Below are 115,343 nucleotides of genomic sequence, written 5' to 3'. Positions count from 1 at the left end.
AAATCAATAAAATCTTACCTTTGTTGTTGGCTGGTACTTTAACTGCATGCGGTGGAAGTAGTGACCCGGCCCCGACTGTGGATGATGCTGAGCCAGGGCTTGGTCATGATGTTACTCAAGTTCCCTCAGCTGCTGTGGCTTTTTATGTGCCCAAGTTTGTTGATACTTCAGGGACGTTGGCAGTCACTCAAGTAAGCTCAATGGAAACACAGCAGTTTACCGTAAACGACCTAAATCAAATGACCATCTCCTTAGATGCAGGTGTGGTGTATCAATTTGAATTTAGCCCAAGCTCAGAACAGGCACTCTGTCCCAGAAAGTTGGGATGTGGCCGGGCCCTGCGTGACGATCCAAATGACCTTAATGGCAACGAGGAAATTGATCTCGGCGAACCCGTCTCCGCGAACGTAACATATTCTCTTGCAGCGAAACCGATTGCTGGCCAAAATCAGCTGTATTTCTCATCTTATGCAACATTGCTGAGCGAATCGCAGTTAGACAGTACAGTGCTGTCTTTGACGAATACACCGATTTATCACCTGAGCCACAGTCGCATCAATCAGTCGTTGCAGGCGGAGTATGCTGCCAGAGCATTTACATATGCCGATATCATGAGACAGCTAAATATAGAGGGACGTCAGGATGACGAGATACCACCTCTGGCAGATGCCTTTGAGCTGGCATATAAGCACAGCGATAATACGCTTTGGCAAAGTTATATTGACGAGGTCAATCAGTACTTTATAGAAACGCTGTTGGACGAGAAGGACAGCACACTGTTTTCCAATGTCGTTGACCAGGTTTTACTGATTGCCAACGAAGCATTGCAGTTGCAGGATATGGTAACGCTGGCAGACTCTGGCACAGTGTTTAACAATGACCTGCTTGATCACTTCAGGGATTCTCTGGGCGTGGTCCGCCTTCAGGAAGAAAAGTACAGTGATGAACTGGATACCAGACTGGGTGAGGTAGAGGCTCTGGTTGCTGATGAAGTAGTACAAGAGTCATTTTTAGCTCTTTCAGAGGCGGTCTACAATGTTGTCGACGCTGTGTCTCCGGCTCGTAACTCTGAGCCTGGTAATTATCAGGTTGACGATCTTGACATCGTATATACGACAGAACCGTTGTTTAACTGGCGGGTAACCGGCCTAAATAGGGGGTTTGAAGTCAGTATGGACGTCACAATGTCCGAGTGGCGTAAAAGCCCAACTTTGGGCGATCGCATTGCCGGTAGCGGGATCGTATCTGTGCGCAAAGGTGACGTGTCTTTAGAAGCTGACTTGAACGATATCTTCTTGTTGTTCGATGGCTCTATTGATGATGACAACCTGCAAACGGCCACTGGTACTTCGCGCTTTGCCGGGAAGATCACCCTACAAACGGCAGCCTCGACCACCAAGGCGGATCTGAGATTGCGCTTGGATCGGGTCATGTCTCCCAGTAATTCGGTTGAAAGTATCCTTGCTAATCTGCGTGTACGTGGTGACTTTGAAACTGCCAATCAGCTGACACCCGTGACTTTATATGCAACTGAACGATCTCCTTTTGAGTTTGATACCAGCCTGGATTTAGCATTCGGGTTACATGTCGACTTTGATCTCAAGGGCGGCCCTGATTTTCAATTACAACTGGCTGTTGATGATCCCAGCAATGTCACAAATTTGAACTCTGCTGAGATCAGTTACCTTCTCGGTGGCAGGGTTATGCAGCTTGATGTACGTCGCTCTGGAGACAATAATAACATTGTTGCGCAAGGAAAAGATGGCTACTGGCTGGATATAAAACAAAAGGGACGTAATTTTACCGGAGGTTATTATTACGGTGACCAGCAGATCGGAGACGTGAAGACGGTACGAGGGATCCCTGGTGTTTTATTCCCGGACGGGAGCTTTGAATCCCTGTTCTAATTGGGCCTGTTACTGTTAAAATGATGTCTTTACTTGAAAGGGCCCTAGGGCCCTTTTTGAGGTTTTAAGAGGGTTAGTTTGAATAAAAGCCACGTAATTGAACATTTAAGGTTTGCGCTGGAACGCAAGCTCCAGGAGGCACAGGAGGCTGCGGATAGTGCCCGTGCAGATGCGATCCATGAACAAAGTGCGGCGGAAACTCAGTATGATTCTTTAAGTATTGAGTCAGGCTACCTCGCCGAAGGACAAAGTGAGCGGGTCGATCAAGCACACAAAGCCATCCAGGCATTTGAGCAGACCTATACGTTAAGCCGCCCTGATGCCGTTCAGGTAGGGGCTTTGGTTGAGTTAGTTGATGAACAGGGTCAGCATCACTGGTTTTATGTCGGCCCCTGTGAAGGCGGGCTGAAAGTAGTTTTGGGTGCCACAGAAGTGAGAGTGATCACGCTCGCGTCTCCTATCGGTCTGGCCCTCCAAGGACGTGATCTGGGGGAGGAGATTGAATTTAATTTCAATGGCACAACTCAGTGGCTGGAGGTACTTGAGTTACAGTGATCATGAAAAGAGTTTCTTTCTGACCACTTGCCGATACTGACTGGGGGTCTGATTCATCGTATTTTTGAAGACCCTGGTAAGTTGCCCCTGAGAGCTAAACCCGCAAGCCATTGCTATTTCCTGAATGCTCAGATTCGTTGAGGCCAATAGTTCAGTCACCTGACGTACTCGAGCTGTTTGCAAATAGTTCGCGGCAGTCTGACCCGTTGCAGCTTTGAAGCGGCGATTGAACGTTCGATAACTCATACCAAATTGCGCGGCGACGTTGGGGAGTGTGATTTCATTCGCACTGTTGTTGCGTAACCAAAACTGGATTGAGGCTATTTGTTCATCGCTATGCCGATCCACCGCACCCTCCAGGTATCTTTGCTCTTCATAAGGTTTTCGCACTTCATGAGAAAAGTTCTGTTGCACATGATTCGCCGCCTCCTGACCATAAAATTGACCAATAAAGTGAACAATCACGTCTGCCAGCGCGTTTAAGCTTGCGACGGTATATAGTCGTTCTGACTGAGTGATGAAGTAATCCGGGCGCAGAGCAACCAAGGGGTAATTGCGCTTAAACTGTTCAGCATAATGCCAGTGAGTTGTTGCTGAATGTCCGTCAAGGATCCCTGACTCAGCTAGAAAGCAAACGCCAGTTCCAACACCAATGAGTGTGGCACCTGAGCGCCGTGCCTGGGCTAAATTTGAAACCAATGAGGCATTTTTTCTCAACACCGGGCGAGGGTTACGCCAGATACTGGGGATAATAATGTAGTCGAAATCGCTTAGCGCACTGAAACTGGTGTGTGCTGAAAAGGGCACCCCCATTGATGAGAGAACAGCTTCTCCGCTCTCACTTAGCCAGGCAATTTCCAGCGGTATAAACTCATTGCCCAAATGGCGTCTTGCAAACGCTTCACCGGCGCGCAGCATTTCTATGGGTAATGTTACGCTCGTTATGAGCATTTGCTCATAAAGCGTGAAGGCAATACGGTGATTGTAAGCACCCATCTCATCCGACCTCTTAGTGGTGGCGTAATTTGCATGTTATATGGCGAAAAAAGAAAAGTATCATATTTTCCTTCGTTCTAAAATCGGTTCATTAGTTTTATTTGATAAGAGTTTGATATGACAGCATTACCAATTATCGTAGGTATGGGCGGTGTAAATGCCGCTGGCAGAACCTCGTTCCATCAGGGCTTTCGTCGCATAGTATTAGATAGCCTGGATGATGCTGCAAGGCAGGAAACTTTCCTGGGTTTAGCGACTTTGATGAACCTGGTGTCTTTACAGGGATCGGAGTTGGTAACAGCTGAAGGCGAAATCGTTCAGCGTGACGAAATTGAAGCACGCTTTGGCCAGCAGATTGTTGATGGCACACTAATCCGCAGAATCGAAAAAAACCACTTTGATGTAGATGCAACACATTGGCAGCAAAAGCTGACAATGCAGGCTAATGATAGCCATGGTTTAACCTTTACGTGCCGTAAACGTGATTTACCGACGCCTGTACCATCGAGCTGGCAGATTGAAATGCTGGATGAAAAAACGGCTCAGGTGCTTATTCCAGAGCAGCTGGCTGTCAAAGTGGATAGCTACAGAGACAATCCGATTAAAGCAGCAGGGCAGCTGCCAACCGGATTTGATCCCTCAGCCATGTACAACAGTCGTTATCAGCCACGTGGTTTGCAAGCCACCATTTTTGCCGCGACCGATGCCATTCGCTCTACTGGCCTGGTCTGGCAGAAGGTTATGAACAGTGTTGAGCCGGATCAGATTGGCACTTATTCAGCATCCATAGCAGGTCAGGTAAATGATGAAGGGCTGGGTGGTCTTTTTCGTAGTCGCATGAAAGGGGAGCGGGTGAGTACTAAGCAGCTGGCATTGGGGTTGAACTCTATGCCAACGGACTTTATCAATGCTTATGTGACAGGCAGTGTGGGTACTACTTTCTCGACAACAGGTGCTTGTGCGACGTTTTTGTATAATTTACGTGCAGCAGTTAATGACATTCAGGCAGGTCGAACCCGAATTGCTGTGGTCGCCAGTGTTGAGTGTGCGTTAACCCCAGAGATCATAGAAGGCTTTGGCAATATGGGCGCGTTGGCAAACGAAGAAGGCTTGCGCAAGCTTGATAACACCGATCAGGTTGATTACCGTCGCACCAGTCGTCCATTTGGCGAAAACTGTGGCTTTACTATTGGCGAAGGCGCACAGGTAACTATCCTGATGGATGATAAGCTAGCGCTTGAGTTGGGTGCCGATATCATGGGCTCCATTGCAGATGTTTATGTTAATGCGGATGGGGTGAAAAAATCGATTACAGCGCCTGGTCCGGGTAACTACATTACGATGGCAAAGTCAGTGGCGTTGGCCGAGCAGATCGCAGGTACTGAAGCGCTTCAACAGCGTAGTTTTATTCTGGCACATGGTTCCAGCACACCGCAAAACCGCGTGACCGAATCTTTGATTTATCATCGCATTGCTGAGACATTTGCTATCGAAGGCTGGAAAATCGCTGCGCCTAAGGCATTTGTTGGCCATACCATTGGTCCGGCATCTGGTGACCAGCTAGCAATGGCGCTGGGTGTCTTCAGTCATCAGATCATGCCGGGTGTGACAACTATCGATGCGGTGGCAGAAGATGTTCATGATCAGCATCTGGATATCCGTACCCACCATTATCACTGTGGTGAAATGGATATCGCATTTATCAACTCCAAAGGGTTTGGTGGCAATAATGCAACAGCAACAGTACTGTCGCCTGCCATCACGCTGAAAATGTTATCCAAGCGCTACAGTGACGCCGTACTTGCAGAGCATGGTGCCAAACTGGCAGAGACGAAGCAACAACAAGCCAGTTATCAGCAAGCAGCAGATTTGGGGCAGTATGAGCTTATCTATCGATTTGGTGATGGCATGATTGATGAATCCGAATTGCAGCTGAGTAAAGAAGCCCTGGAGATCCCAGGCTTTGATAAAGCAGTCAAGCTGAACGTCAGTAATCAGTATGGTGATCTGACGGATTAAAATACTATGTTAAGCAAACAAAAGGCGCGTTAGCGCCTTTTTTTGTGCCGTTTACTTCAGATATTGCGCGTGGAAATCCAGGTGCGAATCGATGAAGGTCGAAATAAAGAAGTAACTGTGGTCATATCCCGGTTGGATTCTCAGTGTAAACGGGTAATTTGCAGCCTGAGCGGCCTGCTCGAGGGCTTCAGGTTTGAGTTGCTCAGCCAGGAACTGGTCAGCATCGCCCTGATCAACCAGAATAGGTGCTTTTATATCCCCCGTATTTTGCCTGAGCAGGTGGCTGGCGTCGTATGCTCGCCATACTGAGCTGTCTGCGCCCAGGTAGCCTGTGAATGCTTTTTTGCCCCAAGGACAATCCATCGGATTACAGATAGGACTAAATGCCGAGATACTCTGGTAGCGTGTTGGGTTTTTCAGTCCGATGATCAGTGCGCCGTGGCCACCCATGGAGTGTCCTGCTATGGCACGCTTGTCAGAGACCGGAAGATGCGCTTCGATAAGTTTTGGCAGCTCGTCACTGACATAGCTGTACATCTGGTAGTGTTTATCATAGGGGGCTTGTGTCGCATTGACATAAAAGCCTGCGCCCAGTCCAAAATCATAGCTATTTTCCGGATCATCCGGGATCTCTTCACCACGCGGTGATGTATCCGGTGAGACGATTGCTATCCCCAGTTCGCTGGCACGTTTAAACGCGCCAGCTTTTTGCATAAAGTTCTCGTCGTTACAGGTCAGCCCTGACAGCCAGTAAAGCACAGGTACAGGTTGGCCTTTAAGTGCTTGCTCAGGTAAAAAAACGGCAAAGGTCATTTTACATTGAGTATGCTGGCTGTCGTGCTGATAACGTCGGTGCCAGCCTCCGGCGACTTTGTTTTCGCTCAATAATTCCATAATGTGCTCTTTTATAAATGGATCACCGAACGAATACTCTTACCCTGATGCATTAGCTCAAATGCTTCGTTAATGTCATCTAGTGACATCGTGTGGGTAATAAAGTCATCCAGTTTAAATTCACCTGCCATGTAACGCTCGACGATTTCTGGCAGCTCTGAACGGCCTTTAACACCGCCGAATGCCGTGCCTCGCCATACCCGGCCGGTTACCAATTGGAAAGGACGGGTAGAGATTTCCTGACCTGCACCCGCAACCCCGATGATCACGGATTCGCCCCAGCCTTTGTGACAACATTCCAGTGCGCTACGCATAACATTCACGTTACCAATACACTCAAATGAGAAATCCACCCCTCCGTCAGTCATCTCAACGATGACCTCCTGAATAGGTTTGTCATAATCATTTGGGTTGATGAGATCCGTTGCACCGAGTTTTTCTGCCAGCGCATATTTGTCTGTATTGATATCAACGCCGATGATCCGACTTGCACCCGCCATCACAGCACCAATCACGGCTGACAGGCCAATACCGCCCAGGCCAAAGATGGCAACGGTATCGCCAGGTTGTACTTTGGCTGTATTCATCACCGCACCCATCCCTGTTGTTACCCCGCACCCTAACAGGCAGATCTCTTCCAGTGGCGCAGTTTTATTGACTTTGGCCAGGGAAATCTCAGGAAGAACAGTATATTCTGAGAAGGTTGAAGTGCCCATATAGTGATAAATAGGCTCACCATCTTTGTAAAAACGAGTGGTTCCGTCAGGCATAACCCCTTTGCCCTGAGTTGCACGGATTTTCTGACATAAATTTGTCTTACCTGACGTACAGAATTTACATTCGCCACATTCTGGTGTGTAGAGCGGAATAACGTGATCACCGACTGCGACACTGGTTACCCCTTCACCGACAGCTTCGACAATACCGCCACCCTCGTGACCTAAAATCGCCGGGAAAACGCCTTCTGGATCTTCTCCTGATAGGGTGAACGCGTCTGTATGACAGACACCTGTGGCAACGATTTTAACCAATACTTCGCCTGCTTTAGGCATCATCACATCCACTTCTTCAATACTCAGTGGTTGTCCTGGTCCCCAGGCAATCGCTGCCCGTGATTTAATAAATTCAGCCATCATTACTCCAGTTTTGTAGTGTGAAAACAAAAGTATAACTTGCTGTGAGAGTTTGATAATCTTAAAAATTAAGAAAGACTTTTACGTATTTGTAATAATGGATAGATGGTCAGGTTTAGATGAGTTTGTCGCGGTGGCGACCAGTGGTTCCTTCACAGCGGCAGCGCAGCAGCTGGACACTTCAGTGGCGCAGGTCAGTCGTCGGGTTAAAACGTTGGAATCCGAGCTCGGTTATCAGCTACTAACCAGAACAACCCGAAATCTGGCATTGACACCCGAGGGCCAGGTGTTTCTCGGTCATGCCAGGTTGCTCCAGCACGCCTATGATGATGCAACGGCGGCACTGAGACAAAGAGACAGTGAGCCAACGGGGAAAATCAGGCTGACTGCGCCTGTGATGTACGGCGAACAATACATCATGCCGTTGGTACATCAGTTTATGTGTCGTTTTCCTTCGGTGACGGTCGATATGGAGCTGACCAATGCGCAGTTAGATCTGGTGGAGCAGGGCGTTGACCTTGCAATTCGGATCGGTCAACTCAAAGACTCCTCATTACATGCAAAACGCCTGTCGCAAAGGCGCACTTTGGTGTGTGTTTCTCCACAATACTTAAATCAGCAGGGCCCAATTACAGCAATCAGAGATCTGCAAAGGCAGAATTGTCTGTTGGGCAACGCACATTACTGGCGCTTTATGGATCACGGCGTAGAGCGGCATGTTAAGGTAACTGGTACATTGAGATGCAACAGTGGCTGGGCGTTGCTGGATGCGGCGAAGCAGGGGTTAGGTGTTGTTCAGCTACCGCACTATTATGTGCAAGATGCCATTGAACGTGGTGAATTAGTAACAGTGCTGGATGCGTTTGCACCCATGGAGGAGGGGATCTGGGCGGTGTATCCGCCCAGAAAGTATTTGTCTACGGCTATCCGTGCGTTAATAGACTTTTTGGCCGACGCGCTCTAGGCCTCAATAGTATTGCTTTGCATCGCTTCCAGCGCGCTGGTCAATGCCTGCTCGCGGCTCTTGCAGAAGGCATGGTCACCCAGTTTGCTTCGAATATCGAACTTCTGAAGCTGCTCACTTGTGTCTTTATTTGGTGAGTAAATAAAGACCTGACAGTCAGCATCCAGTGCATCACTGATGGCGTTTTCAATAGCGAGGCTGACGGTCACATCCAGCATGGCCACATCACTTAAATCAAGCACCATGGTTTTATATTCGCCGATATGGCGATGCTGGCGAGTGATTGCTTTTGATACACTAAAGATCATCGGACCGGACAGATAAAAGAACAAAAGTTTGCCTTTGGCCTGCTCTAATAACGCACGCTCATGCGTTGAAAGTGGAACATCTTCATCGGCATCACCATCACTGATGGCTTTTACATGTTGTTCCTGAACTCGGCTGAGGCGTTCAATCACCATAATATTGGAAATAAAGACCCCCAGGCCAACTGCAACCATCAAATCGACGAAAACCGTCAGTAACATAACACCATACATGATGGCCATCTGACTGATACTGAGTTTATGTGCACGCTGAATAAAGCTCCAGTCCAGAATGTTAATCCCGACATATACCGCGATACCGGCGAGCACAGCCATCGGGATCGGTTCAGTCAGGCTGCCAGCCACAAATACAACGGCCATTAGGATCAGGGCGCGGAAAATCCCTGCTAATGGGGAGCGTGCACCTACCTGTATGTTGACAACTGTGCCCATGGTGGCACCGGCACCTGGTAGTGCGCCGAAGAAGCCTGCAATCATGTTTGCAATACCCTGACCACGTAGTTCTTTATCAGAATCGTGCTCTGTACGCGTCAGACTGTCACCGATAACGGCTGTCAGCAAGGTATCAATGCACCCTAAGGTACCCAGCACCAGGGCATCGATAACCATTTCGGTAAAGAGTTCCGGGGTAAAAGTTGGCCAGACAATTTCAGGCAAGCCACTGGGGATCTCACCAATTCGGCGAATGCTGTCAGTATCAAACAGCAAGATTGAGATTAAGGTCACAATGACTAGTGCAACTAGTTGAGCAGGCACATACTGGCGATACTTCTTAGGCATGTAAAACAGCACACCTAAGGTGAGGACCCCTAAAAAGAGCTCAGAGAAATGTAAATTGAGAAATAGCTCAGGAAAAGCGGACAACGTACCTGGCACACCGCCTGGGGGCGCTTGATGCCCGAGCAAGGGAGCCAGTTGCAGTATGATTAAGATGACACCAATTCCGGACATAAACCCGGAGACCACGCTGTATGGCATCAGGGTTACATATTTACCAAGCTTGAGCGTGCCCAGTAATATCTGAAATGCGCCCGCCATCATCACCACTGTGAAGGCCATTGCCGGCCCCGCTTCGGGGTATTTTGATATCATGGTGGTCAGAACTGCTGTCATAATGACCGTCATCGGGCCAGTTGGTTCTGAGATCAGAGAAGTAGAACCGCCAAATAAGGCAGCGAAGAGGCCAACGAGAATTGCGCCCCACATACCGGCTTCAGCTCCGGCTCCGGATGCCACGCCAAAGGCGAGGGCGAGTGGTAGGGAAATGATCGCAGTGGTCACACCACCGAACAAATCTCCCTTGAAATTCATATGTTTAAATCTTGATAACGAAAACATTGAAGGTCCATACCGCGAGATTTGCCGCATTCTACACTAAAACCCGGTGTAATTTAGAGCCACTATTAAAAAAATTTTACACTTTTTTTTGGGGTCAAGGGTATGACCCGGCTTTCTTGATTGTGCTAGTATCGTGCACTGAACTTATACGCAGAAAAATAAACTATTATGTTTCAGCCTGTTAGCCTTTATATAGGGCTCAGATACAGCCGTGCCACCAAGGGCAATGGGTTTGTATCTTTTATTTCGTTTTTTTCCATTGCCGGGATAGCGCTCGGGTTAATGGCGCTCATTACAGTCAGCTCTGTGATGAATGGGTTTGAGCAGAGCCTGAAAAACGCCATGCTCGATTTAATCCCTCATGTGCAGCTACACAAATCATCAGATGAAGCATCGCATGACGCCGGGGCGCTGTTGACTAAACTGAGTGCACTGCCAGAAGTTAAGCGAGTAACTCCTTATGTCACCAGTGATGTGATCCTGCAAACGAATAAAGATTTGGTTGGTGTACGTCTGCAGGGCGCCTTTTCCGGCTATCCGTCGGCACTTGAGCCACACATAGAAGCCGGCAACCTTGCGCAGTTTCGTGAACAGAAATATCAACTGGCGCTGAGTCGTTATCTGGCCAATCAGCTGGATGTGCGATTGGGTCAAAAAGTCCGGGTGATTATGCCCGACATAAGCAGTTACACGCCCATGGGGCGGGTCCCCAAACAGCGTTTATTTACAGTCGCGCTGATTTACAATACCCATAGCGAGGCCGATGTTAATCTGGCATTCGCCGATGGTAAAAGCCTGCAACGCCTGCTTAAACGCAAACCGACGGACTTTGACGTGAGTATTACGTTGAAAGATGCCTTTGCGGTCAATGATTTCAAAACAGTTCATGCACCGTTGTTGTCAGGGCTGGAATACTCGGACTGGCATGTGCAACAGGGGGCATTATTTGCTGCTGTGGCTATGGAAAAACGCATTATGTCCTTACTATTGGGACTGATTGTGATTGTGGCTGTATTCAATATTGTGTCGGCCTTGTCGATGATGGTCAGTGAAAAGCAAGGTGAAGTCGCCATTTTGCAAACCCTGGGGTTGGCACCTGGCGCCATAGCACGGGTATTTATGATCCAGGGGTTGTATAACGGTGTGGTTGGTACGCTGATCGGCACCGTGTTTGGTTATCTGCTGGCCAGTCATATCAACGAAGTGCTGGCAATCAGCGGGCTATCTTTGCTGGGTGGTGCTGAGTTACCGGTCAGGTTTGACTGGTTGAGTTTGAGTTTGATTGTTGCAACCAGTCTGATTTTGAGTTTTCTGGCAACATTGTATCCGGCGTTTAAAGCCGCAAAAGTGCTTCCTGCTGAGGTGTTAAGGTATGAGTGATTTAGTAATTGAATGTCAGGGTCTGAATAAGGCTTATGATGAAGCGGGCCAGCAGGTTGAAGTGTTAAAAGGCGTTGATCTGGCACTTGAACAGGGCGATATGTTGGCCATCGTCGGCAGTTCCGGCTCAGGAAAAAGTACCTTGTTGCATATATTGGGCACATTGGATACCGCCAGCAGTGGTTCAGTGAAAATTAAAGGTACCGATGTTGCTCAGTTATCACGTCGCAAACAAGCGGATTTTCGTAATCAAAATCTGGGCTTTATTTATCAGTTCCATCACCTCCTGATGGATTTCACCGCACTGGAGAATGTGGCTATGCCTTTGCTGATTGCCGGTCAGCCGCCTAAAGCTGCACAGGCACAGGCCGAGGAAATGTTGGGCAAGGTCGGTCTCGCTCATCGCGGTGGCCATCGACCGTCGGAGTTATCAGGCGGGGAGCGTCAGCGGGTTGCCATAGCCAGGGCGCTGGTCACGCGTCCCGCATTGGTATTAGCAGATGAACCTACAGGTAATCTGGATAAGCAAAATGCATTGAAAATCTATGCCTTGCTGAAAGAATTAAACCGGGATTTAAAAACCAGCTTTGTGGTGGTAACACATGACCTCGAGCTGGCGGCAAAACTGGGCCGTGCCGTAGCGCTGGACGACGGTGTGCTGATTGAGCATGCCTTGCATAGTGAGGCTTGAGCCATGTTGAGTGTGTTTATCAGTAACCGATTGCGCGCATCCAAGCATCAGGCTGGTATGATCGGGTTTTTGAGTAAATCATCAACGCTCGGTGTCATGCTGGGGGTGGCGGTGCTTATCGTCGCACTCTCTGTGATCAATGGGTTTGAACAACAGCTGAAAACGCGTTTACTGTCTGTGGTTCCTCATGTCGCTTACCAGGCGCCTTACGACCCAATTTCAAATTGGCCTGACAAAGTGCGATTGCTGGAAGCGCAACAAGGTATCGTGGCCGCGGTGCCTGAAATATCGGTCACAGCCATGGTACAGTTTCGTGGTGAGCTGAAGGCCGCTGAAGTGAAGGGGATAGATTTTCTTTCTCATCATAAGGTATCAGATGTGGGACAATTTATTGCTGATACTTCACTGAGCGAGTTGACCGACAATGACATCGTCTTAGGGCGGCATATTGCCACAGAGTTGGGTGTAGAGCGCGGGGATAAAGTCACGCTGTTAGTGGCAAATTCACAGGCCGCTTCCCCCCTGGCAGCCCCAAAGCGGCTGAATTTTGTGTTAGCTGATGTGATTAATATGGGAGGACCCATTGACCGGTCACTGGCTTTGGTCTCTGTGAAGCGGTTGCAGCAGGCAATGGGGCTTTCGGATGATCAAGTGACGGGACTACGGGCAAAAGTTGAGGATGTATTCTCCGCGCATCAGGTTGCAATGACTGCGGGCCGGGCGTTACCTGATCTGGTTTACGTTAATAGCTGGTTTCGCACGCAGGGGAGTCTCTATCAGGATATTCAAATGGTGAGAACCATAGTGTACCTGGTCGTATTTTTGATCATTGCGGTTGCCAGTTTTAATATTGTGTCGTCTATGGTAATGGAAGTGAAAGAAAAGCAAGCGGATATTGCAATTCTAAAAACCATGGGGACCAGAGATAGCACTATCTTTGCGACCTTTGCGATCCAGGGCGTTAGTTATGCGCTAATAGGCGCTCTGGTTGGTTTGTTTGTCGGTATTCTACTGGCGCTGAATATTTCAGACTTATTCCGTGCCTGGATTGAGCTTGATGGAGATAACCCGTTGCAGGGCGTTTATTTTATTGAATTTTTGCCCAGTCAGTTGGATTGGCTAGATGTGATTTCAGTGTTGTCTATTACGCTTGTTATTTCTGTATTATCTTGTCTTTACCCGGCCTGGCAGGCTGTAAAAGTAGATCCAGCCAGAGTCCTGGGAGGCTAGTAAAGGTAACGCATACCCAGTGTATGCGTTACTCTTCAAAGTGCAGGTAGCTGGATTTATCAGCTACAACATACTCGACGAAGTCCGTGATATTCAGCGGCTTGCTGTAATAATATCCCTGTATATAGTCAACCCCTTTGGCTTTGGCATAGATCATCTGGTCTAATTGTTCTATGCCTTCTGCGACCAGTGGTTTATCGAGATTTTTTGCCAGTGACACAATAGAATTGAACAGCGACTGCATTTTTCCGTCACTGACGACATGGGTGACAAAGGCCCGGTCAATTTTAATTTCATCAAAATGGAGTTTACACAAGTAGCTCAGGCTGGAGTAGCCGGTACCAAAATCATCAATCGATATCATCAGTCCTTCGCTTTGTAGTTTTTGCAGTATCTCATTAATATAATTAAAGTTATCTATGAGGGCCGATTCAGTGAGCTCCAGCTTAATTTTAGCAGGGTTAAGCGACAGCTTCTCCAGTGCTTGCAGCAAACGGGTAGTAAAGTTAACGTCAAGAATTTCAACTACGCTGATGTTAATGGCAAAACGAAACTGGCGAGCCTCAATGTGCTCTTGCGCCAGTAAACCTTTTAGCTTATTAATCTGGCTCAGCGTAAATAGCGTTAGTTTGTTGATCTCGCCCGTACTTTCAATGATTGGAATAAATTCGGTAGGCGGTATAGGCTGACCATCAAGCTCCCAGCGCATGAGGCATTCAGCCCCAATCAGGCGCTCTGTTTTGGTGTCATGAATTGGCTGAAAGACGACTTCAAAGCTGTCAGCGAGGTTATCCTGATAAAGGGCACTGCGCAGGCCGGTTTCAATTTTGTTTTGTCGTTCAATTTGCCTGGCCAATGTCTCTTTGAACTCGACCAGGCGGTTGTGATCTGACAGTGCATCAAAGGTTGCCATTTCTGCTTTGTTCAGGCTTAACTCATGGTCGTCACTGGGCTGCTCTTTATAGTAACCCAGCGAAACATTGCTGTAGAAACTGTTGCCGTTAAAATTAAAGGGCTCGTTCAGTTGCTTGTATAAGGTTTCGATATTCAGTGGAACCGTATTCGGAATGAACACGCAGTAACAGTCGGAAGAGTGTTTAGAAAATATACCTTTATCAAATTCCCCCTGAAATCGTGCCAGTATCTCCATAAATACCAGGTTGGCAACACCAATATTCCAGACTTCGGAAATACGTTGAAAATTGCAGATCCGGACACAGCAAATGGTGCCCTGATGAGGTTGCTCTTTAATTTTGTTAATGAAGGCATCCCGATACAGCAACCCGGTGTGAGGATCACGGATTGCGAGCTGTTTATTCAGGCGTCTGATGGAGATCAGCTCTTCAATGGGTTCGAGCCTCAGGTAATATTGGTCGTCTTGCCTGAAGCTGTATAGTCTGACCCAGGTAACGCTGCTGTTATCAATGCTGATACCCAGCTCAATTTGATCAAAGATAGGGTCGAACAAGATTTCACTGAGATTAAGCTCAGCAAAGTCTTCATCAATAAAAACCAGCTTTTGCGATAGTATATCCCCGGGCTTTAGGCCGAGTGTTTGCTCGGCAGCGTCAGAGATGGAGATGATCTGTCCCTGCCTGTCATAGCTAAGATAAGCAATGTGCAGTAATTGACTTAATTGGTTTTTCATACAGATCACCCAAGCGCTTTTTGGATCTGGTAAGGGAGGTTGCTCAGCGCATAAATTTTATCGGCGCCCCCCCTCGCGATGGCCTCTTTCGGCATACCAAAGACCACACAACTGGACTCGCTTTCTGCAAAAGTCACCGCTCCCTTTTGCTTCATTTCCAGTAAACCACTTGCGCCATCATTGCCCATGCCGGTGAGAATAATTCCAAGGGCATGATTACCTACCGACTGGGCTACGGAGCGAAATAACACATCCACCGAAGGCTTGTGGCGACTGACAAGTGGTCCATCGCGTATCTCTAAATAGTAGTCCGAGCCTTGGCGTTTTACCAACATATGCTGGCCACCTGGGGCGATATACACATGGCCACGGCGGATGCGAGTGGCAGTTTGTCCCTCTTCTACGCTATGAGGTGTGATGTCGTTAAGGCGTTGAGCAAACGCAGCCGTGAACTTACCTGGCATGTGCTGGACGATAACAATCGGCGGTGAATGGGCTGGGAGCTGCTGTAAAAGTCGGGCGATCGCCTCAGTTCCGCCTGTCGAAGCGCCAATGGCAATCACTTTTCCGGCACTGTCTGGTGGCTGTGCAGTTTTGTGGGCAGGTAGCACTTCTTCTGTCGTATGTAGCTCGCGAAAGGTGCCTTCTTCGAGGTATTTGAGTTGACGGACTTTGGCTTTAGTCGCCCCTTTAATAGCGTCAATGATTTGCGACACTGAGTCACTGTGTAAAAAGTCTCCCAGCCCGTGAGTGGGTTTGGCAATCACATCCACAGCGCCACAAGCAAGTGCTTCCATGGCGGTAGTGGTTTTTTCCTGCGCCAGTGCCGAGCAGATGATCACCGGCGTAGGGCGTTCCTGCATAATTTTCTTCAGGAAAGTGATGCCATTCATTTTTGGCATTTCCACATCCAACAAAATGACATCCGGCCAATTTATATTCATCTTTCGCTCTGCAATGATGGGGTCGGGGGCGGTGCCGCTGACCACTAAGGTACGTTCATGGGCTATGATCTCACTCATGACTTGGCGCATCAGGGCGGAATCATCGATGATGAAGACGCTGGTCATAAGGCAACCTTCTTGTATATGCAGGGACTCAGGGTTTGCAGACAAGCAGGCTTGTCTCGCATGGCTTCCGAGTGTCCCAAAAAGAGTAAACCACCATGGTTTAAACGTTTGATGATATTATTCAGGATGGCTTGTTGTTTGGATTTGTCAAAGTAGATGAGTACATTACGCAGAAAAATCACATCAAATGAAAAATCTACCGTGGTTAGGTGTAACAGGTTGTCTTCCTGAAAGCTGCATTGTTTTTTTAGCGTTGAGATCAGCGTGAAGTTATCGGCATTTTTACCCGTTCCTTTCAGGCAATAACGGATCCGATAGCGTTTGGGAATTTTGCTTACGGTAGATATGGCATAGCGCGCATCTCTGGCCATAAGCACAGACATTTCAGAAATATCTGTGCCGATAACATGCCATGGTCGGTTATAGAATAAGTCGTCCAGTATCATGGCCAGTGAGTACGCCTCTTCTCCGCTTGAGCAGGCGGCACTCCAGGCCCGAATGGGAGAGTGGCGTGGACGATTATGTTGATAGTAGTGATAAAGAAACTCAAACTGGGCCTGCTCCCTGAAAAAATAGGTTTCATGCGTGGTGAGTTTATCAATAAACACTTGCAGCTCTTCTTGTCCCTCGGGTGTCATTAACAAGCGATAATACTTGCTGAAAGAAGGGCAGCGTCTGGCACGCAGTCGGCTGGCAAGGCGGCTTGCCACAATATCTGCTTTGTTTTTACCCAGGCTGATCCCGGTATGCTGCTCAAACAGGCGGTTGAGTTGCTGAAACTCCAGAGTTGAAATCGCCATTGCTGCCTAACGCTGACAAAATCGGGAGAAGAATTCAGCCTGGGAGGATTTCAGTTGCGTATTAATCTCACTGATATTGAGTACACTGTTCATGTCGAGCAAAATGGTGAGCTGATTATTAATTTTAGCCATTTTCCAGACAAAGTGACGAGGGATATTGGCTCCGAAAGAGGGGGAGTCCTCAAGCTGATTGCAATTGATAAACTGAATAGACATTACGCTGCTGACCAGCATGCCGAGGGTCATAACTTCGTCCAGACTGGGATCATAAAAGTCATATAACACGATACAACTGTATTTGTTGTAAGGCTGAGGGTTTTTCAGCATCAGGCGGTGCTGCATATCCAGAACCGGAATAACACTGCCCCGGACATTGATCACGCCCCGGATCACCTGATTGCACATAGGGACCATCGTCGTGTCGGTCAGCTCAATGACTTCTTTCACGGACTCTATCGGAATGCCAAAGGTATCATACCCGATCGACACTAACAGTGAATGGAGTTCTTCGGTGGTCTTATTGCTGTCTGTGAGAGTGGGCGCTGAGTTCATATCACCTTTCCTCGTAGGAGTGTGCGGGGTCAGAGTCGAGTGTCAGTTCCAGTGCAAGTTGTTTATTATGTTGTTGTAAGTCGTCAAACAACTGCACATCATCCAGCGTCAGTATTTTGGTTATGTCCAGTATGGTCATCAGATTGTCTGTTAGTTTAGCCAAACCATACACAAAACGGCTATGAAACTGACCTGCAATACTGGGCACCTGGTCAATCTCATGTGCAGGAATATCCAGCACCTTAGTGACCATATCGACTTTCAGGCCGACAGTAATATTCTGCGCTTTATAGTTGCACTCAGCGACAATAATGCAGGTACGATTGGTGTTGGGCTGTGCGGGTTTGTTCAGTCGAACGGATAAATCAAAAACAGGAATGACCAGGCCCCTGAGGTTGATGGCACCGATAATGAAATCCGGTGCCATGGGAATTTTATCCACTTCGATATATTCCATGATCTCTCTGACAATGGAAATACTGATTGAATACGATGCGCCGTTGAGCTCAAAAGCCAGATACTTATCAAGATCATAGGCCGCGGTGACTGGGTTATGTACTAGTTCACTCATCGCGCATTACTCATCAAATGGGGTGTAACCATCTTCGCGGCTATGGCTACTGTCGTGAATGACATTAGACTGACGGCCTTTGTGGCTGCGGCCATTGTTACTCAATTTAAAGTAGCCCACGGTCGAGCGAATATCTCCGGTTTGATCCTGAACCATTTTGGCTGTTGAGGCGAGTTCCTCTGATGCGGATGCATTTTGTTGCGCAATTTCATCAAGCTGAGCCACGGTACGATTAATCTCAGCCACACTGGTACTTTGTTCTGTCGACGCCGCGGTGATCTCCTGCACCAAATCGGCGGTCTTGCCAATGTTGGGTACCATTCTGTCGAGCATGGCGCCTGCGTGTTGTGCGATTTTAACGCTGTTGTCGGCAAGTGTACTGATGTCTTGTGCGGCAACCTGAGACCGTTCTGCGAGCTTACGTACTTCATCAGCCACCACGGCAAAGCCCTTGCCGTGTTCACCGGCTCTGGCCGCTTCAATGGCGGCATTTAAGGCCAGGAGATTGGTTTTGTATGCGATGTCTTCGATGATGCCGATTTTCTCTGCTATCTGGGTCATGGCCTGAACAGTATCTTTTACAGCCTGGCCACCATCGTTTGCCTCGCTGCTGGATTGCTTGGCAATGTCATTGGTCATTTTGGAGTTTTCGGTATTCATTGAAATGGACGAACTCATTTGTTCCAGCGATGCTGAAGTTTCTTCCACACTGGCTGCCAGTTGATTGGAGGTGGAACTGAGCATACGAGAAGTAGTGCTTACTTCATTGGTACTGTGGGCAATGGACTCAACAGATTCCTGGATATCCAGCAGGATATTTTGCAGCCGTTCGATAAAGCCATTGAAGCTTTGTGCGGTTTGACCTATTTCGTCATTACCAAAATCCGGTATACGACGGGTCAGGTCGCCTTCCCCTGAACGCAGGTCTTCCGCTGCTTCTGCCAGCGCATTGATAGGCAGCACTATGCCTCGTATCAAAAAAGCGGCGGTGGCGATGGCGAGGACGATAGCAACAATAAGTAAGCCCCAGACAAGCTTAATACTGTCCCTGGCGGCAGACATAAGATCGTTGAGTGAAGTGGTGCTCTCAGCTATCGCCTCGTTGGAGATCTTTTCCAGTATTTCCTCTATTTTACTAAAGATGTCGTGCTCCAGTCGGTCCACATCTTTGGAAGCCTGGATCTTTTGTTTTGGGTCATACATAGCAAAAATTTCTTTACCACCGTTGTAGAGACCCAGATACATGCGTTCTATGTCACCAATGGCTTTAATTTCCAGAGGTTTTCTTTCCAGAGGTTTAAGCTCTGAGAGAAAATTAGAAAAGGTACGGGCGTCTTTTTCAAAGGCAGCGGTTGCACCCACCCGACCACGCATATAAGCATTAAGTGACCCCATCATGTCGCCTTGTTCGTCAATCAGCTCCAGATAGTAACGTACCCCGGGTAAATCATCGTTGACCACTTCGGCAAAGTCGCCACTGCTGCCGGCATCAGCCACTTCGGCCTCTTTTTGGGAGTCAAGTAAACTTTCGAGCGGTTCCGCGAACTCTCGATTGATGTACTCATATTTTTCGACGGCTTTTTCTTCCTGAAGGGGGTCAAATCGGTCGAAAATCAGCTCCTGATTCTCGCTGGCATAGCGACGTACTAAATCTTCCAGCTGACGAATGTAGCTGGTATCAACAGAATTGAGTCGCTTAAGATCTTCGAGATAGTTAGTGAATTCACTGTAGTTTGACAAAAAGTCCGCTTTTTCGTCGGCCTCACCGGCAATGTATTCCAGCACATTGCTGTTCATGTCCCCCAGTTCATCCAGCATATTCAGCGCATAAATGGCTTCAGGTATGTCGTATTGTCCGACATCGGTGGCAAATCCTTCTATACGGCCATTTTTCATTTGCACAGACACGGCAATCACCAGTAGTAATAGCCCCATGGTAAACATGGCCAGAATGATTTTGTTTTTGATGGTCAGATTCTTAAACATCTTTACGCTCCGGTTTATCTGACTAATGTTTGAGCTCTAATTGCTCATACATTGTAATTGCGGTGCGGATCAGGGCAGATACATCCAAAATAATGGCTACTTTGCCACTGCCGAGTATGGTTGCTCCGCTGATACATTTGAGGCCTTCGAACAGCCTCCCCAGGGGTTTTACAACGGTCTGAAACTCTCCTTGCAATGAGTCGACGACCAGACCGGCTCTAAGGGTGCCAAACTGGACGATAACCAGTGATTCCTTCGTGTGTTCAATTTGCTGCTCTATCCCAAACAGGGTACGCAGACGAATAAAAGGCAGGACCTCAGTTCTGAGGTTAATGTAGTTCTTATCCTGAATGTCGGACTCAGAGACCACCTCGTGCAGTTCCAGGCACTCAACCACAGTATCGAGGGGGATCACGTAATCCTCGTCGCCAACGGTAAACATAAACCCGTCAATGATGGATAAAGTCAGTGGCAGGCGAATAATAATTTTGGAGCCCAGCCCTTTGGTGCTGTCGACTTCCACGCTACCCCGCAAGCTTTCAACATTACGTTTTACTACGTCCATGCCCACGCCACGGCCCGAGATGCTGGTTACGGCGGCGGCAGTGGAAAAGCCAGGTTCAAAAATAAGCAGGTTAATTTCTTTGTCCTGCAAAGAGTGTTCTGCGCTGATCAAGCCGTTTTCGATTGCGCGAGCCAGGATCTTGCTCTGATCTAACCCCTGACCATCATCCTGGATCTCTATCACAATTGAGCCAGAGTCATGATAGGCCTTGAGCGTGAGTTGACCACAGGCAGGCTTGCCTGCGGCAACCCGTTCATCAGGTGTTTCGATGCCATGGTCTATGGCGTTGCGGATGATATGCATAAGCGGATCGCTGACTTTCTCAACAAAGGTTTTATCCAGCTCGGTATCCGCGCCAATAATATTGAGTTCCACCTCTTTACCCAGTTCGTCAGCCACATCCCGGACAACACGTTTGAACTTATTAAAGGTTTCGCCAATTTGCACCATCCTGAGTTTAAGCGAGCTGTCACGAATGTTTTCAACCAATCGCTCAAGGAGTGCCATAGCTTCTATCAGGGTTTCGTTGCCGGTTTCGTGGGCCAGCAGATTCGTTCTGGCCCCGGTAATGACCATTTCTCCGACTTGATCGATCAACCTGTCAAGCTTCATTGCCTCGACCCGCAAGGTTTTGCTGCTGTGTACTTTGTTTTTCTTCTTGTCTTTAACAGGGGGGGACATAGGGTCATTATCTGAGGCTGATGCGGATGGCTCATTCGGTAAAAGTGACTGAGTGAGCTGTGACAGGGTTGACTGGAACTGAGATGGTTCCGGAAAGTACCGTGCGCAGGCCTGGATCGCGTCGTAACTGCACTGAGCAGGTGGTAAAATCTCTATGACCGCATCGTTTTTGATAAACTCGAAGACCTCTTCTATCGCTTCCTTGTTTTGACTTGTACGGAACAGCATCAGAAACGCCAGGTAGCAGGACTCGGGGTCATAGGGGGTTTGGGCATTCAGAGGAACAACATTCGTGGCTACTTCAAGGTCGGTTACTTCATTATTCAGAAAGTGAATAAAAGGGAAGGGGTCCAGGCCATTACGCAATACATTTTCGTTAGGAACAAAGCAGACAAACCAGATACCATTTTGCGGCTGTTTAGGGTTGTCTGAGGTGGCAATGTTATCCTGTGGTGAAGCAGCATCGTCGATAAACTCACTGAACTGGCTGTTCAGAGCAGCAAGTTGGGTCAGTTGGTGTGCACTGGGTTCACTGTCAGACGCGGCGAGCAGGATCAGTTCCTCGCACAAGTCACCCGTTTCCAGGTATAGAGAGAGCAGAGGTTTACTCATTTCCCGGTTGCCGTTTCGAATATCGTCCAGTACGGTTTCCGCAATGTGGGTCAGGCTCACGACATAGTCAAAACTAAACAACCCTGCACTGCCTTTAATGGTGTGAATGGCGCGGAAGATGGCGTTGATGGTTTCTTCCTGATCGGCGCTAGCGTCACTGGCTTCCATATCCAGCAAAGAGTTTTCCATGTCGGCCAGAAGCTCTTTGGACTCACTGACAAAAGTGGTAATGGCCGCGCTTAAATCAACAGACATAGTTAAGGTTCGCTTTTATTTTGAGCGGCCAGGGACACATTCAACAGGGTTAGCCTGGCTGTAAGCAGATCTGACAGGGTGAGGGCATTAATCTGTACCCCTGTTGTCCGACAGTGATTCACCAGCCAGACTGTCAACTGGATCCCTGCGCTGTCGAGTTCTTCTACCTGGCTTAAGTCGAGCTCTAACGCTTGCTTACCCTCTACAAACGTACGGAGCTCTGTATACACGTCTTGTACTTCGTAGATGGTCAACTCGGTTGGGAACTTAAAACACTCAGACATCACGATCACATCATCAATAACTTAGAGACGGCTTGAAGCATTTGTGCTGGTTTAAACGGCTTGACCATCCAGGCCTTCGCACCTGCTTTTTTGCCTTCTTCCATCATGCTCTGTTGATTTTCTGTGGTCAGCATGATGACAGGTGTAAACTTGTATTGCGGTAGCTGTTTGACATTTTTGACGAATTCAATGCCGTTCATATTGGGCATATTGACGTCACTGATTATCAGGTGAACTTTGCTACCAGTGAGTTTGCTGAGGGCATCTTTGCCATCGCAGGCTTCAATAACCTGGTAACCAGCCCCTGTCAGCGCAATGTTCACGACCTGTCTTAAAGAATCAGAATCATCTACAACTAAAATGGTTTTACTCATAATTTACCCTCAGGCTGCATGTCAGAAAAAAGTAAGGTCGTCCACAGTGTCATCGTCTTTGCGATTGCTGCCGCTGTGCTTGGATGCCAGAATATGCCGTTGCTCCCGGGTTGCAGCGGTGCGAGAAAGTGTGTCACTGATCCGCTGATGATTAAATCGGGCGGTGCTGCTTTGGCGGCGCTCTTCAATGAATTTATCCAGCTCTTGTGTCATGATCTCCAGCGCAATTGTCACGCTGTCCTGGATCTGATCGACTCTGTCCTGAAACTGCAGATCAACCAATATCTCCGAGATTTTTTGTCGATTATCTTCGTTAGAGGTCTGGAGTATTTGCGCCTGTTGCTCAACGTTTTGAGATAACGTGAGCCAGGTATCAATCACTTCGTTGATCTGGCGTTGATACTTTTCCGTCAGTGCCTGGCGCTCGGTTAATTCGCTTTCCATCATCGTCATAGAGCTTTGCATTGCCTGTGCGATAGACTCGACCATTTTGTTGATTTTGACCCCTGTGTCTCCACTCGAGTTAGCGAGGGCACGCACTTCATCTGCAACAACCGCAAAGCCACGCCCATTGTCACCGGCGCGCGCCGCCTCTATGGATGCATTCAGAGCCAGTAAATTGGTTTGTTCTGCAATTTTTGCGACATCGATGGACATTGCCTGCAACTCCTTGCTTTGTTCGACCATGGTTTTAAACGTCTCCGTACGTTGCTGTTGGCTGGTATTGGATTGCTCCAGATAAGCCAGGATCTGATTTAGCTGGTCGCGGCTGTGTTGCGAAGTTTGCTGTAAAGTACTGGCACTGCTGTTATCCAGGCTGCCTAAGGTTGCAGTGATATTGCTCACTAACTGGGAAAACTCACCAGACATATTATCAACTGCTTGTTTAGTTTGTTGTCGGGCACTGTTTATTTGATCTCGCAACTGCGGGGTAATGGTGTGGCCCAATTGCTCCAGGCAGGTGAGATCAGATTGCTGTCCGAGTGTTTGGTCTGGTTGAGGGTCCGTAGCCTTTGGCACGTCTGCCCTGGTAGCGCGAATGCCAACGTACAGAGCGAGTCCAGACAGAGCTGTAATAATCAACGCAAAGACCAGGTTTGATCCATACCAGGCGATCGCAAATATGATTGACTGAATAGCAATGGAAAGTGGGATCATAGTTACGACCACTTTGACCTGTTAGATGATCCTTTAATCCTAGTCGAGACTATTCATTGTGCAAATACAAATAATCATCTTAAGCTGTGTCGCACTTATACACCTGTTTGAGTGGGGGCTTGCATCCGGTCGATTTAATTCATACAGTAGAGGAAATTTCCTCAAGCAGTATCAAGAATGGCGAAAGACAACACACAAATGAGTAAAGAAGAACAACAAAAAATGCTTGCCCAGTGGCAACACACTTCACTGCAGACTGCGCAGAAGTACCTTGCAGAAAAAGGCATAGTCGGTATCAACATTCAAGCCAGTGAGTCCCGTATTTTGCCTCCTATCTGTGGTGTTTGGAAAATTAAAGACAATAAGGGCAAGGGGTATTGGGTTGTCTCAGGTAAAGTTCCGACAGACGCAATGCCTGTGAGCGGGGCTGCGGATGCGCGCGCCGCACTTAAACACTTTTCTTATCAATGGCAAATCAAAGCCGATAAAATCCTGGGCGCAGAGTGCCCGGATCCGACCCAGACCGAATACGCTAAGTTCCTTATTCACCATGCCCATGGCGTGTATGATTTGGCTAACAAAGACCAGTTATGGGCTAATGTAGCATCGTAAAGGGCTCAGAGTTCATTTCTTTTACCGGGCATTTCATTCGCTGTCTTGGAATGCCTGCTTCCATAAATACACCGCCTTGTTTGGAAAAGCCGGATTTCAAAAAGGTGGGCACTTCGTCCAGAATGCACTGCACGAAAACGTTCTCATAACCTTTTTGTTCTGCCAGTGTACTAAGAAAGCTGATCAAAGACTGGTAGGCTTCACGATTCCTGTGCGCCCGAATGATTGCAATTCGACTTATCAGACCATCACAACATAACCTGCCGGTTCCAATCGGGCATTGATTTTCATCCCGTACGAGAACATGTTCCGCAGTTTTATCGTGTTGATCAAACTCTACTTCCCTTGGAAGGTGAAGCTCGCAAACGAAGACTCGTTCGCGGATTTGGCGCAGTTGTCCCTGAGTTTTTTGCCAACTCACTATATCGACGTGGTAATTCATGATTGCCTCGCATCAAACATCATAATCACGCCTGATTAGGGGATCAGTCTGTGCTCTTTATTATTGTGGCACCGACTTGGCCGATGCCTTATTGTGTGACTAACCCTCAGATTCAGGTAATTACACCCAGTCCTCAATGTAAAAGGACCCATCGTTAATAAGCGTAGTTAATGTTTGTTTAAATTCCAAACATGAAAACTCATCTAATAATGAAGATACGGATGTACAACTCTGATCTGTCAGCTTTTTAACGGCTGGTAAGACCTCAATAGGAAGGGTGAAATTTTGCCCATTTACACTCAGTATCACCGTGTGTGTCGTTAACTGATACAAAGCTCTGACGCCACCTGAGCGCACCAGGGTGTCTTCGGGCGAAATATCATCTTGTAAGGTATCAGCATTCAGTGGCGGATCGAGTGGTGCCAGATCCATTTCATGTTTCGGTTCACTGAGTGTCTGTCCCAGCCATTGGTCGAAGATGTCGCTGTCATGCAGTATCGATTCCAGCATAGTGCGGATCTTCCCTTTGTCCTGACGACTGACCTCGCCCAGAGAGTCACGTAGTGTGAGATCGGGGTCGCTGTAACGGGTTGTACCTAACTCTGAATCTATCAGGTGATCAGCGAGGCTTGAAAGCAGGTCCTTTTGATCTGGGGCCCTGAAACCTACAGAATAGTTCATTGCATTTTCAACGGCATAGCCTTCATGAGGGCAGCCAGGTGGAATGTACAAGATATCACCTGGTTCCAGCTCTGCATCTATGCAGGCTTCAAATTGCTCTACCTGCAACAGGCTTTTATTCTGCGCAAATTGTTTCAGACTGGCATCAGGCATACCGACGCGCCAGCGTCTTTTTCCCTGACCTTGAATAATAAACACGTCATATTGATCAAGGTGGGGACCAACGCCGCCCCCTGGCGTAGAAAAACTGATCATCAGATCGTCAATACGCCAGTTTGGAATAAAGCGAAACGGTTCCAGCAAGCTGGCAGCCTGGGGGTGCCAGTGATCAACGGCTTGTACCAGCAAAGTACTGTGCTGCTCTGTCAGTAATGAAAAGTCTTCAAACGGACCATGGTGTGCATCCCAGTGATTGTCGTGGTTGGTGACGATCCGAGATTCAATGTTGTCTTCCATTGCCAGGCCAGCCAGTTCTTCTGGTGACAGTGGATCGATGAAATTTTGAAAGCCTTGTTTGATAAGTAGAGGTTTTTTTTGCCAGTACTGGGCTAGAAACGCAGCCTCAGTCAGGGCATTGATAGATAGCTGATACATAAAGTGACTCCAATAAAAAAGCGAAAGTCCGGCACTATGCCACGACTTTCGCTTCTCAGGCTTATCTCTGAGTGATACCAATTTGCGTAATTAAGCCGCCAATATTGAGGTAAGAACACCTCGCGTGTCACCGGTAAAAAATGTCTGAACTCATCTTCTAAGTATAGGTTCTGAACAAACATTTTTAACACTGTGAGCGGCAGATTTAATCTCTCAAACTGGTTATTAGTACTTGGTATTAGTTTAGTTCATCAATGAAAGCTTCGGCGCGGCCAATGTAGTTGGCAGGCGTCATTAGCTTCATGTCAGCTTTTACGTGCTCAGGGAGATCCAGGCCATCGATAAACTCAGCCATAATTACCTGGTTAACGCGTTTACCGCGTGTTAGCTCTTTGAGCTTTTCGTACGGCTTTTCGATACCGTATTTACGCATCACAGTCTGAATTGGCTCAGCCAGTAGCTCCCAGTTGTCATCCAGCTCAGCCAACAGGCGATCTGCATTCACTTCCAATTTGCTGATCCCTTTAAGCGTAGCTTGGTAGGCAATCAGGGTATAACCCATGCCAACACCCAGGTTACGTAGTACCGTAGAATCGGTCAGGTCACGCTGCCAACGAGAAACTGGTAGTTTTTGTGCAAGGTGAGTGAAGATTGCATTAGCAATACCCAGGTTGCCTTCAGAGTTTTCGAAGTCAATAGGGTTCACTTTATGTGGCATAGTTGAAGAACCGATTTCGCCCGCAATGGTTTTTTGCTTAAAGTGGTTGAGTGCAATGTAGCCCCAAACGTCACGATCAAAGTCGAGCAAAATGGTGTTGAAACGTGCAACCGCATCAAACAGCTCTGCAATATAATCGTGTGGCTCAATTTGCGTGGTGAAAGCATTCCAGGTCAGGCCCAGGCTGGTTACAAATTGCTCTGCATGATTGTGCCAGTCGTAATCCGGGTAAGCGCTCAGGTGAGCGTTGTAGTTACCTACGGCACCATTGATTTTGCCCAGCATCTGAACGTTAGCAATCTGCTCGCGCTGACGTTGCAGACGTACGTATACGTTTGCAAATTCTTTGCCCATAGTTGACGGAGAAGCGGGTTGACCGTGGGTGCGGGTCATCATCGCAACAGACTTATATTCAATCGCCTTTTCTTTAATAGCAGCCAATAGCTTATCGCAGTACGGCAGTAATACCTGATCACGTGCTTCACTGAGCATCAGACCATGAGACAGGTTGTTGATGTCTTCAGATGTACAGGCAAAGTGAATAAATTCATTTACTGCCTGAAGCTCAGCGTTGTCTGCGACTTTCTCTTTTAACAGATACTCGACGGCTTTAACGTCATGGTTGGTTGTGCGCTCAATCTCTTTAACTCGTGCAGCATCGGCTTCACTGAAGTTATCAACAATGCTGTCTAACAGGGCATTCGCCTGTTCACTGAAGGCTGGAACTTCGTTGATTGCAGCTGCGTTGGCCAGGGCTTGTAGCCAACGTACTTCAACCGTCACGCGATACTTGATCAGGCCGAATTCACTGAAAATACTTCTCAGCTCACTGGTTTTGCTACCATAGCGGCCATCTACTGGAGAGATAGCGGTTAACGCTGAAAGCTCCATAACTTCTCCTAACTAATTGGTTTTTGAACGATATTTAAATATAACTTTGTGCAGCAGTAATGATTTTTTTCTTCGCAAAGAAAAACTGACGACGCTTACCACCAAGCTGACGCCATAATACTGCGCTGCGGATCCCGGCCAGCAACAGGGCCCGGATCTGATGTTGTACATGAGACTGTTTGAGCAACTCGGGTTTACCAAAAATTTGGATTTTTGGGCCCACCGGACTCACCACCTGGCTATAGATATCAGCCAGAGCGGCAACGATTTGCTCGTCACCGATATCGAAGTGCTGAAGTTGCCTGTCGAGTTGTTCGATACGCTTACCCAGTTCAGCCAGAGCTTTGCTATTGGCTGAAAGTGCGCGCTCTAATTGCATCAGGCTACCGACGTATTTGACCATTTCCACGTCTTTCTCACCTTGCGCACTCAGCTGATCTGCGAGTGCGCGACAGCCTTGCTTGACGGCACTGGGGTCTTCGTAGACATCCTGAGGGTTTTGCGGCGAAGTAATAGTGATACTTTTTAATATACTGTTTGTTTCGTGGCTGTTAAAAGTGCCATATCGGGCGCATTTCTGGACAAGCTTGGCAATTTGGCACATTGCAGCCAGTGGGATCACGACTTCACGCTGCATTATTTGATCACCGATTCAATGATACCACCACCAAGACATACGTCGTCCAGGTAAAAGACCGCAGATTGACCAGGTGTCACCGCTTTTTGTGGTTCATCAAACAACACGCGTGCCATACCATCCTGACCGACCAGTAATGTACAAGGGATGTCTTCCTGGCGATAACGGGTTTTAACTGTACAACGCGTCGTACCCTGTGGGCCAACGCGATCAACCCAGTGCAGCTGATTGGCGTTCAGGCCATTACTGAACAGGCGAGGGTGGTTTTTGCCTTGCCCGACGATCAACACATTGCGTTCAACGTCTTTATCGACCACATACCAGGGTTCGCCTGAGCCTTCTTTCATTCCGCCGATCAATAACCCTTTGCGCTGACCCAAAGTGTGGTACATCAGGCCTTCATGTTCACCAACATGGTTGCCTTCACTGTCTTCAATATTGCCAGGCTGAGCAGGCAAAAACTTTTGTAAGAAGTCTTTAAACTTGCGCTCACCAATAAAGCATATACCGGTGCTGTCTTTCTTATTGTGGGTAATTAAATCCTGCTCTTCCGCGATGCGGCGTACTTCCGGCTTCTCGATATTGCCGACCGGGAAAAGTGTTTGTGCCACGTGCTCATGACTAAGTGTGTAAAGGAAGTAGCTTTGATCTTTATTGTTATCCAGCCCACGCAACATGGCAAACTTGCCATCTCGTTCCTCACGACGCACATAGTGACCTGTCGCGATATAGTCTGCACCCAGTGCTTCGGCGGCAAATTCTAAGAATGCCTTAAATTTGATTTCTTTGTTGCACATGATATCTGGGTTTGGCGTGCGACCGGCTTTGTATTCGGCAAGGAAATACTCGAATACATTGTCCCAGTATTCTGCAGCAAAGTTAACGGTATGCAACTCAATGCCTAATTTATCGCATACTGCCTGAGCGTCTTTTAAATCTTCAGCGGCGGCACAGTATTCGTCATTGTCGTCTTCTTCCCAGTTCTTCATGAACAGGCCTTCAACCTGATAGCCTTGCTGTTTAAGCAGGTAGGCCGAAACGGAGGAATCTACGCCGCCGGACATACCGACGATGACTTTAATTTGACTGTTATCGCTCATAAACTCGCTGTGTATTTTGATTACAAAAAAGTGAGCTGCATTATAGCATGTAAATCAAGGTGCCCGGAAGTCGCGGGCCGATTAATCCCAAGTTTTTCATCGTCGGGCTAAGTGGTTTTCATCACGCGATACTGGCCGTTTTCAATCCCATCGAGCGTGTAGGGGCCGATCCGATAGCGGATCAATCGCAGGGTCGGATAGCCAACATGTGCTGTCATGCGCCTCACCTGACGGTTACGCCCTTCAGATATGGTGATTTCCAGCCAGCTGGTGGGAATGTTCTTACGTTCGCGGATAGGGGGAGTGCGTGGCCATACATCTGGCGCTTCGATCACGCGGACTTTGGCTGGTCGTGTCGGCCCGTCTTTGAGTATGACCCCCTCGCGCAGTGCTTGCAGCGCGGTGTCATCGGGTTCACCTTCTACCTGAACCCAATAGGTTTTGTCGGTTTTTTTACCAGGCTCGGTCAGCTTATGTTGTAAGCGGCCGCAATTAGTGAGTAACAGCAGGCCTTCGCTGTCTCGGTCGAGTCGTCCTGCTGCATAAACATCTTTTATATCAACAAAGTTGGCGAGTGTTTGACGATTTTGATCGTCGGTAAACTGGCACAGGACATCAAAGGGTTTATTAAACAGAATGACTTTAACCTGATCTGGCGAGAGTTTGGGTTTATTCGCTCGTTGTGTGCCGGGGCGTTTATGAGTCGGGCGTCTGGCTGAGGTGCGATTAGCAGTGTGTGTTCGGTTTTTTGTGCGCTGTGCAGGCATAGTCACTAGTATAGCTGAGTTGCGATGGCGCGAGTGTAGCAAAGAATGACGACAAAGAAAAAAGGTGGCTGTCAGGCCACCTTTTTTAGAGCAATTAACGCATTAAGCCATACTAGTTAATACGTCATTCAGTGTTTTGCTCGGACGCATAGCTTCAGCAGCCAGTGTATCGTTAGGCTGGAAGTAACCGCCGATATTCATCGCCTGGCCCTGAGCATCGTTCAGTTCACCGACGATTGCTGCTTCGTTATCTGTCAGGCCTTTTGCAATATTTGCAAATTTAGCTTGAAGCTCAGCATCTTGTGTTTGCTCAGCAAGTGCTTGTGCCCAGTACATAGCAAGGTAGAAGTGGCTGCCACGGTTGTCAAGCTCTTTCACTTTACGTGAAGGCGACTTGTTCTCATCGAGGAATTTACCCGTTGCTGCGTCCAGCGTGTCTGCCAGTACTTGTGCTTTGCTGTTACCAGTTACCTGGCTCAGGTGCTCAAGAGAAGCTGCTAGCGCAAGGAATTCACCCAGCGAGTCCCAACGCAGGTGGTTCTCTTTTTCGAACTGTTGCACGTGCTTAGGTGCAGAACCGCCAGCACCCGTTTCAAACAGGCCGCCGCCATTCATCAGTGGTACGATAGACAGCATTTTTGCACTGGTGCCCAGCTCAAGAATTGGGAATAAATCTGTCAGGTAATCACGCAGTACGTTACCGGTTACTGAAATTGTGTCCTGACCCTCTTTCATGCGGGCAAGTGAGAATTCAGTTGCTTCAACAGGCGCCAGGATATGAATTTCCAGACCTGAAGTGTCGTGCTCTGGCAGGTAGGCATTTACTTTTTTGATGAGCTCCGCATCGTGCGCGCGGTTTTCGTTCAGCCAGAATACTGCAGGTGTGTTGGTTGCGCGTGCACGGTTAACTGCCAGTTTTACCCAGTCTTTGATAGGTGCATCTTTCACCTGACACATGCGCCAGATATCGCCTTGCTCAACATCGTGTTGCAGCAATACGTTACCTGCTTGATCAACAACGCGGATTTGACCGGCTGATGGTGCTTCGAATGTTTTGTCATGCGAACCGTATTCTTCGGCTTTTTGTGCCATCAGACCAACGTTAGGGATAGTACCCATAGTGCGAGGGTCGAACGCACCATGCTCTTTACAGAACTCAATAGTTGCCTGATATACGCCAGAGTAACAACGATCAGGAATGACGAAGCTGGTATCTTGCTGTTTACCCTCTGCATTCCACATCTGACCACTGGTACGGATCGCAGCTGGCATAGATGCATCGATGATCACATCGCTTGGTACGTGCAGGTTAGTGATGCCACGGTCAGAGTCAACCATTGCAATACTAGGGCGCAGGTCATAAACGGCAGCTAAATCAGCTTCAATTTCTGCACGTTTTGCTTCGTCCAGGTTAGCCAGTTTGTTGTAAACGTCACCAATACCATTGTTTACATCTACACCCAGCGCTTCGAACGTTTCGCCATGCTTAGCAAATACTTCTTTATAGAATACTTTAACAGCGTGACCAAAGATGATTGGATCAGAAACCTTCATCATGGTGGCTTTCATGTGTAATGAGAAAAGTACGCCTTTTTCTTTTGCCGCTTCTACTTCAGCTTCCAGGAAGCTGCGCAGTGCACTTACGCTCATACGAGATGCGTCAATGATTTCGCCAGCCAATAATGGCGTGCTCTGTTTCAGGACTGCAACCGTGCCATCAGCAGCAACGTGTTCAATGCGAACGTCAGTTGCTTGTGCAATAGTAGTTGATTGCTCTGAGCCGAAGAAATCGCCTTCGCTCATGCTGGCAACATAGGATTGTGAGTCTTTAGACCATGCACCCATTGAATGTGGGTTTTTACGTGCGTACGCTTTAACAGAAGCTGGTGCGCGACGATCTGAGTTACCTTCACGCAGTACCGGGTTTACCGCACTGCCTTTGATTTTGTCGTAAGTCGCTTTGATTTGGGCTTCTTTGTCGTCTTTAGGCTCTTCAGGGTAGTCAGGAAGGGCATAGCCTTTTTCCTGCAGCTCTTTAATTGTCGCTTTTAGCTGAGGGATAGACGCACTGATATTAGGGAGTTTGATGATATTGGCTTCTGGCGTTTTGGCCAGTTCACCTAGCTCAGCCAGAGCATCACCAATGCGTTGCTCTTCGCTCAGAAATTCTGGGAAGTTCGCAATGACACGGCCTGCCAGTGAAATATCACGAGTTTCAACTTCAACACCAGCCGCTTTGGTGTAAGCCTGGATTACTGGCAATAAAGAGTAAGTTGCCAGAGCCGGCGCTTCATCTGTTTTAGTGTAAATAATTTTTGATGTCATCATCATTCCTAGATAGTTTAGGGCTAAACAGCCGTTCAACAAAGCAAAAGCTTGCTATTCAAGGACGTATCCGCATACACGATCTTTATTCAGCCATCAGCTTGGTGACCTGATAAAGGATCATCAAGCTGATGGCTGAGCTCGGCATATAGCAAGTTTGTTAGGTATTGTTACTCGTGGGCACAATAAAAATATCTAACACACCTGACGCGCCCTGAGGCTTAACAAATTGGGTAGCTTGTTTGACATCGGCGGGGATTGTATCAACCAAATGACTAAGTCGCTAATGCAATTTAATAAACATATAAAATTTTATGAACTAAGGTGGAAGAAATGAGACTAATTAATGAAGGGGATTAAGCGAGAAACAAACGTAACCCGCTTTGAGTGTGCCAAAATCTTGCAATGCTAAACAACTTCCTCCGCTATCGGAGCGATATTGGTAGCGTGCAGCCCTTTGGGACCTTCTTGCAGATCGAATGTTACATCCTGACCGGCTTTAAGCGTTTTGTATCCATCCATTACAATCGTGGAGTAATGGGCAAAGATATCTTCTTCGCTGCCGTCTTCTACGATGAAACCAAACCCTTTGGCATTATTGAACCATTTGACTTTTCCGCAAGCCATACTTCTACATCCTTCTATAAGTTGACTAAATTAAGTTAATCTAACCTTTGAAATTTGCTAAGCTGCCCATATGATTAATATGTCCAGCTAGGTAAAGACTGTAGTTTATTTGGCCAGACAGTCAAGTTTTTAAAGCGATTTTTTAACAATTTATTTATTTTTCAATTCAAGTTGCTTGAGTTGATAAGACAAGACTATATTTTATTATGAGTGGGACAAACGAATCTGGTGTGGTTGACGCGGTCCGCGAGGAACAGAAGCAAAAGTTGCAACCGCCGCGCAAGTACAAAGTGATTTTAAACAATGACGATTACACACCAATGGATTTTGTCATTGAAGTTTTAATGACATTTTTCCGTATGGATAGCGAAAGAGCAACTGAAGTGATGTTGAAAGTACATCACGAGGGAAAAGCGGTATGTGGACTGTATCCTGCCGACATTGCCCATACAAAGGCTGAGCAGGTAAATCGATATGCTCGGGATCACGAGCACCCGCTGCTCTGTAGTTGTGAGCAGGAATGACCTTATATATTCTCGTTGGGGGTTGCCAATGCTAAATAAAGACTTAGAAATTACTCTGAATACCGCGTTTCGTGAGGCAAGAAATCGCCGTCACGAATTTATGACGGTAGAACATTTACTGCTCGCATTGATTGATAACCCGTCTGCCAGTGAAGCACTGAATGCTTGTGGCGTTGATACAGAGGGGCTAAAAAAGGAGTTATCTGAATTTATTGATGAGACTACACCGGTCATTCCAGATTTGGAAGAAGACCGTGAGACACAGCCGACACTTGGCTTTCAGCGCGTATTACAGCGAGCCGTTTTTCATGTGCAGTCTTCTGGTCGTAATGAAGTGACTGGTGTCAATGTGCTAGTGGCGATTTTCTCTGAGCAGGAAAGTCAGGCTGTGTATTTGCTGAAAAAAGCAGATGTCAGTCGTTTGGATATTGTTAATTATATCAGTCATGGTATTTCAAAATCGGACGATGAAGTTGAGCCGGAAGATAACGAAGAAATCCATGAAGAGAGCCACGAAGCTGCGTCTGAAGAAAAAACCAAATTGGAGAACTTCACAGCCAATTTGAATGTGCTGGCCAAAGCGGGTCAAATCGATCCTTTGGTAGGGCGCGATCAGGAAGTAGAAAGAACCATTCAGGTCCTGTGCCGCAGAAAGAAAAACAATCCTTTGTTGGTTGGTGAGGCTGGTGTAGGTAAAACGGCTATTGCTGAGGGCTTGGCATATCGGATTGTTAATGAGCTGGTGCCAGAAGTGATTGCCGATGCTGTGGTGTATTCACTGGATATGGGCGCGTTACTTGCCGGAACTAAATATCGGGGTGACTTTGAAAAACGCTTCAAAGCATTGCTGAAGGAGTTACAGGCAAAACCGAATGCCATTTTATTTATCGATGAAATTCACACTATCATTGGTGCCGGAGCGGCGTCAGGTGGCGTGATGGACGCGTCAAACTTGATTAAGCCTCTACTATCAAGTGGCCAGCTGCGTTGCCTTGGGTCAACTACGTATTCCGAATTTAAGAATATTTTCGAAAAAGACCGTGCTCTGGTTCGGCGTTTCCAGAAAATTGATGTTGTAGAGCCAAGCGTGGCGGATACCGCAAAAATTCTGAGTGGCTTGAAAGAGCGTTATGAAGAACACCATGGTATCCGGTATACCCAAAAAGCGTTGAAGGCAGCTGCTGAGCTGAGCGCAAAATACATTAATGAGCGTCATTTGCCAGATAAAGCCATTGACGTGATTGATGAAGCGGGTGCAAACCAGCGTCTGTTGCCAGCCTCTCGACGTAAAAAAACCATTGGTGTCGCTGATATTGAGCAGATAGTCTCTAAGATTGCGCGCATTCCTCAGCAAAATGTGTCATCAAGCGACAAAGAAGTGCTTAAAAACTTGGATCGTAACCTTAAGATGCTTGTCTTTGGTCAGGACGAATCCATTGATGCTCTGACGTCTGCTATTCGTTTATCACGCTCAGGGTTGGGCAGTGAGGATAAGCCGATTGGTTCATTCCTGTTTGCAGGCCCAACTGGGGTTGGTAAAACAGAAGTGACTAAGCAACTGGCGAAGTGTATGGGCATTGAGTTTGTACGCTTTGATATGTCTGAGTACTCTGAGCGCCACGCGGTGAGCAGATTGATTGGTGCGCCTCCTGGGTATGTTGGTTTCGAACAGGGCGGCTTACTGACCGACTCGGTGATTAAGCATCCGCATTCTGTGGTGTTACTGGATGAAATTGAAAAAGCGCATCCTGATATCTACAACATCTTATTGCAGGTCATGGACCACGGTACACTGACCGATAATAATGGTCGTAAAGCCGATTTCCGCAACGTGATTGTGGTGATGACAACCAATGCGGGTGTGCAGGAAACCGTGCGCCAGTCTATTGGTTTCCAGCAACAAGATCATTCACATGATGCGATGGTTGAGATCAATAAGGTGTTTACGCCTGAGTTCAGAAACCGTCTGGATAATATTATTTGGTTTAACCACCTTGAGAAAGACGTTATCTTGCAGGTCGTCGATAAGTTTATTGTTGAACTACAGGCGCAGCTTGACAAGAAATCTGTCTGTCTTGATCTGACCAATGAAGCGAGAGATTGGCTGTCAGACATTGGTTATGACAAGTCGATGGGCGCGCGTCCGATGGCTCGGGTGATACAGGACAACCTTAAAAAGCCACTTGCCAATGAGATTCTGTTTGGTGAGCTGGTTGATGGCGGGACTGTCACTATATCTGTTAAAGATAAGAAGCTGTCGTTTAAGTTTGAGTCTAATGTAGTTGAACCTGCTTAAGCTCTACTTAAGACGACAAAAAGCCCGGCAATTGCCGGGCTTTTTGTTTTAATCGTCTCTTTGTATCCGCTTACAGTGGTAAGCGTTACTGAGCTGGGCGAATTAACGCGCGCGGAAGACGATACGTCCTTTGCTCAGATCATAAGGTGTCATTTCAACAGTCACCTTGTCACCGGTCAAAATACGGATGTAGTTTTTGCGCATTTTGCCAGAGATATGTGCCACAACTACGTGACCATTTTCCAATTCAACACGGAACATAGTATTTGGTAAAGTGTCAAGGACCGTGCCTTGCATTTCAATAACGTCTTCTTTCGCCATGGGGAGCGTATCACCTCTTTGATAAGTTTAACGGTGCAGATTTTGCCGAAAAGCGCGCGATAAGTAAAGGCGGGAGCGCTTATTTTTGTAATCTAAATGTTGACCCAGACATCGCTTTTGAACTGTTGCGCAGGTAAATATTGTTGCTTGTAGCGCATTTTGGGACAGGCATCTATCTGGTATCCAAGATAGAGATAGGCTTTATCATGCTGTCGGGCAAAGTCTAATTGGGCCATGATCATGATAGTCCCCAGGCTTAATTGGGCATAATCGGGGTCAAAAAAAGTATAGATAGCTGACAAAGCGGTGGGCATTGTATCCGTGACAGCAACGGCTATGAGCTTGTCTTTGTGCCATAGCTCGATGAAAGTGATGGGCAGCCAGCGACAAAACAGAAAGCTTTCGTACTGTAGCCGGTTGGGTGGATACATAGAGCCATCGCTGTGACGCATGGTGATGTACTTTTCGTATAATTGATAATAGTCAGCTTGCTCCTGCGTACTATATTCAAAGTGAAACTCTGAGTTTATTTTATTCCATTTGCGTTTTTGTGAGCGTGAGGGAGCATACGCATCCGCAAGTACACGCACTGACTGGCAGGCGTGGCAGGCAGGGCAGTGTGGACGATATATCTGATCGCCACTACGGCGAAAGCCAAATGAGAGCAAGGTCTCAAAGCGAGCAGGTGTATAGCAATTGCTATCCAGTATAACTAACAGTTGCTCTTTTCTGTCTGCCAGGTAACTGCAATCAAACTGTTGACTCAGTCCAATTTTTGAAGGGAAATGTTCAGTCATATATCGCCCTCAATGGTTGCGGATGCCACATCGATTCAGGCACTTGATAATGGCTTGCTGCTTTAAGTTTAGCTAAAAATTCTCTTCGTGAGATGACTTTTGCACCTAAAGACACCAAATAAGGGTTCTCAAGCTGACAGTCTATGAAATGGGCATTATGGCGCTTGAGCCAGTTTACTAATGCCCACATAGCCAGTTTGGAGGCGTCGGGTATATGGTAAAACATTGACTCACCGCAAAATACACCATTTAACATCACGCCGTATAAACCGCCAATCAGGGTGTTCTCGTGCCACACTTCAACGCTGTGTACAAACCCTTCATCATGGGCTTTCAGATAGGCATCGAGCATGGCACTGTTGATCCAGGTGCCTTCTTTATCCAGCCGTTGTTCTCTGCATGCCTTAATAACTTGCTCAAATGCTGTGTTAACCGTTACTTGTGGTGCTAGTTTTCGCATAGACTTTTTAAGAGAACGGCTAACGTGAAACTCATCTAAGTCGAGGATACCCCGTTCGCTGGGTGTCCACCACATAATCGGCTCTCGTTCATTGAACCAGGGGAAAATACCTTGTTGATAGGCACGACGCAGCCTTGTGGTGCTCAGGCATCCACCTACGGCCAGCAGGCCATCTGGATCTTTGAGTGCAAAATGGCAGGGAGGAAAAATAAAATCGGTGGCAGACAGATGAAACAATTGCTGAGTCATATTCGCGGATCTGAATTACAAGCTAAAAACCTCAGGGATGAAGTCAGTCTAACCTATTTTTGCTTGCGCGTGGGGATTTTATATCGGAAGACGTGCGTTGAGTCACACGTCTTCCATCAGGCGTTACTTAAGGTTGTCTAAGTAACGTTCTGCATCAAGGGCTGCCATACAGCCTGTGCCCGCAGAGGTAATTGCCTGGCGGTAAATGTGGTCAGAGACGTCACCAGCAGCAAAAACGCCTTCAACGCTGGTTTGAGTGGCATTGCCGTTCAGGCCTGACTGTACAACCAGGTAACCGTCTTTCATTTCCAGCTGACCTGCAAACATGTCTGTATTTGGTTTATGGCCGATCGCAATGAACACACCAGCAAGGTCTAGCTGCTCAGTGGTATCAGAGTCGGTATCTTTAATACGGATACCCGTCACACCCATGTCATCGCCAAGGACTTCATCAAGCGTTTTGTTCAGGTGAAGTACGACGTTACCATTGTTTGCCTTTTCCATCAGACGGTCTGACAGGATTTTTTCACTGCGGAAAGTGTCACGTCTATGGATAACGTGTACTTCTTCAGCAATGTTTGACAGATACAGCGCTTCTTCAACGGCTGTATTACCGCCACCAACAACCGCCACTTTCTGTCCGCGATAGAAGAATCCATCACAGGTTGCACATGCTGAAACACCGCGACCCTGGAAGTTGGTTTCTGATTCTAGACCCAGATACTTAGCAGAAGCACCTGTCGCAATGATCAACGCATCACAGGTATAAGTACCCTGATCACCCGTTAAAGTGAAAGGACGCTTAGTGACATCAACTTTATTGATGTGATCAAAAATGATCTCAGTTTCGAAACGCTCAGCGTGCTCCTTCATGCGATCCATCAGTGCAGGACCCGTCAATCCATGCGCATCACCTGGCCAGTTTTCAACTTCGGTTGTGGTAGTCAGCTGACCACCTTGTTGCATGCCTGTGATCAGTACTGGGTTAAGGTTAGCACGGGCGGCATAGACAGCGGCAGTGTAGCCAGCAGGTCCGGAGCCAAGGATCAACAGTTTGCAGTGTTTTGCATCACTCATGTAAACAATTCCTAAAAATAAATTTTTATCTTCTCTAGTTAGTGCTGCCGATTCTATGAATTTCAAGCCAGAAGTAAAATAAATTGCAAAAATCGATTTTTTATAAAATGACAAGCTGTCAAATATACTGTACTTGCTGAGAATTTGCGCCACAAGCGTGTAAATGAACGGTATTTCATGACCTGAGTGTTTTTTTTTGCTATGTTCTAGGGAATTTTTCTCTGTCTATTTGACGTTAGTCTGTTTTTAAAGGTAGTTATGGCATTTTGGCAGGATAAACCTGGGTTTTCACTGGAAGCGGAAAGTTGCAGAATACTCACTGACGCAAAACAGTATCATACACAGCTTTTGTCACTCATTCGCGGCGCACAGCAACGCATTTACTTAACCGCGTTGTATTTGCAAGACGATGAAGCGGGGCGTGAAATATTGTCTGCTTTACATGAGGTGGCAACAGCTCGGCCACATCTGGAGATCCATGTGCTGGTCGATTTTCATCGTGCTCAGCGTGGTTTGATAGGTGAAGCCAAATCAGAAGGCAATGCGAAGCTGTATTGTGATATGCAAGCTCAGTTTGGCTCACAGGTTAAAGTATACGGTGTGCCGGTCAAGGCAAAAGAGCTATTTGGGGTACTCCACCTTAAAGGGTTCGTGATCGATGACACGGTACTTTACAGTGGCGCCAGCATTAACAACGTGTATTTGCAGCATGGTGATAAATACCGACTCGATCGCTATTTTGTGATTGAGAACCCCGCACTGGCGGCAAGCTTTTGTCACTTCCTGGATACTTATTTGTTGTCCAGTGAGGCGGTCCCTAGATTGGATCTGCGCCCACTGAAGCCTTTTTCTGAGCTAAAGGTGGCGCAAAAGCAGCTTATGAAGCAGCTTAAAAAAGCACAGTACGACATGAGCACGGCAACGGCGGAAAAGGGCTTGAATGTGCGCGCTTTTTTGGGTTTTGGTCGTCGTACTAACAAGTTAAACCGTCTTATCAAAGCTTTGTTCGACACCACAGAGCGTGAGCTGTTGCTATACACACCTTATTTCAATTTTCCGGCTCCCTTGCTGCGCTCATTGCGAAGATTGCTCAAAGAAGGCAAGACAGTCACTATAGTGATTGGTGACAAAACCGCAAACGACTTTTATATCTCGCCAGATCAGCCGTTTAGTCGCATTGGTGCCTTGCCTTATTTGTACGAAACCATTTTGTACAAGTTCCTTAAATCACAAAGGCGCTATCTCAATGCCGGCCAGTTGAATGTTTATTTGTGGCGGGATGGCAACAACTCATTTCATCTGAAGGGAATTAATCGGGATAATCAGGTACATCTGATGACCGGCCATAACCTTAATCCACGTGCCTGGGGCCTGGATATCGAAAATGGTATTCTGATAGAAGATCCCGAGCAGCAACTCGAGCAGGCCATTAATCAGGAGCGAGATGCTATTCTTGCTAACTGCACCAAATTGACTGGTCCGCAGGATCTAGAAACAGTAGATGATTATCCATTGCCGGTAAAGAAAATACTTGGCCAGGCAAAGCGGGTTAAAGTTGACTTCATTATTAAGAAATTCATTTAAATAAAAAAGGGCCATCAGGCCCTTTTTTATACGTCATCATTACGAGTTAGTATTATCATAAGCGTGGCTGTGGACATTGGCGGCCCTGCCTGAAGGATCCGCGTTTTGCTCAAATGACGCATCCCAGGCCAGCGCTTCAGGCGTGGAGCAGGCGACTGACTTACCGTGAGGCACACATTTGGCCGCGGCATCCCCAGGGAAGTGTGATTCAAAAATACAGCGGTAGTAGTAGGCCTCTTTGCTATCTGGTGTATTGATAGGGAAGCGGTACTGGGCGCTGACCAGCTCCTGATCACTGACCTTCTCGTCAACATACTCTTTTAGCGAGTCAATCCAGGAATAGCCCACACCATCGGAGAACTGCTCCTTTTGACGCCAAAGCACATCGTCTGGAAGATAGCCATCGAATGCTTCACGAATAATGTGTTTTTCAATGCGTCCGTCTTTACACATTTTGTAATCCGGGTTGGTGCGCATGGCAATATCGACAAACTCTTTGTCGAGGAAGGGTACCCTGGCTTCTACGCCCCAGGCAGCCATTGACTTGTTTGCTCGCAGGCAGTCAAACATATGCAGCTTAGAGACTTTACGGTTGAGTTCTTCATGGAATTCCTGACTGTTGGGGGCCTTGTGGAAATACAAATACCCTCCAAACAACTCATCGGCACCTTCTCCTGACAGCACCATTTTTATCCCCATGGCTTTGATGTAACGCGCCATCAGATACATAGGCGTAGACGCCCGGATTGTTGTGACATCGTAGGTTTCAAGGTGGTAAACCACCTCTTTAAGTGCATCGATGCCTTGCTGCACAGTGAAATGGATAGGGTGGTGAACTGTGCCAATCTGATCGGCGACCTTCTGAGCAGCTGCCAGATCGGGTGACCCTTCCAGGCCGATGGAAAAGGAGTGCAGCTTGGGCCACCAGGCTTCAGTCGCATCATCGTCTTCAATGCGCCGCGCTGCAAACTTTTGAGTGATGGCTGAAATAACCGACGAGTCCAGACCGCCTGAGAGTAACACGCCATAAGGTACATCACACATGAGCTGGCGTTTTACGGCAGCTTCCAGCGCTTCTTTGACGGTCTCGGGCTCAGCTTCATTATTTCGAACCGCATCAAATTGCTGCCAGTCTCGCTGATAATAGGGTCTCAGAGTGCCTTCTTTGGAGTACAGGTAATGCCCCGGCGGAAATTCTTCAATCTGGTTACAGATTGGGGTGAGTGCTTTCATTTCACTAGCGACATAAAAGTTACCATGCTGATCACGGCCCGTGTATAGCGGAATAATGCCAATGTGATCGCGACCAATCAGATAGGCATCCTCTTGTTCATCATACAAACAAAAGGCAAAAATCCCGTTCAGATCATCCAGAAATTCAGGTCCTTTTTGCTTGTATAGCGCCAGTAATATTTCACAGTCTGATTGAGTTTGAAAGGTGAAAGGGACACTTAGCTGCTGCGCCAGTTCTTTGTGGTTATATATTTCACCATTTACGGCAAGAATATGCGTCCGTTCCGGGTTATACAAAGGCTGTGCGCCACTGGATACGCCAACGATGGCGAGTCGCTCGTGCACCAGAATTGCTTTCTCACTGGTATAGACACCGGACCAGTCAGGCCCGCGGTGGCGTAAACGCTTAGACATTTCTATTGCCTGCTCACGCAGAACGGTAGGGTCGGATTTAATTTCCAACACACCAAAAATTGAACACATAATGGACCTCATTCCTGTTAGCTATTATTGTCGAGCTCCTGTATTTTCGGTAGCTCGTGCTCATAGTACTATCAGAAATGGGATATCAAGTCACATAAAAAACAGTGATTTTGTTGAGTAAATGTTGCCCTATTTTGGTGCGTAAATGAACCAAGATAGGGCGATGTGACTAGTGTGTGGTTCCCGCAGCAATCTGCAGATCAGTATCATGGGTCAGAGCAGAGGAAATCATCACTTTGAGCGCATCGACAACCTGAGGAGCACTCATACTGGGTGCACCGATTTGGTGCGTAGCTTGTTCGGGTAAGTAAGGGATATGAATGAAGCCACCACGACAATTGAGCTGAAGCTCATTGATATAGTGAAGTAATCCGTACATAACATGGTTACACACATAAGTGCCGGCGGTATTTGAAATACTGGCCGGGATCTGTGCCTGTCTGAGATCGTTGAGCATGTGTTTTACCGGGAGTGCAGCAAAGTAAGCCGCGGGGCCTCCTGCTAATACCGGTGTATCTATCGGCTGAGCACCGGCATTGTCCGGAATACGTGCATCGTTAATATTGATGGCCACACGTTCAATGGAAATGTCCGCGCGGCCTCCTGCCTGACCCACGCACAGAACCAATTCAGGGGCATATTTATCAATGGCTCTGTTCAGTTGTGTTAAGGCATGGTCAAACTCGCAAGGGAGCTCTTTAGTACGAATTGTATGCCCTGCAATATGACAGCCGTCGAGCTGATGTACAGCTTGCCAGGAGGGGTTAATCGATTCGCCGCCGAAGGGTTCGAAGCCCGTCAATAATACGGTTTTATGCGTTCCTTTAGTCATTGAAGATGACTCCATACATGAGCAAGATGTTAATGATTAACAGCGACAAAGCTGTCGGAATTTGAACTTTGATAACCTGATATTTGTCTTTTAGATCTAACAACGCTGCCGGGACGATATTGAAATTGGCGGCCATTGGCGTCATCAGAGTGCCGCAATAACCTGAATACATACCGATGGCAACTAACGGGGCCGGGCTTGCACCGTGACCCTGAATTAAAAATGGCACGGCAATGCCCGCTGTCATGACGGGAAATGCGGCAAATGCATTACCCATGACCATAGTAAACAGGGCCATACCAACACAATAAATAACCACCAGCATAAAGCGGTTGTCGGGAGAGACAAATAACGTGACCAGATCCTGAATGGCTGTGCCGGTACTGGCGACGATGAACACCCCACCCAGCATCGCGAGCATTTGAGGCAGAATTGCGGCCCAGCCAATTGAATCGACCAGGCGTCTTGATTCTCCCAGTGCCTGAAATGGGCTACCTCCAGTGAACTTCCAGCTGACTAACAATGCGATTGCACAGGCCAGCGTGAGTGCTGCAAGGGTCACATGACTCTGATCAAATACAAACAACCCCGCCACCTGGATATCTTTCAGCAGGATAGTACACACCACAGTAACGATAGGGATAAGCACTGCGGGGATAAACAGCTTATTGCCGATCCGCCGGGCACTGGCAGTTTGCACTTCATCACTGGGTACATCGTAGCTGCCCATAGAGACTTTGCCCATTCCGGCCAATATTGCGATGGTGATGACAAAGCTTCCTACCCAGCGATAGGTCAGACTCTCTCCCAAATAGGCGACAGATAAATCACCAAACAGAAATACGCCACCAAATAACCCCCAAAACAAGGCGGTAGTTAGTCGTTTTGGGTGGTGTTTATCTTGCAGTGTTTTGACCACCAAAAATAACACCACAAAGCCGATTAGCAGATATATATTTTCAATCGACAGGATAGCAGGCTGCACACTGGCAGAAGAAGTCATTGTGCTCATGCCAATTCCTCCCGGGCAACTGAATTGCTTGTACTGGAGCCGTTTTGCTCGGCATGTAAGGCTATTTGCGTTCGTATCTTGGCTTCCAATCTGGCCAGTCGAAACAGGTGAACAATTAATGCCGCAATGGCCGTCGGAATGGCCCATAAACCAATGTGAAGCGGCTCAATACCGGTAATGCCATTTTCTCTTAAAAAGGCATCCATCAACAACACGGCCCCAAAGGCGATGAAAATATCTTCACCAAAGAAGACGGCAATATTGTCACACGCTGCGGCATGCGCACTGATCATATCCCGGACTGGTTTGGGTAAGTCCCCATGCATGTTACTTGCTGCACCAAGCGCCATGGGCGCTAATAAAGGACGTACTGTTTGAGGCTGGCCTGCAAGGTTGATGAGGCCCAGTGCTGCACTACATTCGCGCACAACAAAGTAGACGCTGAGGATCCGCGCTGTGGTGGCACCTTTGATGCTGGCAATCCAGCTTTTGGCATGCTGCTGCAAACCATATCGCTCCAAAATCGCAATCACAGGTAAGAGTAATAAAAAACTCGCTAGCTGGCGGGAGTTAAGAAATTTTTCTCCAAAGGTTTCCAGCAAAGTCAGGTAATCTAAATCGACTGCCCATCCGGTCACTAGCCCGGCACAGGTCACGACCAGCAGGGGGTTAAAACGAAAGGCAAATCCGAGGATCACCACTAGAATCCCCGAGAGGGGTAAAAAGTTAAGTTCGCTCACGAAATACTCCTGTCGCGATGTGTCAGCGCGATGCGCAGTTGGTTGAGATGATATTGTTGTTGTTGTGTCTCTTGATATGCCTGGGCCGGGGTGACGAGCGTGAAGCTAATGCTATCTCCGGCACTTAATTGAGCAAAGTGTCTCAGATCCGCCGCAATTATCTGAGCGACCATTGGGTAACCGCCTGTGGTTTGACAATCGTTCAGTAGCACAATAGGGGCGCCGTTTGGCGGCAGCTGAACGGTACCAGGCAACACCGCCTGACTGTTGATAGAAACCTGATGAGTGACTAACTCAGAGCCCGAAAGTCGCATACCCATTCTATTGCTATCTGGCGATACCTGCCATTGCTGAGTGCACAATAGCTGCTGTGTTGTAAGGGATAACCGTTCGCAGTGTGGGCCTGGCAAAACGCGTATTTGCTTATGGTAGGGAGGCTGAAGCGCGCCAGCACTGCTTTTTGCTGCGCAGCTTTCATAGTGCAGCTGATCGCCGGCAGCTAATGCTGAACCATCAAGGCCACCAAATCCTGCCTGGACATCGGTCGAGTGCGAGCCCAGCACGGTTTTTAGGCTAAACCCACCTTCAACACTCAAATAGGCACGCAGTGCCTCGGAGCTCGAAGCGAAGCTCAGGATCTGACCTGGCTTGCTAAAATAGCGCCAGCCGGGTGTCAGTGGTGTATCGTCAAGGCGCGCATTCAGGTCACCTCCGGTTAGCGCAAAATTGGTGGCTGTCGTAAATTTTAGCTGGGCGAGTCCGACTGTGATCTCAAGTACCGCGGTATTTGGCGCATTGTCCAGTAACAGGTTGGCAATCTGCAGTGCCATGGGATCCATCACACCACTTTGAGAGACCCCCAGATGACGATGCCCATGTCGTCCGAGATCCTGGATACACATTTGCACGCCGGGCTTAATGACTTCTAGCATAGGCCCTCCTTCTGTGGCACAAATTTGACGTTATCACCTGGCTGAAACAAGCTGGGGGACTGCGCATTGGCTTCGAATAAGCGGGTCGTGCTGTTACCCAGAAGCCGCCAGCCGCCGGGAGAGGCGCTGGGGTAAATCGCACTTAAATCTTCAGCGATGGCGACGGAGCCGGCCGGCACATGTGTTCTGGGTGAGCTGAGACGGGCAACCTGCAGCTGCCCGGGTACACTACCCAGATAGGCAAAACCAGGTAAAAAGCCCAGAAATTTGACCTGATAAGTCGGTGAGCTATGCAGTTCGACGATGTCTTGTCGTGATAAGTTTAGCTGTTCGGCCAGCGGTGCCAGATCTGGGCCAGCTTCCCCTCCATATATAACCGGGATTTTGTGTGTGGTGGGTTGAAAGTCTTCTGCACTGAGTGCTTGCCACAGAGTGAGTAATGCTTCTTGCCATTTGGCGCACTGTGTGTGGTCTTGCAAAACCAAGGTAAGAGAAGTCTTTCCAACTACAATATCTGTGTACCGGGCTTGTTTTTGCAGGTGACGATGCAGGGCAAACAAGCGATTCTGTTGTTCGTTGTCCAGTCGGGCGCAGTTAAGGTCGAGTACAACAGCTTGCTCGCCGAGCAGGTAAGTCTGTTCTTGTGTCATGGTTTCTTATTTTCATTTTATTGTCTTCACATGTGGCGGCCCGTCAGTGTCGGTTCACTCAGAGGGACATCCGGGCAAAGCATAGCAAGCTTATTGTTGGCTGTCTTGCCAAACCTGTCCAGCGTTGTCAGTCTGAGAGCTGACCACGGCTAAAAAAAAGCCATGCAAGGGTTGCATGGCTCTCTTCGGTTGGGATTGAGTTAGTTGCTTAACAACCATTCACTCAACAGGCGTACACCAAACCCGGTGCCACCCGGAGATACTTCACCTTTACCTTTGGTAGTCAGTGCGTTTCCGGCAATATCAATATGTAACCAGCGCGTGTCACCGGCAAAGTGCTGCAGGAATGAGGCCGCGGTGGTTGCACCCGGGCCGCCAGAACCAATATTGGCAAGGTCGGCGATATCGGATTTCAACATATCTTTGTAGCCCAGCGGTAATCGCCATAGCGGCTCATTTACGGCTTTGCCTGCAACCGTAAATTCTGTGACTAACTGGTCGTCATCTGAGAACACGGCAGCGTAGCGGTTACCGACAGCACGGATTTTTGAGCCTGTCAGCGTCGCCAGGTCAATCATGACCTCCGGTTTGTAGTAGGTGCGGGCATACCACATAGCATCACTCAATACCAAGCGGCCTTCCGCATCGGTGTTGAGGATTTCCACACTCAGACCTTCTGCTGTGCGTAGCACGTCACCAGGTGCATATGAGTTTTCAGAGACCATGTTCGCGGCCATACCCATCACGGCAACCACGTTCACATCCGCTTTAGCCAGTGCCATGGCTTTCACTGTACCTAGCACTGCAGCAGCGCCAGCCATATCCGACTTCATGCGGGCGATAGATTTACCTGTTTTGATGCTGTAGCCACCTGAATCAAATGTGATCCCTTTACCAACTAATGCGACAGGCGTGTCATTGTTCCCTTTATAGTGTGCAACAATAAGACGCGAACCTTGCTTACTTCCGCGACCAACTGCTTCAAGGGCATTCATTCCCAGAGATTTTATTTCTTCAGGCTCCAGAACTTTGATTTCTACACCGTATTGCTCAAGTTGCTTTGCGGCATTAACAAAGTCAACTGGTGTCATTTCAGTCGGGACTTCTGAGGTCAGATCACGCGCCAGAAACACACCTTGCTCGATATAGCTTAAAGTGGTGTACTCGGCCTGGGTCTGACGCTGGTCATCGACACTCAGGCTATAGGTCATGCTGTGTGTGTTTGGTTCTTTTTTGTATAGCTCGAAAGTGTGGTCGCGCAGATTTGCGCCATGTGCATATTGTGCAGCAAGTGCATGGTTACTTAGCTGACCATTAATGCCTTTGAATGCCACACTGACGGTGCCGGCTTCTTTTTTCTCAAGTTTGGCATGCAGGTTTCCACCAAGCTTGGCCATTTTGGCGCTATCCAGCTCATCGCGCTCACCAAGACCAACGACAAGAATGCGCTTGTGTTTGGAGTCCACAGGCGCCAATACTTCTACAACCTTACCGTAGTCACCTGTAAATTTGTCTGTTTCAAGTGCTTTGGTAAGCTGTTTACGGGTATCTCTGTCAAGAAATTTAAATGCATTGCTTTGCTCGCTGTCCTGAAACACAACCAGCGCATCGGTTTTTTCGTTCAGTTTATTGGTGAATTGGATGTCCGCGGCCAAAGCCGATGCTGAGCCGAAAAGTGCGACGCTGAGTGCGCAAAGACGAGTAGATAATGACATTGATTAAACCCTCAATAACTAATTTGGGTTTTGTTTTACCTTAAACGATCAGATTAATTAATTAAATGTCGTTGAATGACACAGAATCCTAGTTAAAGTGCGGGCTGGTAGGTTTTTTCCCTGATAGTGAAAGTGCAGTCAGGGTTTCGCGGTCTCAGTAAACAACAGATATTTATTTAAAGGATACCGGAGTGAATAAACGATTAATTCTGGGATTGACGCTGATGAGTGCCGCTTGTCTGGTGAACGCTGATGAAGTCACTGTCAATAGCACAACGCCTGAACAAGCCAGTTCACATATCAAAACCCTGGTGTTGGGGTCAGGGTGTTTTTGGGGAGCAGAAAAACGCTATGAGGCTTTGCCCGGCGTGATAGATGCTGAATCCGGCTACGCTGATGGCCGTGGATTTAAAGCAACTTACAAGGCTATTACGGCACCCAGCAGGCGTTTTGATCCTAACAATTACGCTGAAGTAGTGCGGGTCACTTACAATGCCAGTCGACTCTCGACCGCATCATTGCTGAAAGCTTATTTTGAAAGTCATGACCCGACTCAGAAAAACCGTCAGGGCAACGACATTGGTACACAGTATCGCTCGATTATACTGTATACCGATGAAGCGCAAAAAGAACAGGCTATTTCGTTAACTGGGCAGTATCAGGCATTGTTGACGAAAGCGGGTTATGGCCAAATCCAGACCGAACTTAAACCGCTCGCAGCTTTCGTTCGGGCAGAAGAATATCATCAGAATTATCTGGTAAAAAATCCCAATGGGTATTGCCCGGATCACAGTACGGGTGTCACTTTTCTCGATGTAGCAGAGCAGCAAGTTGATAATGAGGCTTTGTTATCGGGCAAGCACGTGGTTGTGATTGATGCCCCTTACTGCCCGTATTGTGACAAGTTTAAGCAACAAGTCGTGAACGACTATCAAGGCAGTATTCCTTTACATTATCGCCGTGCCAGTCAGTTGCAGGGGCTAAGTATCATGTCTGCGACCTGGGCGACACCTACTATCTTATTTCTTGAAAATGGTAAAGAAGTTGCTGGGTTTCAGGGCTATATGAACCGTAAGGAATTCTATCAGGCGCTAGGGGCATTTAAACTGGGTGACAGTGATGCTTTTAAAACCGCGTTTGAGCAGGGCACAGACAGACCGTTTTGTAAGCAATACGACTTGTTCAAGAAAACAGGGGATGGGGTCTTTGTCGATAAACTCAGCGGGCAAGCCTTATTTGATACGAAAGACAGGTTTAATTCGGGCACTGGCTGGTTATCATTTAAGCACCCGGTCGCAGACAGTGTCACTTATCATGAGGACAATAGCCATGGTATGCAACGCGTTGAGATCCGGTCCAGTTCTTCCGGAATCCATCTGGGTCATGTGTTTGCTAAGGAAGGACCCGGCGGAAGCGATCGCTACTGCATCAATGCGACCGTATTAGAGTTTAAATCAAGACAAGATTATCAGGCAAATCACGCTTCAACTGACTGAGTAACTTGGTCTGAGCTAAAGGACTAGCACCCGATAGCCTGAGACAGCGGGCAATTGTTGATAGACTCTTCCCAGCAAAAGCGGTTTTCGGTAGGTGCACAGTTATTGAAATAGCTCTTTGGACGACCTCCTGCCACCTCTGGTGTCGCCTGCATTGCCAGTGCTTTGTCTGTACTGAGTCTTTTGATGCTTTTTTTGTTTAAATTGAGTTTCATTTTGATATTCCTTTTAAAAAATGCGTGGTGTTCATTTATTGAACAGTATTCACGTTAGTACAGTTGTAACAATATTGTAAAATTGTTTTTATGTATCTTTGTAAATAATTGTGTCACAAAAAAGGCATGTGATGAGGAGGTACGGTACAACGATTTATTACTATACTGAAGAAATCTGTATTTTGGCTTCGGTCTTACTATGCGTCGTTTGCTTTATGTTTTGATTCTGGCATGGTCGTTGTCGCTGAGGGCCGCGCAGCCCGTGCAGATCCTCTACAATGACTGGACCAGCCAACAGGTTCTGTCCCATATTGTGGCAGATATTTTTGTAGAGTTGGGTTATCAGACTGAGTTTATCGAAGCCAAAACAGATGGCCAATGGTTCTTGCTCAAAGCCGGTATGGCAGACGTACAGGTTGAAGTGTGGGAAGGCACCATGGCGGATAAATATGCGCAGCTGATGCAAAGCCAGGTCATAGTCGACCTGGGGGATTATGCGCTTAAAACCCGTGAGGATTGGTGGTATCCACTGTATGTCAAGCAACATTGTCCCGGGCTTCCCCATTGGGAGGCACTGATCCTGTGTGCGGAGGTATTTGCCCGTCCCGGTTCTCAGGGTAAAGGAGTGTATATTGCAGGGCCATGGGAAAAGCCAGACAGAGCCAGGATCAGGGCACTGAAGCTGCCATTTGTTGTGGAACAAGTCGACAGCGGTGAGGCCTTATGGAAAAAGCTGGCCATTGCACACAAAATTAAACAGCCCATTCTCATGTTTAACTGGACGCCTAACTGGGTGGGTGCCGTGTATCCCGGTGAGTTTGTCGAGTTTCCCGATTTTGACGAGCGATGTGAAACTGAGCCGGGTTGGGGCGTGAACCCCAAGTTTTTGTTTGACTGCGGCAACCCCAAATCTGGCTGGCTAAAAAAAGTGGCCAGCACGTTATTTGTTGAACAACACCCTTGCCTGGCTGAGGGGTTGCGTCAGTTCAATATGACCGGCGCAACGCTTGAGCAGCTTGCTGCTATGGTAAATCTGGAGAATTTCACCCCAAGCTTGGTTGCCAAGCACTGGCTGGAAAACAATCAGGCACAATGGCGCAAATGGTTTGCCAGCTGCCGTTAACCTACGATGTTGAATAAAAAGCACAACATTACAGGTATTCGTCTAAACTTATAAAACCTGTCGGATTATAAGTCAGGATGACGCTGGAGGTGCCATGAGCATCAAGTTAAAACTCATTGTAAGCGTCTCAGCTCTGGTATCTGTTGCACTCATTATATTGTCCATTAGCGTGGGTATCATCACGCAAAAAGATGTAGCCAGCACACTAACTATGCAGATCCAACACCGGTTAGTTGGACTTAGGGACGCAAAAAAAGAACAGCTAACGGCGTATTTTGATTTTATCAATGCTCAGTTACTGACTTTGGCCCAAAGTGAGGCAACCCGTGATGCTGCAGTACGTTTCACCAGTGCCTTCAAGCAAATAGGGGAAACCCCAAATGAACGAGCGCTTGAACGCTATTATCGCGAAGAGTTCGGGCAGATATTTGAACGAAGAAATGGTACTTCGACCAATACTCGGAGCCTGTTGGCGGCATTGGACGCCCCAGCCAGATACTGGCAGGACAAATATATTGCACAAAATAAGCACCCTTTGGGCAGCAAGAATGCCCTGAGCAGCTTGCATGATGGCAGTGAGTATGACAATGCGCATCGTCTTCACCACGCCTTTTTTAATGCTTTTTTAGCTCAGTTTGGTTACTACGATATTTTTATTGTGGATGCACAAAGCGGCCATGTGGTTTATTCCGTATTTAAGGAGCTGGATTACGCAACATCTTTGCTGCGTGGTCCATACGCACAAAGCGGACTTGGCTCTGTTTTCAGAGCTGCCAGAACATTGCCAGAGGGGGAAGTGACCTTTGCTGATTTTGAACCTTACTCACCGTCTTAGAATGCGGCTGCGTCGTTTATCGCAACACCTATTGTCAGAGAAAATAAAACCTTGGCCGTATTGGTTTTTCAAATGCCAATCGACCGGCTTAATGACATCCTCACTTACCAGCAGAATTGGCGGGCTAGAGGACTGGGAGAATCGGGTGAAACCTATCTGGTAGGAAGTGACTTTAAAATGCGTAGCATGAGCCGTTTTTTACTGGAAGATAAAGCGAGTTATTTACAGGTATTGGAACAAGCCAGGGTCGACCCGACAGTCATCGCCGCGATAGACAGGTTCGATACTTCTGTCGGATTACAGACGGTTCGAACGCAGGCAGTAGAAGCGGCATTGTCTGGACAATCCGGATTTGCCATTATTCAGGACTATCGCAATGTAGCGGTGGCATCAGCCTATACATATGTTGAAATTAACGGCAAAACCTGGGCATTAATGAGCGAGCTGGACCAATCCGAAGCTTTTGCGGATGTCGCCGGAATTACTAAGCAGATCACAACCATAGCCATAGTTATTACGGTCGTGTTGATCATTATTGCATTGATTATTGCATGGGCGATGGGCAATGTTATAGCTACGCCAATACAAAAAATGAGTCGTTTCATTAATCAGGTTGCGACTTCTTTGGACTTAACCCTAAGATTTGACGAATCAGATAATCAGGATGAACTGGGTCAGGTAGAGCGTGCGTTAAATTCCATGTTTGAAACCTTTTCAGATACTCTAAATCAAGTTAATGCCAATGCAGAAACATTGTCCAATCAAATGGCACAACTTCAATCAAACTTCACTGAGTTGATAAACAAGAGCGATAATCAAACGGATCTAACTGTACACATAGCAGCAGCGATGGAACAAATGGCCGCAACCTCTGAGGATGTGGCTAAAAATGCGCAATATACCAGCGAGGCCAGCCATGATGCGGTTAGTGCGTCGCAGCAAGGTAAGAGTAATGTAGACAAGAACATGCAGTCGTCCCGAAGTTTGGAGCAGGCGATGGAGCTGACTATGCAGCAGATGTCTAGTTTACAGGAACAGTCAAATAACATTAGTCAGGTACTTGAGGTAATTCAGACAATTGCAGAGCAAACTAATTTGCTGGCCCTGAATGCCGCAATAGAAGCAGCCCGGGCGGGTGAGCAGGGGAGGGGGTTTTCTGTCGTGGCGGATGAGGTTCGATCTCTGGCACAGCGTACACAGCAATCGACTGAGGAAATTAATCGTATGATACAGAGTCTTCAAAGTGGCGCAGCGAGTGCGATGTCAGCAATTCATGAGGCACACGCGTTAACGGAAAATAATTTGTCATCGACGGATTGTACGCGTGACTCTTTGCAGCAGATTAACGACCAAATTTGTAAAATTGAGGCGTTCAATGAGCAAATGGCCACGGCTGCCACTGAGCAAAGCGCAGTGGCTAAAGACGTCACCCTGCAAATATCAGACATCACAACTTTGGCGCAGGCAAACTGTGCCATCCTCACTGAAGTCAATGCCATGGCAAGTGCTGCCGATGAGGATGCGTTATTACTTAAGCAGCAGATCAGCAAATTCCATTTGGAATAAAGGTTATTAAGCAGATCTCCGCACAATCAGCTTTGGCGGTAACAGGGTATCTGTGACGGTTTCTCCTTTAATTAAAGAGAGCAGGTTATTGACCAGCATCTGACCGGCCAGCGTTGTATTCTGTTGTACGGTTGTCAGGGCCGGTGAGATAAAGCTGGCGGCAGCGATATTATCGAAGCCAATAACGGCAACATCATCGGGTACTTCTTTGCCTGCCTCTTTGAGTGCTTTGAGCGCCCCAATTGCTATGAGATCGCTGGCTGCAAATAACGCGTCAAATTGAATATTGTTAGCCAATAAAGAGCGAGTTGCATGATAACCTGACTCCTCTGTTGAAATCGCATTGGCGATTTGGCGCTCTGATAATATGCAGTCATTGGCTATCAGCGTATCTCTGAACCCTTTAAAGCGCGCGAAAAATTCAGGGCTGTGTTCGGATGCGTCACCGACAAAAGCATACTGAGTGCGATTTTGCCGCAACAGATGTTCCGCTGCCAGTTTACCGCCACCATAGTTATCACAGCTGACCGTCAAATCCTCACGCCCATCGACTGTCGCTCCCCAGCAAACAAATTTGGTATCCTGAGTGAGCAATTGCTGAAGGCGAGACTGGTAGTCCATGTAGTCACCATATCCAAGCAGAATGATACCGTCCGCACGGTGACTATCTTCATAGTCAGCCCGCCAATCCTGACTGGTGGACTGAAAGGATACCAGCAGATCATAGCCTTGTTTTGCACAGGCACGGGTAATGCTGCCCAGCATATTAAGAAAAAACGGGTTGATCTGTGATTCGTCCCCGGTTGGGTCTTCAAACAGCAACAGGGCCAGTGTGCTGCTTTGCTGAGTGCGCAGGTTACTGGCATTTTTGTCGACTTTATAGTTAAGCTCCTTTGCGACTTCCCAGACACGGCGACGTGTTTCTTCATTGACCAGCGGGCTGTTTCTCAGCGCACGCGAGACAGTAGACTGAGAAACACCCGCAAAATGGGCGATATCAAAAGAGGTGGCTTTACCTTTTGGTTTCATAGTGCATTGGTTCTGAGTGATAACCTGATTATTGTCAGCAAATGAATAAAATTTGCAAGCTTAATATCTGTGTTACTGTTTTGGTAACATATTTGGCGGGTGGTTTTGTCACACTGATATGTACGACAAATAGAATTGGCGTGAAAACACGCAGTTGGCATACGCAGCACCGATCTGAACAAAATTTTTATTGCCTCCATCTGACACCGGTGTCATAATGTCACTGTTTTATCATTTTGTTGTCAAAACGTATTTAGCTGTCCTTTCGGGGACAGCCTTTTTTTCAGCTGAACGTGCAAAGTTATCTAGCTGAATCTTGGCATCATCACCCAAGCCAGTTACCTTGGAAGTTGTGCACTCAGTGCACCCAGATAAAAGAGAAAAACAACATGAGCCAGACAACACCTCATAGCTCGAATGACACAGGACAGGCCTTTGAGCCAATTGTCGTCGCGGATATTGGCGGTACCAATGCCCGCTTTGCCGTCGTAACCCATTACGATTCGAGCACCAATCAGTTTGTTATTAGCCATCAGTCTACATATCCCAGCGCCGAATTTCCCTCTTTTGAAACTGCCATTAGCCGTTACCTCAACGAACTCCCAATAGCCAAACCAACACGCGCGTGTTTAGCCGTTGCGGGTCCGGTTAAGGCCCAGCAGGTTTATCTGACGAATCTCGGTTGGCAGTTTAACAGTCAGGATATTAAACAGCAGTTCGGTTTTAATGAATTGGCCGTGATCAATGACTTTGCCGCGTTTGCTTACGCTGCGCCTTATTTGGACCCAAAACAAAATATAGAAATTAAATCGGGTCAGGCACAGGCTGGCGCCAATATCGCGGTTATGGGACCAGGCACAGGCTTTGGTGCCGCCTGTCTGGCCAGAGACATTAATGGTAGTGCTGTGATGAGTTGTGAGGCTGGTCACATCAGCCTTGCTGCAGTAACCGAATTAGACCAACAATTGTTGGCAGCTCTGAAACAGGAGATTGCACATGTCTCTGTTGAAGAGGTGTTTTCAGGGCGTGGATTGGCACACTTGTATCAAGCCATGGCCAAAGTGAAAGGCCATACAGCAGAAAGGTTGAGTGCTGCACAGATCAGCGAGCGCGCATCTGAGTGTGAGATCTGCGATGCGACGTTGAATCATTTTTGTGATTGGATTGGCAGCGTCGCTGGCGATCTGTCCTTAACGTTTGGTGCGCTTGGAGGCGTATTTATTGGTGGCGGGATATTGCCGCGAATGGCAGAGCGACTCAAATCAAGTGAGTTTGTTGAGCGTTTTGTAACTAAAGGGCCTATGAGTCAGTACGCAGGCCAGATCCCAGTCACCTTAGTTGTGCAGGAAAATATTCCTTTGATTGGTGCCGCAGCGTGTTTACATGAGCGTGCGGGCACCAGATAGTCAGGATAAGTGTAATGAAGAAAGTGACCATTAACAGTGTCGCACAGTATGCGGGAGTCTCGAAAAAGACCGTTTCTCGAGTATTGAATAATGAACCCAATGTCAGCCCGGCAACCCGTGAGAAAGTACTTAAGGTGTTTAAAGAGCTGGACTACCGGCCAAATCCGATAGCTCGGGGATTGGCACGTAATAAGAGCTTCATTATTGGCTGTCTGTATGATAACCCGAGTAAAAGTTATATTACTCGAGTACAAAGCGGTGCGTTAGAAGCGTGTCATAAACACAATTACAACTTGTTGATCCACCCATGTGAACTCAGGGGGGAGGCGTTAATTGATAACATAGATCAATTGCTGACGACGTCTCGTCTGGACGGGTTGGTCCTGACGCCGCCATTTTCTGATTCAAAGGAATTGATAGAGTTTCTTAAGCAGAAGCAAGTCAATTATGCGCTAGTGGCCTCAGCGATCCAGGATGATGACTCTATCTCTGTGTGTAGTAATGACGAGCAGGGCGCGTATGAACTCACCGAACACCTTATTGCGCTTGGGCACACAGACATTGCATTTATCAAAGGACACCCGGATCACAGTGCCACTGAAAACCGATTTAACGGCTATAAGCGGGCGCTCGAACAGCACAAAATTCCTTTGCAAGAACGGCTTGTGGCTGAGGGTAACTTCAGTTACCACTCGGGCGCAGACAGCGCTAAGGCGATACTCGATCTGATGCCACGTCCCTCAGCGGTGTTTGCCTCGAACGACTACATGGCAGCGGCTGTTCTTAAGCTGGCAACCCAACGGGCGTTGCGAGTGCCGGAGGATTTGTCTATTGCTGGGTTCGATAATGCACCTATTGCCAGACATATCTGGCCGGGTTTGACGACCATTGCACAGCCTGTTGAAGAGATGACCCGACAGGCGGTTGAGCAACTGATACTGCAGATTTCTGAACCGCAGGAAGAGGTTTATCATCGAGTGCTGGAAGCGCGTTTAATCACCCGCGAGTCGACTGCCCAAAACCACTAAATCCCATTTTTATACTTGCCCAAAGCCCGGCCGTTACTGGTCGGGCTTTTTTGTTTGTTATTTGTTCATTTGTGAATTTTAGACTAAATTTAATGTAAGGGTTGACACCGGTGTCAGAAACGTGAGTAAATATAGTGACACCGGTGTCAGGTTGGGGTGAGAGACAACCTGATAGCGTACCTTTGAACGGGTAAATCAAAGCTGCTCAGTACAGGGAGAGCTGTACTGAGCCTTTTCCTCTAACAATAGAGAGTTGAATTATGTTGCATCCTCGAATTCATGAAGTCACTCAACGCGTTATCACTCGCAGTCAGCAATCTCGTCATGCCTATCTTGAGCGTATCGAACAAGCAAAAAAACAAACTCGAGTCAGAGCCGGACTAGGCTGTGGTAACCTGGCACACGTGATGGCGGCCTGTTCGAGCAGTGACAAAGCCAGATTAAAAGCCGATGAGCAGCCAAACCTGGCCATCATCAATGCTTACAATGATATGTTGTCTGCCCACGTGCCTTACAAAGAATATCCGGATCAAATCAAAGCGATTGCAGAAAAATACGATGCAACTGCACAGGTTGCGGGTGGCGTACCAGCAATGTGTGACGGTGTAACGCAAGGTCGTGATGGCATGGAGTTGTCTTTATTCTCACGTGATGTGATTGCAATGTCGACAGCGGTTGCACTCTCACACGATGTGTTTGACGGTGTGTTCTGTCTGGGTGTGTGCGACAAGATTGTTCCGGGACTGCTGATTGGCGCATTATCTTTTGGCCATCTTCCCATTTACTTCCTGCCAGCAGGTCCGATGCAATCAGGTATTCCAAATAAAGAAAAGGCGCGTGTCAGACAGAAGTTTGCACAGGGCCTGGTGAGCCGCGAAGAGCTGTTGGAAGCGGAAAGCGCGTCTTACCACAGTGCCGGCACCTGTACTTTCTACGGTACCGCCAACTCAAACCAAATGCTCATGGAAATTATGGGTCTGCATTTACCGGGCAGCTCATTTATCAATCCATACACTGAGCTGCGCGAAGGCCTGACAGCCAGCGCGGTAGAAACCATGCTGAAGCAACTCCAGGGTGATGACAAAGTAAATAGCCTTGCGGAAGTGGTCAGCGAGAAAACTGTGATTAACGGATTGGTTGGCCTGTTAGCAACGGGGGGATCGACAAACCACGCTATCCACCTGGTTGCGATGGCCAAAGCGGCTGGTGTTGACATCACTTGGAAAGACATGGCTGATTTATCGGAAGTTGTGCCTCTACTGACGCGCATTTATCCAAATGGCTCGGCGGATGTGAATCACTTTCAGGCGGCTGGCGGTATGGGATTCCTGATGCGTGAGTTGCGTGATGCGGGCTACCTGCATAATGACGTAAAAACCATCGTCGGCGAAGGCCTGGATGCATACACCAAAGAACCAGTATTGGATGTGGATCCTTCACTCATCATGACGGACAGCAAGGGTCCTTCAAAAGTGAAGTGGATTGATTGCCCGGCAGATTCTCTGGATGAAGATGTACTCAGACCTGTTTCTAACCCATTCAACAATCAAGGTGGCTTGCAGCTACTGAGTGGCAACCTGGGTAAATCAGTGATAAAAGTGTCGGCCGTTGCAGAGCAACATCAGGTGGTATCGGCGCCTGCCAAAGTATTTAGTTCGCAAGCCGCACTGCAAGAAGCTTACACACGAGGCGAGCTCAATCAGGACTTTATTGCGGTTATCAAAGAGCAAGGCCCTAAGGCAAAAGGGATGCCTGAATTACATAAATTAACGCCAGTCATGGCGAGCTTGCAGGATGAAGGCTTCAAGGTTGCCATCGTGACAGACGGCCGCATGTCAGGCGCGTCAGGCAAGGTACCTGCGGCTATCCACCTGGCTCCGGAAGCCGTTGAAGGTGGCCCGATTGCGAAAGTACGAGAAGGCGATCTGATCACATTAGATGCACCGAAAGGTGAGCTGTTACTGCATGTGAGCGACGAAGAGCTTGCACAGCGTGAGATTGAACTAACGGAAGTTGGTCCAACTTTTGGTACGGGTCGTGAGTTATTTAGCGGCTTTAGAAATATTGTCAGCAGCGCCGACTTAGGTGCGAGTGCATTCGGCATAGAAGAATAATAGCAACTGGGAATGAGGACATTATGAGCATTAAAGAGATTTTATCAGCGGCACCGGTAGTACCCGTTATTGTCATTGATGATTTAGAAGATGCAGTGCCATTAGCACAGGCATTATACCGCGGTGGTCTTCGCGCGTTGGAGGTGACATTGCGTACGCCAGTTGCTGCACAAGCAGTAAAGGCGATGAAAGAAGCGGTACCAGAGGCCTATGTCGGGACAGGAACTGTGGTCGACAAAGCCTCGTTTGACGCTTCTGTTGAGGCTGGCGCCGACTTTATGGTGAGCCCGGGTGTCAGCTCAGAATTGCTGGCGCTGGCAAAAGAATCTGATATTCCATTTCTGCCTGGTGCGGCGACACCTAGCGAAGCGATGGAACTGGCAGCGCAGGGCTTTAAGTTTCTTAAGTTTTTCCCGGCAGAAGCCGCAGGTGGCACGGCAATGCTGAAATCAATCGGTGGTCCATTACCTCAGGTGACGTTTTGCCCAACAGGTGGGATCAGCTTAGCAACAGCACCCAACTACCTGGCACTAAGCAATGTAATTTGTGTTGGTGGGACCTGGATGCTCGATAAAACACTTATCGCAAACAAAGACTGGCAAGCCATCGAAGCGCTTGCTCGACAAGCAAGTGAAGTAAACTAATTTAGGGGAATAGGGTTATGATTAATATTGCAATTAATGGCTATGGCCGTATCGGTCGAAATGTACTGAGAGCACTTTACGAATCAGGTCAAAATGACCAAATCAAGATTGTTGCGATCAATGATTTGGCACCTGCACAGACTAACGCACACCTGACTCAGTTTGACTCTGTACATGGACGCTTTAACTTCCCTGTTGAATTGAAAGACAACACGCTGATCGTTGGCGAAGATAAGATCACGCTGACCCAGGAACGTGACCCTGAGCAGTTACCGTGGCGTGATCTGAATGTTGACATCGTGCTTGAATGTACCGGTTTGTTTACCTCACGTGAAACAGCGGGCAAGCATATCACTGCGGGCGCTAAGAAAGTCATCGTGTCTGCGCCTGGTACGGATATGGATGCTACGGTTGTCCACGGTGTGAACAGTGATGTACTAAATGCAGACAGCACCATTATTTCAAACGCGTCTTGTACAACTAACTGCCTGGCGCCAGTTGCAAAAGCACTGAACGATACCATAGGTATTGAGCAGGGCAGCATGACCACCATTCATGCTTATACCAATGACCAGAACCTGTGTGATGTATATCACAAAGATCTGTACCGTGCGCGTAGCGCCACACAGTCTATGATCCCGACTAAAACTGGTGCCGCTAAAGCGGTCGGTCTGGTGCTACCTGAGCTGGCGGGTAAACTGGATGGCATGGCAGTACGTGTGCCTACCGTTAATGTCTCTGTGGTTGATCTGACCTTTATCGCTAAACGTGAAACATCCGCTGCGGAAGTTAATGAGATCCTTCAGGGAGCTGCAGAAGGTGCAATGGCAGGCATCCTAGAGTATAACACTTTGCCGCTGGTATCTGTGGACTTCAATCATAACCCGGCTTCTTCTGTCTTTGATGCGACGCAGACGAAAGTGGATGGAAAACTGGTTAAAGTGATGGCCTGGTATGACAACGAGTGGGGCTTCTCAAATCGTATGCTTGACCAGGCAAAAGCATTGGCTGCGTTCCTTTAAGTAGTACGCTTAACAGCAATTAATTTCTTGCGTCATTTTAGCCCCACACCATGTGGGGCTTTTTTGTACGTGCTTTTTTAATCAAAGCCGTGTGTTTACCTTTTTTAACGCCAAAGTTGGTTTATTAGGCGCGTGGTGTTTGCACCTTAGGGTTGATTTTTATTACACTGCGCACAATTTTAATTAACGACAAAGAAATAACATGAAAGAAGGGTTTAAAGTACCTCATACGCTCATCCTGCTGTTGTCTATGATGCTGGTGGCATATATTGCGACCTGGCTGGTTCCGCAAGGTTTTTTCGACACCGTCACACTCGATAATGGCCGTCAGGCTGTCGTGCCCGGCACTTATGCACTTGCTGAAGCACAAACTCATTTAACGCCCATGGACTTCCTGGTTGCTATTCCGCGCGCATTTGCTGCTGCACAAGATGTTATTTTCTTTGTTTTCATTGTTGGTGGTGTTCTGTCAATTGCACGTGCAACGGGTACCATTGATGCTTTGATCGGCCGCTTGCTTGAGCGATTTGGTCATAAGCCAAATATTCTGATCTTTATGGTGGTGTTTTGTTTTGCACTGGCATCCGGTGCGATTGGTACTGCGGGCGAATATATTCCCTTCGTCCTCATTCTGGTGGGGCTGTGTAAAGCAATGCGCCTTGATGCGATGACCGCTGTGGGTATGGTCGTGGCAGGGTATGGGATTGGTTATGGTGTGTCAGCCTTTAACCCCTTTACCGTGATGGTGGCTCAAAAGGTTGCGGATATTCCGGTTTACTCAGGTATTGAGCTTCGATTGGCGATTTTCCTACCGTTTGTTTTAATTGGTTTCCATCACGTATGGAGCTATGCCAAAAAAGTACAGGCAAACCCTGAATTATCCCTGACGAAAGGCCTGCCTTGTCCGCTTGCTGGTTCAGCAGAAGCAAATTACCCGACGCTTAATAAGCGCCACCAAATGATCTTGTTTGGCCTAGTTGCTGCCATTATCACGGCTGTCTGGGGTATTTCTCAAAAGGGCTGGTATCTGTATGAGCTGGGTGCGGTGTTTATCTCCTGGGGTATTTTCACGACGTTAGTGGGCCAGATCGGTGCTGACCGCGCTGCAAATGAGTTTATTGAAGGCGTGAAAGACCTGGCAAGTACGGCCATCCTGATTGGTGTGGCTAGGGGTATCGCGTTAATTATGGAAGATGGGCAGATCTTGCACACCCTGGTTTACGCTATGTCATCGCCACTTTCACATTTAGGTGCTGAGCTGGCTGCGGTCGGCATGTTCATTATGCAAACCTTGTTGAACCTGTTCATTCCTTCGGGCAGTGGTCAGGCATATGTCACTATGCCACTGATGGCACCGGTTGGTGACATTATTGGTGTGTATCGTCAGGTTGCAGTGCTTGCCTACCAGTTTGGTGATGGTTTCTCTAATATGATTATTCCGACCAATGCTGTGCTGATGGGTATCATCGGAATGGCCGGTGTACCTTATCATTTATGGTTCCGATTCTGTCTGCCGCTATTCGGTAAGTTGATGCTGGCAGCGTCAGTGGTATTGGTGCTTGCGGTTACATTTGGTTATGGTGAAGATGTACAGCCAAAAGTGAGTGCAACGACACAGGTGCAATCGTAATATCTATCAGCTCGCAGAGTATCCGCTCTGCGAGCAATCTCTTCGCTCGCCGCCCAGCCCCTTCTGAATCCTCTCTACCCTAATTAATGCTAGTTCTAGCTTTTAGTGTGTTACCTACTCAGCTTGTTGTTTTTATGACACCGTTCACAAACTGGGTTTTGGGTATTTTTGTTGCCTTTTGTGTTGTTTTGTAAATATATTTTTGTATTTTTGTGCTTGACAGTGGAAAAGTTGAAGTGCTAGTAATAGAGGTGAACCCAAAAAAGGAACTGTACAATGAAAATAAAGAAACAGCCTCTTGCTTGTCTTATCGCGACACTGCTCAGTGTAAGCGCTTCTGCAACAACCGATCGTGACTATCAACATCGCTGGCTTGATCCAAATGGGGATCCTATGCTTGCATTGCAGTGGAACTTACTGAATTCGGGTGCACTGGCAAATACCCAGTCTGGGATTGACCTGAACTTGTGGCAGACGCATATCTGGGGTCACAAAGGACAGGATATTCTGGTAGCAGTCGTGGATTCGGGTGTGGACATGGAACATGCAGACTTAGATGCCAATACGATAGATGATCCCTCTATTAATCCACAACCCAATGCTGGTGGCGACCATGGCACTATGGTGGCCGGGATAATCGCAGCGGTACAAAACAACATAGGTGTGCGTGGAGTTGCGCCAATGGCAAAGGTTACGGCATTTACCAATTATGGCGGAACCTTTGAAAGTCATGAGCAGTGGAAGATAAGTCATGGTTATGATGGTGACCTTTCGGATAACTCAACCACAGATCGGATCCGTATTTTCAATAAAAGTTATGGTATGAGTCCGTCGGTGAGTCTGCCTTATACCTTTTCAAAAACCATTCAGGATAGCCAGGGTAAAGATATCCTGATGTTTAGCCAGCCTGAGCAGGAAAAGGTCTATGAAGCGGTTTCTCTGTCCACTGAACAGGATCCCCGCACCGCAGTCTACGTGCAGGCAGCCGGAAATTCATATCGGGATTCTCGCATTCACTATTTTACAGACACAGGGTTAGACTTTTTCGGCTACAGTTTTCCCGTTGGCGGTAATTATGGCTTGCCCTGGACAAACGGTAACTCACTTTATACTCCTGCGAACTTCTGGAATCTGACGGTCAGTGCGCTGAGTGCCGATGGTGTGTTGTCTGAGTACTCGACAGTAGGGAGTAATGTGTTTCTGACTGCCCCTGGTGGATTGGACAGGGGCACCCCGGGGCATGCGACTACGCGTATTTCATGCGCCTGGTATCAGGAAAACATTGATGCAAACTTCAATTGTAATGGAGACGATGATTTTACTGTACGTATGAATGGTACATCGTCAGCGGCACCAAATACGTCGGGTGCTGTTGCGTTGCTGCTTTCTGCTGCGCAGCAACAGAACCATGACCTGACACCGCGCGACATCCGTCATCTCCTGGCGCGTACAGCAACAAAAGTGGATCCGACACGCGCCGACATCGACGTGAATGGTATTACAGCATTTGAAGGGTGGAGCACCAACGCAGCAGGGCATGTATTTTCGCCTTACTATGGCTTTGGCTTGATAGACGTAGACAAAGCAACTGAGCTGGTGCGCCGTTATGCAATCGAACAACTCCCTTCTGAGTTGGTTAAGACACCCTGGTATGGTCTGAATGACGTTGTGAACGCAACCATTGTGGATGATGCCAGCCAGACGACAACAGCAAGCATTAATATAACTGATGACTTGTTTATTGAAGGTGTTCAGATCCGATTAAATGCACGACATGCACGTATTTCAGATTTGAAAGTAGAGCTGGAGTCACCGAATGGTACCCGTAGTATCCTGATGTCACCCTTTAATAACTTGATAGGGCAGCATTTAGGCTTGCCAGAGCAGTCACCTGGGAGTCAGGATGGCTATACAGATCATCTGATGCTCAGTTATAAATTTTGGGATGAGAAAGCCAATGCAGGCAACGGCCAGTGGAAGCTACACATCACAGATATGAGTAACGAAACCCGGGCTTTCGGGATCTTTGACTTCGTCAACGGGGGTCAAGTTCGTGCGGTAGAGAACAACCCTGAGGCTGGTGTGTTACAAGGCTGGTCTATCCGTATTCTGGGTCATAAAACGAAAGTCACGAAGAAGAAAACGCTGTAAACCCTTGAGATGGTTGCAAGGGCAACCAGTAAACCAAAACGCCGTGTCTCATTGAGATACGGCGTTTTGAGATGAGTCGTGTTGCAACGGTTAGTTTAATTTAAGCTCAAAACTACCTGTCACCTCTTCGTCTTTGAACGTGCCTAATGGCAGCGTAAAGTCAAATTCCGCTTTGATGTGCGTGTCAGTGTTGTCGCGTGACAAATCAATGGTTCCCCAGCTGTTCTTAAGGCCACTGAGCTCTGGGAATACAGGGGTACTTAGCTGCGCATATTTTTGGTCTAAACCGTGTACATTGCTAATTGAAGCGAATGGAGAATCTGGTGCGTCATCCATTACGAATTTCAATAACAATGGGCTGCCTTCGTACTCGCTGGCGAGTCGCAAAGTCGTCGCTGTGGCACTGTCCACTACGTTAGTACCGCCGGTTTCAAGCGCTTCGACAGTCGTCGTCGCAATGATACCGCAGACTTGAGTTGTTTCACTCAACTCAGGGTAGTTAGTGAAGTTGACAGATAACTGACCAAAACTGTCTTTTTGGGTGTCACTGACGTGTTTGAATGTGCTGGTAGCCGCAACGTTTTCGCCACACATTCTGGTAATGGTAAAGCTGTTCTCATTCTGAGTGAGTACTGTTGAGCCTGTCCCTTCTGTACAGTCAATATCCGTGTAGAACTCGGCAATCTTGACGCTGCTGTTTTGCTGCTCTCCACATACACGTGCAGTAAATGCCGGATCATTTTGGTCTACATTGATAATATCCATAGGGCGAGTGAGCTTAACTACTACATTATTAAACCCACCGTCATCACGCTGCGTTTTGATATATTGGTGTGCTGTTTCTGTCCAGGTACTGCCAAAAGTGAGCACACTTAAATCAAGCGCCTCTACAACGTTGCCAGTATTTGGTTGAGGTGCAATGATCTTTGTATCTGTATCGGCAACTGACACAGAGCTAAATTGATTCACAAACCCTATCACGTTAGAGGAGTCTTCCAGTTTTACGGAGATACTTAAAGAGGATTGTTGGCTGACTTCCGGGGCGGTGAATGTAATGGTATCACTGCCTTGGCCTGTAAATGGCACATCGCCATTTACGCCACGTACTGTCCAGGTAAAAGTGAGGTTTTTAGCATTGTTGCCTGTGGTATTTAATGAGAGGGTGACTTCCTCACCTTCGTTCACATCGATAAAAGAAGGAAGCTCTGTATAAGTCACTCTGTTTTCATTGATTGAAGTGCTTGGAGTATCGCCATCGTCGGAACCGCCGCCGCATGCAGCAAGGGACAGAGCCATAGTGACGCATAAGAAGAGCTTTTTATTGGGGAAGAGTCTCATATTGAAGTTTACTCGCATTTCGTTTAAAAAGCCGGCATGTTAGTGCTTATTAGCTACGTAAACAATAGTGATTGATGAATGATTGTAAACAACGGAAGGAAGGCAGGCTACCAGCCAGTAACTGGCAGCCTGTATGAGGTTATTTTGGTTAGAATGTCGCGCGGTAGCGAACACCGAACTCGCTGGCATCATTGCTCTTGATCACCAGGATATAGTCTCCAGTATTCAGGCGTGCATCATCATAACGCTCATCAAAGATGTTACGACCATACAAAGAAATATCCCAGTTGGTGTTGGCTGGTGCGTAAGAGATATCAAAGTTGACTGTGGTACGGTCATCGATTTGTGTCATGCGACGCGGATCTGAGCTTGGCTCACCGTACATGCTGTCGCGGTATGAGATATCGAAACGCGTGTTGACGGTTGCATTGTTGCTCAGTTCGAATTCATAAGACGGGCTGATAGAAGCGGTCCACTCAGGCGTGAGCGGGGCAACCGGCTTAATGCCGTTTTGCTCTTCCACATCCACATCCATGAAGCCGAAGCTTGAATGCAGGGTAAAGCGGTCTGTAACATAGTAGGTGCTTTCAAATTCGATACCGCGTGAAGTTTGCTCAACGATCAGGTTGTTTGTGTCGAATCCTGAGTCCGTTACCACGTTCACCTGGTATGGTAGGTCTTCATACTCTGTATTGAAAAACGCCACACTCATGCTGAAGTCGTCAGTCAATTGACCTTTAAAACCGGTTTCATAGTTGATGGCGCTGATGTTTTCACTTGCCATGAAAGCATTATTGGCACGTACAGCGGCAGCGGCATTCGGGTTGTCAAAACCGCCTTCGCCGAAGAATTGACCGATCAGGAAATACGGACGAGCAGGGTACTGACCAGACTGATAACCCGTTTGAACCGTACCGTACCAGTTCAGACCATTTTCAAAGGTATAGTTGGCAGCCGCTTCCCATGAAATTTCATCCCAGTCTTTGCTGGAAGAAATGGTGCCGACAGGGTCAAATACGTTAGTCGATGCTTCTTTTTCATCTTCTGTGTAACGTACACCACCGGTCAGACGCAGATCATCTGTCAGGTCATATCCCAGGTTGAAAAATACGGCGCGGCTGGTGGTTTCCTGATCCAACTCAAGTTTAGTTGGGCCACCGTCAAAGCTTGCTTCGTCTGAACTCTGGCGGTTGCTGCCCTCTTCGTTAAACCAGTACAGGCCAGTTACGAAATCCGCGCGACCCAGGTAGCCAGTTAGTTGCAGCTCAACAGACGTCTGATCAGCTTCACCACGTTCTGGATAGTGATCGAGCGCGATAGCTGTACCATCATCATCCAGGCCTGCTTTGTACTCAGAAGAGCGTTTGCTGAAGATAAACTTAGTGCCAAAATCGGCATTGATGTCGTATTCGGCAGTCAATGAGATACCGTTCGCTTTGTTTGAAACGGTTGCTGTTTCTATGCTGCTGGTTGCATTGTCATACGGGTCGGCAGCGACCATAGAGTTACGCAGGCCTGCTTTATATAGACGGCCTTCCGGCATTTCATCAATTAAAACTGTAAATGGGCGTGTACCACCTTCACCGTCATTGGCGTCAGCAGTCAGAACTAAACGCAGATCATCAGTGGGTGTGTATTTAACGGACACTCGACCGTGGAATTCCTGATTCTCACCCACATCGTATTCAGCATTTGGCAGGTTAGTAAATTCACCCAGTCCACCGCGGCGGTTAAAGCCCATATTAAAGTTGAACGCCAGCTCATCAGTTACAGCCTGGTTAGTGAACATGCTTGCTTTGATGCGGCCACGTGTGCCTGTCTCCGCGCTAACCTTAGTTACTGCTTGCTGGTCTGGCTGCTTAGTGATGATGTTAATGGCACCACCAATTGAGTTACGACCATATAAGGTACCCTGAGGGCCACGCAGCACTTCAATACGCTCGATATTAGCCAGGTTCCAGTTTTGACCTACCTGGCGACCTAAATAAACACCGTCTACATAGACACTGACACCTGGATCTGTGGTGATGAGGTGGTCTTGCAAGCCGATGCCACGAATAAATGGGTTTGCAGACGAGTTATGACCTGCAGAAAAGCCTGTGATATTCAAGTTTGGAACAAATTTGCCCACATCAGTGATGTCAGAGATACCTTGCGCATCCAGATCATCTCCTGAGAATGCACTCATAGCGATCGGTACTTCATAGATAACCTGTGAACGTTTGGTCGCGGTTACTGTGATGGCTTCGATTTTTGATTTCTCAGCTTGTGCTTCTTCTGCTAGAACTGGGGCAGAAGATAAGCCGGCCATTGCCAGTGCCATGGCGGTTGCGATCGGAGTAAGATTGCGTGCTGTGGTGCTCATGTATGTTCCTCAAGTTAGAAACGGTTAATTTTAAATCTCGTGTGTGGTGGTTTCTGCGAGGGAAGTCGCCAACCGGGTTGAATGGCTATCACTGAGCTGGCTTTTGACATTTATAAAATTGACGCGCACAAAAAAGCAATCACCATAAGGGGACTGCATAACTTTTATTAACAAGAATTTTAAAAATGAAAGGCCAGCAAAAGCTGCTATTCGGTTGGGCGTGCATTCTACAATGGAATGAAATAATTTTGCAATAAAACTTGGTTAAAAATTTTTATTTTGCTCGATTTTTGCATAGCATTGTCGGTGTATTCGGTAATTTTACATGAATGTACCTTTTTAGTAAAAACTCGCGACAGTTAGAGTTATTGTGCTGTAATTTGCAATTATGTACGCCTGCCCATTTTGATTTTCTTTTAAAACCTGTGCTAGCGTTGTAGTTTGGACCCGAAATAGGGTGTGACCGTCTCAGGTGCAGGAAGGAAGTATGGATTTTAAGAGTATCATGTGTGCACTATTAGTGGTGACAGTGTGGGGGGTTAACTTTTCAGTGATCAAACTGGGGCTGGAAGAGTTGCCACCTATTTTATTCTCCGGTTTGCGCTTTTGATTGTGGCCATTCCTGCCGTGTTTTTTATTTCCTTTCCAAAGACCTCTGTGTGGCATGTGCTTGGGGTGGGTTTGTTTCTCGGTGTCATCAAGTTTGGCTTAGTATTTGTTGCAATGGAAAATCATGCCTCAGCAGGCATTGCCTCTTTATTACTTCAGGCACAGGTGGTGTTTACGATTGTACTGAGCGCACTGGTACTGAAAGAGCAAGCTAGTCGGTTTCAGATTGTCGACGCCATCATTGCATGTACTGGGTTTGGGCTGTTCTTTATGAGTCAGACGGGGAGTGTGACTTTGCTGGGGATCGCGTTAATACTGTGTGCGGCTCTGAGTTGGGCGGTGTCAAATCTGATTATGAAGCAACTACAGCAAGTTAACTTGTTACATTTCATGGTCTGGGTCAGTGTGGTGGTCCCTTTACCTCTGTTTGCCTTGTCCTATTATCTGGAAAACGATACGCCGATAAGCCTTGTTCTAAATAGCAGTGGGCAGACCTGGCTGGCTTTACTTTATGTGGGGCCTGTTTCAACGCTGTTGGCATTTGCACTATGGAGCTGGTTGCTTGGCAGGCATCGCGCTGCTGCGGTCACCCCGTTTGCGTTGCTCATTCCTTTGGTCGGCATGGTGAGTGCCAGCGTGATCCTTAACGAGCAAGTCGACACATTAGAGTTGATTGGCGGTGCTGTGATCCTAAGTGGCCTGACATTTTCCGTTTTGGGTGAGCGGCTGTTTCAATTCTTTTCAAGCTCAGCGGTAGTAAAACGAAAAGTTAGCTAACAAATTTGCCGGAGCGGGTGCGGTTAAATTGACCAGTTGTCTTTGCCAATCCGAATATAGCGACCAGATGGACGAATTTTGTTCGTCCTGCAGCAATCAGCGCTAGACAATTGGTCTAAGTCCCTTGAGTATCCCTGCTCAATGTGAAAAAATTCGACACAATTAAAATCCAGTTAACTCACATACGAGGAACACACTATGCGCATTATTTTGCTAGGCGCGCCGGGTGCAGGTAAAGGCACTCAAGCTCAATTTCTAATGGAAAAGTACGGTATTCCACAAATTTCAACAGGCGATATGCTGCGCGCTGCGATCAGCGAAGGTACACCGCTGGGTCTGGAAGCCAAAAAAGTGATGGATGCAGGTCAGCTTGTATCTGATGACATCATCATTGGTCTGGTAAAAGAGCGCGTTGCAAAAGAAGATTGTGCGAATGGTTTCCTGCTAGATGGTTTCCCGCGTACTATCCCTCAGGCAGATGCGATGAAAGAAAATGGCATTGCTGTTGATCACGTTATCGAGTTCGACGTTGCTGATGAAATCATCGTAGAGCGTATGAGCGGTCGCCGCGTGCACCCAGCTTCTGGTCGTGTTTACCACGTTGTGTACAACCCGCCTAAAGTTGAAGGCAAAGACGATCAGACTGGTGAAGATCTGATCATTCGTGCTGATGACACAGAAGAAACAGTACGCAAGCGTCTTGGTATCTACCACGACCAGACTAAACCATTGGTAAGCTACTACCAGTCTGAAGCGGATGCAGGCAATACTCAGTACCACAAACTGGATGGTACTCAGGCTGTTGAAGCGGTAAGCCAGCAACTTGCTGAGCTATTAGGCTAAGCTAGCCTTTAGAGTAAATTAAAAAAGCCAGCTGAGATGCTGGCTTTTTTGTGCCTAATGTTCAGGCTTTTGCGACAATAATTGCCCTGAGCGGAGCCGGGTAACCCTCAATGGTCTTACTGGGGTCGTTTGGATCCAGGAAGTCGGCCAGCGATTCGGTTTGCATCCACTCGGTACGTCTTTGTTCATCCAGCGAGGTCACGTCTTTGTCAACCACCTGTATGTCTTTAAAGCCAACGCGTTGCAGCCATAGTGCAAGCGCATCACAGCTTGGTATGAACCATACATTACGCATTTTTGCGTAGCGATCTGTGGGCACCAGGACAGTGTTAACATCACCTTCGATGACCAGAGTTTCCAATACCAGTTCACCGCCCGGGCGCAACTGAGCTTTCAGCTGAGCCAGGAAGTCAATGGGGGAGCGGCGGTGATACAGAACACCCATTGAGAAGACCGTGTCAAAGGCTTTCAACTCGGGGAGCTGCTCCACTCCCAAAGGCAGCAGATGGACGTTGGGATCTGGATTAAAGTGTTTAACTGCCTGAAACTGACTCAAAAACAGATCTGAAGGATCAATGCCCACCACAAACTCAGCCCCTGCACCGCGCATTCGCCACAGGTGATAACCAGAGCCACAGCCGATATCTAACACATTGCGGCCATGTAAATCGCTGATATGAGGCAATAAGCGATCCCATTTCCAGTCGCTGCGCCATTCGGTGTTTATGTCGATACCATGAACATGAAAAGGGCCCTTGCGCCATGGCATCATGCGTTTGAACAGATGTGTCAGCTGCTTTTGGTGCCCGTCAGAAATGGGGGCTTGGCGCGTAAAAGAAACTTTGCTCTGAATATCAACCTGATCAGCAGGTAAATCAGGCAGGTTTTTTAATACTTTTTCCCATTGTGGCCAGTCGCCATGCTGCGCTTCTTTTTGCCAATGAGACAGTTGCGCTGGCAGTGTTTCCAGCCAATGGCTGAGTGGGCTTTTTGCAATGGCGGCGTAAAAATCGGTAAACCAGGAATTCATAGTCTTTCTCTTATTTAATCGCAATCATGGAGCAGAAGTTAAAGCACTGATACCACACCTGGGTGTGAGTAAACCCAATCTCCTCGAGGCGATTTCTGTGGGCACTCAGGCTGTCAGTACGCATTACGTTTTCAATGGCAGTGCGTTTTTGGCTGATCTCGAGCTCTGAATAGCCATTGTGTCGCTTGAAGTCATGGTGAAGATCAATTAACAGATTGTCTTTGATATCATTTTCGCCTTTAATTTTCTCAGAGAGCAACAATACACCGCCAGGCTTAAGTCCCTGGTATATCTTTTCCAGTACCGTGGCTCTTTGTTCCTGAGGAATGAACTGTAAAGTAAAGTTCATAGCAACGACGCTGGCGTTGTCGATCGCTAATTCGTTGATGTCGCCCAGCTGCACATCTACCGGGACATCGGACTTAAAGCCCTTAAGATGCATCTGACAGCGCTCAACCATAGGTAAAGAGTTGTCTACTGCGATAATGCGGCAATTCTCTTTGTCGATATTACGGCGCATACTTAGGGTTACAGCGCCCAGTGAGCAGCCCAAATCATACAGGTTAGAGTTACTCTGAGCATACTGTCCTGCCAGTTTGCCCATGGTACTGACTATGGTGGCATAACCCGGCACTGAGCGCTGGATCATGTCCGGAAATACTTCTACTACGTTTGCGTCGAAGGTGAAGTCTCTGACTTCTTGCTCTGTGGCATATATACTGTCTTTGCCCGTCACACTGCTAGTCCAATTTGTCTTAGAAAAAAATAATCATGCTATTTTAGCATTTTATACTAGATAGTCAGTGATAAATTGAGTAGCTTGGCTAGTATTAACAATAAGAAGTAAGTTAGAGAACCAACATGGCGAAAAATAAAGTGATCAGCACAGAAGATATCCTATCCACACTTTGCAACTCAGTGACTGAGGTTTTGTCCTCGGCCAGTGGCAATCAGATTGCCTATTCGGCAATGGTACAGAAGATCACCCGTACCTGTATGCGTCCAGATATTGGTTGTTTTGTCTTGTTTGATGGCGGTTTTACTGGTCTGGTTGTGACCAACTTTACTGCTCAGGCTGCAATGGAAGTGTATCAGGATTACATGCGTTCAATGGGTATGCCGGAGAGTGAAATCGCACAAAGTCATTTATCAGACGACGTATCCAACGTGATGGGGGAACTGATGAACCAGATCGTTGGTGACTTCACCAGCAAAGTGCGTGAGCAACTTCATACCTCTATCACACAGAACCAGCCTAAAATGATGGCGATCAATAAGCAGGTTCAGATATCGGTTGATACGACCATGGACAGGCCACAGGCACGCCGCGTGACCTTCACCACACAGGGCCAGAATATTTTCTACCTGGAGCTGGCAATGGACAAGACTGAGTTTATCAAGCTACACGATTACGATATCACAGAAGCCGTAGACCCAGATGATATCATCGCCAGCCAGAGATCGAAAAAGGCAGAACCTGCGAAAAAAGCTGAGTCGCCAGCAGAAGATGTGGCAGACGACGACTTTATGGCAGACCTTGGATTATAACGAGTAACACCTAGCCTTCTCTGGGCAACATGCCTCCTTTAATCTACCGCAGCGCTGCCTGAAAAGGCCTGCTGCGGCACATAAGGCTCAAGTAAAGAGTGAGCTTTTTCAAACTCATACTGAGTGATCAGCGTTTTTAACTCATCTAATACATCGGCAGGCAGCGGTGCGTTGGCGTGCAGTGATGCGACTAATTCAGTGGCATATGAGTCGTACTCTCTCAGCGCCTTAGTAAGCGCGATCAAAGGTGCTTCAGACGGTTCTGGGTGAGTGTCTGAGGTACTGTTCGCAGCTGCGTTTTGAACGTGTGTTATGTCAGATTCAATATGATGTGTAACCTGGGCATGACAGTCTCTGATGTAATCCAGCAAGTTGTCTATCTGTGTCCCGTCTAAACGAGCGTTCTTAAGCTGAGATTCTAATTCAGCGCATTGACCAGTCAGATAGGTCATTGATAAGTTTGCACTCGCGCCTTTCAGCGCGTGAAGTATATGTTCTGCAAGTTCAGTGTTACCTATGGTGATGGCTTGCTTAAGGTTGATCAGCTCTTCTATCTGTTGTTTAACAAACTTCTCAAGCAGTGAGAAGTACACCTCCCGGTTGCCAGCTGCCCGGTTAATACCGGCTTCAATATCTATCCCGTCAAACGTACTTGCCTCGATTTCTGTATTCTGTTCTGTGGCATCCTGACGTTCTGCCGGGACTGGTATCGGGTTAACGTCATCTCGCTCCTGTTGCCGGGTATGGGCCAGAATGGTCGCAACCATATTCTCCACATCGATTGGTTTTGCAATGTGACCCACCATCCCCGCGTCCAGACAAGTCTGAATATCATCTTGCATGGCGTTGGCCGTCATGGCCAGAATGGGCGGGTGAACTGTATTGGTAAGTTGACCGATTGCACGTGTTGCCTGGAGTCCATCCATAACCGGCATCTGCATGTCCATCAGCACAATATCAAATGTGGTACTCTGTACTGCATTAAGCGCCTCCTGACCATTGTTGGCAACCGCCACGGTTGCACCATGGAAAGATAAGATCTCAACCGCAATTTCCTGATTGACAGGCTGATCTTCGGCTACCAAGATGGTTAATCCGGATAGCCTGCTATCCTGGGCTGGACAACTCGTATTGAGCTGCTGTGGTTGAGGCGCCAGGCAGGCTTGTAAGCAATCGAATACGCTGGATGGGTTAATGGGTTTCAACAGAATGCTGGAGATAATGTGCTTTTGTTCGTCCTTCAGCCCAAGCTCTCGTCCATAGGCGGTGACCAGGGCATATTGACTTGCCGGAGACTGGGCATGTAACTCCATAATGGTATCAATGCCGTCTTTTTGCGGCATGTGCCAGTCAATAAACGCAATATCAAAGTGCGGCTGTTGATTCCGTACGTACTCGATACAGGCGTCACCGGAAGAGAACAGTTTAGAAGCGATACCAAACTTTTTCAGCATTGCAGCCATCACTTCGCGTGCCAGGGCATTATCGTCTACTACCAGCGCCATTTTATTTTTGAAGTGTTCAGCAGGCTGACTCAAAAGACGGGTAGGGGTCGCGAAGGGCAACGGCAAGGTAAAGTAGAACGTAGACCCTCTACCCAGTTCGCTCTCGACAAAAATTTCGCCACCCATTAGTTTCACCAGATGTTGTGAAATCGTCAGCCCCAGGCCCGTGCCGCCGTATTTGCGCGTAATGGAGGTATCAGCCTGCGCAAATGATTGAAATAACCGGGTTTGTTGCTCCTGGCTTAATCCTATTCCGGTATCAATGACACTGAAAAGCAGCCGGGCACTTTGTTCATCCTGACTCTGATAGCTAATGTTGACGGTAACATGGCCTTGCTCCGTGAACTTCACAGCATTACCAGCCAGATTGATCAGCACCTGACTGATACGCAGAGGGTCGCCGATATAGTCATTGCTCACATCCGGATGAACATCAAAAATCAACTCAAGTTGCTTTTCATCTGCCTTTAACCCGACTATTGTTGCTACATTATCCAGCACCTTATCAAGTTGAAAGTGGGTGGATTCAATTTCGACTTTACCCGCCTCTATTTTCGAGAAATCCAGAATGTCATTCAGGAGTTTAAGCAGCTGCTTAGCTGCATTGTCAATTTTTTCAACATAACTGCGCTGTTTGATATCAAGTTGTGTATTCAGCGCCAGATGCGCCATACCTATAATGGCGTTCATGGGAGAGCGAATTTCGTGGCTCATATTGGCAAGAAACTCACTTTTTACTTTGGCATTTTTGTCAGCAAGCTCTTTGGCTGCCAGCATGTTGCGCTCCAGCTCATTGCGCTCAGTCATGTCTAAAAAGGTGCCCACCACACCGCCGACTTCTTTATACCCATCAAAGAAGGGCGCTTCATGAACGATGAGTTCACGTGATTCCTGCTGACCATTTTCCAGTGTAAGCTCAAACTGATGTTGTGCCTGCTGCTCTATTGTGAAACGCGACTTTTGCTCCAGATAACCTGTGGTGTAGACGTCGAACACGTCCTGCATGCGCATACCAGTCACTTCGGCTTCAAATAGATCCAGAAAATCCAGAAATGCCCGGTTAACACCCAAAAAGGTGCCATGGATATCCCGATAATAAGTGGGGTTGGGAATGGCATTCAGAATGTGCAGCATCATTTCAAGATGCTGTGATAGGGCTGTTTCAGCCGCGAGCTGTTGTTGCGCATTCTCACAAAGCTGTATCTGGATAGCGAGGTCTTCGCACAGCTGCTGAATGCTGCCTTGTTGCTCAAAGTCGAAGTGTTCAACACTGGCAATATACAATGCGCCTCTGAGCTGATTGTTGACCAGCAGGGGATACAGTGCCGCGCTTTTTATTGAAATGACGACAGCGCCAGCTTTTACTTCAAAGGCAGCATTGCCTGCATCCAGACTCTGGCGTGTTAATGTCCGGCATAATTGCGTGTATTGGATACCTAAGTTATCTAAACAGGGCGGGCAACCAATGGTTTGTATTGGTATCAGTGTATTTTCATCAGTATTGCAAATTGCCACACTGGGGGCGGCATAATGGGTGGCGAAAAATTCCAGAGCAAAGCGCCGTAGCTCATCCGGATCACGGCTATGTCTGATCCCCTGATTAAACATTTCCCGTAATTTAGCGATTTCGATTCGATTGTGAAGTTTGTCATGCATCTGGCCAACGACATTTGCCAGTCCACTGAGCTCAGCTCCAAGTTGTTCAGGGAGTTGTAACTGTGCGTTGCCCGTTTGGTTGGCATTGTGTAATGCCTGATATAGCCTTTGCAGCGGATTGAATAATCCGAAATTGCTCCACCAGGCTGCCAATAGCGTGGCTGCGCTAAGCAGTACAACGCCCCATACAATGAGTGTCTTGAGCTGCACAAAAATATGCTCTTTGTCAGCACGCAATTGTTGGCCTTGCTGCATGAATAGCCCATTTAATTGCGTTAGTTCGGCCGTTAGATGTTGTAGTTCTGCGTGATAATTCGCCAAGTTAAATGCTGAAACGACATCCCCTGGTTGACTGAGCTCAGCATAAGTCTGAACAAAAAGTTGTCTGAGATCACTATGCAAGGTTGCAAGCTGAGCTGCTGAGGATTCAACAGGCAAAGTGGAGATAGCCTGGAACAGGCTGACTGGTTGTTGATTTGCCTGTTTGAAAGCAGCAAAACCCAGTTTACCATTGATGACAGGTAGCTCTGACGTACTGAATATGGCCAGTTTTTCGAGTTGACCGGGCTGCGACTTATTCAGGTATAGTGCAAGCTGTATAGTGTGGTTTTGCGCATGCGCTGTGAGGCTGGATGAGACAGTGCTGAGGGTCGTAATGTTGTCGAGCTTTTTATTAATGGGCGCTATTTTGGCAAAATTAAGAAGGAGTAATAAGGCTGCAATAATCAACAACGACAGTATCACCGAATAAACGATATTTACTCTGAATCTTACACCCATATATGCGCCACACCGTTGAGTTTACTAACATAGTAACCATAGTCGCGTGCGGGCATTTCTCAAGCTATGCTTACTGAAAGTGTGCAAAGCAATGAGGAGAATAAAGGAATGGCCGACATTTTGGTGGTTGATGATGTTGCTGAAAACCTGCATATGCTGCAATTGATCCTACGTCAGCAAGGACATACAGTACTGGCGGCAATAAATGCTGAGATAGCCTTAAACATTATTAAGCGAAAACCACCTGAACTGGTGATCACGGATATAAAAATGCCAGGGACTTCGGGCATTGAACTATGTAAGATACTGAAAACGGAAAAACACACCAGTCATATCCCGGTGATTTTTGTTAGCGTCCACAGCGACACCGACTGGATAGTCGAGGCACTTCACGCGGGCGGCAACGATTATATCACCAAGCCTTTTATTCCAGCGGAAATCCTCGCCAGGGTTGATACCCAAATAAAATTACTGGATGCACAAAAAAGTGCGGTTAAACAGCAGCTTTCTCAGGTCATGAACGAAATGGTCATAGGCGTTGCCCATGAAATAAATACGCCACTGGGCACGGCCATTACCGCGGTGAGCCATTGTTCCGATACGGTGCATAAGCTCATATTAGATTTGCAAGCAAACAGGGCCGACCCGGATGTATTTGTAGATAAGCTGACGCAGTGTGATACCAGCCTGGCGTTAAGTCAGAAAAACCTGACTCGGGTGGCAAAATTTGTCTCTATGGTGAAGCAGATTGCCCGGGTAGAGTGCCCGGTGTCACCCACTCGAGTGAGTCTGGCCGACCTTGCCAATAAAGTGCATAGCGCCTGGTCGGACAAACCCGTCAATGTGCATGTTGCCGTCAATCAGGATCAGGTTGCTATGTTTGATGGGGGGTTAGTGGCATCGGTATTAGATACCTTGATTGCCAATTCTCTGTCTCATGGTCGCCAGGAGGGGGCGCTTCAGGTGAATATCGTGATCTCAATAGAGGATGGGTTACTGGGTATCAGTTGTTCAGATAATGGTTTAGGGCTGGATGGAATTTCAGAAGAAGACATGCTCAAACCATTTGTAACGACAAAAAGAGGCAACACTGGTCATGTGGGACTGAGTGCCTCGGTGGCGGCGAATTTGATCGTTAATGCTTTGGATGGCACATACAGTGTGCGCAATCATCAGGATGGTCTGGAGTGGCAAATATCTTTACCTGTGGATGCAGTTTGATCTGAGTCAATCAGGGAGATTATTGATGGAGTGGGCGGACATAAGTCCTTATCTGCGGCGGTGTATTTCTCTAAGCTCGCGAGCAAGATTTTATCTTAATTCAAAAAGTTAATTTTCAATGTTCGAGTTGCAGTTAATTTTTTGAATTTAAGTCACGTTAATATATCGGTGGAACCATTATGCAACAGCTACCTACAGTTGACTATCAAGCGCCTGACGCGGCGAAACAATTTGTTGAATCTCTGCGCTCTACAGGCTTTGGTGTACTAAAGAACCACCCAATTCCTCAGGAACTGGTTGAGTCTATCTATAAAAACTGGCAAGAATTCTTTAACTCAGAAGAAAAGCATGCGTTTTTATTCAATAAAGAAACACAAGACGGTTACTTTCCGCCTGATGTATCTGAAGTTGCAAAGGGCTTCACAATTAAAGATATTAAAGAGTACTTCCACGTGTATCCAAAAGGCCGTGTACCAGCACAGTTGGATGCAGAAATTCGTGAGTACTACCGTCTGGCAAATGAGTTTGCGGCGCAGCTACTAAGCTGGGTTCAGGCCGAAGCGCCTGAGGATGTGCGTGCTAAGTTCTCGATTGATCTAAAAGACATGATCAAAGAGTCTGAGCAAACGCTACTGCGTGTTTTACACTATCCGCCGATGACAGGTGACGAAGAACCAGGTGCTATCCGTGCAGCAGCGCATGGTGATATCAACCTGCTGACGGTATTGCCAGCGGCAAATGAGCCTGGCCTGCAAGTACAAAGACAAGATGGCAGCTGGCTGGACGTGCCGTGCGATTTTGGCAACCTGATCATTAACATTGGTGACATGTTGCAAGAAGCGTCTGGCGGTTACTTCCCGTCTACTATTCACCGTGTGATCAACCCAACAGGTAAAGCCAGTGATAAGTCGCGCATCTCGTTGCCACTGTTCCTGCACCCGCGTCCGGACGTGGTTTTGTCTGAGCGTTATACAGCAGATAGCTATCTGCAAGAGCGCCTTCAGGAGCTGGGTGTAAAATAACCCTAATCAGCTTATCTGAGTGAGTGTATCACCGACAAGTATGAGCAGAGCCTGACAGGCATATCAAACGGCGCGAAAGCGCCGTTTTGCGTTTCGAAATATACTTATGTACTAATCTGCATTAACCGGTACTCAGAAACAGAGAGCCGGTGTTTCGCCAACTGTGTTAAAATTTCTCATGGTGCTTGTCATGATTTCACCGTGTTGGAATTGACGGCTCCATTCATTGAACAGGTATTAAATCAAGCTGGTGTCCTGTTCCTGAATATGCCGGATTTTGTCGTAGAAAAAGGACAATATTCAGTTCCTTGCAAAAATTTTTCTGACAATTAAGCAAAAGTATGCAATATTAAAATTTTTCACACTGCGAAAAAATAATAAAAAACTTAATGACAACGCTGTCATTTGTTGTGTAACATCAAATCAACATGACTGAATACCGGTTGCCTTTGAATGAGGAGGCACCAATCACAACTTTTAGGGGTCGCTACATGATGGCTAAACAGGTTGAACATGACCAGTTATATATAGGTATCGATGGTGGAGGAACGAAATGTCGTGCCACCATATACTCTGCAATACATGGCGTACTAGGCACTGGTCTTGGCGGTCCTGCGAACCCGCTGCACGGATTTGAAAGAACCTTAGAGTCAATCATGGTTTCTACTCAACTGGCGCTACAGGACGCAGGACTAAGAGTAGAGCAGGTACATGAACTCAATGCGGGTTTAGGCCTTGCAGGCGTTAACTTACCTAGCTTATATGACAAAATTATGCGCTGGGATCACCCGTTTAAACAGATGTTTCTGACCACCGACTTACATACCGCGTGTATTGGTGCCCATGAAGGTGAAGATGGTGCTGTGATTATCACTGGCACTGGTTCTTGTGGCTTTGTGCTGGTGGATGGTAAAAGCGCCAATTATGGCGGACATGGCTTTGCTCAGGGAGACATTGGTAGTGGTTCCTGGATGGGACTGGAAGCGGTTAAGGCCGTATTGCTGGACTTAGACGGGTTAGGACCAAACACTGCGTTGTCACAGGTTTTCTTACAGCATTTTAATACCAATACCGCGATGGGCATTGCTGAGCAAATGGCAGGGCAGCCATCCAGCAGTTACGCCAAACTGGCGCGCTATGTATTGGATGCAGCGAAAAGCGGAGACTCGCTGGCACTGGAGATTGTTAAAACCGGCGCTGATTATGTCAGTCGCCTTGCACGCAAACTCCTGGAGAACAACCCGCCCAGATTATCAATGATTGGTGGTTTATCTGAGCCGCTTAGTCAGTGGCTAGACCCGGAAGTGGCAAATCAAGTAGAGCTGCCAAAGCAGCCGCCTGAAATGGGCGCTATTTACTTCGCCATGCAAAGCATTCAACGTCAATCGGAGCACTTGGTATAAAGTATGAACAGATTTTTGGCCAGCCGTTTGTTTGACGGCACACAATTTAAAAATGATGTTGAGTTTGTTGTCGACAATGGCAAACTTCGAATTGAGTCGCATCCGCCGGGGAGTGACGTGACGCGACTTGAAGGCATTACCGCACCAGGTTTTATCGACGTTCAGGTCAATGGCGGTGGTGGTGGCTTTCTAAATGCTGACCCGACGTTGTCGTGTTTGACGACCATAGTCACAGCACATGCTCAGTTTGGTTCAACCGCTTTAATGCCAACGTTGATCACCGATCAGATTGCCGTGATGGAGCAAGCAGCAGATGCGATTGCTGAGGCCATTGCCCGTAAAGAACCGGGTGTTGCCGGCGTACACTTTGAAGGTCCACATCTGTCGCATCCAAAGAAGGGAACACACAGCGAGCAGTTTATTCGTCCTATCTCTGAGCGTGAATTTGCCATTTATGCCCGTCAAGACTTAGGGATCAAAATGGTCACTTTGGCACCCGAAACCGTGCCTCTGAGTGACATCAAACGTCTGGTTGAGCTGGGCGTGAAAGTATCGATCGGTCATTCAAATGCTGACTTTGAAACCACAATGGCAGCACTGGAAGCCGGGGCTGATGGCTTCACTCATTTGTTTAATGCCATGTCGGCATATACCTCACGTGAACCTGGTGTCGTAGGTGCGGCATTGTGGGAAGACAACGCCTGGTGTGGCCTGATCGTGGATGGACATCATGTGCATCCTGCATCGGCAAAGCTGGCGATCCGTAGCAAACAACGCGGTAAGATCATGCTGGTAACGGATGCCATGCCTCCAGTGGGTACGGATGATCAGGAGTTCGACTTTTTTGATGGTCGTAAGGTGATCCGCACGGGTGACAGATTAAATTCGACCACAGGCGAATTAGCAGGCAGTGTCTTGGACATGGCCAGTGCGGTGCGCAATAGTGTTAATACGCTAGACGTTACCTTGTCAGAAGCGCTGCGTATGGCTTCTTTGTACCCGGCACAGTATTTAGGTTTGGCAACGAAAGGGCGCCTTATTGATGACGCCGATGCCGACTTTGTTGTGCTCGATGATGATCTTCATGTGTTGCAGACTTTTATTAACGGGCAACGCGTATAATTTTCCCTGGGTAAAAAACCCCGCTGCAGTTTAGCGGGGATTTTTTGTTTGTGTAGGTAGTAACTATGTCAAATAATAAGAAAAGACTGGCATCACTTGATGCTCTGCGCGGTATGGATATGTTCTGGATCCTCGGTGGTCAGTCCATATTTGCCGCATTGTTTGTGTTAACCGGCTGGCAGGGGTGGAAGATATTTGAAGCTCAAACGCTCCACAGTGCCTGGCATGGTTTTACCTTTTACGACCTGATCTTTCCTTTGTTTATCTTTTTGTCAGGTGTGGCAATGGGGCTCAGACCCAAGCGCATTGACCACCTGCCAATGGCTGAGCGCAAACCCATTTACATAAAAGCGATTAAGCGACTTGGCTTACTGTGTCTGTTTGGGGTGCTATATAATCATGGCTGGGGAACCGGTATACCTGCCGATTTCGGTGAGATCCGTTATGCCAGTGTGCTCGGACGGATCGCGATTGCCTGGTTTTTCTGTGCCATGCTGGTATGGCATTGCAGTCTGAAGACCACCGCGTTGACCGGTGTGGGCATTTTGCTGGCCTACTGGTTGCTACTTTGCTTTATTCCGGTACCTGGTGGTAGTGCCGGTGAACTCACACCGGCAGGCAGCTGGAATGCCTGGGTTGATCAGGCATTGCTACCCGGGATTACCTATCAAAACCGTCCGGTTGATCCGGAAGGGATTTTGTCCAGCTTTCCTGCCATTGTTAATGCGATAGCGGGTGTGTTTGCAGGCCAGCTGATAGCTCAGTCAGATAAACTCGGGCAGTGGCAGGTAGCAGGGCGTTTGTTTGCCGCAGGTATTGTTAGCCTGGCGTTAGGCTGGCTGTGGGATTTACAATTTCCTGTTAACAAAGAGCTATGGACGAGTTCTTTTGTGCTGGTTACGGTGGGCTGGAGCGCGATTTTTCTTGCCGTTTTCTTTACGCTGGTAGACATACTCAATGGCCAAAAACTGGCTTATCCATTCGTGATTATCGGTGCCAACTCTATCATTATTTATCTGGCGTCGAGTCTGGTCGACTGGGCCTTTATTAGCCGCAGTGTATTTGGCGGTATCATCAATGCTGTCCCTGCGCACTGGCAGGCATTGATCAGTGTATGTGCTCTGCTGGCGGTTCAGCTTCTGGTATTACACTGGATGTACAAGCGTAAGATCATTGTTAGTGTGTAATAACGCAAAACATACTAACTCCGATATTTAGTTAGCAAACTCAAAATGGCCCGTTGTAAGGGCCATTTTTATTTGGCTATAAAAAAAGTACATTTTTTTATCACTTTTACTTTACAAGCGCGCTTTTTTCTCTAATAATGACAGCGTTGTCATAATGGTAATAACCTAAACAGTGTATCCCAGTTAGGTTTTGATCTGACCTTGTTTTGATTGCACGCAAAGCAAGGTTCAGATCCCATTTTTCCTGTTTGTTCACAACCTTGAGCCTTACATTATGCAAATAGTAATTCTAAAAAACGCAGCAGAAGTTGCGGCATATGGTGCCGATATTTTCACTCAACAGTTAGCACGTAACGCAGGCTCTGTACTGGGACTTGCCACAGGGTCAACGCCCGTTGCTTTGTATCAGGAACTTATCCGTCGTAACGAAGCGGGCTCGGTGAGCTTCAGCAAAGCAAAAACGTTTAATCTGGATGAATACCTTGGATTGGATGGCGAGCACCCGCAAAGCTACCGCTATTTTATGAATGAACAGCTGTTCAATCACGTAGACATTAACAAAGATAATACGCATGTTCCGCCGGGTGATGCTAAAAACCCAATTGAAGCGTGTAAAGAGTATGAAGCACAGATCAGCGCAGCGGGCGGTATTGACGTGCAGCTCTTGGGAATAGGCCGTAATGGTCATATCGGTTTCAATGAACCTTCTTCAGGTCTGACGTCACGTACTCGGGTAAAAACCCTGACCAAGGCAACCATCGACGATAACGCTCGTTTCTTTGCGGCCGACGAATACCAGCCTCATTTATCGATCACTATGGGGATCGGGACTATCCTGGATGCACGTAAAGTTGTGTTGCTTGCGACTGGCGAAAACAAAGCGGATGCTGTGCACGCCATGATAGAAGGGCCGTTAACTGCAGCGTGTCCTGCATCGGCACTGCAAATGCACCGTCATGCCGTGATTGTGTTAGATGAAGGCGCAGCCAGCAAACTAAAAGACATCGAATTCTACAAGCACATTGAAGCTGAAAACCAAAAGCTTCAGGAATATCTTGCCTCTCTGTAGTGTGATTTCACACTGTAGTTCAAGCCCGTAAGGGCTTTTTTTTTGCCGCAAAGCTATTGGCATTCGGCCCAGCTATGTTAGCGTGTCGTCAAAGAACAAGAAAAGGATGAACGTCGTGCTGCACTACACGCAAATGAACCTGGATCGGGCCTCGGCTGAACGTAAAGACCCCAACTGGTTGTTGGGCCAATATGGTGAGAAAAGTCGCTGGTTATTGGTGTGGAATAATAAGAATCTGATTGTGAGTGACAGGCGTGAATTGGCGCTGTTATCTCAGTCGCAGATTGCCACACTCGACCGTGCAGAAGCGGTTTTTTTAGGTATTGACGATACCCATAGTTATTTTGCGCTCGATGTGAGTGAGGTTGAGCAAGAGTTGCTTCAGGGCTGCATTGATGTCAGTTTTGAAGAACATGCCGATAATCAGGATTTCCATTTCGAAGACATGCGGACCATAGGTCCAAAGCTGGATGTTGAGCTGGCCTCTGTGGGCGTGTTGGCGCGAGGGTTATGTTACTGGCATAAAACGCACCGCTTTTGTGGCCGCTGTGGCAGTCCAAATCGTTCTGTTGAAGCCGGACATGCACGCTTGTGTAACGATCCTGAATGTCGCCATATGACGTTTCCGCGTACCGATCCTGCCGTGATTATGCTGGTCTCGCATACCTTCCCCGATGGGGTTGAGCGTTGTTTGCTTGGTCGTCAGGCGCAGTGGCCAGAAGGCGTGTATTCAACCCTGGCTGGGTTTGTTGACCCGGGTGAAACGCTTGAGCGAGCCGTGATCCGTGAAGTGAAAGAGGAAGCGGGGGTTGATGTTGATGAGGTACGCTACCTGGCTTCGCAGCCCTGGCCATTTCCGTCGTCTATTATGCTAGGCTTTATTGCAACAGCAAAAAGCACCGAAATCTTTGTTGAACAGGATGAACTGGAGCAGGCACACTGGTTTTCCCGGGAAGATCTCGACGGTTTTGCCGAGTGGGGAGACGATGCGCCGGGATACAAACTTACCCGAAAAGACTCTATCTCCCGATATCTGATTGAATACTGGCGTCAGCAATGATGCACCTAGTCCAAAATTGAGCACTTTATGAAGAAGAATACCAAACTGGTGGCTGTAGGCCGCAAATCCCAGTACACCAAAGGCGTTGTTAACCCGGTTGTACAAAGGGCGTCAACCGTCGTTTTTGATTCCGTTGCTGATATGCAGGAAGCCATTTCGGAGCGCGGCAAACGAACCTTATTTTACGGGCGTCGAGGTACCAATACCCATTTTGCACTGCAAGACGCCATTATGGAGCTGGAAAATGGCGCGGGTTGTGCGCTGTATCCGTCAGGCGCTGCGGCAATTTCACAAGCTTTGTTGTCATTTTTGAAAACCGGTGACCATCTGTTAATGGTGGACACTGCGTATGAGCCCACACGCGATTTTTGTGACAAGATCCTTTCCGGGCTTGGCATCACAACAACGTATTATGATCCATTGATTGGCGCAGATATCGAGTCTCTGATCCAGGACAACACCAAAGTCCTGTTCCTGGAATCTCCGGGCTCTATCACGATGGAAGTGCAAGACGTGCCCAGCCTGGTTAAAGTGGCCAAGGCAAAGGGCCTCATTACTATGCTGGATAACACCTATGGTAATGGCTGGCATTATCGCCCGCTTGAGCATGGGGTCGATATCAGTATTCAGGCTGCCACCAAGTATATTGTTGGTCATTCTGATGTCATGATGGGCGTGGCTGTTGCCAACGAAACCCTGTGGCCAACACTACGCGAAAATTCCTATTTGCTGGGGCAGTGTACCTCGGCAGACGATGCATATCTGGCATTACGCGGCTTGCGTACTATGCCGGTGCGTTTACAGCAGCATGAGAAGTCCGCATTGCAGGTTGCCAACTGGCTGGCGGGCCACCCGCTGGTTGATCACGTGCGTCACCCTGCCTTAAAAAGTTGTCCCGGACATGAGTTTTTTAAACGCGACTTTAGCGGCAGTAATGGGTTGTTCTCTGTTGTCATGAAACAGGGACATCGTAAAGCCATTAACCGTTTCCTGGATAGTCTGCATCACTTTAAAATGGGCTTTTCCTGGGGCGGCTTTGAGAGCCTGGTTACGGCTAACGCTAGCATGGCGCCGCTGCGCAGCACCACTGGCTGGCAGCATGGCCCGGTGATCCGTCTACATATCGGTCTGGAAGATGTGGAAGACCTGATTGCTGATCTGGAGCAAGCGCTTAAGGTTTATCAGGAAAGCTTGTAACGGAAGAGGGCGGTGATAAATCACCGCCTTTTTAACAGGCTAGCTTAGAGGCTCTGAGCGTAGTGGTAGAGCGCTTTGAGTACTGCCAAATTTTTTTCATTCCCTTCATGTTCGTACACCAGGTTTTCCAGCGTGATCATAAAGTCCTGAGCATTAATAGACGGATTATCTTCGCCGTGCATCAGTTTGTTCTGACAGTATTTTCGCCACTGGTCTAATTCGTTTTCAGAGAGACTCTCCGGCCAGTTTCTGGCGCGATAACGGAACAGCAGGGTGTGGAACTTAGGATCTTCAAATTCCAGCGCCAGCGACCCTAATTCATGAGGCGGTGCACTGCGCACAATGGCCAGCTTGGCTTTGTCTGCTTTACTGATAAAGCCGTTGTACAGCTGATAGTCGGGGTTGGTGGTGTCGCTAAAGTCACCCTGATCGTTAAACACTTCAGCCACCTTGTTGCGTAGTTCAGGGTTTGATTTCAGCACTTTTAGATTTTCCAGGCACTGTTCGCGGTCAATGCCCAGGCGTGCTGCGTTTTCCGGCAACAGCGTTTTAGCCGGAGCTAATATCGGACATTTGTTCAGGTGAACCAGCTTCAGACCAACCGGCAGCTCATCTTCGCCTAAGTCACTGTGCTTGGTATATAAGCGCGCCCGCAATTCTTCTACCGACAGGTCCAGCAGAACCTGCGGATCGTTGGTCAGGTTAAAACACACGACGGCATTTTTATTGACCGGATGAAAGCTCATGGGGGCAATCCAGCTGGTGCAACCCTGAGTGGCCGGAATGCGTGAAGACGTATGTACCAGCGGCTGCATATTAAACACATCAATCAGATCGGCCAGTGCTTTTTTGCCACGCAGTGAGAAGAAAAACTGATACAGCTTTGGCTGTTTTTCTTTGATCAATTTTGCCAACGCGATGGTTGCGGTGACATCACTCAGTGCATCGTGCGCATCAGCGTGTTCAATGCCATTGGCTTTGGTGAGATCTTCCAGACGAAAGCTTGGCGTGCCATCGTCTTTTTTTGGCCACACAATGCCTTCAGGGCGCAGTGCATAACAAGCGCGCACCAAATCTATGATATCCCAGCGGCTGTTTCCATTTTGCCACTCGCGCTCATAAGGGTCATAAAAGTTACGATACAGGCTGTAACGGGTCACCTCATCATCAAACCGAATGCTGTTGTACCCAGCGACACAGGTATTGGGCTTACTGAATTCGGCGTGAATTTTTGCCATAAACTCACTTTCCGGTAAACCATGCTTAAGCGCATGTTGCGGCGTGATCCCGGTCACCAGACACGCCTCCGGCTGAGGCAAATAATCCGCCGCCGGGCGACAGTATTCAATCAGTGGCTCACCAATGATATTCAAGTCCAGGTCAGTGCGGATCCCGGCAAACTGACTCGGCCGGTCTTTTTGCGGGCTGGCACCCCAGGTTTCATAATCGTGCCAGTAAATTGTCGGGATATTATCAGTCAATTCTTGTGTCGCCATCAGGCTATAAATCCTATCTTAATCAACCTGTTATTCTTATTAAGCTCAGCAGGCTGCTATTCAGAGTTTGCAGTTTTTAAACCCAAGTGTGTATATCACTGTGTATACCGCACTCAATCCGTGTGTATACAACTGCTCATTCCGCCAGGGCCCAATACAAACTCAAAAGTCTGGAAATCTAAGTCGTTGCGTCATTGTCTCATAGTGATGGGATGGGAGTAAACGGAAGAGGCCGGGTGCGGGTTTGAATGCTGAGATATCCAAAGTTTCATGCCTGCTGTAGCTCCCCCATAAACTGCAACATCTTTGTTCAACGCCTAGATAAGAGTAGGAAAAAGCAGAGCCAGTAAATGGGGGAGTTACAAACGCAATAACCTATCTAAGCAGCAGGTTTTGAACGTTAACCTTGGTGTGTCTAAACTTAAGGAAGCTATGGCAAAGCATATGACAGGGCTGTTGAGGTCATGTGTTCTTATTGCTTACTTTGAATCAGTGACCGTTTCAGCTCCTTGTGAACCGGTGGCTCTGGAGGCTTAATGACGCGTAACCGTTCTGATCAACAGCATACCCATGTTAAGCAGCTGCTTAACAAGATGGATCCCGAAGTGGCGGCAAGCTTTAGCTACAAACAGCGTAAAGCACTGCAAAAGGTCATTAATACCCGGGACTGGCGGGGTCATGCCATTGATTTCAGGCCGACACTGGCTTTACCGTTTTTACCCTGGAGTTTTTATATTGTTTTCCTGGGTGGCGTCAACCGACGCAGCCTGACTAACACCGAACGCTTTACTGCGGCCATTGTTTTCCTGGCGAGTTTGTTGATTGTTGGACTGGTTTTAATCGGTCTCGTTTTTGTTGCGCTTTATCTGCTTAAATCTTGGCTTGGGATCGATATTTTTGCAGGCGAATCTTTGGGGCTGTGGGACTACTTTAAGGCGCTTTTTGAATAAGGTTTTGAACGTGAATGCCGGACGACGATTTCGTTGTTTGATGGTGCTTAAATAGCGCCCATAGTTCAAAAGTCTAACGCTGTCATTTTTGTTTGTGTGAAAAAAGTTCAATATAACAAACAACTTAAAAAACAGTTACCTAAAATAATACACAGATAAAGCGGGTAAAAGAGCTTGATATTTGTTGCTAATTTGAACACATTGTTTAACTGATGAGCACAGTCAGATAATTGTGACTTCATCATCAGTCGATTAAACAATTAAAGCATTACAACAGGAAACAACATGAAACTTAAAAAGGTTAAATTAAAAACGCTTAGTCCCGGCAAAAACATCAATGCACAGCAAACTAATCAAATTGCAGGTGGTGCCAGTGCTTACAGTAAAGACTATGGTGCGTGTCACACAGCTCCCGTGTTTTGTCCGACAGCTTACATCTGTTGATAAGGCTGCTTAGCCCGGATCAGTCCGGGCTTTATGGTTTCAAAGTAAACCTTTATTCATTCTTTGTGTTAGCCCATTATTCGCAAACAAGTTGGACTGTCACTTTACAGTACAGCGTCCTATATCGACCTCACCTTTATGTAAGTCTAACTGTATATTGAGCATCATGACCTTCTAAACAACGTCAGTCATTATTGTGTTTATTCGTGCTTTTACATTTATTCAGAGTCCAGGAATTGTCCTGTATTAACGGATGAAAAAGATGATGTGTAAACAAACTTAACGTGGACCGGTGCGTCAGGTGGCTGTACCTATGGACACGATATACACTCAACTATGGAATGTTACAGGTTGTATTTCAAACGATAATATATGGAGAGTGTTATGTTGATGCAAGACGACAATGAAAAACCAGAGGGCCCGGAGCCGGACTTTGATGGGCAAGGGCCTGAATTTGAACTCAAGGTAGACGGTCAGGTAATGTTGCTGGGCGCGGCACCAGAAGGCGAAGTAGAGCAAAAGTTTGAAGATATGGCGCGGGGCCTGGCCCTTGCCGGGATCTCTGCAATTCCCTATGTCGGTAGCGCGCTTTCGGCAATCATCGGTGTTCTGACAGAACGCAAATTGGATATCTGGGCTGAAATAAAAGAGCGTGTTTATGAAGCCATTCACAGAAGTATCCTTGAAACAAAATTGAATGACATTAAAGGTCACTACAACGGGGTGACGGAAGTCTTTAGGCAGGCCAATGATTTTCGTGGTGGGCAACGCTTTAACAAGTTAAATAACCTCTCGGATACGTTTGTTGAGAAGTTCGAGAGTATCCAGTCAAGCCTTAAAAAAGGGGACTCAGACGAAGTTGATGGAGAAGCGATTTTTTATGCGCTGCCCTATATCGTGCCATTTTGCGCGCTGGAGCTGGCGAATAGAAATATGGTGATCCGTGCAAGTTGGTGGCATGACTTGTTGAATCGCAATGTTCATAAAAAACATCATGAAGATCGTAAGAATGAGTTTGTGGCCTTTATTACTTTGTCTGCCTGGCAGTCGTTACAATGGCGCCTTGGACAAATTGAATTAAAGGAAATGACCCAGAATCCATACAATGCGTCGGCCTTTTACCGGTACGTTGATAATTTCACCGGTAAGGAGATAAAAGGGACTGGCCCATTTAACCCAATCAGTAATCCGGATGCGCCTATTTTTAAAGAAGTGGCGGCTTACCATGAAGAAGTAAAAGCAGAAACGGTCAATTTTATTATTGAGCATTCAGTCGGCTTTGTGAAGGATTGGGGAGTGCCTCAAAAAGTAGAAGAATGGGATCCTTCACCGCCTTCTCCGTTTTGGTCATGGATAAAGTGGCTACTGGGTTGGAAATAAAACGGTGATGATATCGACTGCCCCTTTGCAATAAGTTTGCGAGGGGGTTGTCAGATTTATATCGACAGGCAAGGGATCAGGTCTTGGCATTAAACTTTAAAATAACGCGTCGTGGGCCTCCCGAACTGCAAAGATACTGGCGTATTTTCTTGAGTCTCTGTCTGATGACATTGTGCAAAAACAAAAGACAAGGCATGCAATTATGGTGAAGCTGTTACAAAATTACCCGTGCTGAGTCTGCTAGGTCTGAATCAATACAGAGCTTTGTTTTAAGTCGCGCTTATTAGCCCTGCGCACATAAAGAGACAACATCCGGCAGGGCAAGTTTGATTATCTATTGCGTTATCAGTTCGTCAAACGCTTCTTGTGCTTGCTGGCTCTGTAAAATTCGGCCATGCCCCAGACCCTGCGTTTCTATGAGTTTAACCTTAGACATTTTAGTGGCAGCTTGTTTCGATACGGCAAACTGTGCGAATTTGTCATGCTTATCATGGACGATAATGCAGGGGGCCGTTTTGTTTTTCAACTTCTCAAATGGATCGACTGATGCCATTGGATAGTTGTATTCATTTTCAACTTTACTGACGACGGAGCGAAACAAGCGCATTGAATAGCCTGAACGTTCAATACTGCCAAACAAGTTACTGACATAATCTAACAAAGGTGCAATCAACAGCAGTGGTTTGTTGATAAGTTTGGGGTGTTTACATTCAATTGCGGCTGCGCAGCCCATACTGTGTGCGATAACCCCTTTTACCTGATCTGTGCTCTCCAGCACCGCTTCCAGTCCAGACACAAAAGCGGGCAGGTGGCCTACCGAGCCTTCACTGCTGCCATGAGCCGGATGATCAAATGCCAAAGCGGTGTAACCCTGCTCTGCGATGTATTGCATTAGTGGAAAGAACTGATTGGCACTGCCAGACCAGCCATGAGTGAATACCCAAACGGGTCCGCTTCCCATCTGGTAGGTTTTAAGTAACCCTTCTCTTGATGAGATACTACCTTCAATCATATCACTTGGTACCGTATTTTTCGGCTTAGCCCGCACCGGTGTGAGGAGTAATTTAATCGCGGTTTTTTCTGCATGTCTTGGCGCGACTCTGTGATGCGCGCGTGTCATCACATTGAGCATATGCTTTTTGAGATTAAACCTGTTGTCTGATTTAAAGTAAATTTTGTCACTCATATTTATTCCTCTACCAAGCAACACCATCATCCGTTGAATTGAAAACGAGCGGTCGTGTTATTAATGTGTTCAAAAAAAGCTGAAAGTGAGCAGCCTGTATTTTATTCGGCAGCGCCAGAGTTAGCCCCCATATCAGCCGGGCTTATAACGCGCGATACCGAGCCTGTATGTTGTTTATACTCTTATCCGATGCATGGAATGCGGTTTGTGCGTACTCAGGTACAGGTCATAGCACTCAAAAGTGGCTTAGCCTGGATCTAAGCCAGGCCTAAACCCCATGCATTATTCGCCTATTTCTCTCTGCAACAGCTGGCAAAATCACGGCCCGTACTAATACTTCATTGGTAAATTCAGCTGTGCGCAAGTTTATTTTACTCTGACATGCGACGTTCAAAATGATATCTCGGGCTTGTTTAGCTTTGCTAATACACTATTCGTTATTACGTTGAACACATTTATAGCACGACCGTTCTTTTAATGATAGTAATACCTTTGCTTGTCGGTTACAAAAGGGAAGTGGGGATCACGGTGAACATCGATCCTGATTGCGCTAAATCGTGGTCTGAATTCGCTTTAGATAGTGTGCAACGGATTATGGCTACGCAGGAGGTCTTAAAATTGGTACTTGATAGGGTGAGTTAAGGGCAGCCTTCATATAGGCTTACCCGACATAAACTATGTGACCTATCGTTCAGTGCAATACTGAATAGAGATAGTAATAGTGATCGTAACGGGAGTGATACCGCCTCCTACCTGTGGTGTCGCATCATTAGGTAGAGATTTTTGTTGATTGACCAGCGTTTTGAGTTTTGTTTTTTTGACTTTAAGTGATTTCATTTAATTTCCTTTAACTTTTTATTCAAAATAAGTCAAAGTCATTAATGTCAGCAAAAGAGTAAATTGTCAAACATAACGCGAGTAATGTGCGAGAGTATTACTGAGCATAGTTCACATAAGAGGTTGAAAAAAGAATCACATTCGCTTGTAGCGATAGGTAAGAATTAAAGGGGGAGAAGAATGGTCGGCATAGCAGGATTTGAACCTGCGACCCCTGACACCCCATGACAGTGCGCTACCAAGCTGCGCTATATGCCGACTTGGTTGCCACTATAATGATTTTTATCAGAAAGGCAACACCCCGCAAACCCGTTTGGATGTTTATTCGCCATGATACCTCTTTCATCACCTTAAAAGCGCCGGGTAACAATCCATTGAGTCGCTGCAAAGGTGACAGTTGATGTTATTAAGAAATTAATATGTGAGTGCGGCAGAATGACAGCAATATAAGGTAACAGCATGCTTGCAGTATTTCATGAACGCGACTATAACTTTGATGCAAATGTTATTGGTTTGTTTTCAATGTAAACTCGGTGATCAGGCCTTGGTTGATTGCGTTCCATCAATGTTTTAAAATATGGAATATTGTATGCTCATGTTTGCTCTTAGATTCATGCAAATTTTTCTACTCAGTGTCTAAGTTAAATAATAAAAATAATTAATTAAACGACGCACTGGCGTTGCCATGACCCTTGTAACGTCGTTCGTACTTACTTTTTGTTAAACGGAAAAGTGCTTTGTATAGGTATGATTAGCAATGAATAAGATGGAAAAAATTTTTGTAAGTGTCGTCAACAACCAAGACCCGCTTCACAGCGAATCTTTTGAGTACCAATCCGTATTTCTCAGCAAAGTAAGGCCAGACCCTACTAATGGCCGTTTTCTACCCTGCGTATTAATATCAGATGAAGACGCTAAGCTGTTCATCGAAAAGCGCCTCTCCAAGCGACAACTAGTTGACAAGTATGAAGCTGAAGATCGCGTAATTATTGGCAAAAATTGCATTGTAAACTGTATGAAATATGGCTCCTATGAATGGAGCAAAGCGCAAAAAAACATAGACACTATAGTCGAGTTGGGTGACAACATTGCTGTATGTGAAATGATTCAGGTGCCAACGATTTACCCGATTGAAAATGGAGATTTTCAAATATTGACCGGGCACAGGCGATTTTTTGCTTTGGTGTATGCAAAGGGATATGACTCTTTTGAGCAGTTCAAGGTCTACGATCGAAAGCCTCTACTTACTAAGGTCAAGCAATTCCAGGAGAATGCAAGTCGTGAGGAGTTGCCTCAGTATGGAAAATTACAGGCGTTTCAAAATGCATTGAGCGAAATTAGCGCGCTGAACAAAGCACGTAAATCCGCAGGGCATAAAGCACTCACCATCAAGGAAGTGGCTGCAAACCTGGGGATCTCTATGGGTGCCTATGATAATTACAATGTGCTGACCCGCTATCCCAGTGTGCTCAGAGCGTATGAAGAAGGTTGTTCATTGTCTTTTCGAAAAGCAAAAAAAATAGTCACTTCTGTTGAGTCAGAATATAAGCAAACACATGGTAGAAAAGCGCTTAATGCGCTGGATAAGCAAACGGTTTCTGAGTCAATTTATGCCCGGATGACAGGCAAGCACCAAATACGCACACCTGTTACTAATATTTATAAGCTCGAGCCAATTCGTTCAGCTTCAGCCCTGAAGACTTTGCTGACAAATGATGTTACACAAATTGATTGTGGTGTTAACTGGCAAGAGCTGGACTGGGAAGATCACGCGAGTATTTCTTCCGCATTGATCCAATTAAGCCAGTATTTGAATCAAGATCAGCCTCAGCATTGAACTCATCTGAGTTTGCTTTAAAAGTAGCCTTCGTTCTTAATGAGGTCGTTGCTGATTTTTGGGAGCTGAGCGCATTTTGCAAACCAACACGTTTAGAACTTAACCATTGCAATAAGACAAATGTCTAACTTGCTAAAGACTAGCTCCCCAAGTATTACTGTACTAAACCATTTCTGTTCGAAAAACATACAGTTTGTTTAGGGTAGCAATCTGGTTTTTTACTTCTTGTATCTCTATCAAGCATATTTGCTTGAAGCTTTAATTTAGATAAATACTACGCCATAACTTGAGCATAGATCCCGATTGCTTTAAACAATCAGGTACCAAATGTTGTCGCTACAATGCGTTATCTTGATCCGTTGGAATTTGGGGGTATGGAAAGTTATGTACAGGTTATATTAATGCTATTTACGTAGTTTATGCAGTGGATGCAAGGAAATTGCTGCATACCTTCAGATCTCACCCGTGAGATCTGAAAGTATGGGCCGTCAAAAGGGGCTACTGAACGTATAGGCAAACGTATACCCGAAACTTGCTAGACGTCCAGTATGTAAACACGATAGCTTTTTGATTAAAAGGGGTTGAGGGAATGAAGAGAAAATACATAGCAAGAATGTTTGATACAGCCGGGGCGGAAAGAGTTGATATTTTAACTTTAGAGGATGCTTTTAATGACGTTCACGATGGCGAGTTCGACGTAGTATTACTGCGTGTTGAAGCGCAAGAAAGTGTTGATTTTTGGTGGGAAAAGCACGCTGAACAAGGTATAGGAGACAACACGTATCAAGCCGGCATTAACACTACAGGGATGAGGCTTGGCAAATTACAAAAGGCGTCAGATGACGAATATGAGGCAAGATCGCAGTTGTATTTTGATTCTGCTAAAGCTGTCAACTTCGCACTCAGGCAAACTCCTTACTTTACATTTTTTGAGCGAGAGTTAAATGCCAGAACACTGGAGGTAGAGCAGGATCTGGAAATGCTTATAGCCTCTCGGCATGAATATCCACCGTCTACTGAAAAACACTTCAGTTCTGCGCCGCATGCGAATTCTATTTCCTATGCCCGCGCTAGTAAGTTCTGGCCTGTCAAGGAAAGTTACCCGCAAACGGCAGCTTTTCTTACTGTACAAAATGCAACGAATTGCGCTGGGTTTACGATGTGGGATTATTCGCCGGCAAGTCTCGGTGAAGTGGATGAGTTTTCAGCGCTGTACGACAAAGACAAAGACAGGGCTTTGGCTTTTTTAGGTCAATATAGTAGCATAGAAATCAATCCCAGTGAGGGCGACCTCTGTGTTTTTAATTGCCGAAAAATGCACGGCATTCAAACATGTAACGCATTGAGAAAAACCATAGGCTCATTCTTCATTAAAGAAGATGGCTGGCGTATGTTCGGCTGAGTTGGATTAGAAAAAGCACTCAGTGGTGCTTGCAGTGTCAACGACAGGCAAGGCGAGATTGGTACACAATCCACTTTAACCCTGGTAAATAAGAGCCTTTACAACATGTTAGCTCACAATGTTCTTTGGCAAAGAGCAAACTCGCCTTCGTTTTTATACAGACCATGTGTTAGCAAGCAGCACGCATCCAGAGTACCAATAGATGATTGGACATAGCCGCGGCGTTACGTAGCTGAAATACAGAGTGACGCGCCATGTCACTGTGATGGTGCGAGCGGGGCTTTGGTCCTGCTCGATGCAGTCCTGATTTTTAATGTGCCGATGTAGTAAGTGCGCATTTATTGATCTGGCGCAAAAAATAGCCACCCAAACTGATTTACAGTTTGGGCGTAGGCGATGAAAAACGCTTTAGACAGGTCATTATGTGTCGTTTAGCAATGGGAAATATAACGAGAAAGGCCAAACGCAGTACTGCCATACTTCGATGCTTTAAACATTTAAAGGTGCCATTGAGCTGTTTTATACACTTGGTACTGAAAGGTTCATAGTGTTACATTTTTAGAAGCTCAGGGTCAGGCGGCTGGCTTTGCCCTCTGTTGCTACATTAAATTAAGCGCTTTCTTTGACAGTGTGCTCCTCCTTGAGTTTTTTTAGAAACTGATTTTGTACTTCTTCCAGCTTAATATGAATACCTTGTCTGGTGTTTGACGCGCCTTGTAAATATCCGCTTTTAAAGGCTAATTTAACCAGTTCTTCGTTTGTTGTCATAGTCCATGCCTCTGTCTATTTATTAGGGAACACAGGGTAACGACACTGTAAAATACACAGAATACCTGCAGTACGAAATACGCATTGTGAAAACAAGTATTACGAATAATCCATAAAAAAGTAACATGGTATTCAGATACTTTAAAGTGATTTATGAGTACTTAATTCCAAAGTTTCTCATTATCAACAGAAATACAGCGTAAGGTCATACCACCCTGGATGGCCTTTTCATTGATAAACGCAGCAATTCTATCAAGGTTTTTAAGCACCTGATCCAGGTTGGTGGAGGACCTTAAAGAGGTACGTGGCGGGTGTTTTAACCTGAGCTGGCTGTTTTATCGCTACTGCAAAGATCCGAGTAATGATTCTGGTCCTACTATTTGAGAAGGTGTGCAGTCAGCGTGCCTTTGCAGCCCGTAATTTTTAGCCGAACAGACTCTCGAAGACCCAAACTGGTACTTTACAGATGGTCTTTGCATGACGACTAAAAGTGTATCTGATGAACTTAACTCGCCGGGTACACAGGAAAATCCTCATTTTATTAATATATTACTTAAATGTGTTGGTTTAATACTGAGCGGTTTTATGCGGATATCTTTTATGATACAAATCAGGTGTTTCTCACTTCTATGGAACGATAACGAAAACAGACTATGCCTTGCTCCGCGCGCTGGGGTGAGCTTGTTTTATTTCATTTAACCAGGAAAGAACGAATGAATTTTGAGAATAAAAAGGTTGTGATTACGGGTGCAAGTCCGGACTTTGGACAAACTCTGTCTATACTGTTTGCGCAGATGGGCGCTGAACTTTTTTTGTCTGCCAGGACGCTCGAGAAGGTTAACGCGACCGCTAAGCTGGTCAGGGAAGTGGTCCCCGGTGCAAAAATATCGACATTTCAGGTGAATGTTAGCAATCCTGCCGAGATCGAAAAGTTTGCACATGACGTTCGGGAAATATCAGATGACATTGACATTCTCATTAACAATGCATCTTACTGGCTCGAGGGCCACCTTAGCGATGTTGATGACGAAGACATAGTTGAAACGATAAATTCAACCGCTACAGGCAGTATCCTGATGACTAAACATTTCCTGCCATTGCTCAAAAACTCGAAATCACCCGACATCATTTTTGTTAATAGTACAGCCAGCTTAAACAACAATATACACTCGACCGCCAACGAAGCATTTGGTGCGGCTAAGTCAGCTCAATCCACTTTTGCGGACAGGCTTCGCCAGCGTATGAAAGGGCAAGGGGTACGCGTAATTTCAGTGTATCCGCCTAACTTTGATAATCCATCGCCGTTAGATGACGTTCAATGGAATGAGCGCAGATCACATACGCAATTGAGATACCTGAGTGCCCGAAACGTGTTCGAGTGTATTAAATTTGCGTTGTCTCAGGATCGGGTTTGCTCAATCGATAAGATTGTTTTGAGTAATAACAATGCAGCAGAAACCGAGGTGATTGACTAAGCCTGACCCGAGTGCCTCAAAAGGTATATGCTCAGCAGGGTTAGCCGAACATTGCGTGCTTTAATTGATAAAGATTCATAAATAGCAGGTATGCAAGCGAGCATTTAACAGTTATGTAAGAGATCTCACGGGTGAGATCTCGTTTTATTTGAAAAGTAATACAGATCATGATGGTTACCATTGTCGCAATAAATTTTGGCGGAGAGTGCTCGCTTGCTCAGGCCAATGCGTGAATACGTGTCGATACTCGAAGTCGAGCCGATTGAGAAAGTCAGCTCTGTCATTTTGAAAGGTGTTGCCTGCATGACAGAATTCCAATCATTTACGGATCAAACAAGGCCAGCATACAGGCTTTGAACGCCTATTTTGCGCAGATCCTTTATCATTGTTGTCTATACTCAGTCGCAGAAGCTGCAGCTGAGTAGTTGATAAATACCGCGGAATTCCATCCAGATACACATACCCTCCAAAGAAATCATAAAAAAACTCCCTGGCTACATTACGTTGAAAACTGCATCAATACTGCTGCCTTAGTTCTGGCTTTCATTTCATTAATTATTACTAATCAATGGCTTAAAATTGAAGTTTGCTATGGTATTGGCTAACTCAATGAGTGCATTGTTGCTGTCATTTTAACTTTCTCTTCGAGTTAACTTAAATCAAAGTAACTTTACATAAAAATAATTTACGTAAAGACTTGACGGTCTAAGATACTTTATGGCAACTTAAATACCAATCCAGAGCAACACACATCTGGTTAAGTTCTGGAATAAAAAAAAGCGCTTGCAGGTGATAGAGCAAGTAGTGGAAAAACACATAGTCACTAGGGTTGAGGGAAGCATGAAAGAATTTAAGGCAAGAATTTACGATTTTGACGGCACTGCGAAAACGGACTCTTTATCACTTGAGCACGCGTTTAATCTTGTACATGGCGGTGAATACGATGTCATTTTATTACAGGTAGAGTCGCAGCAAGGTGTTGAATTATGGTGGGGAAAGCATGCCGATCTGGCAATGAATGGCCACCGCTATCACACCGGTATCATGACAAGCGGTATGACACTGGGTAAGTTACAACGGGCTACCAATGAGGAATATCAGGCGACGTCTGAGCTTTATTTTAACTCGGCAAATGTGGTTAACGCAGCGCTTAAGCAAACGCCTTACTTTGAGTTTTTTGAACAGGGCTTGAGCGCAAAAACACTGGAAGTGGAACCCGGGCGTGAAATGCTGATTGCATCGCAACGTGAGTATCCGCCTTCGACTGAAAAGAACTTTAGCTTTGCGCCCCATGCAGACTCTATTTCTTATGCGCGGGCAAATGATAGCTGGCCAATTAAAACCAGCTACCCGCAAACGGCTGCCTTTATTACGGTACAAAATGCCGCAAACGAAGCAGGTTTTGTAATGTGGGATTATTTGCCAAGTAGCCGCAGTGAGTTGGATGAGTTTATTGCGTTATATGGCAAGGATGAAGCGCAGGGGATGGAATTCCTGGCGCAGTTCGAAAGTATGGAGATTAACCCGGAAGTAGGTGAACTGTGTATTTTTAATTGTCGCAAAATGCATGGTATTCAGACGTGTGACACGTTACGTAAAACTATCGGCTCGTTCTTTATCAAGCAAGACGGCTGGCGCATATTCGACTGAGTAAATTATGAAAACATTAATGAAAAAATTCATAAATGGAGCTATGCCGATACTCAGTATGCACACCGAGCGGGTCGAAAACAGGCCTGATGTGGTTCTGGTTTTACCCTTTGGCACTGAACTGGAGGCGGCTAATAGCTTCATTGCGAGCCTCGACCAGACATGCAATCTGTATACGTGGCAAAGCCGTCATATTTTGGACGACAACGATGAGCTGCAAGTTCAGGCACTGACCATGGCGTCACATGCTGCGGACTTAGAGCAACTGATTGATGAATACGCGTTGCACGAACCTGTGATTGTGGGTTACTGCTCCGGCGCTGCAGTGGCACTGCACTTTGCAGCGCGAAGTGACAATTATCAGGCCCTGTTTTTGGTTTTTGGCGAATACGCTTTGGCTGAAAGAAGTAAAGAGTACGAGGTGCCAGCGCATTACTTTGAAGTGGATACTTTGTTGAGAATGGCTGCCAAAAGCCGAGCGTTTAGCACTATGTTAAGCGACAAAATGTCGGGTGCGGGTTTTGCCAGTCAGGTTGCGGATGAAGCGAGATTTTTCAATAAACCTTACTTCAATGAATTGTATTTGCATCGTTATGCTTTGAATTATCTGGACTTTGTGAGTCACGATTATCTGGATGATGCGAAGCAGCTTGATAAACACGTTTATGTGTATTGCTCCGATGAAGACAAGCACGTCGGCACGGACACGTCAGTGGTGATAAGCAATGCGCTGAAAAACAGCACGCTGGTCAAAGGGAAGTATGGTGACCACTACGCGTTTTGTCGCCCTGAAACAGGCATTTTACAGAAATTAAAAAAGGATATTTCTCATGAAATCAGCAGCAGAGAATGTTTACACGCAGTTTGAGTTAAGCGTCGCGAAACATCCAGACCGCATTGCGCTGGACAGCGACAAACAACAGCTTAGTTATCGCACTTTATATCAATCGGTGGAGCAGCTCGCTGCGGTTTTATCAGAGCAGGGAATTACGCAGCAGGATGTCGTATTGGTAAAACTTGAACGCTCCATTGAGTTTATCACGGCTGTATTGGCATTGTTGCGAGTCGGTGCGACTTATCTGCCGGTGTCGAACAAGCTTAATGAGTCGGACCTCAGTTTTATGTTGCAAGAAACTCAGGCACGTTTTGTGATTTGTACAGATGTTACATCACTTCCAGGAATGGGCATTGAGGTGCTTGATATTGTGGACATGCTGGCTCAGCAACCCACGCAATCTGCACCCGGGGTTACCCGCAGTCGTGAAGCGTGTGCCTACATTATGTATACATCGGGTTCAACAGGCAGACCCAAAGGCGTCAGAGTACCTGACAGAGCCATCCAGCGTCTGGTCGTAGACAGTGATTATATCCAAATCACGCCAGAGGATGCGATTTACATGACGGCTGATATTTCGTTTGACGCTGCGACCTTTGAGATATGGGGCGCGTTATTGAATGGCGCAAGACTCATTATTGATGGTGCTGAGTTTAGCCCTACCAGGTTTATGCGTAATGTCGCAGCTAAGAATGCGACTATTGCCTGGCTTACATCTGGGTTATTTCACATGCTGGGAGCGAACCGCCCTGAGGTGTTTCGGCCATTGCGGGCCATCCTTGCCGGTGGCGATGTACTCAGTAGCGCGGTGATCCGCTCCGTGCTGAATACTTGTCCGGATCTGACTGTAATCAATGGCTACGGCCCGACAGAGAATACAACGTTTACATGTTGTTATGTCATGGATGACGTGACCTTACCACAAGACAATGTCCCGATAGGATATCCAATTAGAGGCACTCATATCGCAATTTTGGACGACGAGCTGGAGCATGTGAGTGATGGTGAGTCAGGGATTTTGTATGCCTACGGTGACGGGGTTGCACTGGGGTATGTTGGTGACAGAGATAAAGACAATGCATTTTTCTATAACGAAAAGATCTCCTCAGGGCTGATTTATCGCACTGGCGATAAAGTGAAGCGAGTAAACGGAAAAATTCATTTCCTGGGTAGAGAAGATAATCTGGTTAAAGTACGCGGTTATCGGGTATCTATGGAGTTTGTTACAGAGAAACTGTATCAGCTCGACTATATAGAAAATGCGTTTGTGCACTTAATTAAAGATCATGCAGGTAATAATGCGCTGAGTGCAAAGGTAACGACTAAAAAGCCTGTGTCATCGAAATTAATCAAACAAGAGCTGGCAACTATGATTTCACCTTATATGGTGCCAGATATTATTGAAGTAAAAGAAAAGTTTAGCTTAAACAAAAATGGCAAAATCGCCAAAAATCAACTTATCGAGGTGTAATATGCAAAACAGTAATCTAGTTAAAGACATTGTGCTGGAAAAAGCACAGACCACATTTAGTGGTATCGAAATTGACGAAAATACAGACTTTTTCTCAGTTGGGATAAGCTCTCTCGCAGTGGTTAACTTTCAGATGGAAGTTGAGCAAGCGTTGAACTGCGCGGTCGAAACATCCGAGTTAATGGCTAATTCGACTTTAGGTGACTGGGTCAACCTTTACCAGTCTGCAGCGCAAACGAACTGATTTAATTAACATCAACTAAAACCAAACTTATTTAAATAAACCAATTTAATCAAATTTTTATTAAGGAAAATACAATGAGCTTTTATCTAACTGAAGAAGAAATCCAACAAATGCGTAAAAACGGTTATATCGGCCCTTTTGACCTATATGAGCGAGATGAAATTCTTGAAAAGTATAAGAATATCCGTGCCAAAATGTTTGACCGTAAAAATGCCGCCTATGACCTGGAACACACCAGTGTAGTATCTGGCTATGACCGTCACCTGGATATAGACGCGCTCAGTGAGCACGTTATGAATCCGATTATTGTTAACAAGGTAAATTCAATCCTGGGCCCGGATTTAATCTGCTGGCGTTCAGAGATGTTCCCTAAATACCCGGGTGATGAAGGCACGGACTGGCACCAGGCGGATACCTTTTCTCACGCATCTGGCGCGCCTCAAATCAGATGGCCAGGTGAAAGCGACTTTGGTGGTGCAATCACCGTATGGACTGCACTGACAGATGTGTCTGAAGAAGTAGGCTGCTTGTGCTTCATTCCGGGTACACATGAAGAAATGTACTACGACGAATCAAAAGACATGGAATATACACCTGATGAAGTGAACGCGCTTGAAAAAGACGGTGTAAAACGCGGCTTCTTTGGCTATGACTATCGCAACCTGCAAAAGGACCCAAGCTGGAAGCCGGATGAGTCTCAGGCCGTACCAATCAAAATGAAGGCAGGTCAGTTCGTGATTTTCTGGTCAACCCTGATGCACTCATCATTACCAAATATCACAAAAGACCAAACTCGACTGGGCTTTGCTGCACGCTATGTGCCTGCAGCGGTAGATATTTACCCTGACACTGATTCTGTCACAGAGTACGGCAGTGAACTGTCACTTGAAAAGTATGGTGTGGTTTCAGTATCCGGTGAACGCCATGATAGCCATAACCGAGTCCTGGATGAGAGTCTGAATGGGTTTAGCTTTAAGCGCTAAGTCATTGTATCGCGTCGTGAAGCTTCTTACTCCATCGCATTGGCCTGATGTGTTCACAGGCAAGTGAGAAGCTTAATTCGCTCGAAAAGGAGAGTTGAAATGCAAACACAAGAGAAGGTTTTAAGCATAGTTGCTTCGCTGGTAAAGGATGTACCGACACTTGCTCTGGATACGCAGATTAATGATTTAAATATCAGTTCCATGCAGGCAGTGATGATGGTGAGTGAGATTGAATCTACGTTCAACATTGCTTTACCAATGCAAGAGTTCTATGTGCGTGAGTGTATACAGGATCTGATTCAGTTTGTTGAGGAGGCTGCGTAATGTGGTTGAAACACATTAGCTCTGAGGGCACTTCGTCTGCCAGGGTGATTTGTTTTGGGCACGCTGGTGCCAGCCACGTTGATTTTGTTAAATGGCGAGATCTTCTGCCCTCAAACGTAGAGATCATTGCCATTGCATTACCAGGACGGTGTGAGCGGGTGAAGGAAACACCAGTAAACGACATTCAGGTATTGGTACGTGAGATTGCCGCGGCACTTGCAGAGTTGCCGACGATGCCAACCAGTTTTTATGGTCATAGCTTTGGTGCCGTGCTCGCTTATGAAACAGCTGCATTTTGCACTAAACATGGACTTTTAACTGAACTGCAACGGGTGATTTTGTCAGCCAGCGCTTTGGAAAAACGCCGTATTCTGCAAGGCGTCAATATTGCGGATATGGATGCCGTATTGTCGGTGTTTATCGAGCGTCAGTACATCAGTGAGCAGTACGCACAAAATAAAAAGCTTATGTCTTTGGTACTGCCGTACTTGCTGGCAGATATTTGCTGTAAAGAAGAGTGGGAAATTGATAACACCATCAAGCTGGCAGTGCCGATCCATACGGTGGCATGGGACGAGGATGCCCTGGTTGATCCACCGCAAGTACACAGTTGGGTTGTACGCAGTGAAGTGCCCCAGTTGTGTCGTCAGGTGACGTTACCAGGCGCACACCTGGCATATTTAAATTCACCAGCTGAGTTTATCGAAACGATTAATGAGTTCATTGCTGAATAGCTAAGGAACCAAGCGGATAAGGAGCGTGTCGTGCAAGATTTATGGAAAAGTGTCCGGGTCAGGGCATTTCAGGAGTCGGATATAGACCAGCATATTGCGTACTGGCACAACCCCGAGAACACCTTTCTTCAAGATTTGGGGGTTGACCGGCAGCGGTTAATACCTGCGCACAAAATGCGTGAACAACTGCAATATGTACTCAACAAGATGCCCCAGGCATGTAGTTTGTTGACAATTGAGTACCAGGGACAGGCCATCGGCGTACATGAATTAACGGATATAGTTGAACAGGAGAGTGGGGTAATGCATGCCAGTATCTGGACTTCGGAATTTCGTGGTCTGGGCATCGGTAAAGTGTCTTACGTAAAGGCCATGCAGTGGTACTTCGAGCACTTGCCATTGCAGCGGATCCTCTTTAAAACGCCGAAAAATAACCGGGCAGCGAACAAACTAAAGCAAACGCTCAAGATTAAGCAGGTTGGTGAATGTACTTATGAACTACCTATATTCGGCCGACCGATTGAAGCCCATTTATATGAGATGACGCGCAGTGCGTTTGAGCACCAGGTTGCGCTTGCCGCGCCCAGGGAATGAGGAGAAAACCATGGACAAACAGGTAGAACAGGCGCTGGCAAGGTTCAGTGCGTTTCGAAGCGCAAAGACGCTGGGCAATTTTTCAGTAGAACAAATTGATGAATGGGGATTTACTCTGGTGCCGAAAGGAAGTGAATCGGAAGACGGCAGTTTCCATAGCGACCTGACCCTTATCGCACTGAACCACGGCAATGAAGTGGGCGGACTGGCAGTGCTAAATGCCTTATGCCAGGAGATTGAGAATGGTCAGTTAACCCCGGATTTACGGATCACATTTTTATTGGGTAACGTTGCCGCGGCTAAAGCAGGTAAACGTTATCTGGAACAGGATATTAATCGCACTTTTAACACACAGGCGCACGACAGCCTTGAGTCACAAAGAGCAAAACAACTGGAGCCCATTGTCAGAAACTCCCGGTTTATCCTGGATTTTCACCAGACAATAGAGCCGACCAATACGCCGTTTTTTGTGTATCAATATAATCGACTCGCTGCACTGTTTGCGCATGCAGTAGACAACGCGCTACCGGTGATCACCCACAAACAGTCAACGGCAAGTAAGCTCGGGGGCATGCGGTGTGATGAATTTGGTACCCATTGCGGGTGTGTGTCGATTGCGCTGGAACTAAGCCAAAAAGGATTCGACCAACAAGGCATTGAGCTAGGGATATTGGCTGCTAAGCGCGCAGTGGCTGCTGTTGAAAATTGGACAGAAGTAAAATCACAGGCCCCGAAACAAGTAAATCCAATGTGGACCTGGTCGCATATTGAGGCGTATCCGCAAGAATATGTGCAGTTACATACCGGGCTGCAGAACTTTACTGAAGTTGAAGCCGGGCAATTACTGGGTCACACGCAATTGGGTATTGCGGTACAGGCTGCTCAGTCGGGCGCTTTACTGTTCCCCAAACACATTAAAGTGGGTGAGCCAAAACCCGGCGAGTTGTATCGCATCTTAAAACAAGTCAATTACTTTGCTACGTCAGGCCCGGGCAGGGCGGTGGCGTAATAAACAGAATTTTAATTACTCATAAATTTATTAAGGAAAAGTCATGAAACATAATTACGTAAGCTCAATAAAAAAATGGACCGTCGCACTGGCCACAGGTTTGCTGCTCACCAGTGGGGCCGCGATGGCAAAGAAAGGGGTGACAACGCCAGACGGGTTTGAATCTGTTCTCGTTCTGATGGGAACAGGCACCATTGATAAGCATAACCCAGAGCCTCATCCGGGGGTTATTAACTGTGATGGCCTGATCTGTGATGGTGAGTTTTTCCAGAAGGAGATCATGGGCCGTACAGATGCTGAAATTGCTGAAGTCGCGCAGCTGGCAAAAACGTTTTACCTTGAACGGTTTGGACTGGTTGCCGACGATCTGGTTGCAAATAATCGCGCCACGTTCAACAGCTTTACCTTGAATCCGGATTTTGAGTATCGACTGCAAATTGCCACCGGCATGAAAGCAAAAGGCGAAGGCTGGATCATCCGCGATGGCGGTTTTAACCTTACGATCACCGACCCTCAGGGAGTCCCCATGGCCGGTGAAATGACGGGGCGTTTAGCGAAGCCGGGTGATCAGTTCCTGTTCGGCAGTTACAATATTCTGGTAACGAACAAAAAGGGAAAACCGAAAAAAGAACTGGTTATTGACTATCGCTCGCGCGTGCCTGCAGTTGCAGATGAAGACGGCTTCAGGTTGCAAAGCTTCCTGTCGAGCGAAGAGTTTGGTGAAGGTTTGGTACTGGGCACCATCTTAACCAGAGACGGCGCCGATGAAACAATCAAAGTGAATGGCCGTACTGTGATTTCTTTCCCGGCCGAAACACAACTTGATTCATTCCCGGCTTTCCCGGCCTTTGACGATAAGCCTAAAAGCAAATAACACAAACTGAAGGGGCTTAGCCCCCTTCACCTTTTAAATGGTGGTGAGTATGGATAACAAAATAAACATAAGCGAGGCGTTAGCATCGGTAACGGAACATTGGTCACAACGCGTGCTTGGTGAGGCCAATGGTCAGCTATATAAGGTGGCCAAAGGACTGGGCGCAACAAACTGGCACAAACATGACGACCAGGACGAATTGTTCATCCTGTATCAGGGCCAGTTGAACATTGAACTCAGAGATAAAACCATCGAACTGAAGCCACAAGATATGTTTATCGTACCAAAAGGCGCAGAGCACAGAGCCGTCGCGCCAGTTGAAGCAGAGTTTGTGATTGTAGGCATGAACATTACATCGACCAAAGAAGGCGGAAAACCGAATTGATAGAAAGTGTGTTTTAGGAGAAATTAGGGAGATTAAAGCGCAGATTGCTGGTGGTGTGGGAAAAGAATGGTCGGCATAGCAGGATTTGAACCTACGATCCATGACACCCCATGACTGCGTAAATGTTGGTAATACTGTTATGTTTTAGAAATGATTTTTGCGGTTTTTGGTGGGGTATGAATTAACTGAAATTGCGTTATTGAATGAGGCCGTTACGCTGTTTAGTGTCGTTACTACGAAAGCAGGTTTTATAATTTGGCTTACAGACTCAACAGTAGACGAACAGGATGTAAAGGCTTTAAGAAAAGCACTGAAAGATAGTAAGGGCCCTGGCAATTTCAGAAATCTGTTCCTTCACTCACCTGGTGGTCACAAGGATGGCATGAAATTAACCCCTGTATCTGAAGTAGCTGCTAAGGATGAGTTTCTGATAATAAAGGAAGTCAGCCGTGATGATCTGCTAGGTTCTCATCGTTTACCACCGCAATTGATGGGGGTTGTTCTTGGTAATGTTGGTGGGTTTGGTGGTTCGGCCAGGGCTACAGAAGTATTCGACGCAAACGAGATGGAGTGTATTAGAATGTCTCTTCTTTCTATAGATGACAGGGAGGGAGAGGAAATCATAAGGTTCAGTAAATACAAACTGGCTGTCTCATACACTTAAGAGCGTTTAAAGTAACAGTAGTAGCCAATATCTGATCTTACAGCCTAGCTGGAAAGGTTTAGACTTTGTCCTGCCAAGCAGTATCGAGTGACCAACAGACGGTCACTCTCTTGCTACTCTGGGGAGTACTTTTCTGATTTCCGCTAAAATATTGATCCACCCAACTCGCTCTTTCCAGAGTTTGCCATCGACAAAAAATTTATAGCAATCAACTCGATAAGTTTCATACAGTTTAAGCTTATGAGTAATTGATTGTCCGCTATCGCAATCAGCTATTTCGAACATTCTTCTTAAAAAGGTATGAACTAAGTTTTAACAAGTTATTAGACTGTTGAGGTGAATTATTATTGTTTCAGCGTGTGGTTTGCGATAATTTATTTGTGAATTGTTGGTTTGTCTTAAATTGGTGACATCTTGTCTGACAAGGTAGAGTACCTTGCAAAAGTCTTGCTAATAGACAGTGATATTTAGAAGGAAGCATATGGAAGGCTATTTTAAAATGTTTGAGAATGAGCTGCCTGACATCAGACAGCTTGCATCGCAAGGAGGTAAAAATGGTTTCTTTGGCCAAGCAAGAAGCGTTACGTTTTTATTCTATTGCAGGAACACTTCTAGAAAGTTTTAAATGCTAGCGTAGGTGAACGTTATATAACTCATATTCTCTCTAGGTCTATTCTTGAAAACTATTTCTGGATGATCTACTTGTTTGACGATCTTGCTCAAAAACAAGCTCGGTATATTGGTATGGTTGATGCGTTTAAGCGGGATTATCACAAACTACTAAATGAGCCGTAGCTGCCCCATAAAGATAAGCTGGAGTCTTCTCATCCCACTTGGTCGAACCTCAATCAAGGAATGGATGTAAATAGCCTACTCGCACAAGTTAAGAATGATCTTGGCGACAGGTTATAAGCAAGTTAGTTGGTTAGATAATTAACAAAGGAAAAAAATATGTACGATAAAGAAGTAATTGAGTATGCGAAAGAACAAGAAAATATAATTTCTAAGCTGGAGTATCGTGTACATGATCACGATGATGGACGTTCAGAGAACCGCCAAGACCTTATGCGTGACTATGCCCGAGTTCTGTATTCTTCATCATTTAGACGTCTACAAGGAAAGATGCAATTGCTTGGTGTAGACGCTAATAAGTTTAATCGAAATCGACTCACTCATAGTTTGGAAGTGGCACAAATAGCTCGCTCGATTGCTTACGACCTTGAATTACAGCACACGGTTGTAGCCGAGACCGCATCACTAGCACATGATATTGGTAACCCGCCTTTTGGCCACTACGGTGAGGTTGTACTTAACGATTTGAGTGCCGGGTGCGGCGGTTATGAGGGCAATGCTCAAGCGTTCCGCATCTTGCGTACGTTAGAAAAGAAACATTATGCATATTTGGGGCTAAACCTAAATGTACGTACTCTAATGTCTATAACCAAATACTTCTTCAATAAGCAGCAGAACAGTAAAAAGTTCTTATACGATGCTGATTATGAGTTTTTAAAAGGCGCACTTGAAAGTAAAGGAGTTGCAGTCACCAAGAGTATCGACGCTGAAATAATGGATTTAGCCGACGAAATTGCGTATGCGGCACACGATTTAGAAGATGCATTAAGTTTTGGTATGATTAGTTTAGGTGAAATAGTTCATGAGTTTAGCATTAGTGACAAATTTAAAGGTGCATATCCAACGATGGCGAAAATTGCGCAAGACGCACAAAATGTAGCGATGAAAGCGAGCCGCAGTGGTACGTCAGAAGAGTATGCAATTGTTCTTAAGAAAGAGCTGACGTCAAAAATAGTTAATACCTTATGCTCTGACATCGGTTTAGTTGGTGATTGCTTGGGTTATAAACAACATGCAAAGTTAGCTGAAGGCCTGAAAAAACTGTTGTTTAAAGCAATTCTTCGTAAGAAAGACATTCAGCTTTACGAACGCAGAGGTGAGCAGATTATTCGTGGCTTGTTTGAGGTTTATTCTGATGAAAAGTACAACAAGAATAATATTTTATTACCACCAGAGTTGCGTACAATTAATGACTGTAAAACTCGCCTAGTTACTGATTACATCTCTGGTATGATGGATTCATATGCTGCTCAGGAGTATGAAAAGTACTTTGGTAAGGGTAGTGCGGATAAATTCTACTTTAAGTAAAGTTGGCTTATAACAACCTATTTAAGAGTGATTCGCAACACTTGGCACTTTCACTATGCGTTGAGACTTGTGTTTAAGGTGGCATGCGATGGCTTCGGTATTGCGTTGCTCACACTTCAACAGGGCGTTACCACCGTCAATTGCCGGTACATACTAAGCTGTCAGACTTGATTAAGCTTTATTGGTCAAATCTGACAGTTCAAATAAAGACTTATTCAACTAAGTTAATGCTTCCTGAGTTAGTTGAGTATTACTGTAACGTTCCCAATTTAACTTCAATAACCGTCTTATCATCTTCGGTTTGGTCAATTGGGGCAACGGATTCATCATGAATGCCCATCATCATCCGATAGTGACCGCTTTGTTGTGCCTTATCAAAAATTTTTTGAAATACACGTAGATATGCTGCGTTGGCTTTTTCTCCATGGTTGATATAAAGGTCATCATGAATTGAGTGAGAGCCATCGTTAACCCAAGAAAATAGAGATTGGCAAATCAACTTGTCACGACCGTCAAAGAGTGAGCAAATTTCGTCTTTTCCCATGCCACCCCACATAGTGAAATAATTTTCTAATATGCGGCGTAATGTATTTTGCAGACTTACGCAGGATATATTTTCTGATTTTATATCTTCCCATAACAATTCATATGCAGAACGAATAGGATTAACCCTACATCGTTCAACTTCTGAGCCTTTATGTAGTTTTTTTACCAGCCAAAAACTTTCGTCTTTATGTGTTCCGTTAGAAGGCCTTGTTCTACTGAAACTTATTTCTTTGTGGAAATAAACATTATGGGTCAAAACAAATACCTGTTTAATCTGAGAATTTTCGCTTTTTGCATCTTCCATAACGCCTTTAATTAAGCTACTAACAATGTAGAGGATGTCGCTATCTAATGATGAAATAGGGTCATCAAACACTACTACACGATTTATAGTTATACCAGAGGGGGATTGGGCTCCTTTAATTAGATAATAAAAGTACAAAAAGGTAATGAAGGTCTTTTCACCTTCACTCAATGTTTTGCTGGCGTCATCCCCATTTTCTCGAATAATCTGATAGTGATTGCCTTCATCAGCGTCACCAATAGAAAAGGAATTGAAACCGAATTTATCTAAAAGGTCATTAATTGCCTTTATAGTTGGTTGAATGGATGTGGTCTGTTTTTCAAGTTCTCTAACCTGTTTTTGCAAGCTTAGAAGCTTCGCTTCTTTATCTTTGAGGCGTAGTTCCATTCCCTGTATTGTTTGTGTCAGTTTAGTTTCCGTTTGCTCATGTTGCTTCAAATCATCCGATAGTTCATTTAGCACATAGCGCCAAACCTGCCCAGTCAAAACGCTCTTTTCAGCCTCAATATTGGCCACTGTTTTGTTATATTGATTTGCTTTTTCATTTGCTTGGAACACATAACTTTGTAACTGGTCAATCAGAGGTTCAACAGGATCTAATTCTATTTTTCTACTAGGTTCCAGAAACTTCTGAAACAACTTAGTGTGATTGCTTTTTAATATTTCGAAAAGCACTTTGGCTTGAGCGATAAACAGCTCAACACTGAGAAAAGGGTGGTTTAGTTCTGTATAGCTTTGGACTGTACCGGTTAGATGATTGCTAGTTCGTTTATATTCTGATTGCAACAGCTGTAGTTCTCCCATGTCATTGTCATAGGCTTCGTTGAAAAATGCTTCAAGGTTACTTGCAAAGTTACTGTCTGTAGGTTGTTGGCAGAATGGGCAAGTATCAGGCTGTTTTTCATGATACTTTAGGCCTTGTTTAACCCAATCACTGTTTCCTAAGCGATCAATGAGGGAAGCAATATCAACATCCTGATTCCCAACAATAACTTTTCGAAGTAAAGGATCTTTCTCAAGGGTAACAAGTTGAACCGCTGATAGATTTTCAAGAAGCTCGACCCGTTTGATATTGCTTGAAAAAACGGTTTTTCCTTTCTCTTTTAGCTCGTCCAACGATAGCAATTCAGCATTATTCGATACTTGCTCAGCTAAGACTTTCTCTTTGAATCGTTCAGCATTATTACGAACTCCGATAAACGCTTGTGAGAAGTACTCATCATGTAATTGTTTCTGCTTCCAGCATTTCTTCTGAAGGGTAAGCCCAAGCTCCTTAAGTTCTTTGGACTTACCAGAGTTACCATCTTCGCCATTCAACTGGTTCACGAGGCTTGAAATTTGGTCGTTTAATTTTTTAATTTCGGGCTGTAGGTCTGCTATCTGTCGCTCGGCTTCCACTTGGTTCTCGCCCAAGGTGAAAACTCCTCGTAGGGGATCACCTTGGTTGAAATTCTGCTCTACGAAATCTCGATTGTAAACCATACATTGAAGCTCAATCCCTCCTTGCCATGTTAATGCACATTGCTCGTGCCCTATGGCACGGGCAATTACACGGCTTATGGTAGTTTTTCCCGTTCCGTTTGCCCCGAAGATGTAATTGATACAACGAAGATCGTTGAGTTTTGCAGGGGTTCGATAAGTAGCTATTGGTGGAGTTATTTGAATTTCGCAGAGCATACTCGTTCCTTTGAGGTTTGGAGTGGGCGTTTACGTGTGTAGCTCACCAACCAAAAACAGTCTCTACAAACTAGTCTTTAAATATGAATAATTCAATGAGCGAAATCAACTGTTTGAAGAATAGGCAGAGTTAGTTTCACCCAGAGTGCGTCGCTGAACCCACGCTACGCCTGCGCGCTTTATGTGTCGAAAATAACGCAGTCATGCAAGCACTTCAGTACAAGCAATAGCTGGTGCTGCGGATAGGTGTTACTGCTCGGATCGTAACGCAAAAAAACGCAAAAGTAAGACGACTACACAGACAGCAAAAAGTAGGTGGCTCTCTCAGAGTTCGGGAAAGCCCCCAAATTCATGGAGCCCTATATAAGGGTAGGGGAATTGTATATCACAGACTGATAGTAACTGAGTTGTCCTGGCGCTCATGGCCACGATGATATTGCTATGTGTGAGTACGTGTTTTTTGACTGGGGTTTTGCACGTATTTTGCACCTATTTTGCACAAGTGCTTTTTTGTGCTCCCAGCAATATGGAAAAACTTCAATGTTATGAGGGAGTTAAATGGTCGGCATAGCAGGATTTGAACCTGCGACCCCTGACACCCCATGACAGTGCGCTACCAAGCTGCGCTATATGCCGACTTGGGGTTCACTATAATGATTTTTTGATGAAAGGCAATAAGTAATTGTTTCAATTGAATGTTATTTGTACTTGATTGGTTTGGCTGCGGATTTGTTGCACAGTTTATTTGCAGAGGATAGAAAAAGAGGGGAGGTAGCATTGTCTGCTACCTCGGTAACGGGTTACTTGTGCCAGATACCTTTAGGCAGAGTCTTTAACACTTCAGGTTTTTGTGAAGGGTCAAAAACAGGGGTTTTGCCTTGTTTAAGCTGGGCACGGTAGTCTTTAGCTAACCAGATAACAATGCCAGATAACATGAACAATGCAACTACGTTGACGATGGCCATCAGGCCCATGGAGATATCAGCAAGTGTCCAGATCAAACCAAGCTCGCCGACTGCACCAAACATCACCATAGCCAGTACACAGGCTCGGAAGATAAACAGGCCTTTGGGATGGTTGTGCTCAAGGAACAGTAAGTTGGTTTCTGCATAACTATAGTTAGCGACAATGGACGTGAAGGCAAAGAACAGGATAGCGATGGCGACAAAAATCGCGCCCCAGTCACCGACATGCTCAACCAGTGCAGCCTGTGTTAACTGAATACCCGTTACACCAGATTCTGGCACAAGCTGGTTTGATAACAGAATAAGTGCCGCTGTGGCACTACAGATAACAATAGTATCTACAAATACGCCAAGCATCTGAACGTAGCCCTGAGAAGCAGGGTGGTTTGGATTCGGTGTTGCGCTTGCTGCGGCGTTTGCAGCGCTACCCATACCGGCTTCGTTAGAGAACAGGCCGCGTTTAATCCCCTGGATCATGGCCTGCATGACAGCATAACCTACGGCACCGCCTGCAGCTTGTTCAAAACCAAGTGCACTGTTGATGATCAGCATAAAGACGTCAGGTAATTGGCTGGCGTTCATGACACATACAACGATGGCCAGTAATAAATAGGCGATAGCCATAAAGGGCACGGCCAGCTCGGCAAATCTTGCTATGGTCTTAAGGCCACCAAAGATAATAAAGGCCGAACCACAAACTAGCAAAAGGCCCATTACGTATTTAGGTACGTCAAAGGCAACTTCAAATGCTGCGGCAATCGAATTCGCCTGTACGGCATTAAACACTAAACCAAACGCCAGGATAAGACATAAAGAGAAGAGTACACCCATCCAACGCTTGTTCAGACCATACTCCATATAATAAGCAGGACCACCACGGAAGTTGCCTTCATCGTCTTTGGTTTTGTATAGCTGAGCCAGTGCACTTTCTGCAAAGCTTGTCGCCATGCCGATAAGCGCGATGAGCCACATCCAAAAAATGGCGCCTGGTCCACCTAAATAGAGTGCAACAGCCACACCGGCCATATTACCGGTTCCTACCCGGGCGGCAAGGGAGGTACAAAAAGCCTGGAAAGAAGAGATACCGTCTTTGGCGCCGCTTCGGCTGTTTGCCATCACTTTAATCATGTATGGGAATTGGGTGAATTGAATGAAACCCAGTCGGAGGGTAAAGAAAACACCTGCTGCAATTAATAGGTATATAAGTATATGACCCCACAGCAAGCCGCTTATTGTATTAAAAAAGTCAGCCATTGGATTACGACCCTTATTATAGATATAGCAGAACGGGTAAATAAGGTGGCGTAATTTACCACAGGACCGCGTTCAACTCTAAATATTATTGTCTTATCCACAGGTTTTTGTGGGTAACTTGTGTGGTGTTTGTGCGGTTTTTTGGGGTAAAAAATTAATCCCAAAAAGTACTAAAAAGCGCTTGCGCTGGGTTTCGATTTCCCTATAATGCGCATCCACCGACACGGAGCACAACGCTGAAAAGCAACGAGCTAAGTGAGGGGAAAGCCAAACGGAAAGCTTAATTAAGAAAAATTAAATTTTCTAGTTGACTTTAAAAGTGAAGCGGTTAATATGGCGCTCCACTTCGCAGCTAGGCTGCGGTAACTAACTGAGGTTAGTTATTTGTTCTTTAAAAATATGAAGCAATCATCTGTGTGGGCACTCGTACAGATTGAGTTCTAACAGCGGATTTCAGTTTACTGAATGACGCACAAAAATTTAGAGTCTCAACTGAACTGAGTGACTAACATAGTCAATTCGTTTTGATTTTACTTTTTTAAAAGTAGAAGCAGACAAAATCAGAATTCATTGAGCACGAAACTTCGGTTTCAAAAAAACTTTTAATTGAAGAGTT

99 protein-coding genes and 2 tRNA genes (1 of these 101 running past the window's edge) are annotated in these 115,343 nt (G+C 46.6%); 53 read left to right on the top strand and 48 right to left on the bottom strand.

The window, feature by feature from the left end:
* A protein-coding gene (locus PRUB_RS08710; RefSeq protein WP_010385436.1) for a hypothetical protein crosses the window boundary here: on the top strand, positions 1-1,907 show its 3' portion. It extends 7 nt beyond the left edge of the window; the window shows 1,907 of its 1,914 coding nt (coding positions 8-1,914); its start codon lies beyond the left edge, outside the window; it ends in the stop codon at positions 1,905-1,907.
* 78 nt (positions 1,908-1,985) lie between these two features.
* Positions 1,986-2,462, top strand: a complete 477-nt coding sequence (locus tag PRUB_RS08705; RefSeq protein ID WP_010385435.1) for a GreA/GreB family elongation factor — start codon at positions 1,986-1,988, stop codon at positions 2,460-2,462.
* On the opposite strand, the gene PRUB_RS08700 is transcribed toward PRUB_RS08705, so the two are convergent.
* Entirely contained in the window at positions 2,463-3,458 is a 996-nt protein-coding gene (locus PRUB_RS08700; protein WP_010385433.1) for a GlxA family transcriptional regulator, read from the bottom strand. It lies immediately after the preceding gene.
* 117 nt (positions 3,459-3,575) lie between these two features.
* Here PRUB_RS08700 and PRUB_RS08695 point away from each other — a divergent pair, with 117 nt between their 5' ends.
* Positions 3,576-5,477 (top strand): beta-ketoacyl synthase, encoded by a 1,902-nt coding sequence (locus PRUB_RS08695; RefSeq protein ID WP_010385432.1) that lies wholly within the window; start codon positions 3,576-3,578, stop codon positions 5,475-5,477.
* A 51-nt stretch (positions 5,478-5,528) separates the two neighbouring features.
* Here the strand turns inward: PRUB_RS08695 and fghA are convergent, their stop codons facing one another.
* On the bottom strand, positions 5,529-6,371 hold the full coding sequence (gene fghA / locus PRUB_RS08690; protein ID WP_010385431.1) for an S-formylglutathione hydrolase: 843 nt from the start codon (positions 6,369-6,371) through the stop codon (positions 5,529-5,531).
* 11 nt (positions 6,372-6,382) lie between these two features.
* Positions 6,383-7,504, bottom strand: coding sequence for an S-(hydroxymethyl)glutathione dehydrogenase/class III alcohol dehydrogenase (locus PRUB_RS08685; RefSeq protein ID WP_010385430.1), 1,122 nt, complete (start codon positions 7,502-7,504; stop codon positions 6,383-6,385).
* A gap of 97 nt (positions 7,505-7,601) precedes the next feature.
* Between PRUB_RS08685 and PRUB_RS08680 the strand changes: the two genes are divergently transcribed.
* Positions 7,602-8,468 carry a LysR family transcriptional regulator gene (locus tag PRUB_RS08680; protein WP_010385429.1) on the top strand — a complete coding sequence of 289 codons (867 nt, stop codon included), beginning with the start codon at positions 7,602-7,604 and terminating at the stop codon, positions 8,466-8,468.
* Here PRUB_RS08680 and PRUB_RS08675 read toward each other — a convergent pair.
* Positions 8,465-10,132 carry a SulP family inorganic anion transporter gene (locus PRUB_RS08675; protein ID WP_021032851.1) on the bottom strand — a complete coding sequence of 556 codons (1,668 nt, stop codon included), beginning with the start codon at positions 10,130-10,132 and terminating at the stop codon, positions 8,465-8,467. The genes PRUB_RS08680 and PRUB_RS08675 overlap by 4 nt on opposite strands.
* Before the next feature lie 168 nt (positions 10,133-10,300).
* Here PRUB_RS08675 and PRUB_RS08670 point away from each other — a divergent pair, with 168 nt between their 5' ends.
* From PRUB_RS08670 to PRUB_RS08660, 3 genes are read left to right on the top strand one after another with little or no spacing between them, the layout of a single operon-like run.
* The gene (locus PRUB_RS08670) at positions 10,301-11,512 is read left to right on the top strand and encodes a lipoprotein-releasing ABC transporter permease subunit (protein WP_010385426.1); all 1,212 of its coding nucleotides are present in this window, start codon (positions 10,301-10,303) and stop codon (positions 11,510-11,512) included.
* Positions 11,505-12,203, top strand: coding sequence for a lipoprotein-releasing ABC transporter ATP-binding protein LolD (lolD, locus tag PRUB_RS08665; RefSeq protein WP_010385425.1), 699 nt, complete (start codon positions 11,505-11,507; stop codon positions 12,201-12,203). The genes PRUB_RS08670 and lolD overlap by 8 nt, the downstream gene beginning before the upstream one ends.
* 3 nt (positions 12,204-12,206) lie before the next feature.
* Positions 12,207-13,433, top strand: coding sequence for a lipoprotein-releasing ABC transporter permease subunit (locus tag PRUB_RS08660; RefSeq protein ID WP_010385424.1), 1,227 nt, complete (start codon positions 12,207-12,209; stop codon positions 13,431-13,433).
* A 28-nt stretch (positions 13,434-13,461) separates the two neighbouring features.
* Here the strand turns inward: PRUB_RS08660 and PRUB_RS08655 are convergent, their stop codons facing one another.
* Genes PRUB_RS08655 through PRUB_RS08610 form a run of 10 tightly spaced genes read right to left on the bottom strand, consistent with a single transcriptional unit; the run spans position 13,462 to position 23,701 of the window.
* On the bottom strand, positions 13,462-15,081 hold the full coding sequence (locus PRUB_RS08655) for a bifunctional diguanylate cyclase/phosphodiesterase (RefSeq protein WP_010385423.1): 1,620 nt from the start codon (positions 15,079-15,081) through the stop codon (positions 13,462-13,464).
* A 5-nt stretch (positions 15,082-15,086) separates the two neighbouring features.
* Complete coding sequence (locus PRUB_RS08650; protein ID WP_010385422.1) at positions 15,087-16,151, bottom strand: protein-glutamate methylesterase/protein-glutamine glutaminase; 1,065 nt, start codon at positions 16,149-16,151, stop codon at positions 15,087-15,089.
* Complete coding sequence (locus tag PRUB_RS08645) at positions 16,148-16,951, bottom strand: CheR family methyltransferase (RefSeq protein WP_010385421.1); 804 nt, start codon at positions 16,949-16,951, stop codon at positions 16,148-16,150. Before PRUB_RS08645 ends, PRUB_RS08650 begins: the two co-directional genes overlap by 4 nt.
* Before the next feature lie 6 nt (positions 16,952-16,957).
* A complete protein-coding gene (locus PRUB_RS08640; RefSeq protein WP_010385419.1) occupies positions 16,958-17,503 on the bottom strand; it encodes a chemotaxis protein CheW in 546 nt (181 codons plus the stop codon).
* A 1-nt stretch (position 17,504) separates the two neighbouring features.
* Positions 17,505-18,074 carry a chemotaxis protein CheW gene (locus PRUB_RS08635; RefSeq protein WP_010385417.1) on the bottom strand — a complete coding sequence of 190 codons (570 nt, stop codon included), beginning with the start codon at positions 18,072-18,074 and terminating at the stop codon, positions 17,505-17,507.
* Between the two features lie 6 nt (positions 18,075-18,080).
* Positions 18,081-20,060, bottom strand: a complete 1,980-nt coding sequence (locus PRUB_RS08630) for a methyl-accepting chemotaxis protein (RefSeq protein ID WP_010385415.1) — start codon at positions 20,058-20,060, stop codon at positions 18,081-18,083.
* Positions 20,061-20,082: 22 nt separating this feature from the next.
* Positions 20,083-22,173 (bottom strand): chemotaxis protein CheA, encoded by a 2,091-nt coding sequence (locus tag PRUB_RS08625; RefSeq protein WP_010385413.1) that lies wholly within the window; start codon positions 22,171-22,173, stop codon positions 20,083-20,085.
* Positions 22,174-22,175: 2 nt separating this feature from the next.
* Positions 22,176-22,457: an STAS domain-containing protein gene (locus PRUB_RS08620; protein WP_040645001.1), complete on the bottom strand. Its 282-nt coding sequence runs from the start codon at positions 22,455-22,457 to the stop codon at positions 22,176-22,178.
* A gap of 5 nt (positions 22,458-22,462) precedes the next feature.
* Complete coding sequence (locus PRUB_RS08615; RefSeq protein ID WP_010385407.1) at positions 22,463-22,831, bottom strand: response regulator; 369 nt, start codon at positions 22,829-22,831, stop codon at positions 22,463-22,465.
* 21 nt (positions 22,832-22,852) lie between these two features.
* A complete protein-coding gene (locus PRUB_RS08610; protein ID WP_242065230.1) occupies positions 22,853-23,701 on the bottom strand; it encodes a methyl-accepting chemotaxis protein in 849 nt (282 codons plus the stop codon).
* Between the two features lie 465 nt (positions 23,702-24,166).
* On the opposite strand from PRUB_RS08610, the gene PRUB_RS08605 reads away from it, so the two are divergent.
* The gene (locus PRUB_RS08605; RefSeq protein ID WP_010385402.1) at positions 24,167-24,601 is read left to right on the top strand and encodes a DUF4826 family protein; all 435 of its coding nucleotides are present in this window, start codon (positions 24,167-24,169) and stop codon (positions 24,599-24,601) included.
* Here the strand turns inward: PRUB_RS08605 and PRUB_RS08600 are convergent.
* The 8 genes from PRUB_RS08600 to cspD all read right to left on the bottom strand — a co-directional run bounded on the left by PRUB_RS08600 (position 24,585) and on the right by cspD (position 33,383).
* A complete protein-coding gene (locus PRUB_RS08600; protein ID WP_010385400.1) occupies positions 24,585-25,043 on the bottom strand; it encodes a GNAT family N-acetyltransferase in 459 nt (152 codons plus the stop codon). The genes PRUB_RS08605 and PRUB_RS08600 overlap by 17 nt on opposite strands.
* A 120-nt stretch (positions 25,044-25,163) precedes the next feature.
* Complete coding sequence (locus tag PRUB_RS08595; RefSeq protein WP_010385398.1) at positions 25,164-26,318, bottom strand: cupin domain-containing protein; 1,155 nt, start codon at positions 26,316-26,318, stop codon at positions 25,164-25,166.
* Positions 26,319-26,556: 238 nt separating this feature from the next.
* On the bottom strand, positions 26,557-27,927 hold the full coding sequence (gene purB / locus PRUB_RS08590; RefSeq protein WP_010385395.1) for an adenylosuccinate lyase: 1,371 nt from the start codon (positions 27,925-27,927) through the stop codon (positions 26,557-26,559).
* 34 nt (positions 27,928-27,961) lie between these two features.
* Positions 27,962-28,564: a high frequency lysogenization protein HflD gene (gene hflD, locus PRUB_RS08585; protein ID WP_010385393.1), complete on the bottom strand. Its 603-nt coding sequence runs from the start codon at positions 28,562-28,564 to the stop codon at positions 27,962-27,964.
* Positions 28,564-29,664 (bottom strand): tRNA 2-thiouridine(34) synthase MnmA, encoded by a 1,101-nt coding sequence (mnmA, locus tag PRUB_RS08580; protein ID WP_010385392.1) that lies wholly within the window; start codon positions 29,662-29,664, stop codon positions 28,564-28,566. Before mnmA ends, hflD begins: the two co-directional genes overlap by 1 nt.
* 107 nt (positions 29,665-29,771) lie before the next feature.
* Complete coding sequence (locus PRUB_RS08575; RefSeq protein WP_010385390.1) at positions 29,772-30,431, bottom strand: pseudouridine synthase; 660 nt, start codon at positions 30,429-30,431, stop codon at positions 29,772-29,774.
* Between the two features lie 102 nt (positions 30,432-30,533).
* Positions 30,534-32,756, bottom strand: a complete 2,223-nt coding sequence (locus tag PRUB_RS08570) for an NADP-dependent isocitrate dehydrogenase (protein ID WP_010385388.1) — start codon at positions 32,754-32,756, stop codon at positions 30,534-30,536.
* A gap of 408 nt (positions 32,757-33,164) precedes the next feature.
* Entirely contained in the window at positions 33,165-33,383 is a 219-nt protein-coding gene (gene cspD / locus PRUB_RS08565; RefSeq protein WP_010385386.1) for a cold shock domain-containing protein CspD, read from the bottom strand.
* 206 nt (positions 33,384-33,589) lie between these two features.
* Here cspD and clpS point away from each other — a divergent pair, with 206 nt between their 5' ends.
* Positions 33,590-33,907: an ATP-dependent Clp protease adapter ClpS gene (gene clpS, locus PRUB_RS08560; protein WP_010385384.1), complete on the top strand. Its 318-nt coding sequence runs from the start codon at positions 33,590-33,592 to the stop codon at positions 33,905-33,907.
* A gap of 28 nt (positions 33,908-33,935) precedes the next feature.
* A complete protein-coding gene (gene clpA / locus PRUB_RS08555) occupies positions 33,936-36,203 on the top strand; it encodes an ATP-dependent Clp protease ATP-binding subunit ClpA (RefSeq protein WP_010385383.1) in 2,268 nt (755 codons plus the stop codon).
* A 102-nt stretch (positions 36,204-36,305) separates the two neighbouring features.
* Here the strand turns inward: clpA and infA are convergent, their stop codons facing one another.
* From infA to trxB, 4 genes are all read right to left on the bottom strand, one after another.
* Positions 36,306-36,524, bottom strand: a complete 219-nt coding sequence (gene infA, locus PRUB_RS08550; protein WP_002962494.1) for a translation initiation factor IF-1 — start codon at positions 36,522-36,524, stop codon at positions 36,306-36,308.
* A 92-nt stretch (positions 36,525-36,616) separates the two neighbouring features.
* Positions 36,617-37,321, bottom strand: coding sequence for an arginyltransferase (locus tag PRUB_RS08545; RefSeq protein WP_010385382.1), 705 nt, complete (start codon positions 37,319-37,321; stop codon positions 36,617-36,619).
* Positions 37,314-38,030: a leucyl/phenylalanyl-tRNA--protein transferase gene (gene aat / locus PRUB_RS08540; protein WP_010385380.1), complete on the bottom strand. Its 717-nt coding sequence runs from the start codon at positions 38,028-38,030 to the stop codon at positions 37,314-37,316. The genes PRUB_RS08545 and aat overlap by 8 nt, the downstream gene beginning before the upstream one ends.
* Positions 38,031-38,153: 123 nt before the next feature.
* Positions 38,154-39,107: a thioredoxin-disulfide reductase gene (trxB, locus tag PRUB_RS08535; RefSeq protein ID WP_010385379.1), complete on the bottom strand. Its 954-nt coding sequence runs from the start codon at positions 39,105-39,107 to the stop codon at positions 38,154-38,156.
* Positions 39,108-39,365: 258 nt separating this feature from the next.
* Between trxB and pssA the strand changes: the two genes are divergently transcribed.
* The gene (gene pssA / locus PRUB_RS08530; protein WP_010385378.1) at positions 39,366-40,691 is read left to right on the top strand and encodes a CDP-diacylglycerol--serine O-phosphatidyltransferase; all 1,326 of its coding nucleotides are present in this window, start codon (positions 39,366-39,368) and stop codon (positions 40,689-40,691) included.
* A gap of 39 nt (positions 40,692-40,730) precedes the next feature.
* Here pssA and asnB read toward each other — a convergent pair whose 3' ends face one another.
* The 7 genes from asnB to PRUB_RS08495 form a co-directional block, all read right to left on the bottom strand.
* The gene (gene asnB, locus PRUB_RS08525) at positions 40,731-42,407 is read right to left on the bottom strand and encodes an asparagine synthase B (RefSeq protein ID WP_010385377.1); all 1,677 of its coding nucleotides are present in this window, start codon (positions 42,405-42,407) and stop codon (positions 40,731-40,733) included.
* 169 nt (positions 42,408-42,576) lie between these two features.
* On the bottom strand, positions 42,577-43,239 hold the full coding sequence (pcp, locus tag PRUB_RS08520; protein WP_010385376.1) for a pyroglutamyl-peptidase I: 663 nt from the start codon (positions 43,237-43,239) through the stop codon (positions 42,577-42,579).
* Entirely contained in the window at positions 43,232-44,251 is a 1,020-nt protein-coding gene (locus PRUB_RS08515; protein ID WP_010385375.1) for a DUF979 domain-containing protein, read from the bottom strand. Before PRUB_RS08515 ends, pcp begins: the two co-directional genes overlap by 8 nt.
* On the bottom strand, positions 44,248-44,991 hold the full coding sequence (locus tag PRUB_RS08510) for a DUF969 domain-containing protein (RefSeq protein WP_010385374.1): 744 nt from the start codon (positions 44,989-44,991) through the stop codon (positions 44,248-44,250). Before PRUB_RS08510 ends, PRUB_RS08515 begins: the two co-directional genes overlap by 4 nt.
* Positions 44,988-45,923: a 5-oxoprolinase subunit C family protein gene (locus PRUB_RS08505; protein ID WP_010385373.1), complete on the bottom strand. Its 936-nt coding sequence runs from the start codon at positions 45,921-45,923 to the stop codon at positions 44,988-44,990. Before PRUB_RS08505 ends, PRUB_RS08510 begins: the two co-directional genes overlap by 4 nt.
* Positions 45,917-46,573 carry a 5-oxoprolinase subunit PxpB gene (gene pxpB / locus PRUB_RS08500; RefSeq protein WP_010385371.1) on the bottom strand — a complete coding sequence of 219 codons (657 nt, stop codon included), beginning with the start codon at positions 46,571-46,573 and terminating at the stop codon, positions 45,917-45,919. Before pxpB ends, PRUB_RS08505 begins: the two co-directional genes overlap by 7 nt.
* A 200-nt stretch (positions 46,574-46,773) precedes the next feature.
* Positions 46,774-48,288 (bottom strand): leucyl aminopeptidase, encoded by a 1,515-nt coding sequence (locus PRUB_RS08495; RefSeq protein ID WP_010385370.1) that lies wholly within the window; start codon positions 48,286-48,288, stop codon positions 46,774-46,776.
* Between the two features lie 224 nt (positions 48,289-48,512).
* On the opposite strand from PRUB_RS08495, the gene msrA reads away from it, so the two are divergent.
* Entirely contained in the window at positions 48,513-49,784 is a 1,272-nt protein-coding gene (gene msrA / locus PRUB_RS08490; protein ID WP_081694339.1) for a peptide-methionine (S)-S-oxide reductase MsrA, read from the top strand.
* Between the two features lie 23 nt (positions 49,785-49,807).
* Here the strand turns inward: msrA and PRUB_RS08485 are convergent, their stop codons facing one another.
* Positions 49,808-49,999, bottom strand: a complete 192-nt coding sequence (locus PRUB_RS08485; protein ID WP_010385368.1) for a hypothetical protein — start codon at positions 49,997-49,999, stop codon at positions 49,808-49,810.
* Positions 50,000-50,198: 199 nt separating this feature from the next.
* On the opposite strand from PRUB_RS08485, the gene PRUB_RS08480 reads away from it, so the two are divergent.
* From PRUB_RS08480 to PRUB_RS08470, 3 genes are all read left to right on the top strand, one after another.
* Positions 50,199-51,122 (top strand): ABC transporter substrate-binding protein, encoded by a 924-nt coding sequence (locus PRUB_RS08480; RefSeq protein ID WP_010385367.1) that lies wholly within the window; start codon positions 50,199-50,201, stop codon positions 51,120-51,122.
* Between the two features lie 94 nt (positions 51,123-51,216).
* Positions 51,217-51,957, top strand: coding sequence for an MCP four helix bundle domain-containing protein (locus PRUB_RS08475; RefSeq protein ID WP_052026441.1), 741 nt, complete (start codon positions 51,217-51,219; stop codon positions 51,955-51,957).
* Between the two features lie 72 nt (positions 51,958-52,029).
* Positions 52,030-53,523, top strand: a complete 1,494-nt coding sequence (locus tag PRUB_RS08470; RefSeq protein WP_081694337.1) for a methyl-accepting chemotaxis protein — start codon at positions 52,030-52,032, stop codon at positions 53,521-53,523.
* 6 nt (positions 53,524-53,529) lie between these two features.
* Here PRUB_RS08470 and PRUB_RS08465 read toward each other — a convergent pair whose 3' ends face one another.
* Entirely contained in the window at positions 53,530-54,552 is a 1,023-nt protein-coding gene (locus tag PRUB_RS08465; RefSeq protein WP_010385366.1) for a LacI family DNA-binding transcriptional regulator, read from the bottom strand.
* A gap of 389 nt (positions 54,553-54,941) precedes the next feature.
* Here PRUB_RS08465 and glk point away from each other — a divergent pair, with 389 nt between their 5' ends.
* From glk to PRUB_RS08430, 7 genes are all read left to right on the top strand, one after another.
* Complete coding sequence (gene glk / locus PRUB_RS08460) at positions 54,942-55,958, top strand: glucokinase (protein ID WP_010385364.1); 1,017 nt, start codon at positions 54,942-54,944, stop codon at positions 55,956-55,958.
* Between the two features lie 14 nt (positions 55,959-55,972).
* Complete coding sequence (locus tag PRUB_RS08455) at positions 55,973-56,986, top strand: LacI family DNA-binding transcriptional regulator (protein WP_010385363.1); 1,014 nt, start codon at positions 55,973-55,975, stop codon at positions 56,984-56,986.
* A gap of 260 nt (positions 56,987-57,246) precedes the next feature.
* The gene (gene edd, locus PRUB_RS08450) at positions 57,247-59,100 is read left to right on the top strand and encodes a phosphogluconate dehydratase (protein WP_010385362.1); all 1,854 of its coding nucleotides are present in this window, start codon (positions 57,247-57,249) and stop codon (positions 59,098-59,100) included.
* 23 nt (positions 59,101-59,123) lie between these two features.
* Positions 59,124-59,744: a bifunctional 4-hydroxy-2-oxoglutarate aldolase/2-dehydro-3-deoxy-phosphogluconate aldolase gene (locus tag PRUB_RS08445; protein WP_010385361.1), complete on the top strand. Its 621-nt coding sequence runs from the start codon at positions 59,124-59,126 to the stop codon at positions 59,742-59,744.
* Positions 59,745-59,761: 17 nt separating this feature from the next.
* Positions 59,762-60,766, top strand: coding sequence for a type I glyceraldehyde-3-phosphate dehydrogenase (gap, locus tag PRUB_RS08440; protein ID WP_010385360.1), 1,005 nt, complete (start codon positions 59,762-59,764; stop codon positions 60,764-60,766).
* A gap of 202 nt (positions 60,767-60,968) precedes the next feature.
* The gene (locus tag PRUB_RS08435; RefSeq protein WP_010385359.1) at positions 60,969-62,396 is read left to right on the top strand and encodes a YfcC family protein; all 1,428 of its coding nucleotides are present in this window, start codon (positions 60,969-60,971) and stop codon (positions 62,394-62,396) included.
* A 276-nt stretch (positions 62,397-62,672) separates the two neighbouring features.
* On the top strand, positions 62,673-64,547 hold the full coding sequence (locus PRUB_RS08430; protein ID WP_010385358.1) for a S8 family serine peptidase: 1,875 nt from the start codon (positions 62,673-62,675) through the stop codon (positions 64,545-64,547).
* 90 nt (positions 64,548-64,637) lie between these two features.
* Here PRUB_RS08430 and PRUB_RS08425 read toward each other — a convergent pair whose 3' ends face one another.
* The gene (locus tag PRUB_RS08425) at positions 64,638-65,843 is read right to left on the bottom strand and encodes a hypothetical protein (RefSeq protein WP_040644984.1); all 1,206 of its coding nucleotides are present in this window, start codon (positions 65,841-65,843) and stop codon (positions 64,638-64,640) included.
* A gap of 190 nt (positions 65,844-66,033) precedes the next feature.
* The gene (locus PRUB_RS08420; RefSeq protein WP_010385355.1) at positions 66,034-68,250 is read right to left on the bottom strand and encodes a TonB-dependent receptor; all 2,217 of its coding nucleotides are present in this window, start codon (positions 68,248-68,250) and stop codon (positions 66,034-66,036) included.
* Positions 68,251-68,737: 487 nt separating this feature from the next.
* Here PRUB_RS08420 and PRUB_RS26590 point away from each other — a divergent pair, with 487 nt between their 5' ends.
* The 3 genes from PRUB_RS26590 to adk all read left to right on the top strand — a co-directional run bounded on the left by PRUB_RS26590 (position 68,738) and on the right by adk (position 70,479).
* Positions 68,738-68,860 carry a hypothetical protein gene (locus PRUB_RS26590; RefSeq protein WP_277925380.1) on the top strand — a complete coding sequence of 41 codons (123 nt, stop codon included), beginning with the start codon at positions 68,738-68,740 and terminating at the stop codon, positions 68,858-68,860.
* Positions 68,861-68,907: 47 nt separating this feature from the next.
* Positions 68,908-69,636, top strand: a complete 729-nt coding sequence (locus tag PRUB_RS08415) for an EamA family transporter (protein WP_242065227.1) — start codon at positions 68,908-68,910, stop codon at positions 69,634-69,636.
* A 198-nt stretch (positions 69,637-69,834) separates the two neighbouring features.
* Positions 69,835-70,479, top strand: coding sequence for an adenylate kinase (gene adk / locus PRUB_RS08410; protein WP_010385354.1), 645 nt, complete (start codon positions 69,835-69,837; stop codon positions 70,477-70,479).
* Between the two features lie 61 nt (positions 70,480-70,540).
* On the opposite strand, the gene cmoB is transcribed toward adk, so the two are convergent.
* Both cmoB and cmoA read right to left on the bottom strand, forming a co-directional pair.
* Complete coding sequence (gene cmoB / locus PRUB_RS08405; protein WP_010385353.1) at positions 70,541-71,509, bottom strand: tRNA 5-methoxyuridine(34)/uridine 5-oxyacetic acid(34) synthase CmoB; 969 nt, start codon at positions 71,507-71,509, stop codon at positions 70,541-70,543.
* Between the two features lie 10 nt (positions 71,510-71,519).
* Positions 71,520-72,245, bottom strand: a complete 726-nt coding sequence (gene cmoA / locus PRUB_RS08400; RefSeq protein WP_010385352.1) for a carboxy-S-adenosyl-L-methionine synthase CmoA — start codon at positions 72,243-72,245, stop codon at positions 71,520-71,522.
* 125 nt (positions 72,246-72,370) lie between these two features.
* Here cmoA and PRUB_RS08395 point away from each other — a divergent pair, with 125 nt between their 5' ends.
* Complete coding sequence (locus PRUB_RS08395) at positions 72,371-73,057, top strand: DUF3334 family protein (RefSeq protein ID WP_010385351.1); 687 nt, start codon at positions 72,371-72,373, stop codon at positions 73,055-73,057.
* A gap of 38 nt (positions 73,058-73,095) precedes the next feature.
* On the opposite strand, the gene PRUB_RS08390 is transcribed toward PRUB_RS08395, so the two are convergent.
* Positions 73,096-76,998, bottom strand: a complete 3,903-nt coding sequence (locus PRUB_RS08390; protein ID WP_010385348.1) for a PAS domain-containing hybrid sensor histidine kinase/response regulator — start codon at positions 76,996-76,998, stop codon at positions 73,096-73,098.
* A gap of 108 nt (positions 76,999-77,106) precedes the next feature.
* Between PRUB_RS08390 and PRUB_RS08385 the strand changes: the two genes are divergently transcribed.
* From PRUB_RS08385 to PRUB_RS08350, 8 genes are all read left to right on the top strand, one after another.
* Positions 77,107-78,219 carry a response regulator gene (locus PRUB_RS08385; RefSeq protein WP_010385347.1) on the top strand — a complete coding sequence of 371 codons (1,113 nt, stop codon included), beginning with the start codon at positions 77,107-77,109 and terminating at the stop codon, positions 78,217-78,219.
* Between the two features lie 179 nt (positions 78,220-78,398).
* Positions 78,399-79,241 (top strand): isopenicillin N synthase family dioxygenase, encoded by an 843-nt coding sequence (locus PRUB_RS08380; protein ID WP_010385346.1) that lies wholly within the window; start codon positions 78,399-78,401, stop codon positions 79,239-79,241.
* Between the two features lie 491 nt (positions 79,242-79,732).
* The gene (gene nagK, locus PRUB_RS08375; protein ID WP_010385345.1) at positions 79,733-80,644 is read left to right on the top strand and encodes an N-acetylglucosamine kinase; all 912 of its coding nucleotides are present in this window, start codon (positions 79,733-79,735) and stop codon (positions 80,642-80,644) included.
* Positions 80,645-80,647: 3 nt separating this feature from the next.
* Positions 80,648-81,766: an N-acetylglucosamine-6-phosphate deacetylase gene (nagA, locus tag PRUB_RS08370; RefSeq protein WP_010385344.1), complete on the top strand. Its 1,119-nt coding sequence runs from the start codon at positions 80,648-80,650 to the stop codon at positions 81,764-81,766.
* A 65-nt stretch (positions 81,767-81,831) separates the two neighbouring features.
* Positions 81,832-82,953, top strand: a complete 1,122-nt coding sequence (gene nagX, locus PRUB_RS08365; RefSeq protein ID WP_010385342.1) for a transmembrane glucosamine N-acetyltransferase NagX — start codon at positions 81,832-81,834, stop codon at positions 82,951-82,953.
* A gap of 274 nt (positions 82,954-83,227) precedes the next feature.
* On the top strand, positions 83,228-84,022 hold the full coding sequence (nagB, locus tag PRUB_RS08360) for a glucosamine-6-phosphate deaminase (protein WP_010385341.1): 795 nt from the start codon (positions 83,228-83,230) through the stop codon (positions 84,020-84,022).
* Positions 84,023-84,137: 115 nt separating this feature from the next.
* Positions 84,138-85,082, top strand: coding sequence for an NAD(+) diphosphatase (gene nudC, locus PRUB_RS08355; protein ID WP_010385340.1), 945 nt, complete (start codon positions 84,138-84,140; stop codon positions 85,080-85,082).
* 27 nt (positions 85,083-85,109) lie between these two features.
* Positions 85,110-86,279: a cystathionine beta-lyase gene (locus PRUB_RS08350; RefSeq protein ID WP_010385339.1), complete on the top strand. Its 1,170-nt coding sequence runs from the start codon at positions 85,110-85,112 to the stop codon at positions 86,277-86,279.
* Between the two features lie 44 nt (positions 86,280-86,323).
* On the opposite strand, the gene sbcB is transcribed toward PRUB_RS08350, so the two are convergent.
* Complete coding sequence (gene sbcB, locus PRUB_RS08345) at positions 86,324-87,775, bottom strand: exodeoxyribonuclease I (protein WP_010385338.1); 1,452 nt, start codon at positions 87,773-87,775, stop codon at positions 86,324-86,326.
* Between the two features lie 536 nt (positions 87,776-88,311).
* Between sbcB and PRUB_RS08340 the strand changes: the two genes are divergently transcribed.
* The 3 genes from PRUB_RS08340 (at position 88,312) to PRUB_RS08330 (ending at position 90,549) form a co-directional block, all read left to right on the top strand.
* Positions 88,312-88,725: a hypothetical protein gene (locus tag PRUB_RS08340; RefSeq protein WP_010385337.1), complete on the top strand. Its 414-nt coding sequence runs from the start codon at positions 88,312-88,314 to the stop codon at positions 88,723-88,725.
* Between the two features lie 285 nt (positions 88,726-89,010).
* The gene (locus PRUB_RS08335; protein ID WP_155946329.1) at positions 89,011-89,169 is read left to right on the top strand and encodes a hypothetical protein; all 159 of its coding nucleotides are present in this window, start codon (positions 89,011-89,013) and stop codon (positions 89,167-89,169) included.
* 384 nt (positions 89,170-89,553) lie between these two features.
* Positions 89,554-90,549 carry a hypothetical protein gene (locus PRUB_RS08330; RefSeq protein WP_010385336.1) on the top strand — a complete coding sequence of 332 codons (996 nt, stop codon included), beginning with the start codon at positions 89,554-89,556 and terminating at the stop codon, positions 90,547-90,549.
* A 334-nt stretch (positions 90,550-90,883) separates the two neighbouring features.
* On the opposite strand, the gene PRUB_RS08325 is transcribed toward PRUB_RS08330, so the two are convergent.
* From PRUB_RS08325 to PRUB_RS08315, 3 genes are all read right to left on the bottom strand, one after another.
* Positions 90,884-91,735 carry an alpha/beta hydrolase gene (locus PRUB_RS08325; protein WP_010385334.1) on the bottom strand — a complete coding sequence of 284 codons (852 nt, stop codon included), beginning with the start codon at positions 91,733-91,735 and terminating at the stop codon, positions 90,884-90,886.
* A gap of 684 nt (positions 91,736-92,419) precedes the next feature.
* Positions 92,420-92,572 carry a hypothetical protein gene (locus PRUB_RS08320; RefSeq protein WP_155946328.1) on the bottom strand — a complete coding sequence of 51 codons (153 nt, stop codon included), beginning with the start codon at positions 92,570-92,572 and terminating at the stop codon, positions 92,420-92,422.
* Positions 92,573-92,753: 181 nt separating this feature from the next.
* Positions 92,754-92,830, bottom strand: a tRNA-Pro gene (locus PRUB_RS08315).
* A gap of 508 nt (positions 92,831-93,338) precedes the next feature.
* On the opposite strand from PRUB_RS08315, the gene PRUB_RS08310 reads away from it, so the two are divergent.
* Entirely contained in the window at positions 93,339-94,409 is a 1,071-nt protein-coding gene (locus PRUB_RS08310) for a hypothetical protein (protein ID WP_242065226.1), read from the top strand.
* Positions 94,410-94,998: 589 nt separating this feature from the next.
* Positions 94,999-95,811, top strand: a complete 813-nt coding sequence (locus PRUB_RS08305; protein WP_010385331.1) for a hypothetical protein — start codon at positions 94,999-95,001, stop codon at positions 95,809-95,811.
* 609 nt (positions 95,812-96,420) lie between these two features.
* Here PRUB_RS08305 and PRUB_RS08300 read toward each other — a convergent pair.
* Entirely contained in the window at positions 96,421-96,579 is a 159-nt protein-coding gene (locus PRUB_RS08300) for a hypothetical protein (protein WP_155946327.1), read from the bottom strand.
* A 713-nt stretch (positions 96,580-97,292) separates the two neighbouring features.
* Between PRUB_RS08300 and PRUB_RS08295 the strand changes: the two genes are divergently transcribed.
* The 14 genes from PRUB_RS08295 to PRUB_RS08230 all read left to right on the top strand — a co-directional run bounded on the left by PRUB_RS08295 (position 97,293) and on the right by PRUB_RS08230 (position 109,981).
* Complete coding sequence (locus PRUB_RS08295) at positions 97,293-98,054, top strand: SDR family NAD(P)-dependent oxidoreductase (RefSeq protein ID WP_010385330.1); 762 nt, start codon at positions 97,293-97,295, stop codon at positions 98,052-98,054.
* Positions 98,055-98,894: 840 nt separating this feature from the next.
* Positions 98,895-99,704: a hypothetical protein gene (locus tag PRUB_RS08290; RefSeq protein WP_010385329.1), complete on the top strand. Its 810-nt coding sequence runs from the start codon at positions 98,895-98,897 to the stop codon at positions 99,702-99,704.
* A 19-nt stretch (positions 99,705-99,723) separates the two neighbouring features.
* Entirely contained in the window at positions 99,724-100,572 is an 849-nt protein-coding gene (locus PRUB_RS08285) for an alpha/beta hydrolase (RefSeq protein ID WP_010385328.1), read from the top strand.
* A complete protein-coding gene (locus PRUB_RS08280; RefSeq protein WP_010385327.1) occupies positions 100,535-102,010 on the top strand; it encodes an AMP-binding protein in 1,476 nt (491 codons plus the stop codon). Before PRUB_RS08285 ends, PRUB_RS08280 begins: the two co-directional genes overlap by 38 nt.
* 1 nt (position 102,011) lies before the next feature.
* A complete protein-coding gene (locus PRUB_RS08275) occupies positions 102,012-102,254 on the top strand; it encodes an acyl carrier protein (RefSeq protein ID WP_010385326.1) in 243 nt (80 codons plus the stop codon).
* A gap of 74 nt (positions 102,255-102,328) precedes the next feature.
* Positions 102,329-103,237, top strand: coding sequence for a chlorinating enzyme (locus tag PRUB_RS08270; protein WP_010385325.1), 909 nt, complete (start codon positions 102,329-102,331; stop codon positions 103,235-103,237).
* 99 nt (positions 103,238-103,336) lie between these two features.
* On the top strand, positions 103,337-103,561 hold the full coding sequence (locus PRUB_RS08265) for an acyl carrier protein (protein WP_010385324.1): 225 nt from the start codon (positions 103,337-103,339) through the stop codon (positions 103,559-103,561).
* The gene (locus tag PRUB_RS08260) at positions 103,561-104,295 is read left to right on the top strand and encodes a thioesterase II family protein (protein WP_010385322.1); all 735 of its coding nucleotides are present in this window, start codon (positions 103,561-103,563) and stop codon (positions 104,293-104,295) included. The genes PRUB_RS08265 and PRUB_RS08260 overlap by 1 nt, the downstream gene beginning before the upstream one ends.
* 30 nt (positions 104,296-104,325) lie before the next feature.
* Entirely contained in the window at positions 104,326-104,889 is a 564-nt protein-coding gene (locus PRUB_RS08255; protein WP_010385321.1) for a GNAT family N-acetyltransferase, read from the top strand.
* A gap of 10 nt (positions 104,890-104,899) precedes the next feature.
* Positions 104,900-105,898 carry a succinylglutamate desuccinylase/aspartoacylase domain-containing protein gene (locus tag PRUB_RS08250; protein WP_010385320.1) on the top strand — a complete coding sequence of 333 codons (999 nt, stop codon included), beginning with the start codon at positions 104,900-104,902 and terminating at the stop codon, positions 105,896-105,898.
* 43 nt (positions 105,899-105,941) lie between these two features.
* Positions 105,942-106,772, top strand: coding sequence for a hypothetical protein (locus tag PRUB_RS08245; RefSeq protein ID WP_010385319.1), 831 nt, complete (start codon positions 105,942-105,944; stop codon positions 106,770-106,772).
* A gap of 49 nt (positions 106,773-106,821) precedes the next feature.
* Positions 106,822-107,157, top strand: a complete 336-nt coding sequence (locus PRUB_RS08240; protein ID WP_010385318.1) for a cupin domain-containing protein — start codon at positions 106,822-106,824, stop codon at positions 107,155-107,157.
* 169 nt (positions 107,158-107,326) lie between these two features.
* Positions 107,327-107,821 (top strand): phage portal family protein, encoded by a 495-nt coding sequence (locus tag PRUB_RS08235; RefSeq protein WP_155946326.1) that lies wholly within the window; start codon positions 107,327-107,329, stop codon positions 107,819-107,821.
* A gap of 951 nt (positions 107,822-108,772) precedes the next feature.
* Positions 108,773-109,981 carry a deoxyguanosinetriphosphate triphosphohydrolase family protein gene (locus tag PRUB_RS08230; protein WP_010385315.1) on the top strand — a complete coding sequence of 403 codons (1,209 nt, stop codon included), beginning with the start codon at positions 108,773-108,775 and terminating at the stop codon, positions 109,979-109,981.
* Between the two features lie 250 nt (positions 109,982-110,231).
* Here the strand turns inward: PRUB_RS08230 and PRUB_RS08220 are convergent, their stop codons facing one another.
* The 3 genes from PRUB_RS08220 to PRUB_RS08210 form a co-directional block, all read right to left on the bottom strand.
* Positions 110,232-112,508, bottom strand: coding sequence for an AAA family ATPase (locus PRUB_RS08220; RefSeq protein ID WP_010385314.1), 2,277 nt, complete (start codon positions 112,506-112,508; stop codon positions 110,232-110,234).
* 559 nt (positions 112,509-113,067) lie between these two features.
* Positions 113,068-113,144 (bottom strand) — tRNA-Pro (locus tag PRUB_RS08215).
* A gap of 164 nt (positions 113,145-113,308) precedes the next feature.
* Complete coding sequence (locus tag PRUB_RS08210) at positions 113,309-114,727, bottom strand: alanine/glycine:cation symporter family protein (RefSeq protein ID WP_010385312.1); 1,419 nt, start codon at positions 114,725-114,727, stop codon at positions 113,309-113,311.
* Between the last annotated feature and the right edge of the window lie 616 nt (positions 114,728-115,343).

This window comes from Pseudoalteromonas rubra (genome assembly GCF_000238295.3).
Classification (GTDB): domain Bacteria; phylum Pseudomonadota; class Gammaproteobacteria; order Enterobacterales; family Alteromonadaceae; genus Pseudoalteromonas; species Pseudoalteromonas rubra.
The sequence above is the reverse complement of the archived record's forward strand: the minus strand, read 5'-3'. Positions and strand labels throughout refer to the sequence as shown.

Bases quoted from the DNA above. Each gene is read 5' to 3' on its own strand.
- PRUB_RS26590 (WP_277925380.1), top strand. From the start codon at position 68,738: ATGGATTTTAAGAGTATCATGTGTGCACTATTAGTGGTGACAGTGTGG.
- adk (WP_010385354.1), top strand. From the start codon at position 69,835: ATGCGCATTATTTTGCTAGGCGCGCCGGGTGCAGGTAAAGGCACTCAA.
- PRUB_RS08230 (WP_010385315.1), top strand. From the start codon at position 108,773: ATGTACGATAAAGAAGTAATTGAGTATGCGAAAGAACAAGAAAATATA.
- PRUB_RS08420 (WP_010385355.1), bottom strand. From the start codon at position 68,250: ATGAGCACCACAGCACGCAATCTTACTCCGATCGCAACCGCCATGGCA.
- sbcB (WP_010385338.1), bottom strand. From the start codon at position 87,775: ATGGCGACACAAGAATTGACTGATAATATCCCGACAATTTACTGGCAC.
- PRUB_RS08465 (WP_010385366.1), bottom strand. From the start codon at position 54,552: ATGAAACCAAAAGGTAAAGCCACCTCTTTTGATATCGCCCATTTTGCG.
- PRUB_RS08650 (WP_010385422.1), bottom strand. From the start codon at position 16,151: ATGACCAGCGTCTTCATCATCGATGATTCCGCCCTGATGCGCCAAGTC.
- PRUB_RS08605 (WP_010385402.1), top strand. From the start codon at position 24,167: ATGGCGAAAGACAACACACAAATGAGTAAAGAAGAACAACAAAAAATG.
- nagA (WP_010385344.1), top strand. From the start codon at position 80,648: ATGAACAGATTTTTGGCCAGCCGTTTGTTTGACGGCACACAATTTAAA.
- hflD (WP_010385393.1), bottom strand. From the start codon at position 28,564: ATGCAGCGTGAAGTCGTGATCCCACTGGCTGCAATGTGCCAAATTGCC.
- PRUB_RS08680 (WP_010385429.1), top strand. From the start codon at position 7,602: ATGGATAGATGGTCAGGTTTAGATGAGTTTGTCGCGGTGGCGACCAGT.
- PRUB_RS08640 (WP_010385419.1), bottom strand. From the start codon at position 17,503: ATGAACTCAGCGCCCACTCTCACAGACAGCAATAAGACCACCGAAGAA.
- PRUB_RS08545 (WP_010385382.1), bottom strand. From the start codon at position 37,321: ATGACTGAACATTTCCCTTCAAAAATTGGACTGAGTCAACAGTTTGAT.
- trxB (WP_010385379.1), bottom strand. From the start codon at position 39,107: ATGAGTGATGCAAAACACTGCAAACTGTTGATCCTTGGCTCCGGACCT.
- PRUB_RS08570 (WP_010385388.1), bottom strand. From the start codon at position 32,756: ATGACATCAAAAATTATTTACACTAAAACAGATGAAGCGCCGGCTCTG.
- nagK (WP_010385345.1), top strand. From the start codon at position 79,733: ATGATGGCTAAACAGGTTGAACATGACCAGTTATATATAGGTATCGAT.
- PRUB_RS08425 (WP_040644984.1), bottom strand. From the start codon at position 65,843: ATGGCTCTGTCCCTTGCTGCATGCGGCGGCGGTTCCGACGATGGCGAT.
- PRUB_RS08270 (WP_010385325.1), top strand. From the start codon at position 102,329: ATGAGCTTTTATCTAACTGAAGAAGAAATCCAACAAATGCGTAAAAAC.
- PRUB_RS08575 (WP_010385390.1), bottom strand. From the start codon at position 30,431: ATGCCTGCACAGCGCACAAAAAACCGAACACACACTGCTAATCGCACC.
- PRUB_RS08480 (WP_010385367.1), top strand. From the start codon at position 50,199: ATGCGTCGTTTGCTTTATGTTTTGATTCTGGCATGGTCGTTGTCGCTG.
- cmoB (WP_010385353.1), bottom strand. From the start codon at position 71,509: ATGAATTCCTGGTTTACCGATTTTTACGCCGCCATTGCAAAAAGCCCA.
- PRUB_RS08615 (WP_010385407.1), bottom strand. From the start codon at position 22,831: ATGAGTAAAACCATTTTAGTTGTAGATGATTCTGATTCTTTAAGACAG.
- PRUB_RS08300 (WP_155946327.1), bottom strand. From the start codon at position 96,579: ATGACAACAAACGAAGAACTGGTTAAATTAGCCTTTAAAAGCGGATAT.
- clpS (WP_010385384.1), top strand. From the start codon at position 33,590: ATGAGTGGGACAAACGAATCTGGTGTGGTTGACGCGGTCCGCGAGGAA.
- glk (WP_010385364.1), top strand. From the start codon at position 54,942: ATGAGCCAGACAACACCTCATAGCTCGAATGACACAGGACAGGCCTTT.
- msrA (WP_081694339.1), top strand. From the start codon at position 48,513: ATGAGTGCCGCTTGTCTGGTGAACGCTGATGAAGTCACTGTCAATAGC.
- lolD (WP_010385425.1), top strand. From the start codon at position 11,505: ATGAGTGATTTAGTAATTGAATGTCAGGGTCTGAATAAGGCTTATGAT.
- PRUB_RS08670 (WP_010385426.1), top strand. From the start codon at position 10,301: ATGTTTCAGCCTGTTAGCCTTTATATAGGGCTCAGATACAGCCGTGCC.
- PRUB_RS08470 (WP_081694337.1), top strand. From the start codon at position 52,030: ATGCCAATCGACCGGCTTAATGACATCCTCACTTACCAGCAGAATTGG.
- PRUB_RS08445 (WP_010385361.1), top strand. From the start codon at position 59,124: ATGAGCATTAAAGAGATTTTATCAGCGGCACCGGTAGTACCCGTTATT.
- infA (WP_002962494.1), bottom strand. From the start codon at position 36,524: ATGGCGAAAGAAGACGTTATTGAAATGCAAGGCACGGTCCTTGACACT.
- nagX (WP_010385342.1), top strand. From the start codon at position 81,832: ATGTCAAATAATAAGAAAAGACTGGCATCACTTGATGCTCTGCGCGGT.
- PRUB_RS08330 (WP_010385336.1), top strand. From the start codon at position 89,554: ATGTTGATGCAAGACGACAATGAAAAACCAGAGGGCCCGGAGCCGGAC.
- cspD (WP_010385386.1), bottom strand. From the start codon at position 33,383: ATGGCTTGCGGAAAAGTCAAATGGTTCAATAATGCCAAAGGGTTTGGT.
- PRUB_RS08430 (WP_010385358.1), top strand. From the start codon at position 62,673: ATGAAAATAAAGAAACAGCCTCTTGCTTGTCTTATCGCGACACTGCTC.
- PRUB_RS08310 (WP_242065226.1), top strand. From the start codon at position 93,339: ATGGAAAAAATTTTTGTAAGTGTCGTCAACAACCAAGACCCGCTTCAC.
- PRUB_RS08475 (WP_052026441.1), top strand. From the start codon at position 51,217: ATGAGCATCAAGTTAAAACTCATTGTAAGCGTCTCAGCTCTGGTATCT.
- PRUB_RS08655 (WP_010385423.1), bottom strand. From the start codon at position 15,081: ATGAAAAACCAATTAAGTCAATTACTGCACATTGCTTATCTTAGCTAT.
- PRUB_RS08240 (WP_010385318.1), top strand. From the start codon at position 106,822: ATGGATAACAAAATAAACATAAGCGAGGCGTTAGCATCGGTAACGGAA.
- nagB (WP_010385341.1), top strand. From the start codon at position 83,228: ATGCAAATAGTAATTCTAAAAAACGCAGCAGAAGTTGCGGCATATGGT.
- PRUB_RS08620 (WP_040645001.1), bottom strand. From the start codon at position 22,457: ATGTCTGAGTGTTTTAAGTTCCCAACCGAGTTGACCATCTACGAAGTA.
- PRUB_RS08610 (WP_242065230.1), bottom strand. From the start codon at position 23,701: ATGTCTGGTGAGTTTTCCCAGTTAGTGAGCAATATCACTGCAACCTTA.
- PRUB_RS08435 (WP_010385359.1), top strand. From the start codon at position 60,969: ATGAAAGAAGGGTTTAAAGTACCTCATACGCTCATCCTGCTGTTGTCT.
- PRUB_RS08645 (WP_010385421.1), bottom strand. From the start codon at position 16,951: ATGGCGATTTCAACTCTGGAGTTTCAGCAACTCAACCGCCTGTTTGAG.
- PRUB_RS08630 (WP_010385415.1), bottom strand. From the start codon at position 20,060: ATGTTTAAGAATCTGACCATCAAAAACAAAATCATTCTGGCCATGTTT.
- fghA (WP_010385431.1), bottom strand. From the start codon at position 6,371: ATGGAATTATTGAGCGAAAACAAAGTCGCCGGAGGCTGGCACCGACGT.
- aat (WP_010385380.1), bottom strand. From the start codon at position 38,030: ATGACTCAGCAATTGTTTCATCTGTCTGCCACCGATTTTATTTTTCCT.
- PRUB_RS08275 (WP_010385326.1), top strand. From the start codon at position 102,012: ATGCAAAACAGTAATCTAGTTAAAGACATTGTGCTGGAAAAAGCACAG.
- PRUB_RS08395 (WP_010385351.1), top strand. From the start codon at position 72,371: ATGGCGAAAAATAAAGTGATCAGCACAGAAGATATCCTATCCACACTT.
- pxpB (WP_010385371.1), bottom strand. From the start codon at position 46,573: ATGACACAAGAACAGACTTACCTGCTCGGCGAGCAAGCTGTTGTACTC.
- pssA (WP_010385378.1), top strand. From the start codon at position 39,366: ATGGCATTTTGGCAGGATAAACCTGGGTTTTCACTGGAAGCGGAAAGT.
- PRUB_RS08245 (WP_010385319.1), top strand. From the start codon at position 105,942: ATGAAACATAATTACGTAAGCTCAATAAAAAAATGGACCGTCGCACTG.
- gap (WP_010385360.1), top strand. From the start codon at position 59,762: ATGATTAATATTGCAATTAATGGCTATGGCCGTATCGGTCGAAATGTA.
- purB (WP_010385395.1), bottom strand. From the start codon at position 27,927: ATGGAGCTTTCAGCGTTAACCGCTATCTCTCCAGTAGATGGCCGCTAT.
- PRUB_RS08660 (WP_010385424.1), top strand. From the start codon at position 12,207: ATGTTGAGTGTGTTTATCAGTAACCGATTGCGCGCATCCAAGCATCAG.
- edd (WP_010385362.1), top strand. From the start codon at position 57,247: ATGTTGCATCCTCGAATTCATGAAGTCACTCAACGCGTTATCACTCGC.
- PRUB_RS08285 (WP_010385328.1), top strand. From the start codon at position 99,724: ATGAAAAAATTCATAAATGGAGCTATGCCGATACTCAGTATGCACACC.
- clpA (WP_010385383.1), top strand. From the start codon at position 33,936: ATGCTAAATAAAGACTTAGAAATTACTCTGAATACCGCGTTTCGTGAG.
- PRUB_RS08390 (WP_010385348.1), bottom strand. From the start codon at position 76,998: ATGGGTGTAAGATTCAGAGTAAATATCGTTTATTCGGTGATACTGTCG.
- mnmA (WP_010385392.1), bottom strand. From the start codon at position 29,664: ATGAGCGATAACAGTCAAATTAAAGTCATCGTCGGTATGTCCGGCGGC.
- PRUB_RS08495 (WP_010385370.1), bottom strand. From the start codon at position 48,288: ATGTCATTATCTACTCGTCTTTGCGCACTCAGCGTCGCACTTTTCGGC.
- PRUB_RS08260 (WP_010385322.1), top strand. From the start codon at position 103,561: ATGTGGTTGAAACACATTAGCTCTGAGGGCACTTCGTCTGCCAGGGTG.
- PRUB_RS08625 (WP_010385413.1), bottom strand. From the start codon at position 22,173: ATGTCTGTTGATTTAAGCGCGGCCATTACCACTTTTGTCAGTGAGTCC.
- PRUB_RS08280 (WP_010385327.1), top strand. From the start codon at position 100,535: ATGAAATCAGCAGCAGAGAATGTTTACACGCAGTTTGAGTTAAGCGTC.
- PRUB_RS08340 (WP_010385337.1), top strand. From the start codon at position 88,312: ATGACGCGTAACCGTTCTGATCAACAGCATACCCATGTTAAGCAGCTG.
- asnB (WP_010385377.1), bottom strand. From the start codon at position 42,407: ATGTGTTCAATTTTTGGTGTGTTGGAAATTAAATCCGACCCTACCGTT.
- PRUB_RS08505 (WP_010385373.1), bottom strand. From the start codon at position 45,923: ATGCTAGAAGTCATTAAGCCCGGCGTGCAAATGTGTATCCAGGATCTC.
- PRUB_RS08515 (WP_010385375.1), bottom strand. From the start codon at position 44,251: ATGAGCACAATGACTTCTTCTGCCAGTGTGCAGCCTGCTATCCTGTCG.
- PRUB_RS08600 (WP_010385400.1), bottom strand. From the start codon at position 25,043: ATGAATTACCACGTCGATATAGTGAGTTGGCAAAAAACTCAGGGACAA.
- pcp (WP_010385376.1), bottom strand. From the start codon at position 43,239: ATGACTAAAGGAACGCATAAAACCGTATTATTGACGGGCTTCGAACCC.
- PRUB_RS08485 (WP_010385368.1), bottom strand. From the start codon at position 49,999: ATGAAACTCAATTTAAACAAAAAAAGCATCAAAAGACTCAGTACAGAC.
- PRUB_RS08635 (WP_010385417.1), bottom strand. From the start codon at position 18,074: ATGAGTGAACTAGTACATAACCCAGTCACCGCGGCCTATGATCTTGAT.
- PRUB_RS08380 (WP_010385346.1), top strand. From the start codon at position 78,399: ATGCAACAGCTACCTACAGTTGACTATCAAGCGCCTGACGCGGCGAAA.
- PRUB_RS08290 (WP_010385329.1), top strand. From the start codon at position 98,895: ATGAAAGAATTTAAGGCAAGAATTTACGATTTTGACGGCACTGCGAAA.
- PRUB_RS08700 (WP_010385433.1), bottom strand. From the start codon at position 3,458: ATGGGTGCTTACAATCACCGTATTGCCTTCACGCTTTATGAGCAAATG.
- PRUB_RS08335 (WP_155946329.1), top strand. From the start codon at position 89,011: ATGAAACTTAAAAAGGTTAAATTAAAAACGCTTAGTCCCGGCAAAAAC.
- PRUB_RS08305 (WP_010385331.1), top strand. From the start codon at position 94,999: ATGAAGAGAAAATACATAGCAAGAATGTTTGATACAGCCGGGGCGGAA.
- PRUB_RS08320 (WP_155946328.1), bottom strand. From the start codon at position 92,572: ATGAAATCACTTAAAGTCAAAAAAACAAAACTCAAAACGCTGGTCAAT.
- PRUB_RS08685 (WP_010385430.1), bottom strand. From the start codon at position 7,504: ATGGCTGAATTTATTAAATCACGGGCAGCGATTGCCTGGGGACCAGGA.
- PRUB_RS08350 (WP_010385339.1), top strand. From the start codon at position 85,110: ATGAAGAAGAATACCAAACTGGTGGCTGTAGGCCGCAAATCCCAGTAC.
- PRUB_RS08325 (WP_010385334.1), bottom strand. From the start codon at position 91,735: ATGAGTGACAAAATTTACTTTAAATCAGACAACAGGTTTAATCTCAAA.
- PRUB_RS08595 (WP_010385398.1), bottom strand. From the start codon at position 26,318: ATGTATCAGCTATCTATCAATGCCCTGACTGAGGCTGCGTTTCTAGCC.
- PRUB_RS08675 (WP_021032851.1), bottom strand. From the start codon at position 10,132: ATGTTTTCGTTATCAAGATTTAAACATATGAATTTCAAGGGAGATTTG.
- PRUB_RS08250 (WP_010385320.1), top strand. From the start codon at position 104,900: ATGGACAAACAGGTAGAACAGGCGCTGGCAAGGTTCAGTGCGTTTCGA.
- PRUB_RS08220 (WP_010385314.1), bottom strand. From the start codon at position 112,508: ATGCTCTGCGAAATTCAAATAACTCCACCAATAGCTACTTATCGAACC.
- PRUB_RS08265 (WP_010385324.1), top strand. From the start codon at position 103,337: ATGCAAACACAAGAGAAGGTTTTAAGCATAGTTGCTTCGCTGGTAAAG.
- PRUB_RS08695 (WP_010385432.1), top strand. From the start codon at position 3,576: ATGACAGCATTACCAATTATCGTAGGTATGGGCGGTGTAAATGCCGCT.
- PRUB_RS08210 (WP_010385312.1), bottom strand. From the start codon at position 114,727: ATGGCTGACTTTTTTAATACAATAAGCGGCTTGCTGTGGGGTCATATA.
- PRUB_RS08455 (WP_010385363.1), top strand. From the start codon at position 55,973: ATGAAGAAAGTGACCATTAACAGTGTCGCACAGTATGCGGGAGTCTCG.
- PRUB_RS08295 (WP_010385330.1), top strand. From the start codon at position 97,293: ATGAATTTTGAGAATAAAAAGGTTGTGATTACGGGTGCAAGTCCGGAC.
- PRUB_RS08385 (WP_010385347.1), top strand. From the start codon at position 77,107: ATGGCCGACATTTTGGTGGTTGATGATGTTGCTGAAAACCTGCATATG.